The 112,746-nt window shown below is 70.5% G+C and carries 105 protein-coding genes and 2 pseudogenes (1 of these 107 running past the window's edge); 61 read left to right on the top strand and 46 right to left on the bottom strand.

Annotation, left to right across the window (positions count from 1 at the left end):
* Positions 1-35: 35 nt before the first annotated feature.
* Positions 36-1,352, bottom strand: coding sequence for an ABC transporter substrate-binding protein (locus ACQP2Y_RS14050; protein WP_433728085.1), 1,317 nt, complete (start codon positions 1,350-1,352; stop codon positions 36-38).
* Positions 1,353-1,630: 278 nt separating this feature from the next.
* Between ACQP2Y_RS14050 and ACQP2Y_RS14055 the strand changes: the two genes are divergently transcribed.
* A complete protein-coding gene (locus ACQP2Y_RS14055; RefSeq protein ID WP_433728087.1) occupies positions 1,631-2,611 on the top strand; it encodes a LacI family DNA-binding transcriptional regulator in 981 nt (326 codons plus the stop codon).
* Positions 2,612-2,740: 129 nt separating this feature from the next.
* Positions 2,741-3,634, top strand: coding sequence for an FAD-dependent oxidoreductase (locus ACQP2Y_RS14060; protein ID WP_433728089.1), 894 nt, complete (start codon positions 2,741-2,743; stop codon positions 3,632-3,634).
* A 22-nt stretch (positions 3,635-3,656) separates the two neighbouring features.
* On the opposite strand, the gene ACQP2Y_RS14065 is transcribed toward ACQP2Y_RS14060, so the two are convergent.
* The 8 genes from ACQP2Y_RS14065 to ACQP2Y_RS14100 all read right to left on the bottom strand — a co-directional run bounded on the left by ACQP2Y_RS14065 (position 3,657) and on the right by ACQP2Y_RS14100 (position 11,340).
* Positions 3,657-4,415, bottom strand: a complete 759-nt coding sequence (locus ACQP2Y_RS14065; protein ID WP_433728091.1) for a MerR family transcriptional regulator — start codon at positions 4,413-4,415, stop codon at positions 3,657-3,659.
* Positions 4,416-4,490: 75 nt separating this feature from the next.
* Positions 4,491-5,210, bottom strand: coding sequence for a hypothetical protein (locus tag ACQP2Y_RS14070; protein ID WP_433728093.1), 720 nt, complete (start codon positions 5,208-5,210; stop codon positions 4,491-4,493).
* Positions 5,211-5,220: 10 nt separating this feature from the next.
* Entirely contained in the window at positions 5,221-6,153 is a 933-nt protein-coding gene (locus ACQP2Y_RS14075; RefSeq protein ID WP_433728096.1) for an ABC transporter ATP-binding protein, read from the bottom strand.
* A 141-nt stretch (positions 6,154-6,294) separates the two neighbouring features.
* Complete coding sequence (locus ACQP2Y_RS14080) at positions 6,295-6,948, bottom strand: response regulator (RefSeq protein WP_433728099.1); 654 nt, start codon at positions 6,946-6,948, stop codon at positions 6,295-6,297.
* Positions 6,945-8,099, bottom strand: coding sequence for a sensor histidine kinase (locus tag ACQP2Y_RS14085; protein WP_433728101.1), 1,155 nt, complete (start codon positions 8,097-8,099; stop codon positions 6,945-6,947). The genes ACQP2Y_RS14080 and ACQP2Y_RS14085 overlap by 4 nt, the downstream gene beginning before the upstream one ends.
* Before the next feature lie 15 nt (positions 8,100-8,114).
* Positions 8,115-8,864 carry an ABC transporter permease gene (locus tag ACQP2Y_RS14090; protein ID WP_433728103.1) on the bottom strand — a complete coding sequence of 250 codons (750 nt, stop codon included), beginning with the start codon at positions 8,862-8,864 and terminating at the stop codon, positions 8,115-8,117.
* Entirely contained in the window at positions 8,861-9,757 is an 897-nt protein-coding gene (locus ACQP2Y_RS14095) for an ABC transporter ATP-binding protein (RefSeq protein ID WP_433728105.1), read from the bottom strand. The genes ACQP2Y_RS14090 and ACQP2Y_RS14095 overlap by 4 nt, the downstream gene beginning before the upstream one ends.
* Positions 9,758-9,852: 95 nt before the next feature.
* On the bottom strand, positions 9,853-11,340 hold the full coding sequence (locus ACQP2Y_RS14100; RefSeq protein ID WP_433728108.1) for an alpha/beta hydrolase: 1,488 nt from the start codon (positions 11,338-11,340) through the stop codon (positions 9,853-9,855).
* Positions 11,341-11,455: 115 nt separating this feature from the next.
* Here ACQP2Y_RS14100 and ACQP2Y_RS14105 point away from each other — a divergent pair, with 115 nt between their 5' ends.
* On the top strand, positions 11,456-12,109 hold the full coding sequence (locus ACQP2Y_RS14105) for a hypothetical protein (protein WP_433728110.1): 654 nt from the start codon (positions 11,456-11,458) through the stop codon (positions 12,107-12,109).
* A gap of 12 nt (positions 12,110-12,121) precedes the next feature.
* On the opposite strand, the gene ACQP2Y_RS14110 is transcribed toward ACQP2Y_RS14105, so the two are convergent.
* The 4 genes from ACQP2Y_RS14110 to ACQP2Y_RS14125 form a co-directional block, all read right to left on the bottom strand.
* Positions 12,122-12,982 (bottom strand): helix-turn-helix domain-containing protein, encoded by an 861-nt coding sequence (locus tag ACQP2Y_RS14110; RefSeq protein WP_433728112.1) that lies wholly within the window; start codon positions 12,980-12,982, stop codon positions 12,122-12,124.
* 69 nt (positions 12,983-13,051) lie between these two features.
* On the bottom strand, positions 13,052-14,503 hold the full coding sequence (locus tag ACQP2Y_RS14115) for a glycosyl hydrolase family 18 protein (RefSeq protein WP_433728114.1): 1,452 nt from the start codon (positions 14,501-14,503) through the stop codon (positions 13,052-13,054).
* 29 nt (positions 14,504-14,532) lie between these two features.
* Positions 14,533-15,381, bottom strand: coding sequence for a molybdate ABC transporter substrate-binding protein (modA, locus tag ACQP2Y_RS14120; protein WP_433728116.1), 849 nt, complete (start codon positions 15,379-15,381; stop codon positions 14,533-14,535).
* Between the two features lie 88 nt (positions 15,382-15,469).
* Positions 15,470-16,213: a lytic polysaccharide monooxygenase gene (locus tag ACQP2Y_RS14125; protein ID WP_433728118.1), complete on the bottom strand. Its 744-nt coding sequence runs from the start codon at positions 16,211-16,213 to the stop codon at positions 15,470-15,472.
* Positions 16,214-16,643: 430 nt separating this feature from the next.
* Here ACQP2Y_RS14125 and ACQP2Y_RS14130 point away from each other — a divergent pair, with 430 nt between their 5' ends.
* The 3 genes from ACQP2Y_RS14130 to ACQP2Y_RS14140 all read left to right on the top strand — a co-directional run bounded on the left by ACQP2Y_RS14130 (position 16,644) and on the right by ACQP2Y_RS14140 (position 21,906).
* Complete coding sequence (locus tag ACQP2Y_RS14130; protein ID WP_433728120.1) at positions 16,644-17,975, top strand: carbohydrate-binding protein; 1,332 nt, start codon at positions 16,644-16,646, stop codon at positions 17,973-17,975.
* 33 nt (positions 17,976-18,008) lie between these two features.
* Positions 18,009-20,366, top strand: coding sequence for a M4 family metallopeptidase (locus tag ACQP2Y_RS14135; RefSeq protein WP_433728122.1), 2,358 nt, complete (start codon positions 18,009-18,011; stop codon positions 20,364-20,366).
* A gap of 73 nt (positions 20,367-20,439) precedes the next feature.
* Positions 20,440-21,906: a M20/M25/M40 family metallo-hydrolase gene (locus ACQP2Y_RS14140; RefSeq protein ID WP_433728124.1), complete on the top strand. Its 1,467-nt coding sequence runs from the start codon at positions 20,440-20,442 to the stop codon at positions 21,904-21,906.
* A gap of 10 nt (positions 21,907-21,916) precedes the next feature.
* On the opposite strand, the gene ACQP2Y_RS14145 is transcribed toward ACQP2Y_RS14140, so the two are convergent.
* Together ACQP2Y_RS14145 and ACQP2Y_RS14150 are read right to left on the bottom strand one after the other, a co-directional pair.
* A complete protein-coding gene (locus ACQP2Y_RS14145; protein WP_433728126.1) occupies positions 21,917-23,221 on the bottom strand; it encodes a hypothetical protein in 1,305 nt (434 codons plus the stop codon).
* Positions 23,218-24,531 carry a helix-turn-helix domain-containing protein gene (locus ACQP2Y_RS14150; protein WP_433728128.1) on the bottom strand — a complete coding sequence of 438 codons (1,314 nt, stop codon included), beginning with the start codon at positions 24,529-24,531 and terminating at the stop codon, positions 23,218-23,220. The genes ACQP2Y_RS14145 and ACQP2Y_RS14150 overlap by 4 nt, the downstream gene beginning before the upstream one ends.
* 244 nt (positions 24,532-24,775) lie before the next feature.
* Between ACQP2Y_RS14150 and ald the strand changes: the two genes are divergently transcribed.
* Positions 24,776-25,891: an alanine dehydrogenase gene (ald, locus tag ACQP2Y_RS14155; protein WP_433728130.1), complete on the top strand. Its 1,116-nt coding sequence runs from the start codon at positions 24,776-24,778 to the stop codon at positions 25,889-25,891.
* Here ald and ACQP2Y_RS14160 read toward each other — a convergent pair.
* The 3 genes from ACQP2Y_RS14160 to ACQP2Y_RS14170 are packed head-to-tail and all read right to left on the bottom strand — an operon-like array spanning position 25,828 to position 29,545.
* Positions 25,828-27,486: a diguanylate cyclase domain-containing protein gene (locus ACQP2Y_RS14160; protein WP_433728132.1), complete on the bottom strand. Its 1,659-nt coding sequence runs from the start codon at positions 27,484-27,486 to the stop codon at positions 25,828-25,830. The two genes, ald and ACQP2Y_RS14160, sit on opposite strands and share 64 nt — an antisense overlap.
* A 29-nt stretch (positions 27,487-27,515) precedes the next feature.
* Complete coding sequence (locus ACQP2Y_RS14165; protein ID WP_433728135.1) at positions 27,516-27,908, bottom strand: ester cyclase; 393 nt, start codon at positions 27,906-27,908, stop codon at positions 27,516-27,518.
* Positions 27,909-27,919: 11 nt separating this feature from the next.
* Positions 27,920-29,545 (bottom strand): alpha-amylase family glycosyl hydrolase, encoded by a 1,626-nt coding sequence (locus ACQP2Y_RS14170; RefSeq protein ID WP_433728137.1) that lies wholly within the window; start codon positions 29,543-29,545, stop codon positions 27,920-27,922.
* Positions 29,546-29,697: 152 nt separating this feature from the next.
* Between ACQP2Y_RS14170 and ACQP2Y_RS14175 the strand changes: the two genes are divergently transcribed.
* Entirely contained in the window at positions 29,698-30,006 is a 309-nt protein-coding gene (locus ACQP2Y_RS14175) for an STAS domain-containing protein (RefSeq protein WP_433728139.1), read from the top strand.
* Between the two features lie 436 nt (positions 30,007-30,442).
* On the opposite strand, the gene ACQP2Y_RS14180 is transcribed toward ACQP2Y_RS14175, so the two are convergent.
* Positions 30,443-30,919, bottom strand: coding sequence for a hypothetical protein (locus ACQP2Y_RS14180; protein WP_433728141.1), 477 nt, complete (start codon positions 30,917-30,919; stop codon positions 30,443-30,445).
* 63 nt (positions 30,920-30,982) lie between these two features.
* Positions 30,983-32,557, bottom strand: coding sequence for an FMN-binding glutamate synthase family protein (locus tag ACQP2Y_RS14185; protein WP_433728143.1), 1,575 nt, complete (start codon positions 32,555-32,557; stop codon positions 30,983-30,985).
* A gap of 240 nt (positions 32,558-32,797) precedes the next feature.
* Here ACQP2Y_RS14185 and ACQP2Y_RS14190 point away from each other — a divergent pair, with 240 nt between their 5' ends.
* Together ACQP2Y_RS14190 and ACQP2Y_RS14195 are read left to right on the top strand one after the other, a co-directional pair.
* Positions 32,798-33,886, top strand: a complete 1,089-nt coding sequence (locus ACQP2Y_RS14190; protein WP_433728145.1) for a WD40/YVTN/BNR-like repeat-containing protein — start codon at positions 32,798-32,800, stop codon at positions 33,884-33,886.
* A gap of 101 nt (positions 33,887-33,987) precedes the next feature.
* Positions 33,988-35,322 carry an AfsR/SARP family transcriptional regulator gene (locus ACQP2Y_RS14195; RefSeq protein ID WP_433728147.1) on the top strand — a complete coding sequence of 445 codons (1,335 nt, stop codon included), beginning with the start codon at positions 33,988-33,990 and terminating at the stop codon, positions 35,320-35,322.
* Between the two features lie 50 nt (positions 35,323-35,372).
* Here ACQP2Y_RS14195 and ACQP2Y_RS14200 read toward each other — a convergent pair whose 3' ends face one another.
* The 3 genes from ACQP2Y_RS14200 to ACQP2Y_RS14210 all read right to left on the bottom strand — a co-directional run bounded on the left by ACQP2Y_RS14200 (position 35,373) and on the right by ACQP2Y_RS14210 (position 39,037).
* Entirely contained in the window at positions 35,373-37,037 is a 1,665-nt protein-coding gene (locus tag ACQP2Y_RS14200) for a hypothetical protein (RefSeq protein ID WP_433728149.1), read from the bottom strand.
* Positions 37,038-37,166: 129 nt separating this feature from the next.
* Positions 37,167-37,844: a response regulator gene (locus ACQP2Y_RS14205; protein WP_433728151.1), complete on the bottom strand. Its 678-nt coding sequence runs from the start codon at positions 37,842-37,844 to the stop codon at positions 37,167-37,169.
* On the bottom strand, positions 37,841-39,037 hold the full coding sequence (locus ACQP2Y_RS14210) for a sensor histidine kinase (protein WP_433728153.1): 1,197 nt from the start codon (positions 39,035-39,037) through the stop codon (positions 37,841-37,843). Before ACQP2Y_RS14210 ends, ACQP2Y_RS14205 begins: the two co-directional genes overlap by 4 nt.
* 178 nt (positions 39,038-39,215) lie before the next feature.
* On the opposite strand from ACQP2Y_RS14210, the gene ACQP2Y_RS14215 reads away from it, so the two are divergent.
* The 3 genes from ACQP2Y_RS14215 to ACQP2Y_RS14225 all read left to right on the top strand — a co-directional run bounded on the left by ACQP2Y_RS14215 (position 39,216) and on the right by ACQP2Y_RS14225 (position 41,847).
* Positions 39,216-40,136, top strand: coding sequence for an ABC transporter ATP-binding protein (locus ACQP2Y_RS14215; RefSeq protein ID WP_433728155.1), 921 nt, complete (start codon positions 39,216-39,218; stop codon positions 40,134-40,136).
* Complete coding sequence (locus tag ACQP2Y_RS14220; RefSeq protein ID WP_433728157.1) at positions 40,133-40,897, top strand: ABC transporter permease; 765 nt, start codon at positions 40,133-40,135, stop codon at positions 40,895-40,897. Before ACQP2Y_RS14215 ends, ACQP2Y_RS14220 begins: the two co-directional genes overlap by 4 nt.
* A 164-nt stretch (positions 40,898-41,061) precedes the next feature.
* The gene (locus ACQP2Y_RS14225; protein WP_433728159.1) at positions 41,062-41,847 is read left to right on the top strand and encodes a hypothetical protein; all 786 of its coding nucleotides are present in this window, start codon (positions 41,062-41,064) and stop codon (positions 41,845-41,847) included.
* Here ACQP2Y_RS14225 and ACQP2Y_RS14230 read toward each other — a convergent pair.
* Positions 41,826-42,800: a sensor histidine kinase gene (locus ACQP2Y_RS14230; RefSeq protein ID WP_433728161.1), complete on the bottom strand. Its 975-nt coding sequence runs from the start codon at positions 42,798-42,800 to the stop codon at positions 41,826-41,828. The two genes, ACQP2Y_RS14225 and ACQP2Y_RS14230, sit on opposite strands and share 22 nt — an antisense overlap.
* A gap of 164 nt (positions 42,801-42,964) precedes the next feature.
* A complete protein-coding gene (locus tag ACQP2Y_RS14235) occupies positions 42,965-45,007 on the bottom strand; it encodes a DUF4153 domain-containing protein (RefSeq protein ID WP_433728163.1) in 2,043 nt (680 codons plus the stop codon).
* A 142-nt stretch (positions 45,008-45,149) separates the two neighbouring features.
* Between ACQP2Y_RS14235 and ACQP2Y_RS14240 the strand changes: the two genes are divergently transcribed.
* From ACQP2Y_RS14240 to ACQP2Y_RS14300, 13 genes are all read left to right on the top strand, one after another.
* Positions 45,150-46,130, top strand: a complete 981-nt coding sequence (locus ACQP2Y_RS14240) for an MsnO8 family LLM class oxidoreductase (RefSeq protein ID WP_433728165.1) — start codon at positions 45,150-45,152, stop codon at positions 46,128-46,130.
* A gap of 21 nt (positions 46,131-46,151) precedes the next feature.
* Positions 46,152-46,496 (top strand): TM2 domain-containing protein, encoded by a 345-nt coding sequence (locus ACQP2Y_RS14245; RefSeq protein ID WP_433728167.1) that lies wholly within the window; start codon positions 46,152-46,154, stop codon positions 46,494-46,496.
* 596 nt (positions 46,497-47,092) lie between these two features.
* Positions 47,093-47,671, top strand: coding sequence for a hypothetical protein (locus ACQP2Y_RS14250; RefSeq protein WP_433728169.1), 579 nt, complete (start codon positions 47,093-47,095; stop codon positions 47,669-47,671).
* A gap of 99 nt (positions 47,672-47,770) precedes the next feature.
* Positions 47,771-48,538, top strand: coding sequence for an SDR family NAD(P)-dependent oxidoreductase (locus tag ACQP2Y_RS14255; RefSeq protein ID WP_433728171.1), 768 nt, complete (start codon positions 47,771-47,773; stop codon positions 48,536-48,538).
* A gap of 220 nt (positions 48,539-48,758) precedes the next feature.
* Positions 48,759-49,040 carry a hypothetical protein gene (locus ACQP2Y_RS14260; protein WP_433728173.1) on the top strand — a complete coding sequence of 94 codons (282 nt, stop codon included), beginning with the start codon at positions 48,759-48,761 and terminating at the stop codon, positions 49,038-49,040.
* Positions 49,037-50,161 carry an aKG-HExxH-type peptide beta-hydroxylase gene (locus tag ACQP2Y_RS14265; protein WP_433728175.1) on the top strand — a complete coding sequence of 375 codons (1,125 nt, stop codon included), beginning with the start codon at positions 49,037-49,039 and terminating at the stop codon, positions 50,159-50,161. Before ACQP2Y_RS14260 ends, ACQP2Y_RS14265 begins: the two co-directional genes overlap by 4 nt.
* 50 nt (positions 50,162-50,211) lie before the next feature.
* On the top strand, positions 50,212-50,397 hold the full coding sequence (locus ACQP2Y_RS14270; RefSeq protein ID WP_023362323.1) for a hypothetical protein: 186 nt from the start codon (positions 50,212-50,214) through the stop codon (positions 50,395-50,397).
* Between the two features lie 77 nt (positions 50,398-50,474).
* Positions 50,475-51,677 carry a hypothetical protein gene (locus ACQP2Y_RS14275; protein WP_433728177.1) on the top strand — a complete coding sequence of 401 codons (1,203 nt, stop codon included), beginning with the start codon at positions 50,475-50,477 and terminating at the stop codon, positions 51,675-51,677.
* Entirely contained in the window at positions 51,674-53,158 is a 1,485-nt protein-coding gene (locus tag ACQP2Y_RS14280) for a hypothetical protein (RefSeq protein ID WP_433728179.1), read from the top strand. Before ACQP2Y_RS14275 ends, ACQP2Y_RS14280 begins: the two co-directional genes overlap by 4 nt.
* Positions 53,155-54,828: an ABC transporter transmembrane domain-containing protein gene (locus ACQP2Y_RS14285; protein WP_433728181.1), complete on the top strand. Its 1,674-nt coding sequence runs from the start codon at positions 53,155-53,157 to the stop codon at positions 54,826-54,828. The genes ACQP2Y_RS14280 and ACQP2Y_RS14285 overlap by 4 nt, the downstream gene beginning before the upstream one ends.
* The gene (locus tag ACQP2Y_RS14290; protein ID WP_433728183.1) at positions 54,825-56,597 is read left to right on the top strand and encodes an ABC transporter ATP-binding protein; all 1,773 of its coding nucleotides are present in this window, start codon (positions 54,825-54,827) and stop codon (positions 56,595-56,597) included. Before ACQP2Y_RS14285 ends, ACQP2Y_RS14290 begins: the two co-directional genes overlap by 4 nt.
* Positions 56,594-57,826: an arginase family protein gene (locus ACQP2Y_RS14295; RefSeq protein ID WP_433728185.1), complete on the top strand. Its 1,233-nt coding sequence runs from the start codon at positions 56,594-56,596 to the stop codon at positions 57,824-57,826. Before ACQP2Y_RS14290 ends, ACQP2Y_RS14295 begins: the two co-directional genes overlap by 4 nt.
* Complete coding sequence (locus ACQP2Y_RS14300; protein WP_433728187.1) at positions 57,823-58,752, top strand: GNAT family N-acetyltransferase; 930 nt, start codon at positions 57,823-57,825, stop codon at positions 58,750-58,752. Before ACQP2Y_RS14295 ends, ACQP2Y_RS14300 begins: the two co-directional genes overlap by 4 nt.
* Here the strand turns inward: ACQP2Y_RS14300 and ACQP2Y_RS14305 are convergent.
* Positions 58,735-61,380 carry a thiopeptide-type bacteriocin biosynthesis protein gene (locus tag ACQP2Y_RS14305; protein WP_433728189.1) on the bottom strand — a complete coding sequence of 882 codons (2,646 nt, stop codon included), beginning with the start codon at positions 61,378-61,380 and terminating at the stop codon, positions 58,735-58,737. The two genes, ACQP2Y_RS14300 and ACQP2Y_RS14305, sit on opposite strands and share 18 nt — an antisense overlap.
* 177 nt (positions 61,381-61,557) lie before the next feature.
* Here ACQP2Y_RS14305 and ACQP2Y_RS14310 point away from each other — a divergent pair, with 177 nt between their 5' ends.
* The gene (locus ACQP2Y_RS14310; RefSeq protein ID WP_433728191.1) at positions 61,558-62,331 is read left to right on the top strand and encodes an AfsR/SARP family transcriptional regulator; all 774 of its coding nucleotides are present in this window, start codon (positions 61,558-61,560) and stop codon (positions 62,329-62,331) included.
* On the opposite strand, the gene ACQP2Y_RS14315 is transcribed toward ACQP2Y_RS14310, so the two are convergent.
* From ACQP2Y_RS14315 to ACQP2Y_RS14325, 3 genes are read right to left on the bottom strand one after another with little or no spacing between them, the layout of a single operon-like run.
* A complete protein-coding gene (locus ACQP2Y_RS14315; protein WP_433728193.1) occupies positions 62,309-63,949 on the bottom strand; it encodes a hypothetical protein in 1,641 nt (546 codons plus the stop codon). The two genes, ACQP2Y_RS14310 and ACQP2Y_RS14315, sit on opposite strands and share 23 nt — an antisense overlap.
* Before the next feature lie 25 nt (positions 63,950-63,974).
* Positions 63,975-64,178 (bottom strand): hypothetical protein, encoded by a 204-nt coding sequence (locus tag ACQP2Y_RS14320; RefSeq protein WP_433728195.1) that lies wholly within the window; start codon positions 64,176-64,178, stop codon positions 63,975-63,977.
* Between the two features lie 21 nt (positions 64,179-64,199).
* Complete coding sequence (locus ACQP2Y_RS14325) at positions 64,200-65,516, bottom strand: hypothetical protein (protein WP_433728197.1); 1,317 nt, start codon at positions 65,514-65,516, stop codon at positions 64,200-64,202.
* Positions 65,517-66,437: 921 nt separating this feature from the next.
* Between ACQP2Y_RS14325 and ACQP2Y_RS14330 the strand changes: the two genes are divergently transcribed.
* The 3 genes from ACQP2Y_RS14330 to ACQP2Y_RS14340 all read left to right on the top strand — a co-directional run bounded on the left by ACQP2Y_RS14330 (position 66,438) and on the right by ACQP2Y_RS14340 (position 68,959).
* Positions 66,438-66,641, top strand: a complete 204-nt coding sequence (locus ACQP2Y_RS14330) for a cold-shock protein (RefSeq protein WP_433728199.1) — start codon at positions 66,438-66,440, stop codon at positions 66,639-66,641.
* A 145-nt stretch (positions 66,642-66,786) separates the two neighbouring features.
* Positions 66,787-67,068 carry a hypothetical protein gene (locus tag ACQP2Y_RS14335; protein ID WP_433728201.1) on the top strand — a complete coding sequence of 94 codons (282 nt, stop codon included), beginning with the start codon at positions 66,787-66,789 and terminating at the stop codon, positions 67,066-67,068.
* A 265-nt stretch (positions 67,069-67,333) separates the two neighbouring features.
* The gene (locus ACQP2Y_RS14340; RefSeq protein WP_433728203.1) at positions 67,334-68,959 is read left to right on the top strand and encodes an ATP-binding protein; all 1,626 of its coding nucleotides are present in this window, start codon (positions 67,334-67,336) and stop codon (positions 68,957-68,959) included.
* Positions 68,960-69,053: 94 nt separating this feature from the next.
* On the opposite strand, the gene ACQP2Y_RS14345 is transcribed toward ACQP2Y_RS14340, so the two are convergent.
* Positions 69,054-70,016 carry an NAD-dependent epimerase/dehydratase family protein gene (locus tag ACQP2Y_RS14345; RefSeq protein ID WP_433728205.1) on the bottom strand — a complete coding sequence of 321 codons (963 nt, stop codon included), beginning with the start codon at positions 70,014-70,016 and terminating at the stop codon, positions 69,054-69,056.
* On the bottom strand, positions 70,013-70,627 hold the full coding sequence (locus tag ACQP2Y_RS14350; protein WP_433728207.1) for a hypothetical protein: 615 nt from the start codon (positions 70,625-70,627) through the stop codon (positions 70,013-70,015). Before ACQP2Y_RS14350 ends, ACQP2Y_RS14345 begins: the two co-directional genes overlap by 4 nt.
* A 76-nt stretch (positions 70,628-70,703) precedes the next feature.
* Between ACQP2Y_RS14350 and ACQP2Y_RS14355 the strand changes: the two genes are divergently transcribed.
* The 4 genes from ACQP2Y_RS14355 (at position 70,704) to ACQP2Y_RS14370 (ending at position 74,388) form a co-directional block, all read left to right on the top strand.
* Positions 70,704-71,402, top strand: a complete 699-nt coding sequence (locus ACQP2Y_RS14355) for a TetR/AcrR family transcriptional regulator (RefSeq protein WP_433728209.1) — start codon at positions 70,704-70,706, stop codon at positions 71,400-71,402.
* A 61-nt stretch (positions 71,403-71,463) separates the two neighbouring features.
* Positions 71,464-72,156, top strand: coding sequence for a DUF4389 domain-containing protein (locus ACQP2Y_RS14360; protein WP_433728211.1), 693 nt, complete (start codon positions 71,464-71,466; stop codon positions 72,154-72,156).
* A 38-nt stretch (positions 72,157-72,194) separates the two neighbouring features.
* Entirely contained in the window at positions 72,195-72,947 is a 753-nt protein-coding gene (locus ACQP2Y_RS14365; RefSeq protein WP_433728213.1) for a DUF4386 domain-containing protein, read from the top strand.
* Positions 72,948-73,101: 154 nt separating this feature from the next.
* Positions 73,102-74,388: an alpha/beta hydrolase gene (locus tag ACQP2Y_RS14370; RefSeq protein WP_433728215.1), complete on the top strand. Its 1,287-nt coding sequence runs from the start codon at positions 73,102-73,104 to the stop codon at positions 74,386-74,388.
* Positions 74,389-74,404: 16 nt separating this feature from the next.
* Here ACQP2Y_RS14370 and ACQP2Y_RS14375 read toward each other — a convergent pair whose 3' ends face one another.
* Positions 74,405-75,112 (bottom strand): winged helix-turn-helix transcriptional regulator, encoded by a 708-nt coding sequence (locus ACQP2Y_RS14375; protein ID WP_433728217.1) that lies wholly within the window; start codon positions 75,110-75,112, stop codon positions 74,405-74,407.
* Between the two features lie 239 nt (positions 75,113-75,351).
* Here ACQP2Y_RS14375 and ACQP2Y_RS14380 point away from each other — a divergent pair, with 239 nt between their 5' ends.
* From ACQP2Y_RS14380 to ACQP2Y_RS14390, 3 genes are all read left to right on the top strand, one after another.
* Positions 75,352-76,428, top strand: coding sequence for a class I SAM-dependent methyltransferase (locus ACQP2Y_RS14380; RefSeq protein WP_433728219.1), 1,077 nt, complete (start codon positions 75,352-75,354; stop codon positions 76,426-76,428).
* 24 nt (positions 76,429-76,452) lie between these two features.
* The gene (locus ACQP2Y_RS14385) at positions 76,453-76,812 is read left to right on the top strand and encodes a nuclear transport factor 2 family protein (protein WP_433728221.1); all 360 of its coding nucleotides are present in this window, start codon (positions 76,453-76,455) and stop codon (positions 76,810-76,812) included.
* 166 nt (positions 76,813-76,978) lie between these two features.
* Complete coding sequence (locus tag ACQP2Y_RS14390; RefSeq protein WP_433728223.1) at positions 76,979-77,221, top strand: hypothetical protein; 243 nt, start codon at positions 76,979-76,981, stop codon at positions 77,219-77,221.
* Positions 77,222-77,225: 4 nt separating this feature from the next.
* Here the strand turns inward: ACQP2Y_RS14390 and ACQP2Y_RS14395 are convergent, their stop codons facing one another.
* Positions 77,226-78,101, bottom strand: coding sequence for an ATP-binding protein (locus ACQP2Y_RS14395; protein WP_433728225.1), 876 nt, complete (start codon positions 78,099-78,101; stop codon positions 77,226-77,228).
* 218 nt (positions 78,102-78,319) lie between these two features.
* Here ACQP2Y_RS14395 and ACQP2Y_RS14400 point away from each other — a divergent pair, with 218 nt between their 5' ends.
* The 7 genes from ACQP2Y_RS14400 (at position 78,320) to ACQP2Y_RS14430 (ending at position 83,818) form a co-directional block, all read left to right on the top strand.
* Entirely contained in the window at positions 78,320-78,754 is a 435-nt protein-coding gene (locus ACQP2Y_RS14400; protein ID WP_433728227.1) for a hypothetical protein, read from the top strand.
* A 207-nt stretch (positions 78,755-78,961) separates the two neighbouring features.
* Positions 78,962-79,615: an SRPBCC family protein gene (locus ACQP2Y_RS14405; RefSeq protein ID WP_433728229.1), complete on the top strand. Its 654-nt coding sequence runs from the start codon at positions 78,962-78,964 to the stop codon at positions 79,613-79,615.
* Positions 79,612-80,124 carry a flavodoxin domain-containing protein gene (locus tag ACQP2Y_RS14410; protein WP_433728231.1) on the top strand — a complete coding sequence of 171 codons (513 nt, stop codon included), beginning with the start codon at positions 79,612-79,614 and terminating at the stop codon, positions 80,122-80,124. Before ACQP2Y_RS14405 ends, ACQP2Y_RS14410 begins: the two co-directional genes overlap by 4 nt.
* The gene (locus tag ACQP2Y_RS14415; RefSeq protein WP_433728233.1) at positions 80,121-81,521 is read left to right on the top strand and encodes a wax ester/triacylglycerol synthase domain-containing protein; all 1,401 of its coding nucleotides are present in this window, start codon (positions 80,121-80,123) and stop codon (positions 81,519-81,521) included. The genes ACQP2Y_RS14410 and ACQP2Y_RS14415 overlap by 4 nt, the downstream gene beginning before the upstream one ends.
* A gap of 198 nt (positions 81,522-81,719) precedes the next feature.
* Positions 81,720-82,433 (top strand): ANTAR domain-containing response regulator, encoded by a 714-nt coding sequence (locus ACQP2Y_RS14420; protein ID WP_433728235.1) that lies wholly within the window; start codon positions 81,720-81,722, stop codon positions 82,431-82,433.
* Between the two features lie 248 nt (positions 82,434-82,681).
* Positions 82,682-83,551 carry a slipin family protein gene (locus tag ACQP2Y_RS14425; RefSeq protein ID WP_433728237.1) on the top strand — a complete coding sequence of 290 codons (870 nt, stop codon included), beginning with the start codon at positions 82,682-82,684 and terminating at the stop codon, positions 83,549-83,551.
* 69 nt (positions 83,552-83,620) lie between these two features.
* Positions 83,621-83,818 carry a hypothetical protein gene (locus ACQP2Y_RS14430; protein WP_433728239.1) on the top strand — a complete coding sequence of 66 codons (198 nt, stop codon included), beginning with the start codon at positions 83,621-83,623 and terminating at the stop codon, positions 83,816-83,818.
* A gap of 33 nt (positions 83,819-83,851) precedes the next feature.
* Here the strand turns inward: ACQP2Y_RS14430 and ACQP2Y_RS14435 are convergent, their stop codons facing one another.
* Positions 83,852-84,556, bottom strand: coding sequence for an ANTAR domain-containing protein (locus ACQP2Y_RS14435; RefSeq protein WP_433728241.1), 705 nt, complete (start codon positions 84,554-84,556; stop codon positions 83,852-83,854).
* Positions 84,557-84,570: 14 nt separating this feature from the next.
* On the bottom strand, positions 84,571-85,308 hold the full coding sequence (locus ACQP2Y_RS14440) for an ANTAR domain-containing protein (protein ID WP_433728243.1): 738 nt from the start codon (positions 85,306-85,308) through the stop codon (positions 84,571-84,573).
* 381 nt (positions 85,309-85,689) lie between these two features.
* Between ACQP2Y_RS14440 and ACQP2Y_RS14445 the strand changes: the two genes are divergently transcribed.
* Positions 85,690-86,514, top strand: a complete 825-nt coding sequence (locus ACQP2Y_RS14445; protein WP_433728245.1) for an ATP-binding protein — start codon at positions 85,690-85,692, stop codon at positions 86,512-86,514.
* Between the two features lie 4 nt (positions 86,515-86,518).
* Here ACQP2Y_RS14445 and ACQP2Y_RS14450 read toward each other — a convergent pair whose 3' ends face one another.
* Positions 86,519-86,878, bottom strand: a complete 360-nt coding sequence (locus ACQP2Y_RS14450) for an ATP-binding protein (RefSeq protein WP_433728247.1) — start codon at positions 86,876-86,878, stop codon at positions 86,519-86,521.
* 941 nt (positions 86,879-87,819) lie between these two features.
* On the opposite strand from ACQP2Y_RS14450, the gene ACQP2Y_RS14455 reads away from it, so the two are divergent.
* The 7 genes and pseudogenes from ACQP2Y_RS14455 (at position 87,820) to ACQP2Y_RS14485 (ending at position 92,374) form a co-directional block, all read left to right on the top strand.
* Positions 87,820-88,551: an NAD(P)-dependent oxidoreductase gene (locus tag ACQP2Y_RS14455; RefSeq protein WP_433728249.1), complete on the top strand. Its 732-nt coding sequence runs from the start codon at positions 87,820-87,822 to the stop codon at positions 88,549-88,551.
* Positions 88,548-89,372 (top strand): DUF4386 domain-containing protein, encoded by an 825-nt coding sequence (locus tag ACQP2Y_RS14460; RefSeq protein WP_433728251.1) that lies wholly within the window; start codon positions 88,548-88,550, stop codon positions 89,370-89,372. Before ACQP2Y_RS14455 ends, ACQP2Y_RS14460 begins: the two co-directional genes overlap by 4 nt.
* Before the next feature lie 29 nt (positions 89,373-89,401).
* Positions 89,402-89,989, top strand: a pseudogene (locus ACQP2Y_RS14465) (helix-turn-helix domain-containing protein); the annotation flags it as partial.
* Positions 89,990-90,045: 56 nt separating this feature from the next.
* Positions 90,046-90,270: pseudogene (locus tag ACQP2Y_RS14470) on the top strand (SDR family NAD(P)-dependent oxidoreductase); the annotation flags it as partial.
* A 64-nt stretch (positions 90,271-90,334) separates the two neighbouring features.
* Complete coding sequence (locus ACQP2Y_RS14475) at positions 90,335-90,682, top strand: SDR family oxidoreductase (protein WP_433731939.1); 348 nt, start codon at positions 90,335-90,337, stop codon at positions 90,680-90,682.
* Between the two features lie 32 nt (positions 90,683-90,714).
* A complete protein-coding gene (locus ACQP2Y_RS14480) occupies positions 90,715-91,536 on the top strand; it encodes an alpha/beta fold hydrolase (RefSeq protein ID WP_433731941.1) in 822 nt (273 codons plus the stop codon).
* The gene (locus ACQP2Y_RS14485; protein WP_433728253.1) at positions 91,526-92,374 is read left to right on the top strand and encodes an alpha/beta fold hydrolase; all 849 of its coding nucleotides are present in this window, start codon (positions 91,526-91,528) and stop codon (positions 92,372-92,374) included. Before ACQP2Y_RS14480 ends, ACQP2Y_RS14485 begins: the two co-directional genes overlap by 11 nt.
* A 91-nt stretch (positions 92,375-92,465) precedes the next feature.
* On the opposite strand, the gene ACQP2Y_RS14490 is transcribed toward ACQP2Y_RS14485, so the two are convergent.
* Complete coding sequence (locus tag ACQP2Y_RS14490; RefSeq protein WP_360823484.1) at positions 92,466-92,600, bottom strand: hypothetical protein; 135 nt, start codon at positions 92,598-92,600, stop codon at positions 92,466-92,468.
* Positions 92,601-92,853: 253 nt separating this feature from the next.
* Here ACQP2Y_RS14490 and ACQP2Y_RS14495 point away from each other — a divergent pair, with 253 nt between their 5' ends.
* The gene (locus tag ACQP2Y_RS14495) at positions 92,854-93,027 is read left to right on the top strand and encodes a hypothetical protein (RefSeq protein WP_433728255.1); all 174 of its coding nucleotides are present in this window, start codon (positions 92,854-92,856) and stop codon (positions 93,025-93,027) included.
* 23 nt (positions 93,028-93,050) lie between these two features.
* Here ACQP2Y_RS14495 and ACQP2Y_RS14500 read toward each other — a convergent pair whose 3' ends face one another.
* The 4 genes from ACQP2Y_RS14500 to ACQP2Y_RS14515 form a co-directional block, all read right to left on the bottom strand.
* On the bottom strand, positions 93,051-94,511 hold the full coding sequence (locus tag ACQP2Y_RS14500) for a sensor histidine kinase (protein ID WP_433728257.1): 1,461 nt from the start codon (positions 94,509-94,511) through the stop codon (positions 93,051-93,053).
* Entirely contained in the window at positions 94,504-95,181 is a 678-nt protein-coding gene (locus tag ACQP2Y_RS14505; RefSeq protein WP_433731943.1) for a response regulator transcription factor, read from the bottom strand. The genes ACQP2Y_RS14500 and ACQP2Y_RS14505 overlap by 8 nt, the downstream gene beginning before the upstream one ends.
* 17 nt (positions 95,182-95,198) lie before the next feature.
* Positions 95,199-96,494, bottom strand: a complete 1,296-nt coding sequence (locus ACQP2Y_RS14510) for a DUF2079 domain-containing protein (protein WP_433728259.1) — start codon at positions 96,492-96,494, stop codon at positions 95,199-95,201.
* 77 nt (positions 96,495-96,571) lie between these two features.
* Positions 96,572-97,570: an AraC family transcriptional regulator gene (locus tag ACQP2Y_RS14515; protein ID WP_433728262.1), complete on the bottom strand. Its 999-nt coding sequence runs from the start codon at positions 97,568-97,570 to the stop codon at positions 96,572-96,574.
* Positions 97,571-97,717: 147 nt separating this feature from the next.
* On the opposite strand from ACQP2Y_RS14515, the gene ACQP2Y_RS14520 reads away from it, so the two are divergent.
* Positions 97,718-98,119: a hypothetical protein gene (locus ACQP2Y_RS14520; protein WP_433728264.1), complete on the top strand. Its 402-nt coding sequence runs from the start codon at positions 97,718-97,720 to the stop codon at positions 98,117-98,119.
* A gap of 96 nt (positions 98,120-98,215) precedes the next feature.
* On the opposite strand, the gene ACQP2Y_RS14525 is transcribed toward ACQP2Y_RS14520, so the two are convergent.
* From ACQP2Y_RS14525 to ACQP2Y_RS14540, 4 genes are all read right to left on the bottom strand, one after another.
* Positions 98,216-98,866, bottom strand: a complete 651-nt coding sequence (locus ACQP2Y_RS14525; protein WP_433728266.1) for a hypothetical protein — start codon at positions 98,864-98,866, stop codon at positions 98,216-98,218.
* The gene (locus ACQP2Y_RS14530; RefSeq protein WP_433728268.1) at positions 98,863-99,657 is read right to left on the bottom strand and encodes a DUF4142 domain-containing protein; all 795 of its coding nucleotides are present in this window, start codon (positions 99,655-99,657) and stop codon (positions 98,863-98,865) included. Before ACQP2Y_RS14530 ends, ACQP2Y_RS14525 begins: the two co-directional genes overlap by 4 nt.
* Positions 99,658-99,815: 158 nt before the next feature.
* Entirely contained in the window at positions 99,816-101,159 is a 1,344-nt protein-coding gene (locus ACQP2Y_RS14535; RefSeq protein WP_433728270.1) for a ricin-type beta-trefoil lectin domain protein, read from the bottom strand.
* Between the two features lie 26 nt (positions 101,160-101,185).
* Complete coding sequence (locus ACQP2Y_RS14540; protein ID WP_433728272.1) at positions 101,186-104,740, bottom strand: ThuA domain-containing protein; 3,555 nt, start codon at positions 104,738-104,740, stop codon at positions 101,186-101,188.
* A 306-nt stretch (positions 104,741-105,046) separates the two neighbouring features.
* Between ACQP2Y_RS14540 and ACQP2Y_RS14545 the strand changes: the two genes are divergently transcribed.
* The 5 genes from ACQP2Y_RS14545 to ACQP2Y_RS14565 are packed head-to-tail and all read left to right on the top strand — an operon-like array spanning position 105,047 to position 110,588.
* A complete protein-coding gene (locus tag ACQP2Y_RS14545; protein WP_433728274.1) occupies positions 105,047-106,555 on the top strand; it encodes a sugar ABC transporter ATP-binding protein in 1,509 nt (502 codons plus the stop codon).
* Positions 106,555-107,529 (top strand): ABC transporter permease, encoded by a 975-nt coding sequence (locus ACQP2Y_RS14550; RefSeq protein WP_433728276.1) that lies wholly within the window; start codon positions 106,555-106,557, stop codon positions 107,527-107,529. The genes ACQP2Y_RS14545 and ACQP2Y_RS14550 overlap by 1 nt, the downstream gene beginning before the upstream one ends.
* 2 nt (positions 107,530-107,531) lie before the next feature.
* Complete coding sequence (locus ACQP2Y_RS14555; RefSeq protein ID WP_433728278.1) at positions 107,532-108,506, top strand: ABC transporter permease; 975 nt, start codon at positions 107,532-107,534, stop codon at positions 108,504-108,506.
* Positions 108,503-109,687, top strand: coding sequence for a substrate-binding domain-containing protein (locus tag ACQP2Y_RS14560; RefSeq protein WP_433728281.1), 1,185 nt, complete (start codon positions 108,503-108,505; stop codon positions 109,685-109,687). The genes ACQP2Y_RS14555 and ACQP2Y_RS14560 overlap by 4 nt, the downstream gene beginning before the upstream one ends.
* Before the next feature lie 4 nt (positions 109,688-109,691).
* Positions 109,692-110,588, top strand: a complete 897-nt coding sequence (locus tag ACQP2Y_RS14565) for a sugar phosphate isomerase/epimerase family protein (RefSeq protein ID WP_433728283.1) — start codon at positions 109,692-109,694, stop codon at positions 110,586-110,588.
* Positions 110,589-110,609: 21 nt separating this feature from the next.
* Here the strand turns inward: ACQP2Y_RS14565 and ACQP2Y_RS14570 are convergent, their stop codons facing one another.
* Positions 110,610-111,638, bottom strand: a complete 1,029-nt coding sequence (locus tag ACQP2Y_RS14570) for a serine hydrolase domain-containing protein (protein ID WP_433728286.1) — start codon at positions 111,636-111,638, stop codon at positions 110,610-110,612.
* Between the two features lie 86 nt (positions 111,639-111,724).
* On the opposite strand from ACQP2Y_RS14570, the gene ACQP2Y_RS14575 reads away from it, so the two are divergent.
* Positions 111,725-112,300: an RNA polymerase sigma factor gene (locus ACQP2Y_RS14575; protein WP_433728288.1), complete on the top strand. Its 576-nt coding sequence runs from the start codon at positions 111,725-111,727 to the stop codon at positions 112,298-112,300.
* Positions 112,297-112,746, top strand: partial view of a hypothetical protein gene (locus ACQP2Y_RS14580; RefSeq protein WP_433728291.1) — the 5' portion only. It continues 528 nt past the right edge of the window; the window shows 450 of its 978 coding nt (coding positions 1-450); its start codon is at positions 112,297-112,299; its stop codon lies off the right edge, out of view. The genes ACQP2Y_RS14575 and ACQP2Y_RS14580 overlap by 4 nt, the downstream gene beginning before the upstream one ends.

The following is a 112,746-nucleotide window of genomic DNA, read 5'->3' on the forward strand; positions in this document are numbered from 1 at the left end:
GGCGCCCGGGGACGGACCCGGGCGCCGCCACGCCGTCACTGGCCGAGGACCCCGGTCAGGGCCTGGTTGTCCTTGGTCAGGCTCGACGGATCACCGAATACCTGGTTGCGCAGCAACGTGACCCAGGGGCTGCCCGGTGCGTTGAACGCCTGCTGGAAGTTCACCGCCACGGGGGTCTTGCTCTGCGGCGATGCGGCGGCCTTGTTGATGGTCACGATCCGCGGGTCCTGGGCCGAGTACTGATTGTCGGCCAGGTCGGTGCGCGAAACACTGCTGTCGTTCTTGGCCAGGACGTCGACCTGGGCCTTCTCGGAGGTCAGCCAGGCCAGGAAGTTCCAGGCCTGCTGGGTCGCCTTGGTGTCCTTCGAGATGCCGATGCCGTCGCCGCCGAGGAAGGTGGACGTGCCGCCGGTGACGCCCGGGATGGCGGCCACGCCGACGTCGACCGTCTTGGCCGCAGTCTGCAGCAGCGTGGCCGGGTACGGCATCACGCCGACCTTGCCCTGCTGGAACGCGGCGACCCAGGTGGCACCGGTCTCGTCCTTGGAACCGGGTGCGATGGCACCCGCGTTCTGCAGTTCCCGGAAGGTGCCGTAGACCTTCTGGGCGGCGCTACCGGCCAGCAGTGAGGTCTTGCCGTCGGCGCCCATGACCTCTTCACCGCTGGCCCAGATCATCGGGAACCAGGTGAAGACGTCGCAGCCGCCGCAGTTGCCGCCGAAGTAGGTGCCATAGGTACCGGGTTTGTTCAGTTTCTGGACGGCGAGCGCCTGGCTCCTGAACTCGTCGAGGGTCGTCGGGCCCTTCTCCGGGTCCAGGCCGGCCTCCTTGTAGAGCTTCTTGTTCCAGAACATCACCGACAGATCCAGCACGAACGGGAGCACGTACTTCTTGCCTTCGTAGGTGCCGGCCTGGACGTGCCCTTGGATGATCTTGTCGGCGTACGGGAGCATGCCGATGCTGTCGGTCAGGTCGGTGAACAGCCCGGCCTTGGTCCAGTTCGGGACGTAGACGATGTCGGCGGCGAACAGATCGGGCAGGTCGCCGCTGCCGGCGGCAGCGCCCACCTTGGCGACGTAGTCGTCGTTCGGGACGATGGTCAGCGAGACCTGGTTCTTGTGGCCGGCGTTGTATGCCTGGACCAGCGCCTTCGCCTGCAGTTCCAGCGGCGCCCGGGTCCACAGGGTGAGTTTCGTGCCGTCGTCGACGCCATCGACGCCGGCACCGGCGGGTGCAGCGGCCTCGCTCTTCCCGCCTCCGTCGCAGGCTGCCGGCGCGGTGGCCGCCAGGCTCGCGACGGCGGCGACCGCGACCGCCTTACGGAGCTTCCTCAGCGTTATTTCCAGTCGCAAAACGTACCTCCGGTAGCTACCGGATGCCGGGAACAGCATTCCGAGAGGATTTCGACGAGTTTCGGTCCGGCCCGAGCGGGGAGGTAGCATCAACAGCGTGAGAGCAGGTGGGTGCCACTCGAAACGGATAGTGGTGTATCCAGCAATGCCGAAAACGTTTTCAGAAACGTAGTACGGAGGAAAAACCGTTGTCAAGTGCTTCGATGCCGTCGCCGCAAAGGGCTCGGGGACGCCGGACCCGGACGGAAGTCGCCAACGGCACGGTCACCTTGCGTGACGTGGCCAAGCTGGCGGGCGTCTCGGTGGCCACCGCGTCGAAAGCGCTCAACGGTCAGCCCCAAGTTCGAGCCGAGACCCGTGAGCGGGTCGTCCGCGCTGCCGAGCAACTGTCCTTCTCGCCCAACACGCTCGCCCAGGGGTTGATCACGCAACGCAGCGGGACCGTCGGCCTGCTGACCTCCGACCTCGAAGGCCGGTTCTCGATCCCGATCCTGATGGGCGCCGAGGACGCGTTCGGAATCGACGAGATCTCGGTGTTCCTCTGCGACGCCCGTGGTGACAACATGCGCGAACGCCACCATCTGCGGGCCCTGCTGTCGCGCCGGGTGGACGGGCTCATCGTCGTCGGTGCACGCCCCGACGCGCGGCCGTCACTCGGCCACGAACTGCCCGTACCGGTCGTCTACGCCTACGCGCCCTCGGAAGACCCCGGGGACCTGTCCTTGGTGACCGACAACGTCGGCGGCGGCCGGATGGCGGTCGATCATCTCCTGCAGTACGGCCGGCGGCGGATCGCCCACATCACCGGCGACGCCACGTACGGGGCGGCGCAGGACCGGGCCAGTGGAGCGCTGGCCCGGCTGGCCGAGGAGGGACTCGAGCTCGCCGGCGATCACGTCTGGTTCGGCTCGTGGTCGGAGGCCTGGGGACGCGGCGCCACCCGGATGCTGCTGCAGCGCTGCCCGGACGTTGATGCGATCTTCGCCGGCTCGGACGAGATCGCCCGGGGCGTGCTGGACGTGTTGCACCAGGAGAAGCTCGCCGTCCCGGCCCAGGTCGCCGTGATCGGGTTCGACAACTGGAACATCCTGGCCGCGAACGCGCGACCGCCGCTGTCGACCGTGGACATGAACCTCGAGCAGCTGGGACGCCTGGCCGCGCAGCGGCTCTTCACCGCCATAGACGGCAAACTGGGTTCCGGCGTGGAGACCGTGCCCTGTCGCCTGGTCACCCGGGAGTCGACCGCACCGCTGGAGTGAGAACGGGCCGGTCATGCCCGCAAGCCGGAAGCGATGCGGCCCGCACCGGGCCGCGTCGCCGGGTCCACTGTGGCGGATGATCGGGCCATACCGACAAAGGATCGCGTAATCCGGTCGTACGCTTGCTCCATGATCACGACCGTGGCGGTCATCGGGGGCGGTCAGTCCGGCCTGTCGGCGGCCTATCACCTGCGGCGGCGCGGCATCGACTTCGTCGTGTTCGACGCCGAGGAGCGGCCGGGTGGCGCCTGGCAGCACCGGTGGGAGTCGCTGCGGATGGCCACCGTCAACGGCATCTTCGACCTGCCCGGCTTCCCGCGGCCGCCGCTTGACCCCGACGAGCCGAGCCGCACCGCTGTGCGGCGCTACTTCGCCGACTTCGAGCGGGCTGCCGGGCTGTCCATCGAGCGGCCGGTCCGGGTCACCGCCGTACGCCGGGCGGACGCCGACCCGGACGGCGACCTGATCGTCGAGACCAGCACCGGCGTCCGGCGGGTGCGCGCGATCATCAACGCGACCGGTACCTGGACGAACCCGGTCCGCCCGCACTATCCGGGCCAGGAGACCTTCGCCGGCCTCCAGCTGCACACCCACGACTACGTGTCGGCGGATCGTTTCGCGGGGCTGCGGGTGGCGGTCGTCGGCGGTGGGATCTCGGCGGTCCAGCAGCTGGAGGAGATATCCCGGGTGGCGACAACGTTCTGGTACACGCGCCGGGAGCCGGTCTTCCGCGACGGCGCGTTCGAGCCGGAGGTGACCGGCCGCGAGGTGATCGGCAAGGTGATCGCCGACGTCGAGGCGGGCCGGCCGACCGGGAGTGTCGTCTCCTACACCGGCCTGCTCTGGACGCCCTACGCGCTGGCGGCCAAGGAGCGTGGGGCCCTGGAGCGCCGCCCGATGTTCACCGAGATCAAACCCTATGGGGTACGCGGCCACCCGGTCACCGTCACGCTCGTGCAGGTACGCCGCGACGGGGCCGGGCGTGCCGCGGTCGCCGCCCTCAGCCGAAGCTTGAGCGGCTGACGGGGGCGGGCCGGACCGGGAGTCACTCGGGGTTGGTGTCGTCGCCGGCCTCGGACGTGGGCCGCAGGCGCTGGTGCGCGAGCAGGCTGGCCCGGGTGAGCACGTCGATCTGCGCCGGGTTGTAGAGCGCGACCACGGAGTCGATGAACGTCTGCATGGTGACGTTCTCGCTCTTGATGAGGTGCGCGCCCGGATCGTTCAGCCACGGGTAGTCGGTGAGGTTCTGGGCGATGACCGGTGCGAGCCGTTCGGCGACGTCCTGCCGGGTGGCCTCGTCCGCGTCCGGGGGCAGGGCGTCCATCTCCGCGCTGACGGGATCGTTGTCGTTCTCCGCCATGCGCTGCAGGTCCTTCATGGCGTCCTCGTCGTACAGCCGGGTGTAGACGTGGATGAGCGAGGTATCGGCTTCGGACAGGCGTGGCGCGACCGACTCGAAGCCCGCCGGGCCATCGGCCGGCGCTCCGTCGCGGAGGATCACGGCGATGTCGGAGCGGGCCTTGCTCAGGCGCTCGATCTCACTGGCGAGTTGCGCGTCGACCTGGCGCAGAACCTCCGGGGGCACGTCACCGACGGTCCTGGCCACGCCGATCTCGGACAGGGGAACCCCGAGCTCCACCAGCCGCCGGATACGCAGCAGGCAGACCAGATGCGGTACGCCGTACTGCTTGTAGCCGTTGTACCGGCGGTCCGGCTCTTCGAGCAGACCGAGGCGGTGGTAGTGCCGGATGGTGTTCACCGTGGTGCCGGCGAGATCGGCAAGTTCCCGGGTGCTCCAGGCCACGTCCGGCCCCCTCGATCAGTCCTCATGGCGACGCTAACACATGAGATCCGATCGATACGGTAGGTGCTGAGGCGGTCACCGGCGGGGTTCCCACCGGAACAGCCGCAGCGCGAGCACGATCGCCACGACGACCCAGCCGAGCGTCGGAGCCAGCAGCGGCAGCGAATCCGCCAGCGGCACGCCGCCGTTCCAGGTGTTCACGATCAGTTCGGTGGCCGACCCGCCGGGCAGCAGCCGCTTGAGCAGGGTGAGGCTCTCTGTGCCGGTGATGCCGACCCAGCTGGCCACGGCGATGGTCACCAGGCTGATCGGCAGGGTGGTGACCTGAGCCTGCTCGGGCGAGCCGGTCAGGCCGGCGGTGGCCAGCGCCAGGGCGAGCATCATGACGAAGGTCGCCAGGATGGCCACGGCCAGCAGCGCGACGTTGGCCGGGCGGCCGCTCACCACGGCGAAGACCCCGAGGATGGCCACTACCTGGACCAGGGCGGTGAAGGCGACCGGCAGGGTCAGGCCGGACAGGATCGCCGCGTCGCCGGCGGCGGTGGAGCGCAGCCGCTTGAGGAACAGGTCCTGCCGGCGCGCGGACAGGGTGGTCACCGCCGTGGTGTAGAGGCTGAACGCGCCGACGGTGAAGACGAGGACAGCGGCGATGTAACCCAGGCTGCCGATCTGAGCGAACGTGTCGCGGCGGTAGATGAAGAAGGCGCCGGCCGCCAACGGCATGATGAGGTTGGAGATCAGCACGGCGCGGTTGCGGAAGATCTGGGCGAATTCGCTGTACGCGATGGGGAGCATGTCGTTGCCTTCAGCGTGTCGGGGTGGGGACCGGGTCGGTCTCGATGGCGCGGAAGACGTCGTCCAGCCGGGTCGGCGCGGCGGAGAGGCCGTGCAGGTCGACGTCGTGCAGCTCCGCCCAGTCGAGCAGCCGCTTGAGGTCCGCTTGCAGTTCGAACGTCTCGATCTGGTACGCCGGACCGGCCGGCTGGACGGCGCCGACGGGCGGCACGGGAGCGCCGGGGGAGAGCGAGAACTGGATCGCTGCCGGCAGCGTCCGGGTCAGCTCGGGCACCGTTCCCTGACTGCGGAGAGTGCCCCGGTGCATGAGCCCGATGCGGTCGGCGTGCTGCTGCGCCTCTTCGAGATAGTGCGTCGTCAGGATGACGGTCGAACCGTTGCCGCGCAGTTCCTCCACGGCCTCCCACAGGGCATCCCGGGACTGGATGTCCAGCCCCGTGGTGGGCTCGTCCAGGACGATCAGCTCCGGTCGCCCGTAGACGGCGGTGGCGAAGTCGAGTCGCCTCTTCTCGCCGCCGGACAGTTGCCCGACCCTGGTCGCGGCCTTACGTGTGAGATCGACGATGCCCAGGACGCGGTCGACCGAATCGGAGCGGCCGGACAGCCGGCCGATCAGCCGTACGGACTCCGCGACGGTGAGGTCGGCGGAGAACCCGCTCTCCTGCAGCATGATCCCCATCCGCGGTCGGACCGCCCGCCGGTCCGCCGGACTCTCGCCGAAGACCTGTACGACGCCCGACGACGCCCTCCGATGCCCCTCGATGACCTCCAGCGCCGAGGTCTTGCCCGCTCCATTGGTGCCGAGCAGTGCGTACAGCTCGCCTTGCTCGACCCGGAAGGTCAGATCCTTGACGGCGTGGAAGTCGCCGTACGAGACATTCAACCGGTCCACTTCGATGACGGGTCGGGACGGTGCGCCGGATGTCTTCTCCGCGTGCCCCATGTATGTCCTACCTCCACTGCATAGTCGTTGGTGATCTGGGCTTGCACCAGTGGAGACCGTGTCGTCGGAACACAGTCAAGACAGCAGTCGGCAGGCTCACATTGCTGCGATGTAGGAGCGGGCTCCGACCAGGCGAAGGGCTCAGGCGCGGGGTTGGACCAGGCCGTTGTCGTACGCGAAGATCACCGCCTGGATCCGGTCGCGCGCTCCGATCTTGGCCAGTACGCGTCCGACGTGCTTCTTCACGGTTGACTCGGTCAGGATGAAGCGTTCGGCGATCTCGGTGTTCGTGGCACCCTGGCCGATCGCCTCGAGGACTTCGCGCTCCCGCTCGCTCAGCGTGGCCAGCCGGCTGTCCAGCTTGACTGGCGCCGCATCCTGCAGATAAGCGGTCATGAGCTTGCGGGTCAGACTGGGCGCCACCACCGACTCCCCGCCGGCGACGGCTCGGATGCCGGCGATGAGCTCTTCCGGACGGGCGTCCTTGAGCAGGAAGCCGCTCGCCCCGGCCCGCAGTCCGGCGTAGACGTACTCGTCGAGGTCGAAGGTGGTCAGGATCAGCACGCGGGTGCGGGAGCCGGCCGCGGTGATCCGGCGGGTGGCCTCTATGCCGTCCACGCCCGGCATGCGCACGTCCATCAGCACCACGTCGGGGCGGGCCTGCTCGACCATCCGCACCGCCTCCGCGCCGGTGGCGGCCTCGCCGACCACGACCATGCCGGGGGTGCCGTCGAGCAGCATCTTGAAGCCCATGCGCTGCAACGGCTGGTCGTCGGCGATCAGCACGGTGGTCATGCGGGCTCCTTGAGGACGACGTCGACGAGCCAGCCCCGCTCGGCCGGGCCGGCGTCCACCACCCCGCCGTACATGGCCGCGCGTTCACGCATGCCGAGCAGGCCGTGGCTCGGGGCGGCGGGTCCGCCGCGGCCGTTGTCCCGTACGCGTACGCGTACCTCTCCGTCGCAGGCAGCCAGCGTGACGTCCGCGGTCGCACCGCGCCCCGCGTGTTTGAGGGTGTTGGTGAGCGCTTCCTGCACGATGCGATAGACCGCGAGCTGCACGCCCCGGCCGAGGGTGCGCAGCTCGCCCGCGGTGGAGTAGGTGACCGGCAGGCCCGCGGCCCGTACGCTGGGCAGCAGCCGGTCGAGGTCATCGATGCCGGGCTGCGGGCTCAGCCGCGCATCCGCGTCCTCCCCGCGCAGCACGCCCAGCACCCGCCGCAGCTCGGCGAGCGCCTGCCGGCCGGTCTCGCCGATCAGTTGCAGTGGTTCGGCGGTCTGTTCGTCGCGCGATCTCGCGAGCGTGACTCCGCCGTCGGCCAGGCCGATGATCACCGACACGTGGTGGCCGACGATGTCGTGCATCTCGCGGGCCACCCGGGCCCGCTCGTCGGCGACGGCGAGGCGGGCCCGCTGGTCACGCTCGATCTCCAGACGGGCGGCCCGGTCCTCCAGAGCAACGAGATACGCCCGGCGGGTGCGCACCGCGACGCCGGACGCGACCGCGGCCACCGACATGCCGAGCGCCAGCACCGACGTGAAGGCGCGGTTCTCCACCACCGGTCCGAACAGATAGATCTCGGCGGCCAGCAGCGCGACGGTGATCCCGGAGGCCCAGGCGAGCGACCGCCACGCCCCCCGGGAGGCGACCCCGAACAGCATCACCAGCAGGATCACCCCGGCGCCCACGCCGGCGTCCAACCATCCCTCGATCAGGTCGGTGGCCGCGGTGACCAGGAACGCGGGGAAGGGGTACCGTCGCCGCCAGTACAGCGGCGGCAGCAGCAGCAGGGTCGCGATCGTGGCCGAGAGGGGCTTCTCGATCAGGTTCGGGATGCTGAAGAGCACGATCGGGACGGCCACGAAGGTGTCCATGACCCAGGGCCGGCGGTGGTGGAAAGTCCGCAGCCGTCCCTGCCGGTCCACCAGCCATCCCTGCGCGCTCATCAGGCCATTGTCCCCTCACGCGTCGGTCTTCTTGAGCCGGAGTGCCGCGGCGGCGAGGGCCACCACGACGTAGCCTGCGAAGACTGCGAGACCGATCCACGGCGCCAGGGTGTTCTCCCCCGGGGTCAGCGCCATGACCGCGCTGCCGGCGTTGCTGGGCAGGTAAGGGGTGATCGTCTCGGAGATCCGATCCGGCAGCAGCGCGGCCAGACCGGGCACGATCAGCAGGAGGCCGGCCAGGATCGCGATGGCGCCGGCGCTGGAACGGACGAGCATGCCGAGCGCGACGCCGAGCACCGCGACCAGGCCCAGATAGAGGCCGGCGCCGAGCAGAGCGCGCAGCACGCCGTCGTCGCCGAGGCCAACACTGCCGACCTCGTCGTTGAGTACGGCCGACCCCAGCGCGAAAGCGGCGAAGGCGCCGGCAGTCATCGTCACCAGTGCGGCGGCCCCGGCCACCAGGCTCTTCGACCACAGCACCGGCAGCCGGTGCGGCACCGCGGCGAGGGTCGCCCGGATCATGCCTGTGGTGTATTCGCCGGCCCCCAGCAGCGCGCCCAGCACTCCGACGGTGAGGCCGGCCAGGGTGCTGCCGGACAGGGCCAGATCGACGGCCGACAGGCTGTCGCCGGCAAAGGACGCCGAGGCGATCATGCCGAACGCGATCAGGAGCACGGCCGAGATGCCGGTGGTGATCCAGGTGGAGCGCAGGGAGGAGAACTTGGTCCATTCGGCGGCGACGACGCCACCGGGGGTGATCTTCATCGGGTGGCCTCGTATTCGACAGCGTGGTGGGTCAGGTCCATGAACGCCTCTTCGAGTGAGGCGTTCTGCGGGGTGAGCTCGAACAGCGGAATTCCACGGGTGGCCGCAGCCAGTCCGATCGCGCGGGCGGTGGTGCCGGCGACGAGCAGTTCCTCCGCGCCGGTCGACGTGACGGTGACGCCCGGGCCGGCGATCACCGTGCGCAGCGCGTCGGGGGCCGCGGTGACGACCCGGACGCCTTCGGCGGTCACGAAGTCGGCCACGGTGGTGTCGGCCAGCAGTCTGCCCCGGCCGATGATGACCAGGTGATCCGCGATCAGCGACACCTCGCTCATCAGGTGCGAGGACAGCATCACGGTGCGGCCCTCGGCCGCCAGGCCGGTGAGCAGGTTGCGCACCCAGAGGACGCCGTCGGGGTCGAGTCCGTTGACCGGCTCGTCGAGCATCACCACGGCCGGGTCGCCGAGCAGTGCGGCGGCGATGCCGAGCCGTTGACCCATGCCGAGGGAGAAGGCGCCGACCCGCTTGTGGGCGACGGCCGAGAGGCCGGCCAGGTCGAGCACCTCGTCGACGCGCGAGCGGGAGATGCCGTGCGTGCGGGCCAGGGCGAGAAGGTGGCTGACCGCGGTGCGGCCGGGGTGCATGGCCTTGGCCTCGAGCAGCACGCCGATCTCGCGCAAGGGCGCTTTCGACGACGCGTACGGCTTGCCGTTGATCAGTACGTCGCCCGAGGTCGGTGCGTCGAGAGCGACGATCATCCGCATGGTGGTCGACTTGCCGGCGCCGTTGGGTCCGAGGAAGCCGGTGACCTGTCCCGGCTTGGCGGTGAACGACAGCTGGTCCACGACGGTCTTCGCACCGTACTGCTTGGTTACTTCGCGTACTTGAATCATGCTCACAACGCTAGGTGCGCGTAACGGCGGGACCGTGGTACCGCGGTCGACACTTGCGCGCTTCCCTTGGTACCCCGGTACACCGCGCGACGCGGTCAGGATCGGCAGGTGCTGTCCCGGGCCGGCAGCTTTCCGTCGACCAGGTAGGCGGTGGTCAGGTTCAGCGCGCAGGCGTTGCCGCCGAGGACGTAGACGCCGTGCCCGCTGTCGTCGACGGTCACCAGCTTGGCCCGCTGACCGAACTTCTGGCGCAACAGCTGGGCGTTGACCGCCGGGGTGACCGGGTCGCGCCGGTTCTGGAGCATCAGCACATCGGTCGGCCCACTGTTGTCGACCTTGACGGGTGGCTCGGACGGCTCGTGCTTCCAGTACGCGCACGGGGTGATGTTGGCGGTCGCCGCGCCGAACATGGGGTACCGCTTGCGGTCCTCCGCGACGCCGCGCCGGTAGGTCGCCAGGTCCTCGGGCCAGTTGACGTCGTTGCAGGTGACCGCGAGGAACACGGTCAGCGCGTTGTCGACCGGGGGAGCCGCCTGGGCGGCCGGTGACACGGCGGTCGCCCGGGTCGCGCCGGGGTCCAGCAGCGCCTGCCAGATCCGGGCCAGATTGCCGTACTGGATGTCGCCGTAGAGGTGGGCGAAGGTGAGGTACCGGAAGATGGCGCCGGTGGTCCCGTCGGTGGCCGGGGTCTTGTCGAGCCGCTCGGCGATGGCGAAGTAGGTCTTGCGCACCTGCGTCGGCGTGCGGCCCAGGCCGTACGAGGCGTGCCGCGCCGCAGCCCAGTTCGCGAAGTCGGGGAACGTCTCCTCGACACCGCGGGCGAACCGGCGTATGCCGTCCCGGTCGAGGTGGGTGTCGGCGAGGTTGCTGTCGATCACCGTACGGTCGGTGGTGTCCGGGAACAGCGACACGTAGGCCGCGCCCAGCGCCGAACCGTACGACGCGCCGTAGAAACTGGCCTTGGGCTCGCCGAGGGCGGCGCGGATCCGGTCCAGGTCGCGCGCCATATTCGCCGTCGTGAGGTGCTGCAGCCGCGCGCCGGAGTCATTCGCGGCGCACGTCTTCGCGACCGCTTCGGCGATCGTCGCCTGCGCGGTCACAGCCACGTCGTCCGCCGCGTACGGCGGCACGTTGGCCCAGTAGCCGATCTCCTCGGTCAGGCCGCAGCTCATCGGCGTCGAGTGCCCGACGCCCCGGGTGTCCATGCCGATCAGGTCGTAGGTGTCCATGACGGTCGCCGGCAGGCCCTTCTTGACCAGGAACGCCGGCTGGTCCAGCCCGGAGCCGCCCGGCCCGCCGGGGTTGAACAGCAGGATGCCGCGCCGCTTCTCCGGCTTGGTGCTCGCGATCCGCGACACCAGCAGCGAGATCTGCGTGCCGTCGGGTTCGCTGTAGTCGAGGGGAACGGGCACGGTCGCGCACTCGGCCGTCAGTGGCGCCGTTTTCGCGTTCACATCCGCGGGGCAGGCGGCCCACCTCAGTTCCACCGCCGCGGGCTTCTCCGCTCGGGCCGGCATCACCGTGATCAGCGCACCGACCAGACCGAGCGCTGCCACCAAGGCAGCGCTACGCCGTCGACTCATGTCCAGCCTCCATCGCTCGTCCTCTTTGCAGTCCGACCCATGCGACACCATGTCCTCGGCACACAGTCAAAGCCCGCATTGACTGTGTTCCTGGAACACAGGCTGCACTGCGGAGATGTTCGACGAATGGCGGAGGCGCCGAGCCATCCAGCGCATCAAACCCGGGGACGGGCGCGCACTGAAGCGATTCCGCTGGTGGCAGCTGCTGACTCGATCCCTGTTCTCCCTTCCCGTGGACGGCAGCGCCGGCCGGCCGGTGGTCTATGCCGTCGACGTGAACCACCTGAAGAGCAATGAGAACGGCGACACCGAGGCTCACCTGTACCGCGACGGACTGCGTCACCCTCGAGCGAGGCTCCCCGCCGTCTTCCCGGTCGAAGGTGGTGAGATCGAGGTGGAGACGTCGTCGTTCGGTATCCGGCGATGCCACTTCGTCACCGCCGACGGGATCGAGCAGCAACTCGTGCCGGACCCCCGCTCCGCCGAGGGACGCCGCGCACGTCTCGATCGCGAGCACCCCGCGCTCAGCCGCTGGATCGGCACGCTCGCCGTCGTTCTGGTCGCCGTCCCGCTGCTCTTCGTCGTTCCGCAGACCCTTGAAGCGATCTCCCGGTTTCCTGCGCTGGCCGACCGGTTCGGAGTCTTCGAGTCACCCGTCGAGGCGCCGGGATGGTTGACCATCGCGCTCACGATCAGCGCTGTGGTGGGCAGCACCGAGCGGGCCCTGCGCCTGCGGTACAACCGCTGGCTGGACCCGGTGGCGAGCTGACCGCGGTCGGGATCAGGTCGCATCCGGCCCGGTCGTCCATCTGCTGCTGGGGTGAGGGGCACGTGCCCGTCGGCGGAAGCCGCCCGGGGTGTCGCCGACCTCGCGGCGGAAGAAGCGGCAGAAGTAGGCGGCGTCGGCGAAGCCGAGCCGTACGGCGACCTGGGCGACCGGGAGGGCGGTGTCGGCGAGCAGCCGCTTGGCCTCCGACGCGCGTGCCTGCCGGATGATGTGGCCGGGAGTCGCCCCCATGGTCTGGTGCACTTTGTCGTTGAGGTAGCTGGTGGACACCCCGAGCCGCGTCGCGTAGGCCGGCACGCCGGCTCCGAGTAGTTCCGGGTCGGCGAGCAGCTCCTGGAATCGCTTCGCCAGCGTGTCAGCCGGCGCAGTGGCACGAGCCTCCGGCCGCTGCCGATGCACTCTGCCCGTCTCGACGATCAGGACATGCAGGTAGGCCTGGAGGACGCCGCGGAAGCCGGGCTCGCGCTGACGATGTTCGCGTTCCATCTCGGCGATGAGGTGCTGGATCCGCCCGGACTCCTCGAGGGTCAGCCGGCGCCCGGGCGCCCGGGCGAGGCGATGGAGTGCGTCGCGGTCGCCCGGGTGGGTGAGCAGGAAGTCGTCGGTGAAGATGACGACGTGCCCCTGCAGCCGCGACACCTGGCGCCAGTGTCCGGTCTGCCGCGGCGTAACGACACACACCTGGGGCTGGTGCAGCTCCTGCTCGTCTCGGTTCACCACCTGCGCACCGGCACCCCCGGTGATGTGGACGAGCTCGTAGAAAGGCGACGGCGCTCGGGACATCAGGCCGATCCGTTCGATCGGGCCGACGGCGAACGGCACATCTTCCTCATGCCGGGGCGGTATGTCATCCATCGGTCTCATGCCGTCCGCGCGGACGGCATGAGACCGATAGGTCCGGCTCCCCGCCCGCATCAGCGCTGGTTACAGGTTGCCGCTGATGGCGGTGACCAGCTCGCCGTTGCTGGTGTCGCCGGAGAACTCCCAGAAGAACGCGCCGCCGAGACCCTGCTGCTTCGCGTAGGTCATCTTGCCGGCGATGGTGGTCGGGGTGTCGTAGCTCCACCAGTTACTGCCGCACTTGGCGTAGGCGGTGCCGGCCACGGTTCCCGTGCTGGGGCAGGTGTTCTTGAGGACCTTGTAGTCCTCGATGCCGGCCTCGTAAGTGCCCGGGGCCGCGCCGGTGGCCGTACCCCCGGGTGTGCTCTGGGTGACACCGGTCCAGCCGCGGCCGTAGAGGCCGATGCCGAGCAGGATCTTCGAGGCGGGAATGCCCTTGCTCTTCAGCTTCTGGATCGCCGCGTCCGACCAGAAGCCCTCCTGCGGTACGCCGGGGTAGGAGGTCAGCGGCGAGTGCGGGGCGGTCGGGCCCTGTGCGGCCCAGGCGCCGAAGTAGTCGTAGGTCATCGGGAAGATCTTGTCCAGCTTCTGCGCGGCGGTGGCGTAGTCGGCTGCGTCGATCTTGCCGCCGTTGCTGCCGTCCGCGGTGATCGCGGCGGTGATCAGGTTGCTCGGGCCGAACTTCGCCCGTAGTGCGGTGATCACCTTGTTGAAGGCGTCCGGGCCGCTGGTGTCACAGGTCAGGCCGCAGGCGTTCGGGTATTCCCAGTCGATGTCGATGCCGTCGAAGACGTCGGCCCAGCGCGGGTCCTCGACCATGTTGTAGCAGGACTCGGCGAACGCCGCGGGGTTCTGTGCGGCCTGGGTGAAACCGCCGGACCAGGTCCAGCCGCCCATCGAGTAGATCACCTTGAGGTGGGGGTACTTCTTCTTGAGCTTGCGGAGCTGGTTGAAGGAGCCGCGCAGGGGCTGGTCCCAGGTGTCGGCGACGCCGTCGACGGACTGGTCCGCGGTGTAGGCCTTCTCGTAGTCGGCGTACGAGTCACCGATGGAGCATCGGCCGCCGGTGGTGTTGCCGAACGCGTACAGGATGTGCGAGACCTTGGCCGCCGAGCCGGAGGTGTCGATGTTCTTGACGTGATAGTTACGGCCGTAGACGCCCCACTCGGCGAAGTAGCCCACCACCCACTTGTCGCCGGTCGGCGGGGGAGTGGGCGGGGTCGACGGCGAGGTCGGCGGGGTCGAGGGTGTGCTCGGCGGGGTGGAGGGCTCGGTGCCACCGCCGCATTCACCCTTGTCCGCCCAGACACCCCATTGCCCGCCGGCCGCCGGGACCTCGCCCTGGGTCCACCACTTCGCGGAATAGTTGTGCCCCTGGTACGAGGCGGTCTGCCCACCCGTGTACACCGCGGCGGCACTCCACTGCGATGCGCAGGGAACCGCGGCCGAGGCGGTGGAGACGGACAGCATCGTGGCTGCGCCTCCGACCATCATCACGGCGCCTGCGCACAGGGCGCGACGCATGCCGATTCTCATGTGAACTCCGATCTGTCGTACCCGTTTGATCACGCCGGGGAGAAGCCCTCGTCGGACAGCACACGCTGGGCCAGCGCCGAGTGTGTGAAGGCCGCGAAGGCGTCCGCGGCGGTGCGGTTGTCGCCCTTGCCGAGCCGTACGACGGTGTACTGGTCGGCGTGCTGGACGGCCGCGGGAAAGTCGATGGCGCGCAGGTCCGCCTCGGTCGCGGCGATGTCGGTGCGGTACACCAGGGCCGCGTCTGCCGTGCCGCTCTGCACGGCGGCCACCGCGGCACGTCCGTCGGCCACGGCCACGGTCGGGCGCACCGCGAGCAGAGACCGGGCCGCGTCTCCACACCGGGTCCGTGCGGCGCAGACCGCGACCCGGACACCGGTACGGCTCAGGTCCGCGACGCTGTTCACCGGGCCGGCCTGTCGCGCCACCGCGATGACGAGCGGGTTGCGGGCGATTACCGATGGTTTGCCACCGGCTCCGGCGTCGACGACTCGTTCGGTGGCGGCCGGGTCGCCGGAGACCAGGACGTCGGCCGGTGCTCCGCCGACGATGTGCTGGGCGTGCCGGGCACTCGGGCCGAACTCGACGAGCACGTCGGTTCCGGGATAGGCGGCCTCGAACTTCTCGACGAGGATGCCGAACGTCGTACGAAGCTGCTCGTCGGCACGCACGACAAGCTTGCCGCCGGGTTCACCGGACCGAGCCGGATCCGCCTGGCCGGCCTCGTGATGGTGCTGGTGGCTGGTGGTGCTGGGCGAAGCCGTCGCCGGTCGCGGTGCCGACCGTCTCCCGTTGTCGACATCGGACGGTCCCGCGGAACAGCCGGCTGCGGCGAGGACCACCGCCGTGCCGATGAGGGTGAGCTGGTGGCGCACGGTCATGGTCTTCCCTTCGCGCGGAGCGTCGCTGCCCGCGGCGGCCGCCGGGCCGAACATCTATCGGGCCAGCGGCCGCCATACGGTGGACCGGTCAGCAGGCGCCCTTGTCCTGCCAGACACCCCACTGGCCCGCGACGCCCGGTTCCTCGCCCTGCGTCCACCAGCGCGCGCTCCAGTTGTGCCCGTTGTGCGACACGGCGGCGCCACTGGTGTAGACCGCCGACGCGCTCCACGCCGTGGTGCAGGTGCCGGCGGGCGGTGGCGTTGTGGGCCCGGTCGGAGGCGTGGTGGGTGTGGTGGGTGTGGTCGGCGGCGTGCCGCCGCCGACGTTCACGTCGATGCAGGAGTAGAAGGCGTTCACCGTGTCGTAGATGTTCCACACGCTGAGGACCTTGTGCCGGCCGGCCGGCAGGTTCGTCAGGGTGTGCGACACGGTGGACGGTGGCTGCGAGGCATTGCCGCTGATCGTCTGGTGCAGCTGGCCGTCGACGTAGTACTGCCAGTTGAGGGTGCGGTGGGCGGCGGTGTTGCGCCACGTGAACGACGCGGTGCTACCGATGCTGGCCACCCGCCACCCGGCCCCGTCGTTGTCCAGGGCGGTGTATCCGCTGCCGCCGCTGCAGGTTCGGGCGCCCTTGGGGGCCTCGACGCTCTGCGGCTCGTACTGCACGCCGCCGCAGTTGGCCACCGCGCCGGTGGCGCACTGATCCTGCCGGCTGGGCGGATCGGTCACCCAACCGTGCGCGCTGGCCGGGGCGGCCGACATGACGACCGACGCCAGCGGCCCCAGCAGCGCGGCCGCCGCGAACGCAGCCGATCTTCTCGTGAGGTTCATCGTGCTCCTTCGGATTTCGGGGATCACGTCATCCACCGGAATCCATGAGAACGATTAACAGTTAACTTTGTCAACAGTAAGTTTTCGATCGTGGCCGACGACGTGAAAGTCACCATGCCCACGTTGTGAAGTCCATCGCCGGGCCGTTCCGGAGCGGTCCCGAGGGTGTGCGATTCGGGCGGGTGAGAGCCGGTATGGCCGCGTCGGGCGCGGTCGCACCGAGGTGCTCGGATTCTCGAAAGACCTGTTCAGAGCGTGCCGTTGTCTTTTTCGAGGTGCTCACGACAGCGCCGGCGCGACGGGCCGCAACGCCATCGACCAATGGCTATTGACCCGGGTGGTACGTCGCCCCTATGGTTCGCCACAACGTATGTAACGACAGTTAACTGCAAGGTTTCATTTCGGTGAGCGTCCCCCGAAGGAGATCCCCATGAACCGACGACCGGCCGCCGTCCTGACGGCCCTGCTGAGCGCCGCCGTCGCCGCGGCCCTCGCTGTCACCGTTCCCGCGGACGCCGGCACCAGCGGCGCCGGACCGGACGTGACGCCGCCGGGCGTCGCGCCGGCGATGTTCACCGCACTGCAACGCGACCTGCGGCTCACCCCGGCGCAGGCCACCGAGCACCTGGCCACCGACCAGCGGGCCGGCCGGATCGAGGAAGTGCTGCGCAAGACGCTGGGGACCCGGTACGCGGGCACGTGGGTCTCCTCCCGGGGAACCGCCGTCACGGCCGGCGTCAACGATGACGCCGCCGTGGCGGCGGTGCGGGCTCTGGGCGCGCAGCCCGTGCGGGTACGGCGTACCGAGGCGCAACTGACAGCCGTGGCCGAGCGCCTCAACCGGACGAAGCCCCCGGCTGCCGTGGCCGGCTGGTACGTCGACGTGGTCACCAATTCGGTCGTGATCCTCGCCCGGCCCGACGGCGTCGACGCCGCACGCACCTTCGCCGCGCGCACCGGCGCCGACCCCACCGCCGTCCGGGTGCAGGCCAGCGTGGAGAACCCGCGCCCGTACCAGGACGTGATCGGGGGCAACGCGTACTACATCGGCAGCGGCAGCCGCTGCTCCGTCGGCTTCTCGGTCACCGGCGGCTTCGTCACCGCCGGGCACTGCGGCCGGCCGGGCGCCCGGACCAGCCAGCCGGCCGGCACCTTCCAGGGCTCCACCTTCCCGGGCCGCGACTACGCCTGGGTACGGGTGGATGCGGGCAACACACCACGCCCTCTGGTCAACAACTACAGCGGCGGCACGGTCGCGGTGGCCGGCTCCGCCGAGGCGGCTGTGGGCGCCGCCGTGTGCCGATCCGGCTCCACTACCGGCTGGCACTGCGGCACGATCCAGCAGAAGAACGCCTCGGTCACGTACGCCGAAGGCACGGTCTCCGGGCTGACCCGTACCAACGCCTGCGCGGAGCCCGGCGACTCGGGCGGCTCGTGGCTGGCCGGCAGCCAGGCGCAGGGTGTCACCTCCGGTGGGTCCGGCAACTGCACCTCCGGCGGCGTCATGTACTTCCAGCCGGTCAACCCGATCCTGGCCGCGTACGGCCTGACGCTGCTGACCTCCGGCAGCCCGGGCCCGCAGCCGACAGCCACCACCACTGCCCCGCCCGGACCGGGCGGCACCACGTGGCAGGCGGGCACCGGATACGCGGCCGGGGCGCAGGTCTCGTACGCCGGCGTGAGCTACCGGTGCCTGCAGGCGCACACCGCGATGACCGGGTGGGAACCGCCCAACGTCCCCGCGTTGTGGCAGCGCGTCTGATCCTCCTGAAACACAACCCCCTGAGGAGATTCGGTGAGAAGGAAATCCGTACTGACGGGGCTGGTGGTCATCACCACCGGCGCCGCCATGATCGCGTCCGGCCTCCACACGAGCGCCGACGCAGCCGACCGACCGCGGACGCCGACCCCGGCGACCACCGCGGCCGGTGCCCCTTCGACCACCGCCCTGGCCGCCGCCGACCGGGCCGCCGCGAGCGGCTTCGACGACCTCGCCAAGGGCCCGAACGACGCGTTCCTGCGGCGTAGCGCGGTCAGCGGCCTGCGCGGCCTGCAGTACATCACCTACGACCGCACCTACCGCGGTGTGCCGGTGGTCGGCGGCGACGCGACCGTCGTGGTCGACTCGTCCGGCCGCGTACGCGACACCCTGGCCGCCGCGCACGGCCGCGTCAGCCTGACATCGCTGCAGCCGAAGCTGTCCGCGGCCAAGGCCGGCGCCACCGCCCGGGCCCAGCTGGACTCCGTGTCCAGCGCCTCGGCCCCGCAGCTCGTGGTGTACGCGCTGAGCGCCCGGCCGCGACTGGCGTACGAGAGCCAGCTCCTGGGCACCCGCGACAACGCGCCGAGCAGCCTGCACGTGTGGGTCGACGCGCTGACCGGCAAAGTCCTGTCCACCAAGGACGACGTGGTGTCCGAGGCCGCCCGTGGCTATCTCAACGGCTCCGTCCAGATCGACACCAACGGCGGCCTGCTCCAGGATCCCCAGCGCGCGGGCCTGTCCTGCGCCAACAACAGCACCAAGCAGACCTACCGCAACGGCGGCACCGGCACCGGAACCGACCTGCAGACGGCCTGCGTCGACGCGTACTACGCCGTCCAGCAGGAATGGACCATGCTGCAGTCGTGGCTGGGCCGGCGCGGCATCGACGGCAACGGCCGCGGCTTCCCGCTGTACGTGGGCCTGAACGACGTGAACGCGTACTGGGACGGCCGGTCCGGCACCTTCGGTCACAACCGGGCCAACTCCGCCCAGGCCGTCAGCATGGACGTGGTCGGCCACGAGATGGGCCACGCGATCGACCAGTTCACCGGGGCGGGCACCGCGAGCGAGGCCGGACTCGGCGAGGCCACCGGTGACATCTTCGGCGCCCTGACCGAGGCCTACGCCAACAACGCCGGCGACCCGGCGGACTACACCGTCGGCGAGAAGATCAACCTCGTCGGCAACGGTCCCATCCGGTACATGCACAACCCGGCGACCAACGGCGACCCGAGCTGCTACTCGTCGGCCATCCCGGGCACCGAGGTGCACGCGGCGGCCGGCCCCACCAACCACTGGTTCTACCTGCTGGCCGAGGGCAGCCGGCCGGCCAACGGCAACCCGGCCAGCCCGACCTGTGACGGCAGCACCGTGCCGGGCATCGGGATCCAGAAGGCCGGCCAGATCTTCATGGCCGCGATGAGCATGAAGACCTCCGGCTGGAACGCCCCGAAGTACCGCGGCGCGAGCGTGCGGTCCGCCGTCAACCTGTTCGGCGCCAACTCCCAGGAGTGCGTCAGCACCAAGGCGGCGTGGAGCGCGGTCAGCATCGGCACCCAGTCCGGCGAGCCCGCCTGCGGCACCCCGGGCCCGTCGAACGACTTCTCACTGTCCGTGAGCCCGTCGTCGGGCAGCCTGCGACAGGGAGGCACGGTGACCACCACCGTGGCGACCCAGGTCAGCAGCGGCAACGCCCAACCCGTCACGCTCAGCGCGTCCGGCCTGCCGTCCGGGGTCACCGCGACCTTCAGCCCGGCGACCGTCACGGCCGGCCAGCCGTCGACGCTGACCCTGCGGGCCATCGCAACCGCCGCCGTCGGCAGCAAGGCCGTCACGGTCACCGGATCGGCCGCCTCCGGCAACCACACCGCGACCTACACGCTCACCGTCACCACCGGCCAGCCGCCCACCGGCGACGACTTCTCGGTGTCGGTGTCCCCGCAGGCCGGCACGGTGGCGCCCGGAAACTCGGTCACGGCCGCGGTCGCCACGGCCACCACCTCCGGCAACGCCCAACCGGTGAACCTCGCAGTGACCGGTGCGCCCACCGGCGTCACCGCATCGGTGAGTCCCTCATCGGTCACCTCCGGCGGCTCTGCCACCTTGACCGTCTCGGTCTCTTCGACCGCCACCGCGGGCACCTACCCGCTGACGGTCACCGGCACCGGCACGGGCGGCACGCACACGGCGGCGTACACCCTCACGGTCTCCGGCGGCACTCCGCCGCAGGGATGCGGTGGCGCGGCGGCCTGGAATGCCGGCCAGGGATACCTGCCCGGGGACAAGGTCTCCCACAACGGTCACCTGTGGAACTCCACGTGGTACTCCACCGGCGCCGAGCCCGGCGCGCCCGGGTCGTGGGCGGTCTGGAGTGACGCCGGCGCCTGCTGATTGATGTGTACGACGGAGCGGGCTCCGAGCCACCTCAGGGCCCGCTCCGCCCGTCATCGCCTGAGGAGACAATGTGCGACACCGAAGGTCCCTCACCGCGGTCGTGGCCGCGGTGGCTCTCGCCGTACCCGTCATCGTGGCCACCTCCGCGTCGGCCACCACCGTCCGGACCACCCGCGCGGCCGGGCCGGCCGCCCCGGCCGCCGGCCTCGCCGCGCCCGAGATCACCGTCACCGACGTCAAGGCGCACCTGTCACAGTTGCAGTCCATCGCCGCCGGCAACGGCGGCAACCGGTACGCGGGCAGCAGCGGCTACACCGCCTCAGTGAGCTACGTCGAGCAGAAGCTGCGCGCGGCCGGCTACACCGTGATCCGGCAGCCCTGCACCAGTTGCACGGCCCAGTCGGCGAACCTGATCGCCGAGTGGCCCGGCGGCGACGCCCAGCAGGTCCTCATGCTCGGGTCCCACCTCGACAGCGTCCGGGCCGGGCCGGGCAGCAACGACAACGGCTCCGGCTCGGCCGGTGTGCTGCAGGTCGCGCTCGCCCTCGCGCAGCAGAACCCCACCATGACGCGGCGGGTCCGCTTCGCCTGGTGGGCCGACGAGGAGCAGGGCCTGCGCGGCTCGAACTACTACGTCAGCCGGCTTTCGGCCGCCGAGCGCACGAGCATCAAGGGCTACCTGAACTTCGACATGATCGCCTCGCGGAACGCCGGCTACTTCATCAACAACATCAACACGCCGCTGGCCGCGTCGCTGAAGAGCTACTACGACCGGATCGGGGTGGCCACCGAGGAGAACGTCGAGGGGGTCAACCGCTCCGACGACGCGTCGTTCCGCAACGCCGGTATCGCCAGCAGCGGAGTGGCCGCGGGCGCCAGCGCACGCAAGACGGCCGCCCAGGCGCAGAAGTGGGGCGGCAGCGCCAATGCGGCGTACGACCCGTGCTACCACAGCTCGTGCGACACCACCGCCAACATCGCCGACGTGCCGCTCGGCCGTGCGGTGAACGCCATGGCCACCGCGGTGTGGAGTCACGCGGTCGGCGACAGCCCGCCGACCGAGGACAGCTTCTCGCTGTCGGTGTCGCCTTCCTCGGCGGTGGTCGCGCCGGGCGGCTCGGCCACGGCCGCGGTGTCGACCGTGACGACCTCGGGCACTGCTCAGCCGGTGCGGTTGGCGGTTTCCGGTGCGCCGGCCGGGGTGAGCGCGGCGGTCAGTCCGTCATCGGTGACCTCCGGCGGCTCGGCGACGCTGTCCGTATCGGTGTCCGCCTCGGCGACGGCCGGGACCTATCCGCTGACCGTCACCGGCACCGGCGCCTCGGCCACCCGGACCACCAAGGTCACACTGACCGTATCGACCGGCCCGCCGGCCGGGTGCCAAGGAGTGAGCGCTTGGACTGCGTCGCAGGCGTACGCACCGGGCGACAAGGCCTCGCACCTCGGCCGCCTGTGGAACTCGACGTGGTACTCCACCGGCGCCGAACCGGGCGTCCCGGGTTCCTGGGCGGTCTGGAGCGACGCCGGCGCTTGCTGACCGGACCGGCTCAGCTGCCGGACAGCTGCTCCACATCGGCCAGACCTTGCTGCAACAGGACGACGGCCTCCGCCGCCCGGCCCTGCGCCTCGAGATTGTCAGCGAGCGACAGGATGACGGCGGCGAGGTGCCGTCGTGGACCGGTACGGCGGTAGCTGTCGGCCGCGTCCCGAAGGTGGCGTTCGGCGGCCGGCAGCTCACCGTCGTCCGTGGCGAGCGCGGCCAGGACCCGTTCGGCGGCCGGTGGCCGGGCGCCGGACTGTGCGTTCGGCGACAGATCGGTGAGCAGCAGGCGGGCGTCCTCGCGGCGGCCGAGCGCGCGGTACACCTCGGCGAGCTCCACGGCGCTGTCGCTCACCAGGACGGTCCGGCCGGCGGCGACGAAGCTGGCGTGGGCGTCGGCCAGGTCGCGCAGGGCGGCGGCCAGATCCCCGCTCGTGCGGCGATGCTGACCGCGGATGAGCCGGCAGCCGGCCAGCTGCACCGCCAGCGCGGCCTGCCGGCGTGCCTGTCGAGCCTGGAGCAACGCTGCCTCGGCGGCCCTCGTGTCACCGCGGGCCAGCAGCGTCCGGCACACCGTCAGGTGCAGGTCGGCGATCGCGCCCGCGTCCCGTGGGCCGGCCAGCGCCAGCGCCGCCGTGGCCGCGTTCGCCGCTTCCGCGTCGTCGTCGAGGTCGCGATGGCACAGCGCCAGATGCGCGTGCAAGGCCAGCAGCGCGTGGGGATCGGGCAGCCCGGCCTCGGTCAGCTCGGCCAGGGCCTGCCGCAACAGGTACGCGCCGTACCGGGGATCGCCCTGCCGGCGCAGGCATTCGGCGTGCCCGATCACCGCGTCCACCCGAAGGTGCGCCGGCGCCCCGGCCGACAGTCGTGCCGCCTCGTCGAACTCCCGGACGGCCCGCGCCGGCTCCCCGCGCTGCAGGGCCAGCTGTCCGAGCCCGAGGTGGCACTGCGCTTCGCGTATTGCGTCGCCGGCCAGGCTGGTCTCGGCGGACAGGCGCAGGTATGCCGCCTCGGCCGCGCCGGGATCCGTCCCGGCCGCGGCCAGCGCGAGCTCGAGATCGATGCGGACGTCGTGGTCCAGCGCCCGGCCGGTGAGCAGCTCCTGCCGGCCGGTGCCCAGGCGTTCGGCGAAGTGGGCCAGGGCGTCCGTGGAGGGCATCCGCCGGCCCGCCTCGACGGACGAGACATACGCGCCGGTGTAGCGCGGCGCGGCCAGCTCCCGCTGGGTGAGCCCGCGCGCCGTCCGCAGCTGCTGGATGCGCCGGCCCACGGCCGCGGCGTCACCGGACATGGACTCGTCGTGGCCGCTCACCGGATCTTCTCCGCCGCGTGCAGGCCCCGGCGCAGGACCATCGCCGCGTCGGCGTCACGGCCCGCGTCCAGCAGGACGTCGCCGAGCATCCGGCAGGTACGGACCAGCTCCGCCATCAGACCCACCTGCTCGTAGCGGTCGGCGGCCCGGCTCAGCAGCCGTTCGCCCTCGGTGCGGTCGCCCCGGCCCACCGCGACCAGGCCCAGCAGCCGGTCGGCCTCGGCCGTGCACTCGGCGTGGTGGAGCTCGCCGGAGACCCGCCCGGCCTCGGTCGCCAGCCGGGCCGCCTCGTCCAGATCGCCCTGCCGGCGGCGCACCTCCGCCAGCTCCAGCGTCGCCCCGGCGTGGTCCTGCGTCGCCCCGACCGCGAGCAGGATCTCGGCCGCGGCGGCGAGTTCCTGGGCCGCGGCCGCCGGCCTGCCCACCCGGCGCAGCACGTACCCGTACGCCCAGTGGCACAGCCCGACCTCGCGAGTCAGCCCCAGCTCGCGGTAGATCCGCTGGGCCTCGGCGAACATCCGTTCCGCCTCGGGCAGCTCCGCCGGGCTGCGGCGCAGCTGGCCGGCCGTCGTGTAGAAGTGCGCCAGCCACTCAGGGATGGTGATCAGGGGCAGCAGGGCCTGCGCGTCGGCCTCCAGCTGGCGGGCCCGTTCGCGCCAGTCCAGCTCCACGAAGATGTAGAGCAGAGACGCCGACAGGCGTAACCGTCCGTCGGCCTGGGTGGCCGGCTCGACCGGTGCCCGCAACTCCTCCTGCAGGACGGCCAGTGCGGTGGACAGATCGCCGCGGGCGAAGCGGCAGTACGCCCACCGGGCCACCGCGGCTGTGCGAGGCGTCGAGGGCGGATCCTCGCGTACGCGGTCGAACTGCTCCTCCGCCCCGGGCAGGTCGCCGCTCTGCAGGCGGGCTTCACCCAGCCAGTAGCCGGCCCAGGTGGCCGGCTCGGTGAGGGCGTACCGGGACGCGTCCGCGCGTACCCGGCGGAACTCGTCCTCGGCGTAGCCGATCTTGCCTTCGGACAGCAGGCGGCGTGCCTGCCGCAGCGATTCGGTCAGTGCCGCGGCCGTTCCGGGCGGCCGACCGTACCGCAGGTCGTCCGGGTCCACCCCCAAGCGCTGGGCCACATGGGTGAGCATCGATTCGCTGGGATTGCGGGTGCCGGCCTCCACCGCCGCGAGCAGGGCCCGGCTGTAGTGGGGCTGGGCAAGCTCTTGTTGCGTCAAGCCGTTGGCGTTGCGCAGGCGACGGATGCGCGGGCCCACCGCGCCGTGCTCGCGGGTCTCCCGGGCTTTGAGCGGCTTCGTCGTCACGCCACCTCCCCGGTCCACCCTAATGCCCGCGGATCACGGCACCCGTCGACGTCTTGCTACGCTCGCGACAACTATAGTTAACTGCGCTGTGACGAGAGGTGGACATGGGTCACGACGCGGGCAAGAACGGAGAAGCCGGGACGAGCGTCCCCGGCGGTGCGGACGTCTTCTGCCGGCATCCGGCCACCGGCGAAATCCTGTTCACCCCGGCCGAACCTCTCCCCGGAAAGGACGGTGTCGACTCATGAAGGTCGGCATTCCGAGCGAAGTCAAGAACAACGAGTTCCGGGTGGCGATCACCCCTGCGGGGGTTTTCGAGCTGGACCGGGCCGGCCATGAGGTGTTTGTGCAGGCCGGTGCGGGTGCCGGTTCGTCGATCACCGACGCCGACTACGTCGCGGCCGGGGCGACGATCCTGGCCGGGCCGGATGAGGTGTGGGCTACCGGTGATCTGATTTTGAAGGTCAAGGAGCCGATCGCTGAGGAGTACGGCCGGATGCGTGAGGGTCAGGTCCTGTTCACGTATCTGCACCTGGCGGCGTCCAAGGAGTGCACCGACGCACTCCTGGACCGCAAGGTCATCGGGATCGCGTACGAGACCGTCGAGCTGCCCGACCGCTCGTTGCCGCTGCTGGCCCCGATGTCGGAGGTCGCCGGCCGGCTGGCCCCACAGGTCGGCTCCTACCATCTGATGCGCTCCGGCGGCGGCCGCGGCGTGCTGATGGGCGGCGTCCCGGGCGTGTACGCGGCCAAGGTCGTGGTCATCGGCGCCGGCGTGTCCGGGATGAACGCCGCCGCGATCGCGTTGGGTATGCAGGCCGAGGTGCTGGTGCTGGACAAGAACATCGCCCGGCTGCGGGCGGCTGATGCCGACTACCGCGGTCACCTGCAGACGATCGCGTCGAACGCCTACGAGATCGAGAAGGCCGTCATCGACGCCGACCTGGTGATCGGCGCGGTCCTGGTCCCGGGCGCGAAGGCGCCGAACCTGATCTCCAATGAGCTGGTGTCGCGGATGAAGCCGGGCAGTGTGCTGGTCGATATCGCCATCGACCAGGGCGGTTGTTTCGAGGACTCGCGGCCGACCACGCACGCCGATCCGGTCTACCGGGTGCACGAGTCGATGTTCTACTGCGTGGCCAACATGCCCGGCGCGGTCCCGCACACCAGCACGTATGCGTTGACCAACGTCACCCTGCCGTACGCGTTGGAGCTGGCCAACCGCGGCTGGCGCGACGCGGTCAAGTCCGACCCGGCACTGGCCCTGGGTTTGAACACCCACGCCGGGCACGTCACCTACGGCCCGGTCGCCGAAGCCCACGGCATGCAGGCACTCTCCCTGACCGAGGTGCTCACCTGACCGTAATGACTCTGGTCGCCGCCGGCGGCCTTGGCCGCATACATGGCGTGGTCGGCGCGAGCGAGAGTGTCGCTCACGGCCTCGGCCGTCCCCGCCGCAACGCCGATACTGACGGTGACGGTCAAGTCGAGCTCGCGGACGCAGCGGACCATGCGTTCGGCGATCCGGGCTGCGCCCTCGACGTCGACGGCGGTGAGCAGCACGCAGAACTCGTCGCCGCCGATGCGGGCCAGCATGTCGCCGGCCCGGGTCTCGGCGGTGAGCGCGGTCGCGATCGCCTTCAGCGCGCGATCGCCCGCGGCGTGGCCTTGCCGATCGTTGAGCGGTTTGAACTTGTCCAGATCGATGATCAGGACCGCCGTGCACTCGGTGCCGGGCCCGCCGCCGGCCCGGCGGAGGAGTTCGCGATCGAACGCTCGCCGGTTGGGTACGCCGGTCAGCGCGTCGGTGTCGGCCGAGCGGGAGATGTGCGCGTGTTCCACCCGCAATTGCTGCAACGAGCGCAGTGTCCGGACGGCGTGCAGGGTCTGGAGCCGCTGGCGCCACAGCGCGGCGGCGAGGCAGTCGCCGTAGCGCAGCGTCGCTCGCAGCTCCGCTGTGCCGGTGGAGCTCAGCAGGATCGCGTGGGTGTGGGTCAGCGCCGCCACGTTGTACCACTCGATGTCCGCCGGCAGCTCGGCAACGACCTGTTCCACCAGCGCGAGAGCCTCGTCGCGGCGTCCGCTGCGGGCCAGGGCGACGGCCAGGAAGGGCACGCTGAACCGCCACCAGTCGAGGTACTGCCCGCTCCGGAGCGGCTCGGCGTGCACCCGGATCTGTTCCGCCGCGCCGGCGGGGTCGTCGCCGTCCGCGCGGGCGCAACCGACGTACATACCGGCCACGTTTCGCCAGTAGGAGCTGTCGGCCGGCGCGAGCTGCAAGGCGAGCTGCCCGTGCGACCCGGCGATCATGCTGTGCTTCTCGGCCTCCTCGGGCTGGCCGACCCGGTACAACTCCAGGGCCCAGGCGAGGTGCAGCTCGGCGAGGTTGAGCTGAACGGTCACCGGCACGGGTCCGGCCGGTTCGAGCCGCGCCGCCATCTCGTAGGCGGTGGTGTAGTGGGGGTCAGCCAGCTCGTACAGCCGCAGCGTGAAGTAGCCGATCGCGATCAAATTGTGCGCACTGGAGGCGACCTGCGGATCGCCGGGTTCGGCGGCCTCGGTCTCGGCCTCGGCATCGGCCAGATCACGCAACACCGCATCGACGTCGTGCTCGCCCGGATCGCTGTCGCCGAGCACGATGCGCAGCATGGCCCGCATCGCCAGAGCGTTCGCCCGCCAGCCAGGGCTGCCCTCGCGCTCGGCCGCCGCCACCATGAGGGTGCACGCCGCGAGCGCATCCCGATGAGCCCCCGCTGCCCGCAACGCCGCGGCACGGACGTAGTGCAGCCCGGCCGGCCCGTCCTCGAGGCAGCCGGTCAGCTCGGCCATCCGCGCTTCGACGCCCCGGCGCACCTCGTCCGGGTCACCCTCGTGAGCCGCCGCCACCAGGCGCATGACTTCGGCGTTGTCCAGCATGCCGACCCGATCGGCAATGGCCCGGCCGACTTGAGCCACAGCGCCTGGGAGACCCTTCTCGGTGGTATTCAGGCTGCCAGTTGCTTTGCGATGGACTGGGCGTCGAGGAGGTACCACATGCGCTCGAAGCGGCCGTCGCGGAAGTGGTAGAAGGCGTTCTCGGTGAAGGTGACGTCGCGACCGGTGGGCTGGAGTCCGAGCCACTCCTTCACGGGGGTGCCGGTGTCGGTCAGCCGGGCCGCCACCCGGTCACCCTCGATGATCAGGTCCTCGAGGTGGTAGACGAGGTTCTGCACCGAGTCCATGGCCTGCTGCAACGCGGCGACGTAGTCGTCGCGGGAGACGGGTTCGCCGTTGAAGACGATGGTGTCGTGAGCGAACTCGGCCATGCGGTGCAACTCGCGGGCGTTGACTGCCTCGAGATAGTCGCGATAGACCTTGCGCAGGTCAGTGTTGCCCATCGGAGACTCCTTCAGGCTGCCGCCGGAGCGGCGGTCCGGTAGGTGAAGATCCCATAGCCGAAACCGGCCACGGTGAAACCGTCGGAGGTGGCCGTGATTCCGGACGCCAGCAGCGCAGTGGCGCCGACCGCCTCGGTGGCGGCCAGCGTCGCCGCTTCCCGACGGGGATTGACGACGACCAGGTGGGACTCGCCGCGCACGTACGCGAACGGGTAGCCATCGTGAATCAGACGCGTGGTCGCCCGGGTCCTGAGCGCGGGCGTGGCCTGCCGCAGGGCGATGAGGTCACGGACAAGGTTGAGCGTCGATGACGGGTCCGTGTCCTGTGCGGCCACCGTGGGCCGGTCCGGTGCCGGGTCGACGGGCAGATAGAGCCGGGACGTCTCGGCCGTGGAGAAGCCGGCGTTGGGTCCGGCGTCCCACTGCATCGGGGTACGGCAGCCGGCCCGGTTGTACGCCGGGTTGCACACCGATCCCTCCACGTTCGGCAGGCCGGGCAGGTACCGCATACCGATCTCGTCGCCGTAGTACAGGCACGGCACGTTTCCCCAGGTGAACAGGAAGGTCAGCGCGGCGCCGAGCTGCTCGGCGGTCCGCGGGCCGCAGCAGAGCCGGTCGTAGTCGTGATCGGCGGTCGACATCACGACCAGCCGATCCGGATCCCCGGCGCGGGCTGCGTCCCAGGCGTCGAGGAAGACACGGGTGCTGCCTCTGCCCGCGGCGTCGAAGAACGGTTCGCGTGGTTCGTGGAACGGCAGCAGGCCCGCGTAGTGGTTGTCGAAGAGGCTGCCGTGTTCGTCCTGGATGACAAGGAAGAAGTCGGCGTCGAAGGCGGCCGGTTCGCCCGTGCGGGGCTCCGTGCCCTCAGGTATCAGAACGGCGTCCGGGTACTCGGCATTCAGCCACTCGCGGAGCTCGCGCCACAGGGCCACCGTCTCAGCCAGGCCGTCGGCCACCTGCTCGTCTTTGACCAGCGAGAACGCCATGTCCACCCGGAAACCGGCGACACCCCGGTCGAGCCAGAAGGCGATGATGTCCTTGAGTGCCTGCCGGTTGCGGCGCGGGCCGGGCGCGTCGATCGGGTCCCGCCATGACGGGTCTCCGGGCCGTCGCACCCACCCGAAGTTGAGCGCGGGCTGCTCGTCGTAGAAGTTCTTGAGGTAGTAGCCCTTGCGGCGGCCCGGCGACGGTACCCACGCCGGTGTGCCCGGAATATCCAGATCCCATGCTCGGTCCGGCAGGTCCTCGCACCAGAGATAACGGTCACCGTCCGGGTCCGGTCCGTCGGCGGCCAGCTCCCGCTGAAACCACGCGTGCTCGATCGAGGTGTGCCCGGCCACCAGGTCGAGCATGACCCGGATACCGCGTTCCTTCGCCGCGGCCACCAGCTCGACCATGTCCTCGTTGGTTCCGTAGCGCGGAGCGATCGAGTAATAGTCGGAGACGTCGTATCCCGCGTCCACGAACGGCGACGCGAAACACGGGTTGAACCAGATCACGTTCACGCCGAGCGAGGCGATATGGTCGAGGCGCGAGATCACGCCCCGAAGATCTCCGACGCCGTCCCCGTCCGAGTCGGAGAACGATTGCGGATAGATCTCGTACAGGACGGCGTCGGCAAACCAGTCTCGGCCCATGACCGCCATGCTAAAAGATCTGTGGCAGTGGCTTCGGAGCAGGATCCTAGGATGCCTTACCGGATGCGTCTGAAGTCATCACCGCCGACCGCCTGAACTGCGGCTACATTGACGGAGCACGGGCCCACCGACAGGAAGGACGCCGACCGGCCATGATCGTGAGTGCCACCGGCACCAGCAATGGTGTGGTCCGGCTGAGTGTTGCCGGAGAGGTCGACATGGCTACCGTCGGAGACCTCGAAAAGGCCATGATCGATGCCATCACCGCGGACGGCACAGCCCAGGTGACAGTGGACATCGCCGAGGTGACTTTCTGCGACTCGTCGGGCCTCGCAGCATTCGACCGGAGCTACTTCCTCGCCGGCCGGCAAGGAGTCTCATTCCGGCTGACCAGCCCGCAACCCGGCGTCCGTCAGGTTCTGCAGATCACCGGTCTGCTGGAGACGCTGACCCAGCCATGAGCTCGTCGACCCGTCGATCCGGCTGATCGGCCTAATCCGCGGCACGGTGGCGCCCACCGCTGCCTGGCTTGGAAGCGTCCGTACCGCGCTCTCCAGGGGTCAGCGGTCTGCGCTCAACCGCTTGGTCGGTGGGCTGCCCGCCGGCGGAATCCTTGTTGATCCATTCATGCGGGGCAGCGGACACCTCGGTCCGCAGATCCGACAGCCAGTGTTCCAGGTCGTCGCTTGTTCGTTCCGGACCAGCAGGCTCGCTGCTCGGGCCGGGGTCCTCGATGGCGCTCATCGCGGCGCACGCTCCGATCGGTCGGGTGCGGTCAGAGCGAGAGTAGCGGGCTTGCGCGAGGCGCTGATGTCGCTCGATCTCGTTCCTGACGTGGTCGACGGCCGGCGCGTGGGAGCCGCGCCGGCCGTCGTAGTCAACGTGCCCGGATCGCGGTTACAGGGAGCGACGTTGCTCGTGCGCGTCGGTGGCGTCGCTTTCCAGCGGTGTGGAAATGGGCTCGTCGCTACGGTCGACCACGGGCATGTGCTGTTCGATGACGTCAGCCTCGGCCGCCTCCATCGGTACGGCGTCAAGGTCCAGGTTCGCGGTGCTCATGGCCGGCGAGTCGTCGGTCGTACTGGTAGCCGCGGTGGTGGCGGCAGCCTTGGGGCGTCGGTTCCGCGGTCGGCGGGGCTTGTCACTGGTGACGGCCGGGGTTGAGCGTTCGATGGTGGTCTCGTCGGCCGGCAGCACGGCTGCGCCGGCATCAGGCTCAGACAGGCCCTGTGGGTCCTGCTCGGCTGACGGCCCGCCGGGACGGGCGCTTACTGTACGGACGGCAGCGGTGATCCTTTCGTACTTCTCTCGCCCGGCTCGCGTGCCCAGCACATACCCCGCGGCAAAGCCGGCGGCCAATTTCACGATTCTCATGTGAAGATTTCTCCATCTACTCGGTGGGTCGGGCCGTGCGATCAGGCGTGGTCAGGCGGGGGCTCATGGCATCGCCGAGCGTGACGGCGGGGCGGTGCCGCCCTGCGGTTCGGTGGCGTGCATGAGCTCGGTGATGGTCGACCGGTCCGCCTCCGACGGCAGGCCCCAGCCGGGCTGGTAGCCGTACACCTCGTCCAGGCCGGTGGCCGCGGTGCGGCCGTCGAGGATCTCCACGGACCCGGTGTCGATCAGGCCGGGATGTTCGACGCCGCACGCTTCGGCGACCTTGAGCAGGTCGCGACGCAGGGTTTTGATGTAGTTGGCGGCGCGCACGCTCTTGAGCGTGGGATCCAGTCCGCGGGTGAGCCAGGGGTTCTGGGTGGCGACGCCGGTCGGGCAGGTGTCGGTGTGGCATTTCTGCGCCTGGACGCAGCCGATCGCCAGCATGGCCTCGCGGGCCACGTTGACGATGTCGCAGCCGAGTGCGAACGCGACCACGGCGTTGTCGGGCAGTCCGAGCTTGCCGGCGCCGATGAAGACCACCTGCTCGTGCAGGCCACGCTGGGCGAACATGGCGTACACCCGGGCGAAGCCGACCTGGAACGGCAGTGACACCGTGTCGGTGAAGATCAGCGGCGCTGCGCCGGTGCCGCCCTCGCCGCCGTCGATGGTCACGAAGTCGACGCCGCGCCCGGTTGTGGCCATCAGTGAGGTGAGCTCGTCCCAGAAGTCGAGGTCGCCGACCGCCGATTTGATGCCGACCGGCAGGCCGGTCTCCGCGGCGAGCAGCTCCACCCAGTCGAGCAGGCTGTCGGTGTCGGAGAACTCGGCGTGCCGTGACGGGCTCACGCAGTCGACGCCCTGCGTGATGCCGCGGGTGGCGGCGATCTTCGCCGACACCTTCGCGCCCGGCAGCAGGCCGCCGAGGCTGGGCTTGGCGCCCTGGCTGAGCTTGATCTCCAGGGCGCGCACCGGGGCGCCGGCCACCAGGTCTTTGAGCCGCTGCAGGTCGAAGCGGCCGTGCTCGTCACGGCAGCCGAAGTATGCGGTGCCGATCTGGAAGACCAGATCGCCGCCGTGCCGGTGGTACGGCGACAGCCCGCCCTCCCCGGTGTTCTGCAGGCAGCCGGCCAGCGCCGCGCCCTTGTTCAACGCTTCGATCGCGTTGCCGGACAGCGAGCCGTAGCTCATGCCGGAGATGTTGACGACCGAGGACGGCCGGAAGGCCCGCGCTCTGCCGCGCGCGGCCCCGAGGACCTTGGCACACGGTACGGACGCCTCGTACCCGGCCGCCGGCGCTGACTGGGGCACCGCCCGCCCGAACGTACGGTGCTTGATGATCGGATACCCGGCCGTGTACTCGATGTCGTTGTCGGTACCGAAGCCGAAGTAGTTGTTCTCCTTCTTCGCCGACGCGTAGACCCAGCGCCGCTGGTCGCGGGTGAACGGCCGCTCCTCGTTGTTGCCGGCCACCACGTACTGACGCAGCTCGGGACCGATGGCTTCGATGAGGTACCGGCCGTGGCCGATGACCGGGAAGTTACGCAGCAGGGCGTGGTCGCGCTGCAGGAGATCGCGGACGGCGACCGCCGCCAACGCTGACACTGCGGCCGCCGCGGCGCCGATGCCCACCTTCATGCCGCATCATGTTGCCCCCAGCGGGACTGCTAAACAGCAGTTGTCAACCGACGTTCAGTGGCATGGCCGATTACACCCCTCAGGTCCGAGAAGAGGCTCGTCGGTGCCGGCGGGGGACTGCGGCAAGTGAGCAAGTTGCTATGGCTTCCTGTCGCTGCTGTCGGGCTTCCGGCAGCCGGCTTGTGCCGAGCCGCTGAGGGCGGAACGGTCGGGGTATCCGGCTCTGGTTCGGGGGCACACATGCGCACAGTCACGGCCCTTGCCGTCATTGCAGCACTGGTTGGCGTCGCCGCCGATCCAGCGTCCGCCGCTTCCAGGCCCACAGGCGGCGGGCCGTCGTGGCGGTTCACCCAGACCGCGACCACCAACCGGCTGGTCATCGCCGATGTGGTCAGCCGGTCGGTGATCTGGGCCGTCGGTGGCGGCGAGACCACGCCGGTTACAGACGGTAGCGTGGTTCTCACAACCGATGGCGGTAGGTCGTGGCGCGATGTCACCCCGCCGGGCGGCGCGACGGAGAACTTCCGCGACGTGATGGCGTTCGGTCGGGACGAGGCCGTGGTGCTGTCCACGGGCGACGGCGAGACCGAGCCAACGCAGATTTACCGTACGGTCGATGGCGGCGAGAGCTGGCGGGTGGTGTTCGACGATGCCCTGCCCGCTTTCTACAACTGCTTCGCCTTCTTCGACCATCGGCGCGGTTTGGCGATGAGTGACCCGGTCGGCGGTAAGTTCCGCATCGCTGAGACCACCAATGGTGGACGGTCGTGGCGGGTGCTGCCGGACGCCGGGATGCCGCCGGCGCTCAACGGGGAGTTCGGTCGAGCCACAGGCACGTGTCTTCAGGCATCGGGCCAGGGCTACGCCTGGTTCGGTACTACTACGCCGGCCGGTATCGACAACCGAGTCTTCCGGACCACGGACGGCGGTCACACCTGGAGGGTTGCGAACGTGCCGCTGTCCGGCGGGGATGACGCGGGCGTGCGGTCGCTGTCGTTCCAGGACCGGCGACACGGCATCGCTGTCGGCGGTCCCTTCGCCACGGACACCGGCCAGGCGGCCGTCACGGTGGACGGCGGCCGCACCTGGTCGCCCGCCGGGTCGCCGGCCGGCTTCCGCAACGGGGTCACCTGGGTACCCGGGGAGCGCAGCACCGCGATCGCGGTAGGCCCGAGCGGGAGCGACATCAGCACCGACGATGGTCGCCACTGGCGGCACTTCGACGACGCGTACCTGCTCGGCGTGGACTGCGCCCCCGGCGCCGGCTGCTGGGCGGTCGGCCGAGGCGGGCTCGCGGCCCGTCTGTCACTGAACCGACGGCGGACGTAGGCCACAGCGGCGAGGACAGTGTCCACAGGGCATCTGGATACCGGTTGTCCGATATTCAACGCGTCGCATCGGCCTCCCGCTATCGGTGGCAGGGTGGAAACGTGGAACTCCTGGTACTGGGACCGCTGACTGTCCGGCAGGGAGGACGGGACATCGTCGTCCCCGCCGCGAAGGCGCGCGCCGTGCTGGCGTACCTGGTGGTGCACTGTGGGCAGCTGGTCACTCCCGAGGCCCTGAGCGCGGAGCTCTGGCCCGGCGGTCCGCCGGTGAGCGCAGCGAACACCCTGCAGACGTACGTGTCACAGCTGCGCCGTCTGCTCGAACCTGATCGCAGCCCCGGCGACAAGCCGCGCGTGCTGCGCTCGGTGCCGGGCGGGTACCTGCTTGATCTACCGCCGGCACAGGTGGACAGCCGCCGGTTCGAGGAGGCGGTGCGCGGTGGCCGGGCGGCCCTTGAAGCGCACGAGTACGACAAGGCCGCGGATCTGCTGTCCGCCGCTCTCGGATGGTGGCGTGGGCCGGCGTACGGGAATGTGCCTGGCGACAGTGCGGCACGGGAGGCGGCCCGGCTGGAGCACTGCCGGCTGGTCGCCACCGAGCTGCGGATCGACGCGGATCTTGCGCTCGGCCGGCATGCCGACGTGGTGGGGGAGCTCGAGGGCCTGGTGCTGGCCAACCCGTGGCGGGAGGAGTTGGTGGCGCAGCTCATGCTGGCGCTCTATCGGTCCCGGCGGCAGGCTGACGCGCTCGGCGTCTACCGTGCTGCCCGGGCCCGGCTGGTCGGGGAGCTGGGCGTCGAACCCGGGCCGGAACTGCTGCGGCTGGAGCAGCGCGTCCTGCGCCAGGACCCGGATCTTGAGATCGGCGGCGTCCCTTCTGTATCGCCGCTGACGCATTCCGATGCGCCTCCCCGGACGGAGCGCGAGCGCCCGTGGAGGCTGATCGCGGCTGCCGCCGTACTGTTGATCGGGGTTGCTGTCGCACTGAGCTGGGGTGACGGCAAGGCGCCGCCCGCGGGCGGGGTTTTCTCGGAGTTCGATGTGGCTGTGCGGCCCGGTATCGGCTACGACCTGGACGTGCCCGCCGGGCAGCCGAGCGACTGGCATGCCACCAACAACCCGCGCTCGCCGGACTACGACTACCTCGACCTGTACCGCACCAGCCCGGCCGCTCCGCACGACCAGATTTCCGGCGTCGACCTGACCAACACCAACGCCTTCAACGCCGTGCACGCGGTCAACCGGGGCGACCCACCACAGGTCTGCCGTGGCCTGCCCCGCCAGGGTGGTGGCAACGTCCGGCTCGCCGGGTTGTCCGCCGGTGCGGAGGTGTGCTTGCGGACGCATGCCGGTCGGTGGGCGCTGCTCACCGTGGCCCGGATGCCCGAGAGCCGGCAATCGGTGCTGCCGCTGCACGTCATCGTGCTGAACGACTGAGCGTTCCCGCCGGCGCCGCGATCCGGGCGCCGGCGGGAACAGGTACGCCGTCAGCAGGTGCGCTGAGCCACGCACGGGTCGAGCACCCGCAGGTGACTCCACACCGCCGAGGTCCAGTCGAGGGTGGGGTCGGGGTCGCCGGGACGGTTGTAGAGCTTCGCCACGTACGAGGTCACGCCGTCGGCGGTATACGGTTCCCAGTTGGCCTGCCCGTAGGCGAGCCAGGGGTCGGGCCGGCCGAAGGCGGTGTACTGGTTGCCCGACTCGGCCTCGATGGCGAAGAGGTTCTGCGACCCGGTGTCACCGAAGTACATGCCGTACTCGGCCATGGCCCGCAGGAACACCTTCTTCCACGGCTGCACCGGCAGCGCGTCGATCTGCTGCGACGTCATGTCGAGCTGCAGCAGCGCGCCCATCGGCGGGGCGTCCACGGTGTTCGGGCAGGTCTGGCCCTTGCCGCGGGCCGGGTAGACGAAGGTGCCGTTGTCGCAGTCGATCACGATGTTCAGCGCGTGGTTGATCCGGCCGGCCTGGAGTTCTTCCGCGCGTACCCGTCCGGCCAGTCCGGCGAAGTGCGCCGCCGTGCCGTGCCCGACGCCGGTGGGCTCGCAGTTGGTGCCGTCCGCCGGCACGCCGGGGGAGCACTCGCCGACGACCCGGGACCGGCCGCCGAAGGAGATCTGCAAGGTGCCGCCCGGCGCGGGAAGGCCGCTACCGCGGACCTGCCACATGTCGTACGACCAGCCGGTGCTCTGATCCACCACGGTGAGGTGCCGGTCCGCGCCGGCCGCCGCCGACCAGCCGCCCTCCGGGGCGGCCTGGGCCGGGATGCGAACGCTCATGCCGTCGATGGTGCAGTTCCCGCCGTACGACAGGCAGTCGATCACGTACGTCGGGTCGCCGGGCTGCGCGTAGTAGGTGGGTTCGCCGCCGAGACCACGCGGGTCCGCGCTGATGTGTCCGGGGTAGTCGCGGGCGGAGATGTCACCGAGGATGCGTCCCTTGATCGCGTCGGAGCGCTGGGTGCTGCCGCCGATGGGCCGCGGGTTCGCCGGGATGGGGTTGTTGAACGGGCTACTCGCCTCGAACGGCCGCCAGCACGCCGGTGGCCAGGCGCCGGGGCCGAAGGAGCCCCAGGCCGGGGTGCATGTCGGCCCTGGAGTCACTGTCGCAGCGGCGTACGCGGCCCGCACGTTGCTGTCGCCGCCACCGGCGGTGGTGAACCGCAGCCGGAGATCGTTGAGATCGGCTTGGGTGATCCCGGTGGCGCTCACCGAACGCCAGGTGAAGCCCGAGCCGGCGGGAATCGTGGCGCCGACCAGCGTCCGGCCGGCCGTCACGACCTCGACCTGCAGCTGGGTGCCGGCGCCGGTGTTGGCGTAGTACCAGCCGGCGACGGACGCCGTGCCGCCGGTGAGAGATGTGGTCGCGAGCGTGACTTCGGTACGGCGGCCGGTGCCGCCGGCATAGATGTAGTCGGCGGCGGACACGGACGCCGGTTGCACGACGGCGTCGTCGAGCGCGGACCACGCCGGGCCCGCGGTGCCGCTGGTCCATTGCCGCACGATGTCGCCGTCGGGGCGTAGCACCACGCTGGTGTCCGCCGCGGCTGCGGCGGGCGTCCCCGGTGGAGCGGCCCCGGCGGGTGCGGCCAGGGCGGTGGATGCCAGCAGCAGGGCCGCGGCCAAGGCGATGGGACGGTGCGACGGTGTCATGGGAAACCTCCGTGCCGTAGGAAGCGGAGTGCTCCCTTCACCGTTGCGGCGGCACTGGAGAGGCGCTGGAGAACCGGGTGAGAAAACCTGGAGAGGCGACGCGACGGCCGGATCGCCCCTGCGGTCCGTTCAGCGGCGCGGCGACGCCGTCACCAGGCCGCTCTCGTAGGCGGCGGCGACGAGCTGCGCGCGGTCGCGGGCCGCCAGCTTCGCCAGCAGCCGGGACACATGGGTCTTCACGGTGCCGACGCCCAGCCGCAGGTGCGCGGCGATCTCGCCGTTGGACAGGCCACGGGCGACCAGTACCAGCACCTCGCGCTCGCGTTCGGTGACGCCGGGCAGGCCCGCGGTGGGAAGTTCGGCCTGTTCCGGGCGCTGGGCGAACTCCGCGATCAGGCGACGGGTCACGCCGGGCGCCAGCAACGCGTCGCCCGCGGCGATCACCCTGATCGCTGACAGGAGGTCGGCCGGTGGCGTGTCCTTGAGCAGGAAGCCGCTGGCTCCCGCGCGCAGCGCCGCGTAGACGTACGCGTCCAGGTCGAACATCGTCAGGATCAGCACCCGTACGTGCGCGGTTTCCGGCGCGGCGCAGATCTGCCGTGTCGCCTCCACGCCGTCCATGCCCGGCATGCGGATGTCCATCAGCACCACGTCCGGGCGCTCCCGGTGGGCCAGCTCGACCGCCTCGAGGCCGGTGGCCGCCTCGCCGACGACCGTCAGGCCGGGAGCGGTGTCGACCAGGGCCCGGAAGCTGCCGCGCAGCAGCGCCTGGTCGTCCACGACGAGTACCCGTACGGCGTCGCTCACGCGGAGACCTTCGCTGCCGCCTGGAACGGCAGGCGGGCCGATACCCGGAAGCCCTGCCTCGGGAGAGGACCGGCCTCCAGCGTGCCGTCGTAGAGCGTCACCCGCTCCCGCATGCCGATCAGCCCGAGGCCGGGCGTGCCGTCGGCCGGGAACTGGCGCCGGCCGGGCCCGTCGTCCGTGACCTCGACCGAGATCATGCCGCCGGCCCGGCCGATGCGGACCTCGCAGGACGCGGGCGCAGCGTGCTTCACGACGTTGGTCAGCGACTCCTGCACGATGCGGTAGATGCACAGCTCGACGCCCTCCGGCACCGGACCCAGGTCAGCCAGCCGCAGGTCGACCTTGACGCCGGCCCGCCCGGCCCGCTCGGCCAGGGCCGGCAGGCCGGCCAGGCCCTGCGGCGGGGCGTACGCGTCAGCCAGATCGTCCGTGGAATCCGAGCGCAGCACGCCCAGCATCTGGCGCAGCTCGGTGAGCGCCGAACGGCTCGTCGTCTCGATCGCGCCCAGCGCCTCCCGCGCCACCTCCGGATGCTGGTCCATGACGTGGTGCGCGACGCCGGCCTTGACCGCGATCACCCCCATGCTGTGCGCGACGATGTCGTGCAGCTCCCGGGCGATCCGCAGCCGTTCGCCGGCCACCGCGCGCTCGGTGAGCTGAGCGGCGGAGCGTTCCGCGTAGGCGTGGCGCTCGCGCGCGGCGCGGCCCAGCGTCCACGCACCGCCGAGCAGCACGGCGCTCAGCAGCACGCCGCCCGCCGCGTCCCGGGCCCAGACCGGCAGCCCGGCCACCGAACCGATCACCAGCGTGAGGCAGGTCAGCACGCCGATCACCCGGGTGGGCAGCCACGGGCGGGGCGGCCGGGTGAGCGCCACCGGATACAGCGCGAAAGCCGCGGCGACGAAGAGGCTGCCCGCGACGTCGGTGGCCGCGGCCGCCACGGAGGCGGCGAGCACGACCGTGAAGACGGGCACGGGCCAGATCCGGCGGACCGCGAGCGGCAGCCCCATGGCGGCGATGAGGAGGACACGACCCCAGACCGGTACGCCGTGAGCGGGTGACGAGCCCAGCGTGGACGTCAACATCACCGCGGTGTATCCGGCCGCGGCGAGCGAGTCCACCACGATCAGGTCACGCCGGCGCGGCCGGCCGGTGAGCAGCCGAGTGTGCGCCGATGTCACCTCACCGTTCACTAGTGAACTCCATGAGCCGACCGTATCGCCGGGCGGCGTGCCGCGTCGACCGTCCCGGGACGTAGGCCTGGAGGCATACCTCGCGCGGTACACGGCAGATCGGTCCATCCCGCGGCAGACGCAAAGTCGAGACGGGGGAGAGATGTGTCGCCGGTGCTGCTGCGGAAGGGTTGTCGCCATGATTGAGGTGCGAGAACTGACCAAACGGTACGGCGGCACGGTGGCCGTCGACGGGCTGTCGTTCACGGTGCGGGCGGGCACCGTCACGGGCTTCCTCGGCCCGAACGGCGCCGGGAAGTCGACCACCATGCGGATGCTGCTCGGCCTGGACACTCCCACCGCCGGCACGGCCACCATCGACGGCCGGCCGTACGCCGGGCTGCGCCATCCGATGCGCCGCGTCGGCGCCCTGCTGGATGCGAACGCGCTCCAGGGCAACCGCAGCGCCCTCAACCACCTGCGCTGGCTGGCCCGGAGCAACCGGATCGAGCCGGCCCGGGTGACGCGGGTGCTGGAGGAGGTCGGCCTGGCCGGGGTGGCCCGTAAGGCTGTCGGCGGGTTCTCGCTCGGCATGCGCCAGCGGCTCGGCATCGCCGCGGCGCTGCTCGGTGAGCCCGACGTGCTCGTGCTGGACGAGCCGGTCAACGGGCTGGACCCGGACGGCGTGCGCTGGATCCGGGACATGCTGCGGTCCTTCGCGGCCGAAGGCGGGACGGTCCTGCTCTCCAGCCACCTGATGAGCGAGATGCAGCTGACCGCGGACCAGTTGCTGATCATCGGACGCGGCCGGCTGATCGCCGACACCTCGGTGCGCGAGCTGGCCGAACAGTTCACCGAGGGCGTGCTCGTCCGCTCGGCGCGACCGGAGGAACTGGCCGGCGTGCTCCGCGCGGCCGGCGGTGAGATCGCCACCGCGGCCGACGGCGCCCTGACCGTACGCGGGCTCGACCAGCAGCGGATCGGCGACCTGGCCGCCGGGAACGGCATCCCGATCTACGAGGCCGCGGTCCGCAGCGCCTCCCTCGAGGACGCCTATCTGTCACTTACCGCCGGCACCGTCCAGTTCGGTGCCTCTGACAACAGGACGGTGTCCCGATGACCGACGCGCTCGTCGCCGAATGGATCAAGATCCGGACGACCGCGACGACCCTGTACTGCCTGGGCGTGGCGCTGGCCAGCGTGGTGCTGAGCACGCTGCTCACGTTCGGCATGGTCTCCTCGTACGACGGCCGCGACGCGGCCGGCCGCGCCACCTTCACCGGCACGCCGATGGAGGAGGTCACCATGCTGGTGGCCCACCTCTGCCTGGGCGTCCTCGGCGTGCTGGCGATCAGCTCGGAGTACACCAGCGGCATGATCCGCACCAGCTTCATCGCGATGCCGTCGCGCCGCGTGGTGTTCCTGGCCAAGAGCACGATCGTGGCGTGCGTGGTCTTCGTCGCCGCCCAGGCCGTCATCTTCGGCACGTTCTTCCTCAGCCGGCTGGTGGTCGGTGACCGCGCGATCCCCGACTACCGGACGGGCGTCGACGACCGCGCCGCGACCTTGTTCGCGATGGGTTTGACCGCCGTGGTAGTGGCGCTCGTCGGCCTCGGCCTCGCGGCGATCTTCCGCTCGGCGGTCGCCGCGATCGCCGGCATCGCGCTGCTGGTGTACGTGTTTCCGATCGCCGCGGGCAACATCCCCGAGCCGCTCGGGCCGAAGATCGACGCACTGTCGATGAGAAGCCTGGCCCTCCAGATCGGCGGCGACGTGCCAGATGCCGTGCTCTCGCCGGCCGCCGCGCTCGCTGTGCTGGCCGCGTACGTGGTGGTGGCGATCGGGATCGCCACCTACCTGATCGGGCGCCGGGATGCCTGACCGCTCATCCGGCGGGAGCCGCCGGCCGGCCGATCCGGCGGATATAGGTCCGGTATAGACCGTCGCAGTAGCGTGCGGATCCGCGGACCGGCCGGCGGCCGGCCCGACAACGACGAGGTGCCGCGCGGCGCGCCCGGGTGGTGCCCTGACCGGAAGGGAAAGCGATGCCTTCATTCGAAGTCGACCGGCGCGGACTGTTGCGCGGATCGCTGGTCATGGCCGCGCTGGCAGGAACCACGGCAGTGCTCGGCTCCAATACCGCCGCGGCGGCACTCGCCCCGCCGCGGACCGAGCCGCTGCCGGAGGTGCCGGGCATGCTCGGCGACCGGCTGGGCAACGAGTTCTGGTACCGCTTCGACCAGTACACAGCGTTCGCCCCCAGCGCCGAGCTGGCCGCGGCGTACGAGGTGCTGCGGTCCCGGTTCGACCGCTTCGAGCGCGACATCTACTTCGCCTGGCGGGACACGAACGCGGCCGGCACGTACCCCGCCGCGTTCCTGGACGTCGTGACGCCGATCCGGCCGCAGCTCGAGGTCCTGTCCCGGGCCCAGCTGATCGCCTTCGACGAGCTCTACCACCGGCATGACCCCCGGCTGGTGACCGCGTTCATCGACTTCGGCCAGGGCGTGCTCTTCGACCCCCGTCTCGCGGAGTACGAGCAGGAGGTGCACACGATGAACGGCAAACCGCCGGTGGGCTACCACACCTGGCACGCCTTCCTCCGCGCCATGATGCTGCTCGGCATCGACCGCGGACGCTGGCGCCGGATCGCCCCGCTGAACGGGCTGGCCTGGGCGGTCCAGACGGTCGCCAAGCCGGACACCAGGGTGGTGAGTCCGCCGCTGCCCCGCGAGACGGTCCGGCAGCTGACCCGGCTGTGGTTGCCGAAGAGCGTCGCGCAGCTCGACGAGGACTTCCTCTCGTTCCCCTATCCGGCGGGCATGAGCTGACGTCCGATGCGTTGCGGAAGACCCCGGCGCCTGGTCAGGCCCTCGCCGGCTATCCGGTACGCCGCCACCTGCACCGCGTCGGACAGCGGCGGGGCGTCCTCGGGCACCTCGGCCCGGACCGTCAGGCCGTCGTGCGCCAGCCGGGCGGCGAGCCGTTGCAGCGCGGCGGGCAGGTCGCCGTCGTCGAGGTCGGCGGGCCGCAGCCCGTCGATCGCCCGGCGCACCTCCTCGGTGACCCGGGTCAGCTCGGTCGCCGCGTCGGTGAGCAGCTGCCGGGCCGGCGAGTCATCGGCCACGTGCGCGGCCGCGGTGTCCAGCCGCAGCCGCAGGCCGCTCAGCGTCGGCCCGAGCCCGTCGTGCAGGTCGCGCCGGAGGCGCTCGCGTTCCTCGCTGCGGGCCGCAACGACCCGTCCGCGGAGCCGGGCGTGCAGCCGCCGGATGGTCTCGACGGTGCGGCGGCGCCGGGACCGCGACAGGTCGGCCGCCACCCGGTAGAGCTCGCGGCCCAGCACGGCGGTGGTCACCGCCCAGCAGAGCATCATGATCACCAGTACGGCCGAGGAGACGAACGCCGCGGCCACGACCGCGGCGAGCACTACCAGCGCGGCGCCCACGAGCCCGAGCACCAGGCTGGCCGACACAATTGTGGTGAGCGTCGGCGTGCACCGCCGCCGGGCGCGGTGGCTGACCACGTACAGGAAGGCCAGCACCGGGATCAGCACGACCCCGGGCAGCAGCAGCAGGCGCGGGTGCGCGTCGCCGAGCAGGGCGGGGCCGGGGCTGGGCGACAGGGCGGCGAGCACGGGCGGCAGCGCGATGCCGGCCGCGGCGATCAGCAGCGCCCGCGCCGGTCTCCGGCGCGGCGGCCCGGTCGCGGCCGCCCGGTAGATCTCGTCCGTGGCACCTGGCTCGTCGTCGTGTCCTTGACCTCTATGCCCCCGCAACTTGGTCATGGTGCCACGGTAGGCCGTAACAATCCTCTCGCCAACATCAACGAGTGTCGAACTCCGGACGTCCGTCAATCTGCCGGGTGCGGCGTTGATTGTAATTCCGGGGTCACGCGGAGACCGCGGAAAGAGGATGATGGAGCTCCGGTGTGGAACCGGAGCTCCAGCACTCATCGTCGTTTCTTGGGCAGGTCGAACTGGTCGGCGGCGCGGCAGTCCTTCTGGCTTCCGATCGCGGCGGGACCCAGTTCGGCGAGGGCTTCGCGGGCCCGTTGCCGGCCGAGGTTCCAGGCGTACCAGGGGTCGGGGTCCTCGAGGTCCTCGGCGATCCAGCTGAGCGTGCACCGGCGTACCGGATCGGGCAGTTTGGTCAGGGCCGGGGTCGCGTCGGCGGACAGAGCCCGCAGGTACCAGGCGTCGATCTTGCCGGAGCCTTCGTAGCGGGCCGCGTTGCGGCTGGCCACATAGCCCTCGGGGTCGAGGGCGGCGAGGCCGAGCAGCATCAGCACGGCGAGACCGACGGTGGCTCCGGGAATCCAGCGGCCCTGCCACTTCAGGCCGGCGACCGCGATCAGCACGAAGATCACACCGAGCAGCATTTCGGAGGCCATCACGAAGATCCGCTCACCGGTGAAGCTGTAGACCCGCTGGTACTCCCACATCCGCGACAGCGCGGACGCGACGATGATGACGCTCAGGGCGCACAGCAGACCCAGCAGTACGCGTAGCAGCAGCCGTTCCGCCGGCTGGTCCCGTTTCGCCCAGCGGGCCAGGCTCGCGATCAGCGCAAGGGACAACAGCGTGACCGCGACCAGCTGCCAGAATCCGCTCCGGGCGTACTGGGAATAGCTGAGCCCGGCCGTCTCCAGCACGTGCCGGCTTCCGCCGAACAGCACGGTGAACTGCACGGCGACGAAACCGCCGAAGAGCAGCACGAGCGCGGCGCCGGCCGGCGCCCACTCGATCAGGCCGAATCTGCCCTTGCCTTCGGTGTCCAGGCTGGACGTCGCCGGCGGCGCGGCCAGCGTGTAGATCCCGGAGACGGCGAGCAGGCCACCGGCCGCCGCCAGGAAAATCCACTGGAAGATCGAGCCGATGCTGAAATCGGGGATGGCGTCGTCCAGCAGCTGGGAGAACGCGACGTCGGCGGACGACAGCAGGGCGCCGAAGACGAGCAGCACCACAGCGGTGAGGGCGACCGAGAAGAGGATCCGCCGGGCGATTCCCGGATTGCGGCCCGCTTTCAGGTGCCGGCGTACCCACGGGATGCCGGCCAAAGCGGCGTAAGGAGCAGCCACCAGGCTGAACAGGATCGATCTGACCTGGCGGCCGCCGACGATCGCCAGCGCGGTGCAGCCGATCGCGCCCAGCACACTGAACGTCACCAGCCACCACGCGTTGCGGAACGCCGGGATGAGCAGCAGGGCAAGCGCTGCCACGGCCCAGCCGGAGCGGAGCAGCCGCTCGCGGCGCGGCAGGTCGGTGGATCGCCGGACGGCGAACGCGACTCCCAGCGTCAGCGCCAGCCAGCCGAGGAACCAGCCGATGCCCACCCGATCCAGCGGCAGGAAGATCAGGAAGCCGACGGCGCCGGCGAGCACGCCGGCCGGGACGGCCCAGCCCTGGGCTTTCTTCGGTCCGGGCCAGTGCTTCTTGCGGAACGTCTGCCACGCGGTCGGCGGCCGCTCGTACGTGCCGAGCGGGCGCGGCGGGTACTGGGGCGTGTGGGTTTGCGGACGCTGAGGAGCCGGTGGCAGAACCCTCGCCGGCGGGACGGCCGAGGGTGCCGTGGCCGGGCTCTTGGCAGCTGGCGGAGCGGCGGCAGCCGGAGTGGCAGCTGCCGAAGCGGTGGCAGCCGGAGTGGCCGCAGCCGGGGTGGTGACGGCCGGAGTGGCCGCAGCCGGAGTGGTGACGGCCGGCGGGGCCGCGGGTTTCTGGGGTTGGTCGGCCGGTTCGGTGACGGTCGGTTTGGTGGCGGCTGGGGCCGGCGCCGCAACGGAAACCATCGGCACGAAGATCGCATATCCCCGCGTACCGGGCGGGACCAGGACCGGTATCGCCCAGGCCGGTTCGCCTTCGGCCCCCGGCCAGACCAGCGACGGGATCGCCTCGGTGGGCGGCATGACCAGCAGCTGGGGCGCCGGCGGCGGGCCCGCGGAGGCGGCCTCCGCCGCCTTCGGGGGATCAGGCTGTTTCGGTGGCAGATCCGCCACTGCACCCTCCTGGGTTGATCAGTTCGGCACACGGTGAGCCGATCGCGCGGCATTTCGTACGTTGGAACGGGTCCGTATCGCCGCGACGACGGCAGAGTAGCCTGCGGGAACAAGATCCGCCCGCACGGACGCTGGCATCGGTGTGATCAACGCCGAAGTTCGACTCTCGCTGCTGGACCGGTCACGCACCCGTAGCGGCGAAACCGACGGTGCGGCGCTCCGGGGCACCGTGGCTCGCGCGACGCGTGCCGAGCAGCTCGGCTATCACCGCTTCTGGGTCGCTGAGCACCACGGTGTCCCCGGGATCGCGGGCGCCGCCCCGGCACCGCTGCTGACCGCCGTCGCCGGCGCCACGACGGTGATCCGGCTCGGCTCGGCCGGTGTCATGCTGCCGCACCACCAGCCGCTCGTCGTCGCCGAGCAGTTCGCCACGGTCTCCGCCTTCGCTCCGGGCCGCGTCGACCTCGGGCTGGGCCGCTCGCCGGGCTTCACCGCGCCGGTGCGCCGGGCCCTGCGGCAGACCGACGGCGACTTCGCGGCCGACCTGGCCGAGCTGCGTGACTTCCTCACCGGTACGGCGGAGATCACCCTGCACCCGCAGCCGGAGAGCTCCATCCCGCTGTACGTGCTGGCCACCGGAACCGGCCTGCGGATCGCGGCACGACTGGGCCTCCCGGTGATCGTGGGCGGCCCACTGCTCGGCGCGGACGGTGCCCAGGCGCTGGCCGACTACCGGCGCACCTTCGAACCCTCCGCCCAGCAACCCGAGCCGTGGCTGGCGATCAGTGCGGACGTACTGGTCGCCGACACTGACGCGGAAGCCGCCGACCTGCTGCTGCCCGAGGCGTGGGCGATGGCTCAAAGCCGTACGACCGGGGTGTTCCCGCCACTCGAACCGGTGGCTGCCGCCCGCGCCGCTGCCCGGACCCCGCGCCAGCAGCAGTACCTCGACCAGATCACCGCCGCGGCGATCACCGGCACACCCGACCGGGTACAACGCCACCTCACCGAAATACTCGACCGCACCGGAGCCGCCGAACTGGTCGCCACCGGCAGCACCTTCGACCGCGACGCTCTGCACGCCTCGGACGCCGCCCTGGCCGCGATGTTCTCCCGCCCCTGATCCCGGACTATCGTTGCGCCGATGAGTTCGAGCGCGCCTGTACCCGCATCCGGCCCGGCCGCCCTCCCCGGCTGGCAGCGGTACACCGTGCTGATGGCCGAGGCTGACTACCGGTCGGTCAGGAAGGACCCCCGGGTCGCGTACGCGTTGTGGTGCGTGGTCGGCATTCTCGGTGGGCACCGTTTCTACCTGGGGGACACCGGCCGGTCCATAGCGATGCTGTGCACCTTCGGCGGGCTCGGCCTGTGGACGCTGCTCGACGTGTTCTTCGTGGGAAGCCGGGTGCGCGCAGTCAACCGGTCACGCCGGTCAGCGATCATGGCCCGGTACGGCATCGTCGAGGACCTGTCCGACGGCCGGAACTGACGGCACCGTGCGGCGTTCGTTGACGGTCTGCCCGGCGCCGACCAGCGCCTGATGCGGTCTCGGCGGCGAGACCCTCTGTTCGTGCGGATTCCAGCCGCGGGAGGGTTTCACCCTGGCGGCCGGCTGCGTCGTCGCCTGGCCGCACTTCGTGGTGATCGGTGTGTTGCCGGTTCCGTACCTGTCGGCCGGTGTATCGGGGGTCCGCCAGGATCGCCGCGAGATCTTCGACGAGGGCGGCGAGCCTACCCCTTCCGGAGCCGGTGCACGGCTGCCCCAGGCTTCCTGCCCGTCTATTCGGCGCTTCCCGGCCGCTGAAGATCCCGGCGAGCAGGTGAGCGCGGGTGTCGCAGGAGCGCGCCGCTGTCATGGAAGGGAAGGACAGACATACATAGACTTAGGTTGATAGCTCGACACAAAGATGCCATCCTGTTTGGGAGCGCTCCCAACTGCTCGCGGCCGGGTAGGCGCAGCTTCGGCCCAGGACGTCGCCGGTCGTTCTGCGCAGTCCGTAGCGCGCCGTAGGGCTCGGCCCGACACTCCGGAGCCTCCCGGTCCGGTCTGCCGGCCCACCAGCACGGCGACGAGGAGAAGTGATCATGAGGTTCCGGGTCTTCGCGAGGTGGTACCGAAACCGCTTCGTGTGGGTGGCGGTGGTCCTGCTGATCTCGTTCGGTGCCGTCGTCTTCACAAGATCGGCCGGCCGGGAAGCAGAGCCGGCCGAGCTGCAGGCGCAGATTGTGACCCGGTTGCGAACCACCCTCGAGCAGTCGAAGCCCGAGCAGCACAACCACACCGGACATAATGGCCAGCAGGTGGCGACCGGGGCGAACGCGAAGCCGGCGGTCATCTGCGGAGTCCGCGTCTACGGCTACGAGCCGGCCGAGGCCACCGCTCTCGCCGACGTCCGGACGGTCTACGGCTTCCACCTCTGTGGGGTCGCCGAGCAGAAGCGCGAGTGGGACGGGGCGGTCAAGCTCGCCGGTCCGGTGATCGTGGACATGTCCACCCAGCCGGCGGGCATCCAGGTGGTCGAGGCGACGGACAGCGTCAGGTACATCGACCGGCTGTGGCAGATGTTTCCGGCGAAGTATGCGGAACTGGCGACCAAGGAGGCCCTGGCCAAATCGGAAATGGCCGACCTGCGCCGCCGATACGACGCCGCAGCCGATCTCTGACCACGCTGCTCGGACGGCACGGAGTTCCCACACGCATCGAGGCTGGGCGGACAGCGAGACGATCTACAGTGGCACACGATCTCCGAGAGGTAGGGCGGGATGGCCACGGTTCTGATCACCGGATCGTCTGCCGGCATCGGCCAGGCCGCAGCGGTTGCGCTGGCCGAGTCCGGACATGAGGTTGTGCTGCACGCGCGTAACGAGCAACGGGCGGAGGAAGCGCTCGCTGCCGTGCCCCGGGCGGCGGGCGTGGTCATCGCGGACCTCGCCTCGTATCGGCAGATCCGTGACATGGCCGCGCAGGCCGAAAAGTTCGGACGCTTCGACACTGTCGTGCTGAATGCGGGTCTTGGCCTCAAGCACGCCACCGACCGGCAGGTGACGGTGGACGGCAACGAGTTGATGTTCCAGGTCAACACGCTCTCGGCGTACCTGTTGGCGGCTCTGCTTCCGGATCCGGGGAGGCTGATCTTTGTTTCGTCGGCGGTGGCGGCTGACGGCGTGCTGGATCTGGGCGACCCGAACTTCGCGCGGCAACCGTTCAACGGCTGGCAGGCGTACCAGAACACCAAGCTGCACCTGATCCTGCTGGCCCTGGGTATCGGCCGCCGCCGGCCGGAGGTGATGAGCCTGGCGTTCGATCCGGGCTGGGTGTCGACCCAGATGACCCTGCGCAATGGCGACACCGCGCCGCTGGAACCCGCACATGCGGGTGTGCGCCTGGCCCGGTTGGCGACGGCTGACGTAGTGCCGCCGGACTCCTACGACACGGAGCGCGCTTGGCGGCCAGGCCCGAGAGAGACGGCTCCGAAGAATCAGGATGAACTGCTCGCCCTTTGCGCTCGGCTGACCGGCGTCACCATCTGAGGTTCCGTATCTGCTGGGTCTGGGGCGCCCTCGCCGCCGGAGTCGACGTTGCCGCATCCGCCGGTGGCTGCCAGGGGCGCGGCCTCCGACGGCGACGTGGCCGCGGAGACCGGGCCTGCCTCCCGGCGCTGCCTTCGCGACCTGCGCTGCAACCATGCTGCAACGCCCCGGCTGAACCATCGGTCAGCGTATCGCCGGCCCGATGGACAGGAGCGACAACATGGACGGTCTCCGCAAGACGTCGACCTGGTTCCTCGAGCCCTATGCGGATCACTCCGCCGCCTTCGTGTTCTCCCGCGAGCCGTTCGGCGTCAGCGTCCTGGACCGGCTGACCTGGTACGTCCTCGAGCTGTGCGACGGGCGCTCGGCCGAGGCGATCGGGGAGCGCGTCGCCGGCCTGCTCGGTGACCGCGCCACCCGCGAACAGGTCGCCACCCTGGTCGACCGGAAGCTGGATCTGCTCGGCCGGCACGGGCTCATCACCGCGGGAGCCGGGCGATGACCGCCGCTGTCGTCGACTGGTCCGGCGTCCTCGCCCTCGCGACCGGGCTGGAACGCCGGCTCGCCGGTGGCATGTTCGGCCGCGGCGACGACATCCGCCGCACGGCTGCGGCCTACTACCGCGGCCTGGGTGTGCTCTGCGCCCAGACGTGCGGGCTGGACACTGCCGATCTGGCCCCCGCCGGCGTACCGCAGCTCGAGTCGCTGCGCCGCGGTGCCCTCGATGCCGGGCTGCGGCTCCTGCTCGCCGGCGACGTCGAGCAGGGGCGTGCGCTGCTGGGCGAGCATGCCGCGTACCGGCGGACCCACCAGGACGATCCCGCGCTGGCGGCCGACGCGGCGCCGGGACGGGCGCGGCCCGGGGCTCTTCAGGCCTGGCACGGGCATCCGGTCGGCGAGGAGCTGGTCGCCCGGTTCAACACCTCGATGGCCGGTACGGCCGACACCTCCGTGGTCGCGACCGTGCCGTCCCGCCCGGAGTCCGGCACCGCCCTGCTCGCAGCGGCCGAGGTGCTGACCACCGCCCTGCCGCTGATCGGCCCGGACGTGGTCGAGGGCATCTCCGTGGGCGTCTACGACGGGGCCATGAACAGCGGCTACTACGCCGGCACTCCGCTGATCATCTACGTCAGCGAACGGATCTTCGCCGACCCGGTCCGCACCGCCGAGATCGTGCTGCACGAGAGCCTGCACCAGAAGCTCGCCGATCTGGGCGTGGCCCGCGACATCCTGCGGGCCGGCTACGTCGACGAGAGCAGCGAGCTGCTGCCGGTGCCGTGGGGTGGACCGGGCCGGCTGTTCAGCGCGGACCGCTCGCTGGCGGCGTACCACGTCTACACCCATCAGAGCCTGTTCTACCTGGCTCTGCTCTGCCGGTACGCCGACGACCCGGCCCGCCGCGCCGGGCCGGCCGGCAATCTCGTCAAGTCCTGGGCCCGGGCGCGGCACTTCGCGCGGGGAACCGAGACCCCCGCTCTCGCCGGTGAGTACGGCGTCGACGGCCGCCGGCTGACGGCCTGGCTGGCCGAGGTCGTCGATGCGCTGGCCGAGGTGCCGTTGCCCGGCGGCTCCCCGCTGAGCGCCCACGCCGAGAACTACACCGGCGTGTCCGTTCCCTCCTGATACCCGCACAACACCGTTCGGGACTGTGACGCTGAAAGGAGGTGAGTGTTATGGAGTCCATTGAGGCGCTGGAGCGGTCTCTCGCGGACATGTTCGCCGAGCCGCAAGGCCTGAAGGTCGAGGACCTGGGTCTGACGGACGACGTCGAGGTGCTCAGCGGGGACGTCCGGGAGATCCGGACCGACCTGTCGATCCTGGCGATGAACCGCCCGAAGACGAGCGAGCTGGGCCAGTAACGGCCCCGGCGTTCGGGTGCCGGGCGCGGCCGGACCGCGCCCGGCACCGTCCGGCCCGCAGACGAAGGGAACCTGACGTGACCACACCCCCGGCCGGGCGGCCGGTGCCGCCGCTGGTGCGGTTCCCGGACGCCGCGATGTTCCGGTACGCGCTGGAGCTGCCGACACCGTCGCTCGTCTACGACCTCAAGGGGCTGCGCCACTCGGTCGGCATGCTCGCCGCTGACGTCGCCACGGTGCACGGAGCTCAGCTCAACGTGGCCCTGAAGGCATGTCACACGATCGGGATCCTGAGCGAGCTGGCGGGTCTGGGCCTCGGCGCGGACGTCGCCTCCGTCGGAGAGTACGAGCTGGCCCGGGCGGCCGGGTTCGCCCGGATCACCGCCACCGGCCCGGCCTTCTCGATCGCCGACGCCGAGAAGCTGCGCGCGGACGGGGTGCTCGTCGACGCGAGCTCGTACGAGCAGCTCGACGCCCTCTGCGCGGCCTTCCCGGGCGAGCCCGTCGGGGTGCGGCTGCGGGTGCCGTTGCCGGACGAGATCGAGAACGAGCACAGCACCTTCGGCGGGCAGAGCCGCTTCGGGCTGCTCGCCACCGATCCGCGCCTGCACGAGCTGCTCGGCCGTACCGGAAATCCGCTCGTCCGGTTGCACACCCACACCGGGCAGATGAGCGCGGCCCATCTGATCTTCAAGACCCGCTACCTGCTGGCGGTCGCCGAGGCCTTCCCGAGCCTGCACACCATCGACCTGGGCGGCGGCTTCTTCAGCCTCTACGCCCAGCGCAGTGCGGCCCTGGCCGCGCTGGCCACCGTCGACCGCACGGTGCGGCAGTGGCGCGAGCGCACGGGCCGGCCGATGACGCTGCAGTTCGAGCCCGGCGGTGGGGTCCTCGGCCCGCACGGCTACCTGTTCGTCTCCGTGCTGTCGGCCGAACGCGATCATCCGGCCTTCGCCGCCGATGTGGTGACGGTGGACGCCTCGGCCTGGAACTACGCGCCCTGGCACCGGCCGGCCGTGCTGCCCGCCGACCCGGACGCGACGCCGGGCGAGGTCCGCGCCACCCTGCTGGCCGGCAACACGCTGTACGAGAACGACTTCTTCGGCACCGATGTGCGCGGGCGGCGTTCCACGTTCGACCTCGGCCCCTGCGCGGTGGGGGACCGGCTTGTGCTGACGGCCTCGGGCGCCTACACCTCGACCAACCGGCGGTGGTTCAACCGGCTCGAGCCGCCCGGCGAGTACGCGTACGACGGCACCGGGATCCGGCCGGTGTCATGAGTGCGGGCACGCAGGTCGCGCCGTCGACCGGGCGGCGGCACCGCGACGAGCTCGGCCTCGAACGCGAACTGCTGACCGGCCTCGCCGCCCTCGCGCAGGCCCAGGATGCCGGCGATCAACAGCACTGGGCCCGCTTCCGAAGCCGGCTCGCCGCGGTTGACGTGGCCGCGGACGCGCGGGCCGCCGAGCACCGCCTGGAGACCGCGTCCGAGCGGCTCCGGACGTTGCTGCTGCGACGCGGGCACCGCCTGGACGAGGAACATTTCCGCTCGCCGGACTCGACCGGCGACCGGCGCCTGCCCAGCGGGCTGGCCTTCCCGCACAGCTACGAGCGGGGCCTGCCGGTCGCTCACCTGGAGAACCGGCTGGCGACCGGGCCCGTTCCCGACGGCTGGCACAGGACAGTGGTCACCTTCAACAGCTGTATGGCGGGTCTGGGGCACGTGTTCCAGTCGCTTGTGCACATGCTGAGCCCTGATCAGCGGCGGCCGTTGTCGGTGGCGTACTGGGGTGACTACTTCGAGACCGACCTGCTGCTGGAGTACCTCGGCTCGGCCGTGCTGCGCTACGACAAGGTCGACACCGACGGCCTCACACAGTGCCTGCGAAACGGCGGCCACGAGGTGCTGCTCATCGAGCCGGTGCGCTACAACTGGGATCTGGACGTCCTCGACGTGACCGCGCTGCTGCGGGCCTGGCGCGCCGCCGCGGCCCGGCCCAGGATCATCGTCGTGGACACCACGCTGGTCTCGCCGCTCTGGCCGACCCGGGCCGTGCTCGACGGCCTCGCCGGCCTCGGTGACGTCCTGGTGGTCGAGCTGCGGTCCGGGCTCAAGCTGGATCAGCAGGGTCTCGAGCTGGCCAATCTCGGCATCGCCGAGATCTACTCACCGGCCGGCCCGGCGCCGTCGGCGGTGCCGAGCCATCAGCAGTTCGCCGACACGATGCGCCTGGCCCGGGCCACCACCGGCGCCGGCATCCCGGTCGCCGCCGCGGCCGCCCTCGACGTCGGCTTCATCGCCGATCCGGCCTGGATCCGGCGCCACGCCGGTCAGGTCTTCGCCAACAACGCCCGCCTGGCCCGCGAGCTGGAACCGGTGCGGGGCGTCTTCGCCGAGGTCGTGCATCCCGCCCTGCGCCCGGCCACACCCGGGGTGGCGCAGAGCCCGTTCGTCATCGTCAAGCTGACCGAGGACACCCTGCACAACCACGGGCTGCTGCTGGCCGCCCTGCGCCGGGAGGTGGCGCGTCGCGGCATCCGCTGCACCCACGGGTCGAGCTTCGGCTTCCGCTCACACCGTTTCGAGACGATCGTGCCGCGCGTCGCCCGCCGCGAGGGCCTGTTCAAGATCGCCGCCGGGTCGCGGTCCGGCCCGTTCCTCGACACCCTCATCGAGGTCCTGCGCGACCTGGGTGGCCTGCCCGACATGGCCGCCCTGCAGGCCCGGTATCCCGACCTGAAGGCGATTCCCCTGACATGACCGTGCCCCACCCGGCGCCGGCGTCGCGCCGGGCCCTGATGCGCTCGGCGGTACGCGGCCACCTGCCGGCGCTGAGCCTGATCCTCGGCGTCGCGCTGCTCGGCAGCGTGGCCGAGGCGCTGACCCCGGCTGCGATCGGTGCCGTGCTCAACGCCGCGACCGGCGGCGAGGGCCTGGCCGCCGGTCCCGTGGGAGTCCTCGCCGCTCTGGTCGTCGTCGCGATCGCCGCCAGCGTGTGGCGCTACGGCGCCTCGTCCCGCCTGCGGGTAAAGGTCGCGTTCCAGCTCAAGCGGCGCCTCGGCCTGGCGGTCGCGGGACGGGCCCGGGCGATCAGCCGCGAGGTCTCCCCGGGCGAGCTGGCCACGGCCATGACCTCGGACACCGACGCGATCGCCGGTTATCCGGGCGCGCTCATCCAGCTCGTCGCCTCGGTGGTCGCCTTCGCCGTGGTGGCCGGCTACCTGCTGACCAGCTCCCTGCTGCTCGGCGCGATCGTGCTGGTGGGCGTGCCGCTGCTGATGTGGGCGACCACGAGGGTGGCCGAGCCGCTCGAGGGACGCCAGCGCGAGCAGCGGATGCTGCTCGGCCGGCTCGGTGATCTCGGCTCCGACATCGCGCTGGGCCTGCGGATCCTGCGGTCGATCGGCGCCGAGCACGCGTTCCGCGCCCGCTATCGGGAGACCTCGCGGCAGGCGCGGGTGGCCGGCACCGGCATCGCCGGCACCGAGGCGCTGATCGAGGCGGCCAAGCTGCTGCTTCCCGGCGTGCTGCTGATCCTGGTCACCTGGGTCGGTGCGCGCCTGGTCCTGCGGGGCAGCATCGAGGTCGGGGCGCTCGTCGCGTTCTACGCCGCGGCGGCGTACCTGGTCGAACCGCTCGGCGCGCTCGCCGGCTTCGTGACCACCCGGGCCCGCTCGCGGGTGGCGGCCGACCGCGTGCTGCGGGCCCTGTCCGTCGTGCCCACGGCCTGGCCCGGCACCGGCACCGCGGCCACCGGCGACCTGCGCGACGGCAGCACCGGTGTCGAGGCCCGCGCCGGTGAGCTGACCGTCGTGGCGATCGGCGACGACCGCGACGCCGGGGCCCTCGGGGCGCGGCTGGCCGGACTCGACCCGCTCGACGCGGTGACCACCACGATCGGCGGCGTACCGATGGCGGAGCTGGACCGCTCGGCCCTGCGCCGGCTGGTCCGCCTGCACGGCGCGGAACCGACCCTGTTCTCCGGCACGCTGCGCGCCAACGTGGACCCCGGCGCGGCGGCCCCGGACGACGCGGTCGCCGGCGCGCTGGCCACCGCGGTCGCCACCGATGTCGTGGACGCGCTGCCGGACGGGCTGACGACCGTGGTCGGGGCGCAGGCGCGCACCCTGTCCGGCGGTCAACGGCAGCGGGTGGCGCTGGCCCGCGCGCTGCTGGACGCGCCCGCGTACCTGATCCTGGTGCAACCGACCACCGCGCTGGACACCGTCACCGAGGTCGAGGTGTGCGCCCGGATCCGGGACCGGCGGGCCGGTCTGACCACCGTGGTCATCACCACCAGCGCCGCCTTCCTGGAGGCCGCCGACCGGGTGATCCTGCTGGCCGGCGGTGCCCCGGTCGGCGGCACCCACGCTGAACTGCTGGCGAGCGACGAGAACTACCGCGCGCTCGTGGCCCGGGACAACGCATGAGCGCGCCGGGCACGCTGCCGCTGGCGGACCGCCGTACGGTCGGCCGGGAACTGCGGGCGCTGCAGCGCCGCCACCGGGGCCGGCTGACCGCGATCGTGGCGCTGCAGATCGCCACCGTCGTCGTGGGCCTCGGCCCCCCGATCCTGCTCGGCCGGCTGGTCGACGGGATCACCGCCGGCTTCGACACCCACGACGCCGACCTCACCGCCGCCCTCATCGCGGGCTGCCTGCTCGTCCACGCCGTCCTGGCGTTCGTGGCGACCAGGGCCGCGTTCACCCTCGGCGAGCTGGTCTTCGCCGAGCTGCGGGAGGACTTCACCGACCGGATCCTGGGCCTGCCGCTCGGCACGGTGGAGCAGACCGACTCCGGGGAGATCCTGTCCCGGACCACCACGGACATGGAGGCGATCCGCGAGATCGTCCGCACCGGCGTGCCGGAGACCCTGATCGGCGTGCTCACCACCGTGCTGACGGTCGTCGCCGCGTTCCTGGTCGATCCGCTGATCGCCGGCGGGGTGCTGGTCGGGCTGCCGGTGATCGCCCTGGCCACCCGTTGGTACACCCGCCGGGCCCCGGCCGCGTTCGCCGCGCGGTTCGCCACCCGGGCCCGGCTCACCTCGGCCGTCACCGAGACCGCGCGCGGCGCCGACACGGTGGAGGCCTTCGACCTGGCCGACGACCGGCGGGCGCTGGTGCGGGAGCGGACCGGGACCGCCCGCGAGGCCGCCCTGGTGCCCATCGGCCTGCACGTGCGCTGGTTCCCGGCGGTGCAGCTCGGCTACCACCTGCCGCTGCTCGTGGTCCTGGCCTGGGGCGCGTACCTGGTGCAGCAGGGCCGGGCCGAGATCGGTGCCGTCGCGGCGATCACCCTGCTGGTGCGGGCGCTGATCAACCCGCTGGACGACCTGGCCTACTGGTTCGGCGAGCTCCAGTCGGCGACCGCGGCGTTCGCCCGGATCTTCGGCGTCTCCCGGCCCACCCTCGCAGCGGCCGCCGCCGCGCCGGAGGCCGGCCCGCCCGCCGACGCCCGGGTCGAGGTCACGCACGTGACGTTCGGTTATGTGCCGGACCGGCCGGTGCTGCACGACGTCAGCCTCGTCGCCGAGCCGGGGGAGCGGATCGCGATCGTCGGTGCCTCCGGGGCCGGCAAGTCCACCCTGGCCCTGCTGATCGCTGGCGTGTACACCGGCACCGAGGGCCGGGTCGCCATCGGCGGCACCGCGGTGGCCGATCTCCCGGCCGATGTCCTGCGCGACCGGGTCGCCCTGGTCACCCAGGAGGATCACGTCTTCACCGGTACGGTCGCCGACAACCTGCTCCTCGCCCGTCCCGGGTCCTCGCCCGAAGAGCTCGACCGTGCCCTGCGAGCGGCCGGTGCCACCTGGGTGACCGCGCTGCCCGGGGGCCTGGGCACCGAGCTCGGTGCGGACGCGTACACGCCGACGCCGGCCGAGGCCCAGCAGCTCGCCGCCGCCCGGCTCATCCTGCGCGCACCGCTGGTGCTGGTGCTGGACGAGGCGACCTCGGCCCTCTCCCGGGCCCAGGCCGCCCGGTTCGAGCAGAGCCTGGCCCGGGCCGCGCGGCGCAGCACGATCATCGAGGTCGCGCACCGGCTCGACACCGCCGCCCGGGCCGACCGCGTGGTGATGCTGGTCGACGGCCGGGTCGCCGAGGCCGGTGCCCATCGCGACCTGCTGGCCGGTGGCGGGCCGTACGCGCGGCTGTGGTCGGCGTGGCTCGGCGGCCAGGCCCGGGCGGTGCCGTCATGACCGGCCGCGACGACGTCCTGATGATCGCCGACGACGTGGTACGGCGGCCCGCAAGCAACGGCTCGGGCGCGGTCTACTGGTGGCCCCGTACCGGCCGGGAGGTGCGCCTCGGCCCGGCGGCGGCACGGCTGCTCACCGCCTTCGCCGTGCCCACCAGCCCCGCCGTCGTTTCGGCCGACCTGGGTGGCCGCACGGACGAGGCGCTCGACGCCGTTGTCGAGGCTGTGCGGACCTTGGTCGGGCACGGGCTGCTGCGGGCGTACGCACCGGCGGCAGTGACCGAGGTGGCCCGGCGCACCGGGCTGTTCGGCATGCCCGTGACCGACCTGGCCGGGGCACTGCGGGGCCGGACCAGCGACGGTGTGGTGATCGGGGTCCCGTACGACGCCGGGGTCACCTACCGGGCCGGGGCCAAGTTCGCGCCCGAGTACCTGCGCCGGGTCAGCACCGGGCTCTTCCGCGCCACCGTCCGCGACGGCCGCCCCACCGGCATGTTCGACCCGGTCCGCGGCCGCCGGGTGCTCGACGGGGTCCGGCTCGTCGACGTCGGCGACCTGACCGGGACGGCACCCCGGCCGGGCGGTGCCATGGTGACCGCCCTGACCGACACGGTGGCCGCCGTCGTCGCCGCCGGGCGCGTACCGATCGTCCTCGGCGGGGACCACTCCATCACGATCTCCGTTCTGGACGGCATCACGCGCGCCACGGACCGCGTCGGCGTGCTGCATCTCGACGCGCACCACGACTTCGGCCGGATCCGCACCGGGTCGCGTGACGACCTGCACCACGGCAACTTCCTGGACTGGGCGTTGGGCGATCCGGCCGTCGAGTTCGTCGCCCAAGTCGGCATCCGCCAGCTCACCGACGAGGTGGGCCGGGCCCCGGGCCGGCTGCGCTGCTGGCCGGGCCGGACGGCCCTGGCGATCCCGGCCGCTCAGCTCGCCGCCGCCCTGCCACCCGGCCTGCGCTGGCACGTCACCATCGACGTCGACGTGCTGGACCCGTCCGTGCTCACCAGCACCGGCACACTGCTGCCCGGCGGTTTCGGCCACCTGGAGACAGTGGATCTCCTCGAAGGGCTGTGCGGCCGGCTCGACGTGCTCGGCGTCGACATCGTCGAGCTGATCGCCAGCCCGTCCGACGCCCCGGGCATCGTCGTCGCCGACATCCTGCTGCGCACGCTCGACGCGGTGTTCCGGCGCCGTGGCGAAGAAAGGGACAGTCCATGACCACGGCCGGCCCGATGCTCGAGACCCTCACCGAACCCCTGCGGGAGCGGCTCGTGACCGCGCTCTGTACCGCTGAGACGGGCGCCGCGTGCCCCGGCGGCGATGTCTGCGAGCGGCGGCACGCCCGCCTGTTGCGGCCCTTGCGGGCGGCCGCCGACGGCGACGTCGCGGTGGCCCGGGTGGACGGTGCCCTGGCGGGCTTCGTCCGGCTGGAGCGCAGCACGGACGCGGGACACGCCCTGGTCGAGGTGACCGGTCAGGTGTTCCCGCCCTGGCGGCACCGCGGGGCCGGGTCGCGGCTGATCGACTGGTCCCTGGACCGCGCCGCGGCGGGCGCGGGCGGGACGGTGGAGGTGCTGGTCGACGTCGTCGACGACCACGAACCGCTGGGTCCGGTGCTGGTGACCCGCGGGTTCGCCCCGGTCTCGGCGTTCACTGAGCTGACCAGGCCGCTGCGGCCGCCGCTGCTGCCCGCCGGTGTGCCCACCGCGCTCGTCACCGCTCTCACCGAGGCGGACCATGACGCGGTCGGCCAGCTCTACACCGAGATCTTCGCCGGCGACCCGCACGCGGGGCGGGGCCGGGCGGCCATCGCGGCGGCGCTGGCCCATCCGGGGCTGCGACCCGGCGCCTCCCGGGTGGCCCGGTCGGCCGGGGGAGAGCTGCTGGCCTACCTGCTGACGGTGACCTGGCCGGGCGATCCGGCGGACCTGTGGATCGAGACGATCGGGCTACGGCCCGCCGCCCGCGGCCTCGACCTGGTCCGGCGCATGATCGCCGACATCACCCGGCGACCGCCGGCCGACGCGGCGACGATCAGCATCGGCGTCCCGCACCGCCGGGACGAGGCCGCGATCACCGGCTACGAGGAGCTCGGCTTCACCGTCAGCGGCGGCTGGGAGCGCTACTCACTGTTGCTGTTCTGACCGGCGGCTGAGGCTGTGCCGGGCGGCGGCCCAGCGGCGGGCACCGGCCGGTTCGGCGCCCGCCGGCAGGCCCCACCGGTTGAGGTGCATGTGGACCAGACTGGCCAGCACGGCATCGCCGTCCTCGCCGTCGACCAGCCGGGTCAGCGCCGGATCGACCGGGCGCCCGCGGTACGCCCCGGCCAGGTGCTCGCCGGGGCCGGTGGCGAGCAGGTCGACGAGGATCTGCCGTTGGCGGTGCTCCTCGGTCCGGGCCCGGCGGTCCGGCCGGCCGGGAGGACCGGCGAGCCGCTGCACCGCCTGGGTCATCGCCGGGACGGACGCGCCGATCATGGCGGCGAACTGGTCGATCACGACAGCGGCGAGCGTGGCCGGGTCGAGGTCGCCGCGGCGCCGGGTGAGGGCGTCCAGCACCACGAGCGTGTCCACGGTGAACCACTGCTCGCACAGCGCCAGGCCCGCGGGGCCGCCGTAGCGGCGGGTCTCCGGCTCGTACGGCTCCAGCGTGAACCGCAGCACCGGACCGCGCCGGGCGATCAGCCGCAGCGCCGCGCACCACTGCGCGATGTCCAGCTCGCCGGGCACGCGCACGCGCAGGTGCGGCGCCGGGACGTCGTAGCGCACGAAGAACCAGCCGGCGTCCTGCCCGGCCAGATAGGTGGCGAGCAGTCCCAGCACCTCGTCCTGCGAGCCGGGCGCGCAGTACACATGCGTGGACCACCACCGGTCGCCGGGGAGCCGCGCCGGGCTCGCCCCGGTGAAGCCGCCGGGCCGGTCGGTGCGCAGCGGCGGCAGCGGCTGATACGCGTCGTTGACCGCGGTCGCCACGATCTCGGTCACGTGGGCCGGCCCGCCCGGCTCGACCAGGCACTCCTCGGCCCACTCGGCGCCCCGGCGGCGTTGCTCGCACAGCAGAGCCCGGTGGCGCGGGTGGTCGAGGTCGAGCAGCAGCCGGGTGTCGCCGGTGCCGGCGTACACATAGCGTGGCACCCGCAGGCCGGCGCGCCACGTCGTGACCTCGCGGTCCGCCGCGGGGCCGGCGAAGTCGTCCATCCGCCAGCGGGCCGGGGCCAGGACGACACCGGCAGCCTCGACGCGCGGCAACACGCAATGGGCGTCGGCGAAACGCCCCCAGCTCCAGCCCGGGGTGGCGTGATGAGCGCGCGAGACCCGGTGGACCAGATCCAGCAGCGGCGGCGCGGTCTCGGTGGCCACCAGGTGGTCGGTGCGCACGAGCACGCGCCGGCCGTCGCGGCGCGAGCGCAGATAAAGCGCGCCATCCTGTACGCCCAGCAGCAGGTCACCCACCCGCAGCGCCCGGCGCCCCGGCCGCACCGACGACCACAACAGCACCGAGTCGTACGCCGACGTCCCCTCGCCCAGGTTGATCGTGCTCTCATGCCAGTAGTCCATGGCGACGAGGTCGATGTCCTCCTCGCCGGGAGCGTGCGCGGCCGCGCGGACGTGCTCCGGCACCCGCTCGTCGGCGTCGGCGAACCTGGCGAAGGCGCGGCCCCCGGGCACGACCGCACCGCGGGGAGTGACAGCCGCCCGCCCATCGGGCAGCAGCTGGACGAACAAGTCACACGACGGCGCCGCTGCGCCCGCCGGCCGGGGCAGGTCGGCCACATCGGACTCCGACAGTGTCGCGACCGGCCCGCGGCGCACCAGCAGGCGGCGCAACCGGTCGAGGGCCGGATGGTCCTGCGCGGCGGCCAGCGGCGGGAGCGGCCCGAGACCGCGGGACGGGTCGGCGACGTCCTCGAGCGGGACCTCCTCGTACCCGTAGCGCTCGGCGAAGGCGTGCGCGTACCGGCGCAGGCCCGGGTCCGGGTCGGTGGCGAGGCCGGTGCGTTGCAGCACGGTCAGCGCCGTGGCCAGACCGGCGGTCAGCCGGCGGTCGACCGTGCCGGCCGGGCGCATCGTCAGGTCGATTCTGCCGTCCGCCGGCCAGTCCAGCGGGAACCCGTCAGGTGCGCTCGGGTGCAACGTGCTGACCAGCAGCCCTTCGTCCAGCAGCCGGGCCGCCACGGTCTCGTCACCGAGCAGGCCGGCGACCTCGGCGTACGGACGCGGCCGGGCGGCGAACTCCAGCAGGGTGTCGATCCGGGCCGAGCGGCGCAGGGTGCGCCGGCGGGCCGCGTACGGTGGCTGAAAGGTGATCCGGTCGGCCAGCACCCGAACCGTGGGATTGGTCGCGACCGGATGCCCGGGCGCGGCCTGGCGCAGCAGGCCGGTGGCGCGCCGGCTGTCGATGCGGTGCCGCCGCACGGGTGGCGTCCGCGGCGGACCGAGGGGCCCGTCGCCCCAGGTGCTGAAGCCGGCCATCGCGAACAGGCCGAACGGGGTCGGCCGGGTCGCCATCCGGATCGCGTACTTGGTCAAGGCGGCGGCCAGGCGCTCGCGCCGGACCGCACCGGTGTCCCGCCTGACAGCCAGCGCGAACTGCGGATTCGCCTGCTCGACGGCCTCGCGCAGCTGCGGGATGCCCCACAGGGCGCCGACCGGATCGGACTCGTCCACGGTCGTCGTGCGGGCGAACGTGGCCAGGCTCAGGGCCGGCATCCGCACCATGACCAGCGGCAGGAACCGCCACGCGCCCGGGCCCGGCGGCAGCGGTGATGGCATCGATCCTCCTGCTCGGACAGCTGTCCCCGAGCATCACCGGGTCTTGTTGCAGCCCTGTTGCAGTCAAGGTCAGCCCCGAGATGATCACGCAGAATCACCAAGTCGACCCGGACGGTGAAATTCAGCTAGGGTGCACGGAGCGCATAGATGACCATGTGACCTCTCGGGGGGAGTTGCATGCTGGAATTCAGCGTTCTGGGTCCGATGACGGTGCGGCAGGAAGGCCGGGTGCAACCGGTGCCGACCGTGATGCTGCGGCGGGTGCTCGCGTTGCTGCTGGCCCGGGCGGGCACGCCGACCTCGGTCGACCTGCTGATCGACGAGCTCTGGGCCGAGCGGCCACCGCGTTCCGCGCGGCGGACCCTGTCGGCCTACGTGTCCCGGCTGCGCAAGCTGCTCGGCGACCACGACCGCGTCGAGTCCTCACCCGGCTTCTACGCGATCTGTCCCCGCCCCGGCGAGCTCGACGTGGACACATTCCACCAGCTCACCGAGCAGGCGGCGCGGGCTCGTACGACGGGCGACCGGAGCGGTGCGGCGGCCGCCATGCGCGCGGCGCTCGCCCTGTGGCGGGGCCGCGCGTTCGACGGCCAGCGCGACACCGCCCTGGTCGAGCGCACCGCCGAGGGGCTGGAGCAGTCACGGCTGAGCACCTTCGAGGACTACATCGACTTCAAGCTGGACGCCGGTGCCACCGGCGACATCGTCAGCCAGCTCGACGCGATGATCGGTGAGCATCCGTACCGGGAAAGGCTGCGGGGGCAGCGCATGCTGGCGCTGTATCGCGGCGGTAACCGGGCTGACGCGCTGGAGACGTTTCGCCGTACCCATCACGTGCTGGTGCAGGACCTGGGCGTGGAGCCCGCGGTGAAGCTCCAGCAGCTGCACCAGCGGATGCTCGCCGGCGACCCGACCCTCGCCACGTCCTTCAGAACCGGGCGTCCCAGCTGACCTCGCGCGGGCCGTCGAATCGTCCCTCCGTCACCGAGATCAGCACCTCCGTGCGCACCGACGCCCCGCAGGCCGGGCAGGCGCCGGTCAGTGTGGCCGCGTAACCGTCCTCGAACTCGCGCACCCGGTCCTCGTCGCGATACCTCCACGCGGGTGGACCCTGCACCCGCGCCGATGTGTCGCAATCCGGGCACGGCACGTGCAGCACCGCGTCCGCCGGTTCGAGGCGCGGGCCGACGGCAGCCGATCCGTGCAGCCGGAGGACGACGGTGCGGCCCCGCTGAAAGCGCACGCGCAGCAGGTCGGGATCTTCGGTCAGCAGGCGACTCAGCGGTCTCGGCGGCAGCGGGTCCAGATCGGCGCGGATCTGCCGGGCCGTGAACAGGTGGGCCAGGCGCAGCACATCCGAGCCGAGGTCGACGGCCAGCGCGCGCCGCAGGTCGCCGTCGACGGCTGCGTGCAGCAGGTCGGCGACCGGCCCGGTGCCGAACCAGTCGTGCTCGATGATCCACTCCGCGGCGGTGTGGTCGTCCGGTGCCGCCAGCCACGCCGCCAGCCCCTCCGATTCCACGGCACTGTCCGAGTCCACGACGCGGTGCGCCCAACCCAGGACGGCGCGGAGAAGCCGCGCTTGCTGCACCGGGTCCAGGCCGTCCGCCGGATCTTCCAAGGGGTACGCGGACCGCTCCCACCGCGGCAGCCGGCCCAGAATGCCGAGCAGCTCGCCGTCCGTCGCGCTGCGCTCCAGACGCTGGAGTGGCTCCCACAGTTCGGGCGCGTATTCGAGCAGGTGGGGGAACTCGGCCAAGGCCGCCAGGTGCGCCTCGTCGTCGAAGACCAGGATCCGGGAGGCGACCGCCGCAACGACCCCGGGGCTGTCGATCAGGCGCAGGCGCCGGGCCGCCGTACGCCCCACCCAGCCGTCGTCGGCCAGATATCCCAGGAGCGCCCGGAACACGTCGTCGGTCAGTGGGCGGTCGACCAGCGCCTCGACGTACTGCTCCCGGACCTCGCGTACCGTCTCGACCCGCGCTGCGGCGACGAACGCCGGCGTGTCCCGCCACTGCAACTTGCGCACTGCGGCCAGCCGCACCTCCGCGCTCGCGTCGGTCAGCGCCCGGGGCGCGTCCTCCGGGTCGAACCGGGAACTTCCGCGCAGCGCCTCGAGCCGGACGATCGGCGAGGGGTCGGCGAGGAAGCGGCGGTTGAGCTCCACGGTACGGTCAAACGGAAGGACCGCCCGCAGCGCCCGCACCCGGAGCCGTTCCTCGCTGCTCATCTCCAGCTCGCGGCGCACCGGCTCGGCGTCGGGGCCGAGGAAGTACAGCAGCCGGCCGACCCGGTCGTCGTTCTCGGCCAGGTCGACGACAGCCCGGCGGACCCGTTGGTCGGCCGGCGCATGCCGGCGGAGGACGGCGGCCAGGGCTCCCGCCGCGGCGTCGCTCACGTTGTCCCAGCGCTCGGCCACACCACCGGCCGTCTGCACCTCGGCACCGTCGTGCAGCGCCATGTCGAGCAGCTTGCCGATGACCTCAGGTCCACCGTCCCGCGCGGCTCTCCCGACGGCCAGCAACCGGATCATGTCATCCGGGTCGTTCAGGTCTTCGGCGAGCGACACCCCCACGACGATAGGTCACGCCCCTTCACAGCTGCGGTATCGCCCGCAGGACGGTGCCGGTGGCGGTATCGATGACCACCAGGAGCCCGCCACCGCGGGCGTACCGCGGGTCGCTCAGCAGAACCTCCGCCACCGGCCCATCGACTGCCACCTCGGCGTCGCGCAAGGACGGGCGACGGAGCTCGGCCGCTTTCGCCCGCGCGATGGCGATGAGCTCAGCATCCGTCACCGGCTCAGCCTAGTTACCCGGTCAGCGCGGAGCATCGCCCGAGTAGCTGCGGAGGTACACCGCCTCGATGCCGCGGGCGGGGTCGGGCAGGAGGTTCGTCGCCGAGGACACGAAGGCGACGCGGTGGCCGTGCGCATCGATCGCCGGGTCGTGGCTGTCGCTGTCGGCCTGTCCGCCCGACGCCGGCAGACTCGCCCGGGTGTTGCGCCCGGTGCGCAGATCACGGACGAACACGTCGGCGAGCTCGTTGGTGTCGCCCGCCACGATGGTGGGGTCCGGCGACACGAAGGCGGCGTAGCGCCCGGTCGCGCTCAGTGCGGCCTGGCCGCTGCCCATGCTCAGCTGCTGACCGGTACGCGAAACGCTCACCCGACGGGTCGTGCCGAGCCGGCGGTCCCGCAGGAACACGTCCGGAACGTCGTTGACGTCCCCCGGGACCAGGTTCGATGCACTCGAGGTGAACAGGACGTACCGGCCGCCGGCACTGACCCCGCCGACGTTGCTCTCCCCGTTGGCCGGTACGCCGCTGCTCGACCTGCTGACCATCGTGGTCGTACGGGTCCGCAGGTCACGCAGGTGGATCTGCCATTGTCCGGTTGCGCCGTCGGTGGCGAGGTTCCCGGAATTCGAGGTGAAGGCCACGTACCGGCCGTCGGCGCTGACAGCCGCGTCGTAGCTCTCGGCGTCGCCGGGGTGGCCCTGGCTGGACACGCTGACCTGCTCGATGCGCGCTGTGCCGCGACGCCAGACGAAGACGTCGGACGTGTCGTTCGTGTCGCCGGGCAGAACAGCGTTGCGACTGCTGAACGCGATCACCCGGCCGTCGCGGCTGATCGACGGGCTGTCCGCGTACGGCGCGTAGGGCGCGCCTTCGCCGGCCGGCGGAATTCGTACCGTGCTGCCGGTCCGCCGGTCGTGCAGAAAGATGTTGCCCGTCGGGTTGGGATCGCCGGCGATGACGTTGGTGGCAAAGGACAAGAAGGCGATGTAGCGACCGTCGCCACTGATGGCGGGCTGGTAGCTCGCTCCGTCGAGTTGGGCGCCAGTTTCAGACAGGCTGACCCGGCTGATGACGCCCGTGCGGACGTCGCGGACGAACACGTCCCAGGCTCCGTTGGTGTCCCGGCGGACCAGGTCGGACGCGGCCGAGGTGAACGCCACGTAGCGGCCGTTCGCGGAGATGGCCGGCTCGTTGCTGAAGTTGTCGGGTGGTCCTCCGGCCGGAGTCGCGCTGACCCGGATCGTCGTCGCCCGGGGGATGGCTGACGCGGGTGTGCCCCAGGCGCCGGCGACGAGCGAAACGACTGCGGTGACGGCAGCAAAGGCACGAGAACCCATGGTCATATCCCTCTGTCCTAAGACGCGGCGACCTTCCCTTCGAGACTGTCCACCCTCGTGCCGTCGACCGGCACTAGCCGAAGGTCCAGCCGGCTCCCTGAAGCGGGCGACCGACGCCGAGAAAATCTATGTCCAGATCACTAGACAAGCTCGGTGAACCTGGCTAACGTAGTGCGGGTTGACAGCAGAGATCGCCGAAGACGCAGACGATCTGACCGAGCGTTAAGCAGGGCCCGGACGTTCTCGTGGCTCGCTCGGCATAGCGGTGAGTTCGTGTCACCGCCGCAGTGAGTAAGGCAAGGGCACGGCAAGACCCCGGCGTAAGTCCAGGTCGGGGCACATCAGGCGGGGCCGAGGCTGGTTCGGGGTTCCGCTTGGGAAGTCGTCCGTCGCACGTGTGCGGGGCCATGAAGTCGCGTGGGGCTTCGACACCGACGGACAGCACGACAGCAGTGGAAATTGGAAGCAGAGGAAAGGGAGGGCCGAACACCGTTGGATCGCCCGCCACCAGCCCGTCATTCAGCGCTGGGGTGGACACCGCAGTTTCCATCGAACGAGAGGTGGTCTCCGGTCACGCTTATGCGATCCTCGCACCCGAAACCGTCACTGGCGGTAGGTGTGGACACGACAAACCGACGTACCTGTCGGTAGATGGTGTTTTTGACCCGTAACCCTGGGCCCCGGCGCATTCGCGCCGGGGCCCTCGTCACTGCCCACCGCCTGCCGGAACATCGACAGAAGATCATGTGCTACGGTTACCGTGTTGCAGTTTTGATTTCCGTAGACGTTTTCCGGCGCCTGATGGGTTATCCAAACCCACCCGGGCGCTTTTCGTTTTTCGTGTCGTTTCGACGCGGGTGATCAACGCAGCGGCGCCAGAGTCCGCACAGTGCGGTCTCTACAGCCTGCGAAGGAGCAGACATGACTACAGGTACCGTGAAGTGGTTCAACGCCGACAAGGGCTTCGGCTTCATCACCCCGGACGGCGGCGGCGCTGACGTCTTCGCCCACTTCTCCGCCATCGCGACGAGCGGCTACCGCAGCCTCGACGAGAACCAGAAGGTCGAGTTCGACATCACCCAGGGCCAGAAGGGCCCGCAGGCGGAGAACATCCGCCCGCTCTGACCCTTGCTCTGCGAACGGCGGCCCGACTGGTTCAGCGGGCCGCCGTTCGGCGTTTCACCCTTCCGTCACAGCACCACGGCTTGATTGACTGTCAGGCCGCACGGATCGTAGGTGCACGGCGTTTTCCCCCCGAAGGTTGATGACTATGACGACGACGTATTCAGGCCCTGCGAGGCTGACCCTGGCTGACGGCGCGTGCATTTCCGGCATGGCGTCCCTCAGCACCAACCAGCGCGGAGGACTCGACGGATGGGGCGGCACGTTCCGTCCGGACGAGATCACCACAGACCTTCGCGATGCGGTCGAAGGGCTGCAACTGGAACTGCCCTACGACCGGGTGGGGCCAGTCGCCATCACCGGCATGCGCAAGCTGCTCGCCACGCAACTGTTGATTTCGCTGTCAGGTCGGGGACCGGCACCGTTCTGACAGCTCGGCGCACGGCGCGGCTCCATCGCTACGCCGACATGCCGGCGGTGCAGCGGTGCAGCGGTGCGGACCCTAACCCGACACGGCGGCGGACACCTCACTCGAGGCGTCGTTCGTGCCGGTTGGAAGGTTATGGGACGTGTCCGTCGGTGTGTCCGTTGCGGGAACGTGAATCGGACATCGCCCGTACGCTGAGCGGGACAGCGTCGATCAATCGCCCTCCGGGCATGGCGCGGCCATCGAGCCGAGGCACCTGGGGTCCGTGATGACGCAGGACTTGTCCGAAAAAGTCAATGACGTCGACGGCGTGGTGCGCCAAGCGCAGGCCGTGCTCGCGGTGGCGCTGCAGGCCTACATCGCCATCGGCATCGACGGCCGGGTGAAGGGTTGGAACCCGGCCGCCGAGAGGATCTTCGGTTACACCCCCGCCGAGGCCTGTGATCATGACATCGCCGAGCTGATCATCCCGGTCCAGTTCCGCGCGGCGCACCGAGCTGGCCTTGCTCGCCTGGCCGCCGGTGGACCCGGCCGGGTCCTCGGCCAGCAGCTGCAGCTGACCGCACTGCACCGCGACGGTCACGAGTTCCCCGTCGAGATGACCCTGACTGTCACCGAGGAACCACGCGGGCGCATGTTTCACGCCTTCGCCGACGACGTCACCAACGCACGCCGGGCCGCGCGGTTCACCGAGGTCAAAGCCGCCATCGCCCTCACGCTGGCCGCGGCGGACTCCAGTGCCGTCGCCGCGCATCGGGTGGTCGAGGCCCTCGGCGTGAAAATGGGCTGGCCGGTCGTGGAGCTGTGGCTGGTCGACGAGCACCGGCAGGTGCTGACCTGCGCTGCCCGCCACACCGAGCCCGGCCGGCGATTGGGCAGCTTCGCCCTCGACACGCTGGAACCCGGCATCGGGCTGCCAGGCCGGATCTGCGCCGACGGCGCCGCACGATGGATCCCCGACCTGTCCGCTGACGGTGCGTCCCTGCGCAGCGGCGCCGCCGCGCGTATCGGGTTGCACGTCGCCGTCGGCGTGCCGCTGTCCTTCGGCCGGCACACCCTCGGGGCGCTGTGTGTCTACGGCGACCAGGTGGAAGACCCTGAGGACATCCTGCTCGGACTGCTCGGCGGGCTCGCCGCGCAAGTCGGGCAGTACCTCGAGCGTCGTCGGGCCGAGGAACTCACCCTCGAACTGGCCCGGACCAAGGACGAGTTCCTGGCCATGGTGACCCACGAACTGCGCAACCCGCTTGCGGTGATCAGCAGCACCGTCGGGCTGTTCGACGAGGAACTCGACGACCTCACCACCGAACAACAACGTGAATACCTGCGCGTCATCGAGCGCAGCTCGCAGCGCCTGGCGGTGATGGCCGAGGACCTGCTCGATCTGGCCAGGCTCGAATCCGGGCACCTTGCCGTGGACGCGGTCGACACCGACCTGTGCGCCATCATCGGCGAGGCTGTGCAGGCCAACACCGCGCTGGCCGCCGGCAAACAGCTCAGCGTGATCGTGCAGCTGCCCGATCGGCTCGACCTGTACGCCGACCCCAACCGGCTCCGTCAGGTCGCCGACAACCTGCTCTCCAACGCCATCAAGTACACCCCGGACGGCGGCACCATCACCATCGCGGCCGGCTGCGATGACATCGGCCAGAACATCACCTGGACTGTCGCCGACACCGGTATCGGCGTCCCCCGAGGCGAACGGCCCCGGCTGTTCCGCCGCTTCTACCGCGCCTCCACAGCCCTGAACAAGCGCATCCCCGGCACCGGCCTCGGCCTGGTCATCACCCGCACCATCGTCGAACGCCACCACGGCACCATCACGCTGGCCGAGCGCACCGGTCCCGGCACCACCTTCGTGGTGCGGCTGCCCACCACGCCGGCCATCGCCTGACCGGTCGGTGCGCCGTTGCCGGCCACCTGGTGCTCGTCAGCTTCTCGTGGTCTCGCGTACCTGCTCGGCATCGTGGACCCGCCGCGCTGCGGTGCTATGTCGTGATCCCATGTCGACTCCCTGACCGGTACGTGGCGAGAGTGTCGGCGATGGCCTGCCCGATCGGGGTGGCGTGGACGTCGAGCTGGGTGGCGATCTTGCTGCTGTCGACGATGAAGGGCTCGTCGAACTGGTACTGCATCTCGATGAGTTCACGCACGGTCGGGTTGGCGAGGCCGACGATGCGCAGGAGCAAGGCCGGCATGGTGCGCAGCTTGGCGCGGGGTCGGCCGGCCTGCTGATAGATCATCTCGACGAGCTGGCGGGTGGTTCTGGTGTCGGGATCGTTGGGCAGGTGCCAGATCTGCCCGGGGGCGTCGGCATGCTCGCCGAGGACGGCGAGACCTTCACCGATGTCGGGGATGTAGGTGTAGGTGTGCGGCTGGTCGGCGTCACCGAGGACGGTGGCGGTCTTGCCGGCTGTCGCGGCGGGGAAGACGCGGTCGCCGAGGTTGGACTGGGCGCCGCCGTGCGGGCCGAAGTAGTCCGAGGCTCGACCGATGGCGACCCGGACGCGCCCGGCCCGGTGCGCGGCGAGGAGTTCGCCGGCCATCCGGGCCCGCAGCTGACCTTTGGTGGTGTGGGCGGCGTCGGGTCGGGCCTCGGTGAGTGGCCGGCCGTTGGGCCGGCCGTACATGTAGACGTTCTCCATGCTGACCAGGCGGGCGCCGGTGGCTTGGGCCGCGGCTAGCACGCCGGCCTGCAGTGGGGGCCACTGGGCCGTCCATTGGTGGTAGGGCGGGTTGAGGGTCTGGTAGAGCACAGCGGCGCCTTCAGCGACGGCGCAGGTGAAGGCGGAGTCACGCGCGTCGCCGCCGATCACCTCGACGTCGTCGGGTACGCGCGCCTGGCCGGAGCGGTTGACGAGCCGGACGGACTCGCCGCGCCGGCGCAGGGCGTCGTAGGTGGCCAGACCGATCGCGCCGGTGCCGAAGATGACGTGCCGCGCGGTGGTCACGCCGTCACCCCGACCGGAGTGCCGGCAGGGCGCGGGCCGGCGGCGGGGCGGTACGGCAGCAGGTCGTGCAGCAGCAGCCCGGACAGCGCGCACACGGTCAGGGCGCCGCTGAGACCCACGACGGTGAACTGTGCGCCGACGTCGACTCCGATGAGGGTGGTCGCCGCCCAGCCTAGAGCCCATACGACGGGCATGGCGGCAGCCCAGATCCACCGGGATCGGGTGCGGTGGGGCAGCGCGGCGGTCTGTGCGACGCCGAGCAGCAGACCGGTGATCGCACCCATCAGCATCAGGTCGGTGATCGAGGTGCGGTAGTCGACCGTGGCGGCTCCGACGAGCAGCCCGAGGCTCATCCCGATGGTGGTCGCCGGGATCCACCGGCGCGGGTCGAGACGCCGGCGGCTGAGCGCCGCTTGGGCGATACCGATGATCAACCCGACGATCGCGCCGCCGGTGAGTGCCGACAGGGCGTTGTCGACCCGACCGGCCACGGCGGTGCCCGCCAGGCCGGCGAGGGGGAACACCAATGTGGCAGCGGTCCAGATCAGCCAGGTGCGCAGGAACGACGGTGGTGATGTCGCGGAGTGGTTCATGGGTTCGGTAGCTGTCATCTCGGTCCGATCCGAAAACCGATCGTGCTGGACACTGTACAAATAACGTACGCTGTGAAGAGTGGCAGGAGGGATCATGGAAACATCGGCCCGACGGCGTTCTCGCGGTCCGCGGCGCGCGTTCACCGAGGACGAGATCCTCGACGCCGCGTTGACCCTGCTTGACGAAGGAGGGCCGAACGCCGCGACCCTGCGGGGCATCGCCGCCAAGTTGGACGTGTCGCCCAACGCGATGTACACGTATTTCCCCGACAAGGCCGCGGTGTTCAAGGCGCTGGTCGAGCGCCTGCTCGGTCAGGTCGACCACGGCGTCTTCGCCGACCGGGGCCAACCGTGGCGGCAACGGGTGCAATCGCTGGCTCTGGAGTTGCGCGCCCAGCTGACCGCTCATCCCGGCGCCGTCGGCCTCGTGATCGGCGGGCCGATGGACGGGCCGCAGGCTCGGACCCTCAACGAACGGCTCCTGGAACTGCTCGCCGACGCCGGGCTGACCACGTTCGACGCCGCTCGGGCGGCTCACCTGCTGCTCGTCTACGTGTTCGGCTCCATCGCCCTGGAGGTCGCCGACCATGGGCAGGCGGGACCCCTCCCGCCGGAAGGGGAAAGAACGAACAGCCGGCACCGCGCGGCTGCCGCCGCAGAGCCCGACCGGTTTCCCTGTTCCGCCGCCGCGGCGGAGGTCATGGCGGGCTACATGTCCACCCAGCAATACGTGTGGGGACTGCACCGCATGCTCGACGGCCTCACCGCGAGCGTGGACAGCACGGGGCACTGAGTTCGGCCACGCGCCGAAGGAGCACGACAGACACTCCACCACGTTGGAGAGGTACAAGATCATGACCGTAGCGTCCGCTTATCCGGTGCGCGTCGACGCGCACCTCGACCCCCACCTGTCCCGATGGCTGTGGCTCGTCAAATGGGTCCTGGTCATCCCGCACGTCATCGTGCTGTTCTTCCTGTGGATCGCCTTCACCGCGCTGTCCATCGTCGCGTTCTTCGCGATCCTGTTCACCACCCGGTATCCGCGACCGATCTTCGAGTTCAACGTCGGCGTCCTGCGCTGGACCTGGCGCGTCAACTACTACGCCTACAGCGCCCTCGGCACCGACCAGTACCCGCCCTTCACCCTCGCCGAGGTCCCCGGCAACCCCGCCCAGTTCCACGTGCCCTATCCCGAGCACCTGTCGCGCGGACTCGTCCTGGTGAAATGGTGGCTGCTCGCACTGCCGCACCTGCTGATCGTCGGCATCCTTGCCGGCGGTGGGGCCTCCCTGGCCGGCAACGCCGACACCCGCGACTACAGCTGGACCGCCGGCGGGCTCATCGGACTCCTGGTCCTCATCGCCGCCGTCACCCTGGCCTTCACCGGCCGCTACCCCCGCGGCCTCTACGATCTCATCCTCGGCCTGAACCGCTGGGTACTGCGGGTCGCCGCCTACACCTCCCTCATGACCGACGCTTACCCACCCTTCCGACTGGACTCCGGCGGCACAGACCCGGCGACCCCGGTCATCACACCGGCCCGGTAGCCGAGCCGACGACTCCGCTGTCCACCAAGGAGATCGACATGACCGCAACCGTTGTTCGCCCACCACCGAACACGGCGGTTCCGATGACCTCGCTGAGGAGAACCGCGATGGTCGCGGGCGCGTTCTACCTGCTCAGCTTTGTGTCCGTACCCATCCTCTGGCTGTACGATCCGATTCTCGAGGCGAGCTACATCGTCGGCCCCCACCCCGGCACCGGTGTCATCTGGGGCGGTGTCCTGGAAATGATCGTCGCGCTCGCCGGCATCGGCACCGCGGTCACGCTGTACCCGGTGGTCAAGAAGCAGAACCAGAGTCTCGCGCTGGGCTTCGTCGGGACGCGGGTCCTGGAAGGTGCCACCATCATCTCCGGCGTCGTCATCGTGATGACGATCGTGACTCTGGGGCAGGCCGGCGCCGGATCGGACGCACTGGCCACCGGTAACGCGCTGGTCGCGATGCACAGCTGGACGTTCCTGCTCGGGCAGGGTTTCCTTCCCGCCGTCAACGCGCTTTTGATCGGCTCCCTGCTGTACCAGTCCCGTCTAGTGCCGCGGATTCTTCCGCTGGTCGGCCTCATCGGAGCACCGCTGCTCGTCACGTCGGCCGTCGCCACGATGTTCGGCTTCTGGGATCAGGTGTCCACGCCGTCAGCGCTGCTGACTCTCCCGATCGGCCTGTGGGAGTTCTCGCTGGGCGTCTACCTGGTTGTCAAGGGTTTCAAACCCTCGCCCATCACCACTGTCACGGCTCCTCTCGACACGCCTCCCGAACGTCAGGTCGTCCCGGCCTGACCGTCGCCAACAACGCATTTCCCGAACGCCAATGCAGCGAATCGAGTCCATGGTGACCACCACGCCGCTCCCCGTGCCCACTGCTCCACCTGGAAATGGGTCAGGTACTCCGTTGCCCTCAGCCCCGAAACCGCGGGGGCACATCGGATGGATCGTGTTCGGGTCCTTGGCCACCGGACTCATCGCCGTGTTGCTCCTGGTCGCCGCCCCGTTCGTACCGGCCGAGGAAGCCGCCGTCACCGGCGCGGTCCTGTGCGGATTCGCGTTCGGGTGGACGACGTTGGCCGTACTGTCGGCGCGGCTGACCGACCAGCCTCAAATTTGGGCCGCCGTTCCGGCAGCGTTCATGGGGCTCGGCGGTCTGCTCCTGCTGGTGTTCGGCTCCTCCGTGGACCGGGTACTCAGCTGGGTGTGGCCGGCCGCCGTACTGGTGCTCGTGGTCTGGATGGTGGTGCAGGCCCGCCGGCACCTTCGGAGCCGCAGCCGGCGCTGGCTGCTCTATCCGGTGATCGGGATGCTGACTGTGGCCGCGGTGGGCGGCGCGTACGAGACGGTCAGCGCAGCCACCGATACCCCGCCGGCCATGCTCGGACAGTCGATCGACGTCGGCGGGCACTCCCTCTACCTGCACTGCACCGGCACGGGCAGTCCCACGGTCGTGCTGCAACCCGGGCTCGGTGCGATGTCCTCGGACATGGGCTGGATCGCGCCCCGGGTCGCCGTCGACAGCCGCGTCTGCGTCTACGACCGCCCGGGTCGCGGGGGCAGCGATGCCGTCAGCACCCCCGAGGACGCCTCCCGGATCGCCGGCGACCTCCACACCCTGCTGCAACGCGGGAACGTCCCCGGCCCCTACGTGCTGGTGGGCCATTCCTTCGGCGGGCTGTACGTGCTCACCTACGCGGCCCGCTACCCGGATGAGGTGGCCGGGATGGTCCTCGTGGACACCACGGCACCGCGCGACACAACGGCCGCCTCAGGGTCCGCCGACCCGAACCGCTACTACCCCATGGGGCGGGCTGCCACGCTGCTCTCCACCTCGGCTCGACTCGGCCTGACTCGGCTGTTCGCGCCGGCCGAAGGCGGTACTCTGCCGCCGCAGTCAGAAGACGAAGCACAGGCCACCCTCGTCACGGGCAGCAACCTGCGCAGCTTCGTCGACGAGTTCGCCCAAGCCAACGCCTCCGCGGTCGAAGCCGGAGCTTTCACCGACTTCGGCGCCAAGCCGTTGGTGGTGCTCACCGCCGGAACCGGAAGTGACGCCGACCTCGTCGCCGGCCATGTGCGCCTGGCCGCCATGTCGACCAACAGCGCGCACCGAGTCATCAAGGGTGCGAGCCATCAAGAACTCCTCGCAGACGAGAAGGACTCCGCCGCGACCAGTCAGGGGGCCCTCGACGTGGTCGCAGCGATCCGGCACGCGACGCCGCTGGCCCAGTAGTCAGGCTGGTGGTCGTTCAAGCAGTCACGACCTCGCGCCGCCGGCGTTGTTCGGCCCGTTGCAAGCTGTCCGAGAACTGGGTGGTGTCGAACCAGGTGGGGAAGGCCTTGGCCAGGCGGCTCGGTCCGAGGAACCGGGCGTGTCCGTTGGCGACCATGTCGCGGAAGGGCACGATTCCGACGAGCCAGCGGTGCATCTGTGCGGTGTCGGCCTCGAGGGCGAGATCGACGGGCAGGCCTTGGTCGTCCTTGCAGACCGTGATGCCCGGGCGCTGGATGTCCAGCCAGCCTTGGGCTCCGCCGGCCCCGGTGAGGACGAGGTGCACCACGGTGCGGATCTCAGGAAGCTTGGCGGGGATGGCGGCTTGGTGCGTACGCCAGATCAGCGTCAGGCCATCGCATTCCTCGGCGGTCGGATCTCCGAACATCCATTCAGCGGCCCAGGCGCCCATTGCCCACACTATGGGGGTCAGCGCCTGACCGGCCGCGGTCAAGGCATAGACGCCCGACAGGCCGGCTCGGCTCGCTTCATGTGTCAGCAGGCCCCGTCGCTGAAGCTCGCGCAGCCGCTGCGCGAGCAGGGTGCGACTCATCCGGGGAATCCCACGATGGATCTCGTTGAAGCCGCCGGCACCGACCATCACCTCGCGAATGATCAACGGGGTCCAGCGGTCTCCCAGCACCTCGACGCTGGCCGCGATCGGGCAGTACTCCCGGCGATTCATCTGGCCATCGTGCTCGCTTTCGGCGCCACCCGGTAGTACGGATCCTGTACCGCCCAGGCCCTGCCGGGCAGCGTGCCGGCAGGGCAATCGGTCCGGTTCGTCTCCTTCGCCCGGCGATCGGAGGGGGCCTGGGGCGGTACGACATCGTCACTGGTGGCCCCGGTCGCAGGACCCCCATCCTCGGTGACAGGCATTCAGCCAGGTCCGTCGTGGACCTGGGCCGAGGAGCGGAGACACAAATGACTGCGACGGACATCCAGCCGATCGATCAAGGAAGACTCGAGGCATTCGTCGGGCAGGCGGTCCTCGACATGGGCGCGGCCATCTCGGGGCTGCTACTGCACATCGGCGATCGGCTGGGCCTCTACAAGGCGATGGCCGGGGCCGGGCCGATCACGTCGGCCACGCTGGCCGACCGGACCGGCTCCGCGGAGCGGTACGTCCGGGAGTGGCTCGGCAACCAGGCCGCCGGCGGCTACGTCGTCTACCACCCGGGGGACGACACGTACGAGCTGCCTCCGGAGCAGGCCATGGTGGTCGCGAACGAGGACAGTCCGGTTTTCCTCGGCGGTGCGTTCGAGACCATCGCCTCCTGTTACGCCGACCACGACGTGTTCATGAACGCGTTCCGCACCGGCGCCGGAGTCGGCTGGCACGAGCACGACGACCGGCTGTTCTCCGGGGTGCTGCGGTTCTTCCGTCCCGGCTATGCCGCCCACCTGGTCGAGCAGTGGCTGCCGACCCTGGACGGAGTGGTGGACAAGCTGCGTTCGGGGGCGAGCGTCGCCGACGTCGGGTGCGGGCTCGGCGCGTCGACGATCATCATGGCGCAGGCGTTCGAACGCTCGTCGTTCGTGGGCTTCGACATCCACCAGCCGTCGATCGATGCCGCTCGCAAGGCGGCGGACCGGCTCGGCGTGAGCCGGCGGGTGCGGTTCGACATCGCGCCGGCCAAGGAACTGCCGGGCCAGGGGTACGACCTGGTGTGCCTGTTCGACACCCTGCACGACATGGGCGACCCGGTGGGGGGCGCGCGCCGCATCCGGCAGGCCCTGGCCCCGGACGGCACGCTGCTGCTGGTCGAGCCGGCGGCCGGCGACGCGGTCGAGGACAACCTGAACCCGGTCGGGCGGGCCTACTACGGCCTGTCCACGGTCATCTGTACCCCCGGTTCGCTGGCTCAGGACGTCGGGCTGGGCCTGGGAGCGCAGGCCGGTGAACGGCGGTTGACGGCGGTGCTGCACGAGGCCGGCTTCACCCAGGTGCGCCGGGCGACCGAAACCCCGTTCAACATCATTCTCGAAGCCAGGCCATAGGCCTTCGCAAACCTGGAGATGACCATGAACGTCGAAACGACTGTCACGGAAAGCGTTGTCCGCAACCACCTGCAGGCATTCCTGGACCAGAAGTCGGTTGCCGCGATCGTGAGTGACTACGACGAGGACGCGCATTTCTACAGTGAAGCCATGATCTATCGCGGGAAACCGGAGATCCACGGCTTCTTCGAGAACTTCATCGCGGCTCTGCCGGCACGGGCCATTGAGCGGTTCGCGCTCAGAAGCCTGCAAGTCGACGGAAACGTCGCCTATATCACCTGGTGCATAGGCGGCGATATCCCCCTGGGTACCGACACCTTCGTCGTAGCCAACGGCAAGATCGTTTCTCAGACATTCGCAATGTATGCGGCGCCGGCTCAATAGCTTCAGTCGACGGCGTGGTCGCGGTGGGGGACGCCTGGGCGAGCGTGCGCATCGAAACGCCGACGCCCGCACGCCTTCACCGGGCACCGCGAGCGCCATACTGGAACAGGTCCGCTGAGACGAGTCGCGAAGCGCCGCGGCGTGAACACGAAAGCCGGGGTCACCTGTGGAGAACATGCCATTCGACTCATTCGAGGCTCTGGCGCGGACCGCGGACGCCATCGCGGAGACGGCCGAGGCCAGCGCTGAGGTCCACGACCAGGCGGTCGGATTTTTACCTGGAGCGGCGGAACATGCTGAACGCGACCGTCGTTTCGCTGCCGCTGAACGCGCCGCTGCACATGCTTACCGCAACCACGAAGTGCCGCCGGACGACGTCCGTCAGGTCATCCGCGAGGCCCGTCCCTGAAGTGTCATGCGAGGCGTATCGCGTGGCGGTTTGTGTGGCCGGCTCGGTGGTTGTCACGCAGCGTCGCCCAGACCAGCTTGCCGTCACGGGTCGGCATGGCGCCCCACGCGGTGGCTGCCGCATCGACGATGCGCAGTCCCTGACCCGCCGCGTAACGGCGCTCTCCGGCGGCGACGGGTTCCGGGTCGCGCAGGACCGGCAGCCGGGGATCTCCGTCGCGGACCGACAGGCGCAGGCCGGTGGCGCGACGGTATACGGCGACCTCCATCGGTGTGCGGGCGTGTTCTGCGGCGTTGCACGCCAGTTCCGAGATGACGGCTCGGGCGAGGTACAGCAGTTCGCGCATGTCCCAGGCGTCGCAGGCTCTACCGACGAGGTCGCGTGCGGCGCTGGCTGACAAGGGCTCCGGCGGGAGCATGCTCAGTTGCATCCGGTCGGTCAGGACGGCGTGGGAGGCGACCGCCGTACGCGCTTGTTCTGGGGTGGCGGCCGTGGCGAGGAAGCGCGATGCCCCGAGACGAGCCAGTTTGCCGGCCAGGGGTGTTGCCGGGGGTACGCACAGCACCAACTGCACCGGGGGCTCCATGGCGCCGGCTGCGCGGTTGGCGGCCAGCCACATCGTCGCGCTGGCGGCCCAGAAGTCGTCCATCTGTCGCACGTCGATGATCAGCGTCGCGGGATGCCCGGCGATGCACTTGCGGATACTGGTGTAGGTGTTGCTGCCGAGGCGCTGATTCCACCGGCCGCGGACGGTTATCTCGACGGTGTCGGTGTCTATGTCGCTGATGACGTTCACGTCCGGGTCGACCGGATCAAGGCTGCCGAACAGGTACGGAGGGCGTGCCTCCATGATGATCCTTCTCCCCGACGCGGCCGGCATCTGCCCAACCTGCCCGCAGTATTGACGGTACGACTGATCGTGGTCAATGAACGCGTGCAGTCGAGGCGAACAACCACTCGATCGATACCGCTTGTCGAGCGGGAGCCGGCCGAGTCACCCGCACGGCGGCGCCCGCCGGAGAGATGGCGCAGGACTTCGCCGCAGCGGATACTGAAGCTGCGCGTGCCAACTGGGCGTTTCAGACGAGGGAGGTCCGCGTGGAGAAGCCTGAAGTTGACGTTCCGGGTGGCGTCGGAGAGCGGACCGCGGCCCAGACACCGGGTGCCGGGGACTCGAGGGAAGCCCTGGCTGAACAGCGCGAAGCCGAGCTTGATGCTCGTGAGGTCCGCGCCGATCTCCGCGAAGCGGAGCTGGCCGGCCGCATGGAACGGGCGACCCGGATCCTCGCCGAAGCCGCCGAACGGGACGATCAGGCAGACGCGCGTGACGTTGCCGCCACGACCCGCGACACGGCCGCCGGCCTTCGGTCCTTCCTGCATGACGGCGAGCATGAATACGGTCCTGCGCTGAAGGCACGACGCTTCGCCGCCATAGACCGCACGGATGCCGAGACCGACCGACATTCGGCCGCGACAGACCGCCTTGAACTCACTGAGGACAACTCCACGCCGCCCGACGGCGACAACGCCTGACCTGAGGACAGCGGACCCTGGATCGCGATGGACCGGCCGCCGGGTGACCCCCCGCCGAAAACCGTGAAGACACCGGGGGAGTGCCGGACAGGCCGTTCGGCACTGACGTCTGCCGCCGGCGCGGCGTTCTAATGAGGCGAGAAGCGGTCCCGCGTACGCGGACGTCGTGCCACCCGCGCCAGCCGCGCTGTCACCCCGGAGGTAGGCATGAGCGACCAGACACGATGCGTCTCCTCCCTCGTTGCGTCGATGGCCGTCGTCGCGGCGGCCGTCATGGTGCGGAGGCGGCAGTTGCGCTGGGGCGCGACCGCCGCCGAGACCACCGACCTCCTACCCGGCGACGAACTGATCTCTGACCCGGACCTGGCGGCCACCCGGGCGATCACGATCAACGCCGGCGCCGACGACGTGTGGCCCTGGATCGTCCAGCTCGGCCAGGGACGCGGTGGCTTCTACAGCTACGACGCCCTGGAGAATCTCGTCGGCGGTCACATCCACAGCGCGCTCCAGATCAATCCCGACTGGCAGCACCTCGACGTCGGCGACGCCGTCCGGCTCGCACCCGAGATGGCCCTGAACGTCGCCGTCGCCAAACCACCCCGGACGCTGGTCCTGCGGGGCGGGGCGCTGCCCGGGACAACCATCGCGCCGTACGACTTCACGTGGACCTTCCACCTGTCACCGGTCTCGGCGACCACGACCAGACTCATCGTGCGAGAACGGTACGCGTACACCCGGTGGTGGGCGCTGTTGATGGTGGAGCCCTTGACAGCCATCAGTTTCCTGATGAGCCGGCGCATGCTGCACGGCATCCGCGACCGCGCCGAGCAGTCCGACCACAATTCGGAGCCGAAGTCATGAGGATCCTGATCAGCACCGCGAGCAGGCACGGTTCCACCATCGGGGTTGCGGGCCGCATCGCCGGTACGCTCCGGGCCGGGCTGCCCGCCGACGTCGTCGTGGATGAGCTTCCCGCTGCCGAGGTCGGTGACCCGGCGCCGTACGACGTCGTGGTCCTGGGCAGCGCCGTCTACCTGGGGCGGTGGCTCGACGACGCCCGGAAGCTCGCAGGACAGATCGCGGCGCAGCCACCGCGGCCGGTATGGCTGTTCTCCGTCGGCCCGGTCGGTGATCCGCCCAAGCCGGATGAGGACCCGGCCGAGATCGGCGACATCATCCGGGCCACCCAGGCTCGCGGCCATCGTCTGTTCGCCGGGCGCCTGGACCGGCACCAGCTCAGTTTCGGCGAGAAAGTCGTCGTCATGGCCCTGCGGGTGGCCGACGGCGACTTCCGAGACCTCGACGCCGTCGACGCCTGGGCTGCACAGATCGCCGCCGAGCTCAGCAAGGCGGGAAGCGGGACAACGTGAGGCGCCCGCGGGCAACGATCGAGCGGACCACTCCCGGCGACCTGATGCAACTGGCCTCCGATTTTCCTGGCTCACCGATGCAGGTCGCGGCGGTACTGATGTTCGGCCCCGGGTCGGCGCTGGACCTGGCAGCGGTCCGAGGTGTGCTCGATCGACGCCTGCACGCGGTGCCGCGGCTACGGCAGCGCCTGGTCCGAGCTCCGTTCGGGGCAGGACGACCGATCTGGGTCGACGACCCCGACTTCGACATCCGCGCCCACGTCAACAGCGTGGACTGCCCGGCACCGTACGATCGGTCCGCGATGTTCGGCGTCATCGCCGGCACCATGTCGCGCCGACTCGTCAGGAACCGGCCCCTGTGGTCGGCCACGTTGATCACCTCACTGTCCGATGGTGGGGCTGCTCTGGTCGTGACACTGCACCACGTCCTCGCTGACGGCATCGGCGGCCTGGCCGTCCTCGCCTGCCTCGTAGACGGTGCGCCCGCCACGCCGGACACCGTCTTCCCGCGCCCGCCGCCCCGCCGGCGTGCTGTGTTCCTCGACGCAACGGCCACTCGTTGCCGGGCACTGAGCCACCTGCCGGCGAAGGCCCGGCACCTGCGCTCAGCCATGGCCGCACTCACCACGGGAGGCGTCGCCGGCCCGCCGCCGTCCTCTCTGAACCAGCCGATCGGATCGCACCGCGGTGTCGCCGATGTGCGCGTTGACCTGGCATCGGTGCAGCGGACGGCGCACGCACACAGCGCGACGGTCAACGACGTGGTCCTCACCGCGGTGACCGGCGCCCTGCACGGGTTGCTGTGTCAGCGTGGTGAAACCGTCGACCGTTTTGTCATCTCCGTACCTGTCGCAGGTCGGCGATCAGCCAGTGCCGGGCACCTCGGCAACGAGGTGGGCGTCATGACGGTGCCGGTCACCGTGACCGGCGACCTGCACCAGCGGCTCGCGGCGATCGCCCGCACCACGCGCCGGCGTCGGCCGGCCACTCCGAACGCGTCAGCCGCACTGCTCGGACCGGTGTTTCGCACCCTCGCGTGGCTCGGCGTCCTCCGTTGGTTCGTCAACCGTCAGCACTTGGTGTCGACGATGGTCACCAACATCCGCGGCTCCGACGCCGGCCTGTTCCTGCTCGGCGCTCAGATCCTCGAGATCATCCCGGTGACACCGATCACCGGGAACGTCACGGTCGCGTTCGCGGTGCTGTCGTACGCGGGCACGCTGACGGTCACGGTCACGGCGGATCCGCGGTGCTGCCCGGATCTACCAGCTCTGGTGGCCCGCCTGCAGGACGAGCTGGACTTGATCGCCACCGACCAGCCGCCGGAGCCCGTCCCGGAGGCGTCAATTCGCGTCTTATGTGCTGCGGAGCAACCCACGGCCGGCCGGCTGCCTTAGGAGCCACTGCATCCTCTGTCGACCGCACCAGGGGTATGCTCACGGGCCTGGGGCCAACCTTCTTCGAGTTGGCCGAGCCAGCGTCAAGCAGCGGCGCGGGTCCAGGGCTCTCCCGCCCGAGTGCCCTACAGCGGATCCGCGCACGCCCACGCCCATCAGGGGTCGCGGTGATGTGCCCATCGCAAGGACACGCCGCTCATGACGCACATCCCGCACTTGGCACCCGTCGACGCCTTCGCGCAGCTCGGCCGGATCAAGCTCAGCGAAACCGATCTCAACGGCGTTTTCCAGCAGGTGGCCGACCTCGCCAGACGCACCGTTCCCGGGGCCGACGAGGTATCCGTCACCCTGGTGCAGAACAAGGACGCACACACGCCCGCCTTCACCGGTGATCTCGCCCTCGCGCTCGACGAGTCGCAGTACGACCTCGGCCTCGGCCCCTGCCTCGAAGCGGCGTTCTCCACCAGCACCCAGCACATCGCCGACATGACCACCGACAAGCGGTGGCCGGACTGGACCACCCAGGCCCGCGAAGCCGGAGTGCACAGTTCCCTGTCGATCGGATTGCCCGTGCAGGATGCCGTCACCGGGGCGCTCAACGTCTACGCCACCAAGCCGCACGCCTTCGACGAGGACGCACTTGCCGTCGCGACGACATTCGCGAGCTATGCCGAGGTGGCCATGGCCAACGCCTACGTCTACAACGCCCAGACGACCCTCGCTCAGCACATGGAAATCGCGATGCGCAGCCGCGCCGTCATCGAGCAGGCCAAGGGCATCATCATGCGCGACCGGCGGTGCAGCGCCGACGAGGCCTTCACCGTCCTGACCAAGCTGTCGCAACGCAGCAACCGCAAACTCCGCGACGTCGCCGTGGCGCTCATCGCACGCTCCACTGCCCCCAAGCGCTGAGTGGGCATACGTTCAGCCACGACGCCGGCGGCCAGACCTCTCCGACGCCGGGACCCTCGCCGGTTCCTTCCTGCAGGCAGCCGGCGTACGGTTGAACTGTCGCTCGAGCCCCCGGTGGCTGCCGCTTCGCCGCTCGGCGAAGGCGGCCCGCATCTCCGACCGATCAGGCCGATGCGCCCCGCGCCGGCTGGTCTGCACCGTCTCGAAGCACCGACATCCGGCCGCGCGCCGGGGTCAGGAAAGCCGTCATGTCAGTCGTCTGGACCGCCGTCATCATCGCCCTCGTCGTGTTGTTTCTGCTGTTCCTCGCCGTCAAGGTCGTCAAGCAGTACGAACAAGGGGTTCTGTTCCGCCTCGGCCGGGTCATCGGCACCCGGCAGGCCGGCCTCACCTTCATCATCCCGTTCGTCGACGTGCTGAACCGGGTGAGCCTGCGGATCGTCACCATGCCGATCCAGTCGCAGGGCATCATCACCCGCGACAACGTCAGCGTGGACGTCTCCGCGGTCGCCTACTTCCGGGTGGTCGACCCGGTGAAGTCGGTCGTCGCGATCGAGAACGTCGGCGCGGCGATCAACCAGATCGCCCAGACCACCCTGCGTAAGGTCGTCGGTCAGCACACCCTGGACGAGACCCTGTCGGAGACCGACCGGATCAACATCGACATCAAGACGATCCTGGACGTCGCCACCGAGGACTGGGGCGTCGAAGTCACCCTGGTCGAGCTCAAGGACATCCAGCTGCCGGACAGCATGAAACGGGCGATGGCGCGGCAGGCCGAGGCCGAGCGGGAGAAGCGAGCGAAGATCATCGCCGCTGAGGGTGAGGCGCTCGCCGCGGACGCCCTGGGCACCGCCGCCGACATCATGATGGCCCACCCGTTGGCGCTGCAGCTGCGTAACCTGCAGAGCCTGGTCGAGCTGGGCGTCGACAAGAACACCACCGTGGTCTTCCCGGCGCCGCTGATGAGCACCATCGGCGAGCTCGGCTCGTTCCTGGCCCGGGAGAACGCCGCCGCGACGGCCGGCCCGCCCGCACCGGTGGTGCCGCTGACACCGGCCGCGCTGCCGATCCAGCCGCCGGCGGCCAACGGCAAGCCGCTGGCGAGCTCCTCCTAGAGCCCGCCGCGATCCCACCCCCGTCCCGGGGGACGCAGGGCGGATGGCCGTCGACAGCCGGAGGAATCAATGAACGACGACCTCGATCGTGACGACCGACCGGAACTGCACATACCCTCCATCGACGAAGACCGGGCCCGGCAGGGAGAATGCGCCCGGGTGCACCTGCCCAGCGGAAATATCTGCACGCTGGAACGGCACCATGCGAGCTCCTGCCGATTCGTGATCGTCGACGATGCGCCACCGTCGCCGCCGCTCACACCGTGACCGCCGAGCAGGCATTCACTGAGCCGTCCTGACCTACGCCTGTATACGTTCCGTGCCGTCGACGAGAGCCTGCGCGAGGTCGGACAGGCGCTGGTTGCGGTTGCGGGCGGTGCTCCTCAGGATGGTGAAGGCCTGCTCGACGTCGATCTGGAGGCGCTCGGCGAGCAGACCCTTCGCCTGCTCGATGAGCACCCGGCTGTTGAGGGCGGCCTGCAGCTGTTCGGTCAGCACGTCGCGGGCGCGGATGGCACGCTGCTGCAGCAGGCCCACGGTGGCGATGTCGGCCAACGCCTGCCCGATCCGCAGGTTCTCCCGATCCAGAGCCCCCGGCTCGGTCCCGAACAGGTTCAGCGCGCCGACGACATCGGAGCGCAGCCTCATGGGTAGCGCGTGCACCGCCGCGAAACCCACTTCGGACGCGGCCGCGGTGAAACGGGGCCACCGTCCCGCGGTGGGCAGGTTGTCGACCGACACGGCCGCCGCGGTGTGGAAGCACTCGACGCAGGGTCCTTCGTCGGTCTGCAACTCGAACAGTTCCAGGAGCCGGGTGCGTTCCGATGACGCGGCCACCACGCGCAACTTGCCGGCCCCGTCGGTGACCATGAGCCCTGCCGCGGTGACCCCGAGGAGCTGGACGCATCGTTCGGTCAGGGTGTGCAGGAATTCGAGGACGTCGAAGTCGTCGACGAGGGTGTCGGCCATCTCGATGAAAACGTCCGACAGCAGGGGCTGGGCCATGTCACTCACCTTCGTCATGCACCGTTGTGGCCACCGCGGTCGGTGACGGTTGTGGTGTCGTGCGGGAACCGCAAGCGGCGTGCGACCACATCGGTGGCGACGTCGCGCAGGCGTTGATCGTGGGCGTACGCATAGGCGCGGAGCCGTACGAGGGCGACGGCCGCGCTGACCCCGATCTGGGCGACCATCATCCCGGTGGCCTGGTGCACCTCGGGATGCTGCAGGCCGGCTTCCTCGGGACGACGACCGTTTCCCGCGACGGTGCCCGCGTCGAGCAGGAGCGCGCAGGCGGTGTCCGTGAGCATCATGACGTCCGCGAACCGCTGCTGGGAGAGGGCTCCGGGCACGCCCCGGTAGAGATCAAGCACACCGAGGTGGATGCCGCCGACCTGCAGAGGCAGGGCGAACACGGCTCGTACACCGAGGGCCACCGCCGCCGGTGCGAAGATCGGCCAGCGGGCCCGGCTGGAAGGGGCGTCAAGATCCGCCGCCAGTGCCGGCCCATCGACGAGAGCCTCGACGCCCGGCCCTTCGCCGAGGGTCGTGGCCAGCTCTTCGATCGCCTCGGCGACCTGATCGCTGGCGTGGACGACCTCGCGGGGGGAGGCGGCGAGCGTCACGGCGACCGCGGTCGCGTCCACCCCGGCGACCGTGATGACGACGGCTCCGACGTGGCCCACGGTGACGGAGGATCCTCGGGCCTGCTCGACGACGAGGTCCCACAACTGGATTCTGCGGTCAGCACTCACCATCGGGGCCGCCGAGCGGACTGGTCGCCATCAAGGATGCTCCTCGGAGCCCGTGTGTCGGATGTGGCATCGGTTGAGCCACCGGGTCCAGGGCGACACCTCGACCCTACGCCGTCGACCCGCACCGTCAAACCGGGAAGACGCGCGCATGACGAAAGGCGCCGCCGCGGTGATACGCCGGCGCCGGTCACCCGTACGGTGACCGTCAATTCGCTCCGGGTGAGGTAGCGTCTTCCCGTCGGGACTGTTTGTTCGTTCCGGCATCGCTGCTCCGGCCCTCGGCAGCTCCTCAGTCCTGTCCAGGTGTCTAGGAGCCGCTGTGGCCGCATTGAGTTGCTGCGTCGTGCGACCGGTCGGCCGCGCCTTTCGCGGAGGCGGTTCGTGGTGACCGCTGTCGACCGGCGGGCGCAGGCCCGGCCGTTGGAGTCCCCGTACCTCATCAACGTCGTCACCGATCGTCACGGCGTGGGGGCGACCATCACGACCGACGCGGGCATCCAGGTGATCGAGCTGGCGGTGCACGGCCGGTGGTCGCCTCAGCTGAGCGACCGGGTGTCCGCCGCGCTACCCCTGTGCCTGGCCGGGCCGTCCCCCTCGATCATCGTCGACCTGCGGGATCTGGAGGACACCTACGGGGCGAGTCTGCCGTTCTGGCTGGCGCTGTGGCGGGAGGCCAGGCTCGCGGACACGCCGATGCACATGACGTTCTGCTTGCCGGAGACGACTGCGTTGAGCCGGCGCCTGCGGAGTCTCGAAGGGCCGCAACCACGCGTCTTCGGCACTGTGCGCGAGGCGCGGATAGGGATCAGCGCCCGGATTTCGCGGGCCGACCGTCGCCAGGTCCGCTTGGAGCCTCGTCCGGCATCCGTCGCAGCCGCGCGTAGCCTCGTCGCGCAGGCTTGTCGGCTCCAGAACCTGCCGGGAGTGCTCCAGGACGCCTGTCTGATCGTGTCCGAGCTGGCCGCCAATGCCGTGGAACATGCCGGCACCGATTTCATCGTCACCGTGTCACACAGCGGCACCCGACTGCACGTGGCGGTTCATGACCGCGTCACCGTGTTTCCCCGCCCGGGCGAACTCGAGCTCGTCGGCCCGCGGGGCGAACTCGAGGAACGAGGCCGGGGCCTGCCGCTGGTGCACAGAGTCTCCACCGCGTGGGGCGTCGTGCCGACGCGTCACGGCAAGGTGGTGTGGGCGACGGTGATGTGAGGGGTTACGCCGTGGGGGAGTGACCGTTCTCGGTCAGCGGTATCTCCATCATCAGTTCGACCCGTGTGCCGTGCATCGATGAGATCAGCCGGACTGCTGTGCACACCGAGAAGGCCAGCCAGAGTCCGCGCCCGTCCACGGCTGCGGCATCCGGCCGCGGCGCGTGGTGGCGATCGACCCGGTCGGGCAGGCCCGGTCCTTCGTCACTGATGAGGCAGGTGACACTGCGGCCGACCAGGCTCAGGCGCACAGTTCCGCTGCCGCCACCGTGCTCGATGGCATTGCCGAGCATCTCGCCGACAGCCAGCGTCAGGTCACACGTACGCTCGTGGGACATATCGGTCCGGGACAGCCAGCCGGCCACCGCCCGCCGCACCGAGGTGAGGGCGGCAAGGTCAAAACCTGAGTGGTACGAAGCCAGCGGCGCAGGTTGCGTCCTCACTCGTCGTCCGACGTTGTCGCACAGTGCTGATGACGCATGGGACCTCCTGAACGTACCTGACGGTGCGCCACCGGGGTCCAGAGCGGCCGAGCTGTGTGGAACAGGCTCGATACCCGAAGACTACGCCGAGACCGGCACCACCGCCCGGCGTGCGGACCCGGGCGTACGGTGAGCGTTCGCGGCGATCGTGAAGAGGGCTTACGGTGTCCTCATGGATGCCGCTGGAGACACTGCTTGTGCCCGGTGCGGTGGCCCGGTGGTCGTCGCCGATGAGTCGAGCCATCCGTGCGGCGTCTGTGTACAGCATGGCCGGTGCACAGCTTGCGGTGTGCGGCTGTGGCGCCTGCTGGACGGGCTGCGCGTGCCGGTGACCGGCTCGCGGGGCCGATGGACGGCCGCGGCCGTGGGTGTCGGGCATGCGGTCTCCCGTTTGTCCCTCCGTGCGGACCGTGCGACACCTCCCGGCGTCCGCCCAGGTCAGCGTGTGGATCGCCGCCGGCCGTGACCGGTTCATCGATCACCTGAGGCAGGCCACGCGGTCGAAGTAGCGGACAACAATCCCGGGCTCGTCGTCCAGGGCGCCGGGCAACGGTTCGCCAGAGCGGGGAAGTGACAACCCGCGCCGGGAGACGCGCGGCCGCGTCGATTGCGCGTAGGGTCGGCCATGGATCGGTGACGGGCCCGCGCCGCGCCCCTACCAGGCGACGACAGCCGCCGGTAAAAGGCGAACCGTCATGACCGCACAACTGAGCTATCCGGTACGCGTAGACGCCTGCACCGGTGGGTGTTGCGGGTCGCCGCGCGGTGAGAGCGGGCCGGTAGGCCCGGCGCCAGCCGGCCGCCTTCAACGCCAGGAGTGAGAGATGGATCAATCCGCACGATCAGATCCGGTACGCCTGAAGGTCTGCATCGTCGGCGCCTCCGGGAAACTCGGGCAGTACATGGTGAGACATGCGCTGGACCGCGGCTACCAGGTGGTCGGCGTGTGCCGGGAAGCCAGCGTGGGCAAGCTCGACGCGTTCAAAGGACGCATGACAGTCGTGGCAGGAGCGACCGACGACCGCGATGTCATCGCCCGCGCTGTCGACGGGTGCGACGGGGTGCTGACCGTCCTGGTTCCGCGGGGCGTGCACGGCTACTCGTCAGGCACGGCCCAGGCAGTCCTCGACCACGCGCGGCCCGGAGCGCGTCTGGTCTTCTCATCCGGGTGGCACATCAGCCGCGACGGTCACGACGTGTACTCCTGGAAGCTCAAGGCGCTGGTCAGGATCGCCGGCCCGCTCGCCAAGCTGGCTCGTTTCGCCGACCTCGATGACCAGGTGGAAGCCTGCCGGCGGATCTTCGCCAGTAACACCCGGTGGACGGTGGTCCGCGGCAGCGACCTGCAGGAGGGTGAGAGCCAGGGACTACCGGTCTGGAGCCGGCACGTGGGGGACCCGATCCTGGCGAGCAACCTCACCCGCCGGGTGGACTTCGCCCTGTTCATGGTGGACGCCCTGACCAACGATGAACTGGTTCGGCAAGCACCGGCGATCGTCGGCTGCCGGACGCCGTCGGCGCTGGCCCATCCCGTCACCGGTGCGGGCGCGCGATGAGCGTGCGACCCGACCCGGCGCGGTCTCTGCCGACCGACGCACTTCGCCGGGTCACCGGAAGCCTGTTCCTGGTCGGCTCGATCGCGTTCGCAGTCGCGGCCACCGTGCTGTCCTCGACGTTCGACTGGCCCGACATCCTGAGGGAGCCGGCCGGTGTGGTGCTGCCGGCGTTCGCCGTCGGCGGTACCAGCCTGGTGTGGACGTGGTTCGCCACCGCGTGGACCTACGCGATCCTCGCCGTACCCGTCCTGCTGCTCCCCGCCGCGCTCGGCCGCCGCGACGACGCCGCGCTGCGGGTCGCCACCTACGTCGGTGCCACCTCGGTACTGCTGTCCCTGATCGGCTTCCTGCGCTGGGTCTTCGTCGTCCCGGCCCTGGCTCAGTCCTACGTCACCGGCGACGCCACCACCCGGGCCGCGGCCGGGGCCGCATGGACCGCACAACACCAGTTCGGCGGCGCACTGCTCGGCGAACACCTCGGCCAGCTGATGGCGGTCGGCTGGTCGGTGACGGTCTGCATCATCATCGTGCGCACCCGGGCACTGCCCCGGTGGCTGGGGCTGGTGGGCCTCGCCGCCAGCCTGCTCTACCTGCTGAACCAGGGCGACATTCTCGCCACCACGATTCCCGGCTTCCCGGTCTGGGACCTCGCCGGCCTGCTCGGAAGCACCACGTGGGGACTGTGGGTCGCGGCCCTCGGCGCGACGCTGCTTCTCCGCCGATCCCGTCGCGGCTCTGCGCCGGTCCGGAGCCGAGCCGATACCGGCGCCGGCACTCATGCCGTGACCCGGCCGGCTGCCGGCGCCGCGACCGCGGCGTGAACGTCACGGCGCCGGACCCGAGCCACGTCGTGAGCCCATCGGCCCGCCTGGCCGACTATCTGAAGGTACGGCGGGAACGACTGCGCCCCGCCGACGTCGGCCTGGCCGCCGGTAGCGGGCAGCGCCGGGTCATCGGACTCCGCCGTGAAGAGGTGGCCATCCTCGCCGGCATCAGCACCGACTACTACCTTCGTCTCGAACAGGGACGCGACGTGCACCCCTCGGCACAGGTGCTCGACGCGCTGGCGCGGGCACTCCAGCTCGATCCGGTGGCGACGGCATACCTGCATGGACTCACGCAACCGCCGGGCACCCCGGACGACGCCGGCGAAGGCGACACCGTGCACGAGAGCACCCGCTGGCTGATCGATTCCTGGCCACTGACCGCGGCCGTCATCCACAACCAGTACATCGACGTGCTGGCGTCCAACGCGCTGGTGCGGGCCTTGAACCCGAACTACCGGACCGGCGTCAACAGCGTGCTCTCGCTCCTGCTGGATCCGTCCGAGCGGACCTTCCACACCGACTGGCACGGGCTCGCCGCACGCTCGGTCGCCCTGCTGCGGACCATGGCTGCCACTAACGGTGAGGATCAACGCCTGCGTGCCATCGTCGCGGAAGGATCCGCCCGTAGCGCCACCTTCCGGGAGTTCTGGGGGCGGCATGACGTGGCGTGCTCGCCGTCGCCGTCGATCTGTCCGACGCGGAGGCGCCCGCGCAGCTCGTCGCCCGGGCGGCCCACTTCGGCGGACTCGACATCGTCATCAACAACGTCGGCGCCGTCACCCCGCGCACCGCGGGTTTCCTGCAGGTCAGCGACGACGACTGGCACACGACCCTCAACCTCACCCTGATGGCGGCCGTGCGCACCACCCGGGCGGCCGTTCCGCTGCTCATCGAACGGGGCGGCGGAACCGTCGTCACGATCTGCTCCGTCAACGCCCTACCTGCCCGACCCCGGCGTGATCGACTATTCGGCCACCAAGGCCGCGGTGTGGAACCTGTCCAAGTCACTGTCGAAGGAGTTCGGCGCGCAGGGTCTTCGTTTCAACACGATCAGCCCCGGGCCGGTCGCCACCGCGCTGTGGCTCGGCGAGCAGGGCGTCGCTGCCACGGTCGCCGCCAGCATGGGCGTTTCGTTCGACGAGGCGCGCCGCCGCATCATCGACAGCGCCGGCGGCTTCTCGACCGGCCGTTTCACCGAACCGGAAGAAGTCGCGGACCTCGCGATCCTGCTCGCCAGTGGCCGCGCCGGCAACGTGACCGGCGCCGATTTTCTCATCGACGGCGGACTGGCGAAGCAACTCTGAACCGCGCACGGCCATCCCAAGGAAGGCACCGCATGGCTGCAACACCAGTCGTCTTCATCCACGGACTCTGGATCCACTCCGCTTCGTGGGCGCCCTGGCTCGACCTCTTCACCGAACACGGCTACCGCCCGGCCGCGCCCGGCTGGCCCGGCGACGCCGCCACCGTCGCCCAGACCCGCGCTGCCGCAGCCGCCCTCGACGACGTGGGCATCGAGCAGATCTGCCACCACTACGCCGACTACATCGACACCCTCGACAGCAAGCCGATCGTGATCGGCCATTCCTTCGGCGGTCTCATCGCCCAGGAACTGCTGGCCAACAATCTCGCGGTCGCCGCCGTCGCCATCGACCCGGCACCCATCAAAGGCGTGAAGACCCTGCCGTTCTCGCAGCTGCGCTCCGGCTTCCCCGTACTGGGCAATCCCGCGAACAAGAAGCGCACGGTAGCGCTGACGGCGAAGCAGTTCCGCTACAGCTTCGGCAACGCCCTCACCGCCCAGGAGTCCGACGCCCTGTTCGAAGCGTGGACGATCCCGGGACCCGGCCGGCCGCTCTTCGAGGACGCCACCGCGAACTTCTCCCGCAACTCCCCGGCCAAGGTGAACACCCACCAGGCGGTACGCGGCCCCCTGCTGCTGATCTCCGGCAGCGACGACCACACCGTGCCGAAGGCGGTCACCCTCGAAGTGGCCAAGATGTACGAGGACAGCCCGGGCTCCATCACCGAATACCGCGAATTCGCCGACCGTGGTCACTCCCTGACCATCGACGCCGGCTGGCGCACCATCGCCGACGCGACGCTCGAGTGGCTCGCCTCGCACCCCGCTATCCGAGAGGACACCCGTGCCTACTGACCGAGCCACGGCTCGTCGCGGGCCATGGACCGCCGCCTTCGCGCTGACCGTCACCCTCGTTCTCGTCACGGCCCTGCTACCCGGGCAGCCGGCGTCCGCGCACACCGCCGCGCCCCAGCCCAGGCCCACTGTCGTCCTGGTCCACGGCGCCTGGGCGGACGGCTCGTCGTGGAACGCTGTCGTGCAGCGGCTGCAGCGGGCGGGCTACCCGCTCCGAGTTCCGCCGAACCCGCTGCGCAGTCTGCCGGCCGACTCGGCCACCCTCAGCGGCTTCCTGTCGACGTTCACCGGACCCGTCGTCCTGGCCGGCCACTCCTACGGCGGCGCCGTCATCACCAACGCCGCAACCGGCAACACCAACATCAACATCAAAGCCCTGGTGTACGTGGACGCCTTCGCACCCGACGCGGGGGAGACCATCTTCCCGCTCAGCGGCGCCGAATCAGCTCTCGCCGTGGACCCGGCAACAGTCTTCGACTTCGTGCCCTACTCCGGGGCGCCCGCCGGCGACGTCGATCTGTACCTCAAGCGCAGCACTTTCCTGACCTCTTTTGCCACCGGAGTTCCGGCCCGCACGGCTGAACTGCTCTACGCCGCTCAACGCCCGCTCGCGCTCAGCGCCGGCAACCAGCCCTCGGGCACCCCGGCCTGGAGAACCATCCCGTCCTGGTATCTGGTCGGCACCCAGGACACGATCATCACGCCCACAGCGCAGCGATTCATGGCTTCTCGCGCTCACGCCCGTACCGTGCAGGTCCGCGCCGGGCACCTGTCACTGATCACTCAGCCGGGGCCCGTCAGCGACCTCATCATCAAGGCGGCCCGCGCCACGGACTGACCCTCCGCCGTTCCGCATCCCACCCCCCGCCGGGCCGCTGACGGCCCGGCGGGTGTCCGCGGCATCCGGACGACAGAGCGACCGTGCCGCGTCAGCGCTTGGTGGACAGGATGTTCGAGGAGTGCCCGGCCTGCTCGTCGCGCTTCAGGCGCTTCGCCGTCTGCTTCTCCTTGATCGTCTTGCCCTTCTTCTTGACGTTCGCCTTGGTCGTCGAGTCCTTGGACATGATCGAACCTCCTGGAACAGGTCGGTGAACGTGCAGCGTGGTACCCGCCCTGACCGCGGCGTGCAGGAGACGAAGGAGCCGCGCAGTCGCGGAGTCGTTCACTGCACGTTGACCCTACGCTGTTTCCGCTGCTGCCAACGGTGGCAGTACATCGTAGGAGGCGACCACGAAGCAGGCGTAGTCTTGGGCTGTCGCTCCGGACCCCGGCGGCTCCGATCCAACGCCGGCGGACGCGACCCTGAAAGAGCAGACAATGATCATTTCCAAAGCCCTCGTGCTCAGCATCCTTCGCGAGCGTGGGCAGAACGACCGAGCCAACTTCGTCGACCGCGAGCTACCCGAACGCATCGACTCCGCGCAGCACGGGGGTCTGCTGGCCACGCTGCACCTCGATCCGAGCAAGCTGGCCGCCGCCGATCCGGCGTGACGGGCCGGTAACTCGAACGAACGTCAGGTTCGTGGCGACTGCGGCAGCTCCGCGACGAGGCTGGCGCCGCTTGCGGTGTCGGCCGCGTACAGGCTGCCGCCGTGGCGTACGGCGATGTCCCGGGCGATAGCCAGGCCCAGGCCGGCGCCGCCGTGGCGGCGATCGCGGGCTTGGTCGACCCGCGCGAACCGTTCGAAAACCTGTTCCCGGTCGGCCTCCGGGATGCCGGGGCCGTCGTCGCGGACCTCCACTCGAACGATGCCGGGCTCGGCTTCCGCGACGGTCACGGTGATGCGGTCGCGTGCGTATCGGGAGGCGTTGTCCAGAAGGTTTCTCAGCATTCTGGCCAGTTCTTCCTCGCGCCCGATCACCTGTGCGGGCCCCTCGGCCACCACGACGAACCGCTCGTCCGGCGGCACCCGATAGCGGCGCTCACCGACCAGTTCCTCGGCGATCGCGGCGATGTCGACCGGCTTTCCGCGAGCCGGCGCCGTCCGTTCCAGCCGGGCGAGCAGCAGCAGGTCGTCGATGAGCCGCTGCAACCGCTCGGTGCCGGTGCGCAGCACCTCCGGGTCGACAACGCCGCCGTGCGTGGCGGCGACCTCGACGGTATTGCGCAGGCCGGCGAGAGGGCTACGCAGCTCGTGCGCCGCGTCGGCGACGAACCGGCGTTGCCGTTCGGCCGCGTCGGTGATCCGGTCGAGGGTTTCGTTCATGGTGACGGCCAGCCGGGCGATCTCGTCGCCGGTACGCGGCTGGGGCACCCGGCTGCTCATGTCCGCGGCGGTGATGCGGGCCAGCTCGGCGCGCATCCGCTCGACCGGGCGCAGCGCGCGTCCGGCCGCCCACCAGGCAACCGCGGCGACGAACAGGATCGCTGCGGGCAGACCACGTCGGAGCCAATGGTCGACCGGGGCCACGGCGGCCTCCGCGTCGAGCGGAGAGACGAGTACGTAGACGGTCGCGCCCGAAGGGCTGACGTTGTAGGTCACCAGGGTGACCTCGCGACCGTCGAGCTGCCCCGGTGCGCCGCTGCGGGCCGGTCGCAGGTGAACGTCGAGGCGGCCGAAGAAGTCCTCGTTCTCCTGCGGTGGGACGGCCGGGAAGGTCAGACCGCTGTCCCGCACGTAAGAGGCCAGTTGGTTCTGGGCCAGCAGCACCTTGCCGTGGATGTCGACCACCGCGAAGCTGAGCTCCATGCCGTAATACGGGAACTCGTACCACTTGTCGTATGAACAACGCGCAGCATCAGCAACGCAGTCCACCGCCAGGGTGCCCCCGTCCGCGTTGATTCCGGCCGCAGGGGTCTGGTAGGTCGAGGCGATGGCGCGGGCCTGTGACTGCGCGGTCGCGACGGACCCGGCCACACTGTTCGCGTGGATCACGTGGCGCAGCCAGAGCGCCCCGCCCCCGAGGCACAATGCTGCCGCCAGCGCCGCCGCGGCCGCCGCCCGGACCCGTACCGGCAGCTGCGGCCTAGGCACTGGCGTCGACCAGTCGGTAGCCGGCGCCGCGGATCGTCTCGATGCTCAGCAGGCCGAACGGCACATCGATCCTGCGGCGCAGGGCCCGGATGTAGACCTCGACGATGTTCAGGTCACCGTCGTAGGCCGCGTCCCATACCTCGTCCAGTATCTCCGCCTTGCTCACCACCGTGTTCGCCCGGCGCGCCAGGCAGGCCAGGACCGAGAACTGCTTGGCGGTCAACGTGATCGGTGTCGAGCCGCGCGAACAGACCCGCCGCGCCTGGTCGACGACCAGATCACCGACTTTCAGCAGCGCCGGCCGGGGCTCACCACCCCGGCGCAGCAGCGCTCGCACGCGGGCCAGCAGCACGACGTACGAAAAAGGCTTCGTCAGATAGTCATCCGCCCCGGTGTCCAGGGCCTCCGCCTCGTCGTACTCGCCGTCCTTGGCCGTCAGGACCAGGACCGGCGTGCTCACCCGCTGCTCCCGCAGCCGAGCGCACACCTGATAACCGTTCAGCTGCGGCAGCATCAGATCGAGAATGACCGCTTGATAGCCCTCGCTCGAGGCGAGTTCGAGCCCGATGTTCCCGTCGTGAGCCACATCGACGGTGTAACCCTCCGCAGTCAGGCCGCGACGCAAGGACTCGGCCAGTTCCCGCTCGTCTTCCACAATCAGCAGCCGCACCCGGCCATCCTGCCAGCTCATGGCCGCACCAACCTGAAGCCCGTTTCAGCTGCCGGGGGAGTGACGCGGGCGAAGAGCACGACCCCACCGTCGGAGGTCACTCTCTGATAGCCGGGCACCGCCTCCGGGGGGTCGAGGACGGCCACCCACTCGGGCTGGACCACGGCGTTCGGGTAGAAGGGGAACAGGTAGACCTCGCAGCGGGCGGTGAGCTGCGGCGCCAGCCGCTGGTCGGCCGCCACGACCGCATCGTCGGGGATCCGCGCCAGCGCCGACCGGATCGCCGCGGCCGCCGGGTCACGCCGCCAGGTGGCCGGGTCGGCCAGGGCGTTGAGCGGCAGCACCGCCGACGCGGACACCCCGACGGCCAGGCAGGCGGCCGGCAGCCACCGGCGGCACCGGTCGAGCAGGGCCGGCGGGGCGTCCAGCATCGCCACGAAGACGATCGGCATCAGCACCGCGCTGTAGTGGTACTTCGTCCCCCAGTAGTGCGGGTTGTCCGCCCAGAATCGCCAGGTCAGCGTGGGCAGGGTCAGCAACAGCAGCGGTGAGCGTACGGCGAGAAAGCCGGTCGGAAGCAGCAGCAGGACCACCGTCAGCAGTTTGACCGGAACCCCGGTCAGCAGGGCGCTGCCGGAGGTGTAGGTGTACGCGTCGGCCTGGTTGAACGCCGGGATGAGGACCCGGACGATGAGCAGGCCGGCGGCGACCGCACCGCCGACGGTCGCGAGGCCGAGGCGCCACCGGCCGCGCAGGACGAGGTAGGCGCCGATCGCCGCGACGGTCAGCGGCAGGTCCTCCTTGACCAGCAGCAGCGGCGCCGCCCAGGCCACCGCCACACCCCACCGCCGCCGCACCAGGCACTCGAGGCTGAACGCCAGCAGCGGGACGGCGAAGCAGATCTCGTGGAAGTCGAAGCCGGCCGCCTGCTGGATGCCCCAGGACAGCCCGTAGGCGGTGCCGATCGCCAGGCCACCCCGGGTCCCGTACCGCGCGACAGCCAGCCGGGTCACCGGCACCGCGGACAGCGCCAGCAGCGCGGCCTGCACGATCAGCAGGGTGATCGGGCTCGGGAACACCCGGTAGATCGGTGCGAGCAGGATCAGGATCGGATGGAAGTGGTCGCCGAGCAGGTGGACGCCGGGCCCCTTCAGCGGTGCCAGCGGAGCGCCCAGACCGGCGTAGCCGCGCACCCCCTGTTCGAAAATGCCCAGGTCAAAGGCATTGGTGCGCACCCTGAGGTGCTTCGTGACCGCCACCATGGCGTACGCCGAGAAGAGCGCGACCGCCAGCAGAACGACTCGTTTCGACACGCGGCGATGATCGGCACCGCCGCCTGAACCGGACCTGAAGCAGGCTGAAGATCACTTCAGCCGTCCCGCCGGAGTTATCAGTCCTTCATGCGCAGGGTGTGGCTGGGCGAGTGGCCGTACTGGGCGCGGTAGGCGGCGGCGAAGCGGCCCAGGTGCAGGAATCCCCACCGGTAGGCGATCTCGGTGACGGTTCGCCCGCCGCTGTCCGGGCGGAGCAGGTCCTCGTGAGCTTTGGCGAGCCGTAGCCGGCGCAGGTAGGTCATGGGAGACATACCGGTATGCCGGTGGAAGCCTTCTTGCAGCGAGCGCACGCTCACTCCCGCTGTCCGTGCGAGATCGTTGATGGTGATGGCTCGTCCGGGGTCGGCCTCCATGCTGTCGATGGCGATCTTGACGTGCCGGGGCCGGCTCGGCGTCACCGAACCGGCAAGCTCGGCGCGGTACTGATGGTCGGTGGCCAGCAGCACGCCGGTCAGCACGCAGCTCCACAAGCGGCTGGCGATGAGCGGCTGGTGCAGGAGTCCGTTGTGGTTGTCCAGCTCAGCGTGGATGAGGCGCAGCAACCGGACGAGGCTGCGGCCCGGACCGGTCGTGAAGTCGTTTCCGAGCGGGATGTGCAGCGGTCCCTGCACGGGGTGTCCGAGGAGTTCAGCGAGCGTGCTCTCGAGTGCGGACGCGTCGATCTTCGTGGCGATCTGGCGGCAGCCGCCACTGATCAAGGGTTGGTCGACGCTCCCGGAGGGCCGGAACAGAGTCGCCCACCCAAGGCCGGCGGCGGCCTCCGCACCGTGCTGGCGGGCCTGCACGTGGCCGGCGAGGGGCAGGTTGAGCTGGTAGGCGTCCAGATATCCCAGACCGGTCGACACGTCCACGCCGTACGCCAGGTCACCGACCGTCAACGGGCCGAGCTGGACGACGGTCAGATCGAACGAAAAAGCGTCCACCGCACCGCGGGGTTGCACGATCAGCGGGCAGTAGGACCAGTCGAACATCGCGTTCGTCTCATCGGCGCTGGATGCGTGGTAGTGGACCGGGGCGCAGGACCGCCCGCCGTCTTGTTCGGAATCCACTGGCATAGCGAAAGCATGACGCCTTCCGCGGATCCAGCCAATCGCTTGATGGTGGATCGGGCCGGTGCCCGTGAAGACCTTACGCACTTCTTACGGCCGGCTCCGAAGTTCAACTAGCACTTCGGCAGTGCCGTACCCGACACCACCTTCCGGGTGCGGGACGGCAAGCTCACCCACCGGCGTACGGTGAAATCCGGCGGCGACTTCCCGGCGAGCATCGCCGTGTCCGGCCGGACCGTGTACGTCCTCAACGCCGGCGGCACCACCAACGTGACCGGCTTCCGGCTGAGCCGTGACGGGCTGCGCCCGCTTGCGGGCTCGACCCGGAAGCTGGGCATCACCAACGACGCCGTGCCGCTGTTCACCGATTCCCCGCCGCAGGTCGGCTTCAGCCCCGACGGCCGGCACTTGCTGTACGTGCAGAACACCCTCGCGGGCACCATCGAGGGGTTCCGGGTCGGCCTGGACGGTGAGCTCACTCTCGTGGAAACCGAGAACGAGGGACTCCCGGTCTTCGCCGACGGGTCCGGCATGGAGGGCCTGGTCGCCTGGTAGCCGCCGCAAGCAGGCGAGGTACGCGTGCGGCCCCCGCCCCCACGTCCGCCCGCGTACCTCGCCGAACCGTGAGCCGGAGACCCCGTCGCGCTGACGTCAGCGGCCCGCCGCGTCCGCGGTTTTCATTGCGGGAGGCTCGTTCCGCCGGGCACCGGCCCATGTCCAGAGGGCGAAACCCGCGGCCATGGCGAGCATCGTCTGCACTCCCCGCGGCGAGAAGATGTGGCTGTCGATGAAGGACCAGCCGGCGGCGAGCAGCACCACGGTGCCGGGAAGCACCCGGAGGCCGTGCCTGCTGCCCAGCGCGACCGACGCGGCCAGCGTGGCGGCGAGGAGGGCGTACACGCCGACAGCTCCGAGCCCGTCTCCTGTCTCATACAGCGCCAGCACCAGTCGTCGCAGCTCGGTCGGGTCTCCGGGTTGCCCGGCAACAGTGCCTGCGGCGATCCCGGCCACCACGTCCAGACCGGTGTATCCGATGGCGTAGACCGCGGCACAGATCCAGGCGACGATCCGGGCCACCCGGGAAGCGCCGGCGCGGGGCCGTTCCCGCAACAGCACCACGAATCCCAATGCCAGCAGTGGAAAAATCGGCAACAGGACGATGTGCAGCCACACCCAGTGATGGGCCGTCGCGGCCGACAGTCCGCTCGGATGGACGAGGCCGCCCAGTGCGAGCAGTACCGGCCCCAGCACCGCCCACAGACCGTTCATCACCGCGCTGTGCCCCTGCTGTCGGGATCTCACCGGCGTCCGTGGTGCGGCCGTCGGCCGGCACCCGCGAAGCGCAGCGTCGCGAAGACACCCACGCCCAGACCCGCGACCAGCGCGAGCAACGCGACGGGCAGGTTCGTCGACATCGGGCTCTGGCCGGCGGCCGGCAGGGGCCTGGCCGCGGTCGCCGGCGCGGTGGTTCCCGCTGCCGCGGGGTTCGGGGCGGTCGGCAGGGCGGCGAAGTCGACGATGCCGCTGCTCTCCAGCAGCGTCATGTGCGTCACCACGAACTGGTTGGCCTGCTGCGCCAGCTTGCGGACGGTGTCGTTGCGCGTCGTCGCTCGCACCGTACCGATGGCCGGGAAGATCTTTCCGTGCGCCGCGCGGAGCCGGTCGATGTAGATCTCGTCGAACTCGGCTCCTTCGGCATCGCGCATCTCGGCCAGCCATCCCTGCTGGTCGCTGTTCGGCTTCTTCGGCACGCTGATCCTCAGCTTCTTCGCGGCAGCACGGTCGAACGCGTCGAGGACCTCGTGCTGGGCCGCGATCTCGCGGCCGATCTTCCGGATCCGCGGATCCTGCGACTTCTGCTGGGCCATCTCCCCGGCCGGGATCTCCCACAGCCCGGCGAGACGCACCTTGACGACAAGATCCTTGTCGGCGGCCGAGAGGGCGCCCTCGCCCTCGTCGGGGATCAGCTCGTTGGGAGGCACCGGTACGTTGGGCTCGGCGTGCGCCGCCACGGGACTGAGCAGTACCAGCCCGATGGAGCAGACCACGGTGGCGCACAGCCGGCGCGACCTGGTCGAACCGTTTTCCCGCATACGAACCTCCCGGTATCCGCGTGTCGCCCGAAGGCCGTCGACACGTCTTCCCGAGGGGAGGTACGCGGCTTGCCCAGCGAAGGATGAAGCCGCAATGGTTTCGTAAGATCTTCCCGGCCGGCGGCCCCGGCATCGCCGGGGCCGCCTCTGGGCGATCGCTACGCCGCTGCCCAACGTTGGTTGGCGCCGCTGTGACAGTTCCACACGATGACCGCAGAGCCGTTCGCGGTGCCGGCACTGTTGACGTCGAGGCACAACCCGCTCTGGCCGTTGCTGATCGTGCCGTTGCTGTTGCGGTTCCACTGCTGGTTGGCGCCGCCGTTGCAGTCCCAGATCTGCACCCGGGTGCCGGCTGCGGAGTTTGCGGGCACGTCCAGGCACTTGCCCGTCACCTGCAGAGTCTGCCCGTTCTGGGTGAACTGCTGGTTGGGGTTGGTGTGGCAGTCCCAGATCTGCGTCTGTGCACCGTTGGCCGTGCTGGCTCCGCTGACGTCCAGGCACCGGCCGGACCCTTCGTTACGCAGCCGGTTGCCGGTCGGGTTCGGCGGGGGAGTGGTCGGATCCGGCGAAGGACCGGTGCCTTGGAACTGCGCGAAGAACCGCCACACCTCTGCCTTGGTCCAGGTCCGCACGCCGTCCTCGCAGCCGGAGCACCCGTCGACCGGACCCGGCCCGTGGCCACTGTCGTAGGCGGCCCACTGCACCGGGTATCCCGCCCGGCAGGCGTAGAGCGTGGTGACGTGCTGCCCGCTGCCCGGTGACGGTTCGCGTGGGCTCTGTGCAGAGCAGCCGTTGTTCCGGACGAACGTGTCACGCAGCGCCCGTCCCTGGGAGATGTTGAGGACGTTGTCCGAGACGCCGTGCAGACCGAAGTACGCGATCGGCTGGGTGCCGCCGCTGCATCCACTCAGCTGCGCCCCGGAGTAGACCGCGACCGCGCGGAAGACGGTGGCCCGGGCGCACGCGAGGGCATAGCTCATGCCGCCGCCGTAGCTGAACCCGAGGGCGAAGCGCTGCGTCGTGTCGACACAGAGGGCCTCGTCGATCCGCCGGATCATGTCGTCGACGAAGGTGACGTCCTGCCCACCGGGGTTGGCCCAGCCGTTGCCGTTGCCCTGCGGCGCGACCAGGATCGCGCTGTTGTTCGACTGCTCCTGCATACCGTAGTAGGACCAGGTGCTGCCGCTGGTCCCGCCCGAGGCGACGTCGTTCATGGTGCCGCCCCGCCAGTGGAAGGCGAAGATCAACCGGTACTGGTTGTTGCTGTTGTAGTTGGCGGGGACCCGCAGGATGAAGCTGCGATTCTGGCCGCCGCTCTGAATCGTGTGGGTGCCGCTGTTCAACCCGGGGGCCTTGCCGCACCCGGCCGTAGCCGCGAGGGCGACGGTGTCGGCGGCCGCAGCCGCCAGCCGGATTCCGACGACACCGACGCCGGTGAGAATCAGAGCCGCGGCGACGGCTATCGGCGTACGCCATCTGTGCCGATTGGTGCCCTGTCGCATTGCTGCTTCCTTTCGTTGTGGTGGGGCTATGCGGCGGTGAATCGCCACTGCTGATTGGTGCCGCTGTGGCAACTCCATTGCAGGAGGCGTGCGCCGTCCGTGGTGGCCGCGCCGTTGACGTCGATGCACAGTCCGCTGGGGACGCTCTTGACGGTGTACACGCCCGCGGTGGCGGTCGCTGTCACGAGGAACTTCTGCTGGTTGCTGTTGTTGCACGTGAACTGCTGCAGGAACGCGCCCTGAGCGGTGGAGCCGCCGGTGAGGTCGAGGCACTTGGTGCTGTGACCGGCCTTGAGGTAGACGGCACCGCCACCGGCGTCGACGGCTTGCCACTTCTGGTTGTTGCCGCCGGTCGCCGCCCACTGGACGATCTGGGCGCCGTCCGCGGTCGACGCGGCGCTGACGTCGATGAGCTTGCTGCTGTGCTGCGCCGTGACGGTCCAGGTGCGGCCGGCCACTCCGCCCGGGTCGGGCGCGCCGGTACCCACGCCGCTGCCGCCGAAGGTGAACGAGTCGACGTCGAACAGGCTGGTGGAGGAGCCCTTGAAGACCATGTACAGGGTGTGGGATCCGGCCAGGGCGGTGGTGTTGACCGCGGGCGTGGACTGGTAGTTGTCCCAGCCGCCCGTGTTGGGCACCGGCGTGGTGGCCAGCAGCGTGCCGGTCGGTGAGCCGGCGCGCAGCTCGATCGATCCGCCGCTGTTCGGTGACGACAGCCGGTAGCTGACGCTGGTGATGCCGGACAGGCTCATCGGGCTGAACGCCACCCAGTCGTTGTTGGAGACGTCGCCGATCCGCTTGCCGCTCTCCGCGGCGGCCTGCTCGACGACCCGTACGCCGGACTGGCTGCTGTAGTACTCCGCCTGCTTGTGTTTGGGTTGCAGGACCGCCTGGGCGTAACCGGTGAGCGGGCTCGCGCCACCGGCACCGCCGTCGTCGGTGTAGCGGGCTCGCAGGACGTAGTACAGGTTGGCGCCGTCGGGGTGCCCGCCCAGCAGGTCCGTGGCGATGGTGCCCGAGCAGCCCGGATAGTCGGTCGTCTCGTGCTGGTGGTCGTCGTGGCCCAGGGCCGGGTTGACCAGGACCTTGGTGCAGTCGATGGGTGCGCCGCCCGGATCGGACACGGTGACCGTGTACGGGACCCGGTCGCCGAAGTTGAGCATCCCGCCGTTGTCCGGCACGGTGATCGTGACCACCGGTGCGGTGTTCCCGACCGTGATCTGCACGTTCGCGAAGGACGCCTTGCCGGTGTTGTCGGTGACCCTCAGCTGAGCGGCGTAGTTGCCGTTGGCGGTGTAGACGTGCGACGGGCTGGCCGCCGTGGAGGTGGTGCCGTCGCCGAAGGTCCACAGGTAGCTGAGGGTGTTGCCGGGATCGGGATCGGTCGTGCCGGCGCTGCTGAACTGCACCGTCAGCGGCGCGTTCCCGCTGGTGGGCGTGCCTGTCGCCGTGGCGATCGGGGACCGCCCGCCCTGGATGTAGTCGATCCGGTAGAGGCCGGAGTCGTTGTTGCCGCCGCCGAAGTTCGAGCCCCATTCCAGCACGTACAGCGAGCCGTCCGGGCCGAACTCCAGGTCCATCGGCTTGATGAAGTTGCCCGCGGGCAGGAACGGGTTGGTCCGGGTGACCGCCGAGGCGGAGTCGAAGTGCACTTCCTTGATGTAGTTGCGGGTCCATTCGTAGAAGAAGTGGACACCGTCGTAGTACGGCGGGAACTTCGTCGCCGACGGGTTGGCGGCGTTGTAGCGGTAGACCGGTCCGCCCATCGGGCCCGACCCGCCCGAGCCGAGCTCCGGGAACGTCGGTGAGATGCCGTAGCCGTACCACATGTTCGGGGCGACGACCGGCTTGAGACTGGTCAGGCCGGTGTTGTTGGGTGAGTTGTTGACCGGTGCCGCGCAGTTGAACTTCGCGCCGACGACGCCGGTGTCCGGGTTGAACGGCGCGTACGGCTGGTTGTTGCCGTGGCAGAACGGCCAGCCGTAGTTGCCCGGGGCCTTGATGACGTTGAGCTCGACCAGCCCCTCGGGGCCGCGGTTGGTGGTGGCGCCACTGCGGTCGGGGCCGTAGTCGGCCAGGTAGACGTGGCCGTTGGCCGGGTCGATCGAGAAGCGGAACGGGTTGCGGAAGCCCATCGCGTAGATCTCGGCCCGGGTCTGCGCGGTGCCCTGCGGATAGAGATTGCCGGTCGGGACGGTGTACCCGCCGCCGGCCGAGGGCCGGATCCGCAGCAGCTTGCCTCGCAGGTCGTTGGTGTTGCCGGCGGTACGCGCGGCGTCGAGGTTGGCCTTGCCCGAGCGCCAGTCCAGCGGCGCCCAGCCCTGCCAGTTGGGGTCGAGGTTGGGTGGCGTGTCGTCACCGGTGCCGATGTAGAGGTTGCCGTCCGGCCCGAACTCGATGTAGCCACCGGTGTGCCCCGGCTCCGGGAAGGTGCGGTCCCGGTACGCGGGGATGTCGATGATCGTCACCTGGCTGGACATGTCCAGGGTGTCGCCGGTGAGCGTGAAGCGGGAGACCCGGTTGACGTCGGTGGTACTGCTGGCCGGCGAGTGGTACAGGTACACGTAGCCGTTGCTGGCGAAGCTCGGGTCCAGAGCCAGCCCGGTGAGGCCGTCCTCGCCGCCGGTGTAGACACTCAGCGTGCCGGCGGTGACGGTGCTGTTGGTGGCCGGCCGGAAGATCTTCACCTGCCCGGCGCGCTGGACATAGAGCACCCGCCCGTCGGGAGCGACCGCCATCGCCATCGGGTCGGCGGTGTTGTCGTCGAGCGTGCGCTTCTCGAAGTTGCTCCAGACGGTGCCGCCGCAGTCACCGGGCTCGTTGCCGGCCGCCCACTTCACGCCGCCCAGGACGTGGTTGCGGAAGGCGGTCTCGCTGTACGACGCGATCGCGTGACCCATGCCGGTGGCCCAGACCCGGCCGCCGCCGGTGTTGCGGCACCAGGAGATCGGGTGGTCGGGCCCCATCGCCCGCGCGCCCGGGTTGTACGTCCGCTCGTCGGCGGTGACCAGGACGTGGACGTCGCCGCGCGGGTTGCGGTCGAAGTTGTACCACTCCTCGCTGCGGTTCCAGCGGTCCGGCAGGCCGGCCGTCGACGGGTGGTTCTTGTCGGCGACGACGGCGGTGCCCGGTAGCACGCCGGGGGAGTGCTCCGGCATGTGCGCGCCGGCGTTAACCGTCTGGTCCCACCACGGGTATTCGGCCTCGATGCCCATGTCCACGGCGTTGTGGACGGCGACGATGCCCTTGCCGGCGGCCAGGAATCCCTCCACCGCCTGGCGCTGGGCCGCCGTGGTCCACACCATGCCGGAGGTCTGGAACATGACGAGCACGTCGAAGGTGGCCAGGTTGGCCGGGGTGAAGGCGGTGGCGTCTTCGGTGTGCACCACCTCGAAGTTGTTGGCGGCGGCCTGTTCGGTGAACATGGCGACGCCGGCGGGAATCGAGTCGTGGCGGTAGCCGGTGGTCTTGGTGAACAGCAGAGCGCGGAACGCTGGGGCCGCTGACGCCGGTGGAACGGCGACCGCGAACGACAACAGCAGACCCGCTATCGCCCCGATGATCAATGTGCTGCGACGCATGCCGTCTCCTGTACTGGCGGGGGAAGGGGCTGAGGACCACGGGCACGCGGCGCCGCTCCTCGGACGGTCCGGGCGTTGCCGGGCGTACCGAAGGCGTGCGTGTGCCGGTCAGGTCGTCATGCCGTCCGCCGCGACGGGCTCGGCCAGCATGCGTTCACGCATTGCCGAAAGTCAATACGACTACGGCCGGACCAATTCCGTTACACATTTTTGTGGGCTGATTTTGTGGAAAGGAACATCTACGCTGTCGACCAATTCCACTATTGATCCATTCTGCTGACCGCGCACGCATCGTGGGGGCCGCTGATGTCTGACGCTCTGCCGTCGCCGCTGCTCGCGCTGAAGGGCATCGGTAAATCGTTCCTCGGCGTGCGCGTCCTCGACGGGGTGGACCTCGATGTCGTACCGGGCGAGGTGCATGCCGTCGTCGGTGAGAACGGCGCCGGCAAATCCACGCTCATGAAAATCGTGTCGGGCGCGTACGCGCCCGACGAGGGCACGATCGAGTTCGCCGGCGCGCCGCGACGGTTCAGCGGCCCGCGTGACGCCCAGCGGGCCGGGATCGGCATCGTGCACCAGGAGTTCAACCTGCTGCCGGAGCGCACCGTCGCGGAGAACGTGTATCTGGGCCACGAACCCGTGCGCCGCGGGCTCGTCGACCGCAGGGCCATGCGCGAGCGCACCGCCGAGCTGCTGGCCTCGATCCAGGAGAGCTCGCTCCCGCCCGGGTCCCGGGTGGGTCGTCTCGGCGTGGCCCGGCAGCAGATCGTCGAGATCGTCAAGGCGCTCGCCCTCGACGCGCGGCTGCTCATCATGGACGAGCCCACCGCGGCCCTCGCCGACAACGAGGTCGAGCGGCTCTACGCGCTCGTCCGGCGGCTGCAGCAACGGGGGATCGGCGTGCTGTACGTCTCGCACCGCCTCAAAGAGGTCTTCGACCTGGCCGACCGGATCACCGTGCTCAAGGACGGCCGCCTGGTGACCACCGTGAACGCCGCGGACACCGACCCCAGCCGGCTGATACGGCACATGGTCGGCCGGGACCTGTCCAGCTACTACCCCGACCGGGCCGCGCCGGACGAGCCCGGCCGGGTGCGGCTCACTGTCCATAACGGAGGCAACCGCAAGCTGCGCGACGTCGATCTGCGGTTGCGGGCCGGTGAGGTGCTCGGCGTCGGTGGCCTGCAGGGCTCGGGGCGCTCGGCACTGGCTCGCGCTCTGTTCGGCGCCGCACCGTTCACCACGGGCGAGGTCACGCTCGACGGCCGACCGGTCCGGCTGCGTTCGCCCCGCGTCGCGATGCGCGCCGGCATCGCCTACGTCACCGAGGACCGCAAGGGCGAGGGCATTGTCGCCGGGTCGTCGGTCCTCGACAACGCATTGCTGGCCGGGCGGGCTGTGCTGCCCACCTGGCGGGGCCGCGCCGCCCGTACCGCCCGGGTCCGCGACCTGCTCGCCGCCGTCGACGTGCGGGCCGCCACGGAGGACCAGGAGATCCGCTTCCTGTCCGGCGGCAACCAGCAGAAGGTGGTCCTGGCCCGGTGGCTGGCTCTCGGGCCCGGGATCCTGCTGTTCGACGAGCCGACCCGGGGCATCGATGTGGGCGCCAAGTCGGCGATCCACGACCTCGTCCGCCGCCTGGCCCGCGACGGTGCGGCCGTACTCATGATCTCGTCGGATCTGCCCGAGCTGCTCGGGATGAGTGACCGGATCATCGTGCTGCGCGACGGCCGGATCGCCGGCGAGCTGGCCGCGGGCGCGACCGAAGAAGAGGTCCTCACCCTCGCCCTCGGCACCGTGCCGGCGGCGGCCTGATGAGCACCGCTCTGACCCTGCCGGCCCGGCGGACCGCACCCGGCGTCTTCATCGCCCTGGCTCTCACCCTGGCGGTCGGCTGGCTGGTCGTCACGATCGACGGCGGCCAGCTGTTCAGCCAGCCGACGACGGTGAGCCTGTTGCACGTCGCCGCCGGTCTCGGGCTCGTCGCCGTCGGCCAGACCGTGGTCATCATCGGCGGCTCGCTCGACCTGTCCGTGGCGTACGTGGTCAGCCTCAGCACCCTGGTCGCGGCGGAGGCCATGGCCGGCAGCAACGCGGGGCTGCTGCCGGGTATCGCGCTGGCGCTCGGGGTCAGCGCCGCGATCGGGTTCCTCAACGGCATGCTCGTCACCAAGGCGAGGATCAACGCGTTCATCGCGACCGTGGGCGTCGGGCTGCTGCTGAAGGGCTACCTCGACAACGGCTACGACGGCCCGGCGGGCCGGACCGCGCCGGTTCTCGTGCAGACCCTCGGATACCAGCGCATCGGCCCGGTGCCCGTGTCGTTCCTGCTCCTGCTGGCCGTCGCCGCAGCGACCTGGGTCGTCCTCGCCCGTACGCGCTTCGGTCACCATCTGATCGCCGTCGGCGGTGACCCGCAGGTCGCCCGGCTCTCCGGCGTACGCAACGACCGGGTGCTCATCGCCGCCCACGTGCTGTGCTCGCTCTGCGCCGGCCTGGCCGGCATCTATCTCGCCAGCCGGCTCGGCTCGGGTGCGCCGAGGGTGGGTACCGAGGGACTGTACGACCTGGAGTCGATCGCCGCGGTGGTCCTCGGCGGCACCGCCCTGGCCGGGGGGAGCGGCGGCGTGGCCGGCACCGTCGGTGGTGTGCTGCTGCTGGCCAGCATCGACGCCATCCTCAACCAGCTCGAGGTCGACGCCTTCGTCAAGCAGGTGATCCGCGGCGTGATCATCATCGCGGCCGTCGCCGTCTACGCCCGGCGGGCCTTGCGGAAGGCGGCGTCGTAGCGATGCAGCTCGCCGAACGGACCCGGCTACGCCCCGGCGGCCTCGCACCGATCCTGGTGATCCTCGCGGTGTTGCTGGTACTGCTCAGCATCCGCCAACCCGACTTCCTCGCCCCGCCGTCGCTGATGTCGTTCCTCGGCCGTTCCGCGCCGCTCATCCTGCTCGCCGCGGGCCAGTACTTCGTGATCGTCGCGGGCGAGTTCGATCTGTCCGTCGGCTCTCTGGTCACCGCGCAGGTCGTCGTGGCCGCCCGGCTCATCGACAGTGACCCGTCGCGTACCTGGCCGGTGATCCTGCTGCTGCTCGCGTTCGGCGCAGCCGTCGGGCTCGTCAACGGCGTCATCACCACCCGGCTGCGGGTGTCCTCCTTCATCACCACCCTGGGCATGTACCTGATCCTCGTCGGCGCCGTCTACCTGTGGTCCGACGGCGCCCCGAAGGGCGGGCTCTCCGAGGACTTTCGCCGGTTCGGCCGGCGCGCGTTCGAGGACGTGTTCCTGCTGGGTCGCCTTCCGTACGCCTTGCTGATCCTGCTGGCCGTGGCTGCCCTGGCCGTGCTGCTGACCCGTGCCGACTTCGGCCGGACCCTCGTCGCCGCCGGCGGCAACCCGCGGACGGCCGAGCTGAGCGGGGTACGGGTCCGGCACGCCAAGACCCTGGCGTTCGTGCTGAGCGGACTGGCCGCCGCGGTCGCCGCGATCCTCATCGGCGGGTACAGCGGTGTCTCCTTCCAGGCCGGCGCCGGTCTGGAGTTCGGCGCCATCACGGCGGTGGTCCTCGGCGGCGTCGCCCTGGGCGGGGGCCGCGGTTCGGTCGCCGGCGCGATGCTCGGCGCGCTGACCCTCGAGACGCTCTTCACGCTGATGAATTTCTACGGCGTCTCCGGCGCCCTCAGATCGACGGTCCAGGGCGCGATCATCCTGCTCGCCGTGGCCGTCTCGGCCATGCGTTCCGTTCCAGCTAAGGGGATCCAGTGAGACGTTCCACAGCCGCCGTGGCGATCGGTGCCGTGCTGGCGCTCGCCGGTTGCGCGACCGACGAGCCCACCGCCGTCGCCTCGGGCGCCGCGTCGCAAGCAGCCGGTTCCGGTACCGGGGCACAGTCGAAGTTCTTCGTGCAGGCCGACTACGACAAGGAGCTCGCCCTGCTCGGCGCTACCCCGACCGGGCCCGCCGGCAAGCCGTGGGAGCAGGTGCTCGAGCCGAGCATGGTGGAGACGGCCAAGTTCAAGAAGCCGGGACCGTACAAGATCTGCTTCTCGAACGCGGGGCTCAACAACCCGTGGCGCCAGGTCGGCTTCAAGACCATGCAGGCCGAGGTGGAGACGCACGGGCGCCAGATCAAGCAGTTCGTCCACGTCGACGCCGAGGGCAAGGACCAGAAGCAGATCGCGGACATCAATGACCTGCTGGGCAAGGGCTGCGACGCGCTCATCGTGTCGCCGAACACCACCGCCACCCTCACCCCGGCCGTCGAGGCCGCCTGCAGCAAGGGCCTGCCGGTCATCGTCTTCGACCGCGGCGTCGACTCGACCTGCCCGGTGACCTTCATCAACCCCATCGGTGGCTACGGTTTCGGCCACGTCGCAGCGGACTTCATCAGTAAGCGGATGAAGCCGGGCGGCAAGGTGCTCGCGCTGCGCATCCTGCCCGGCGTGGACGTGCTGGAGACGCGCTGGTCCGCCGCCAAGGTCGCCTTCGACAAGGCCGGGGTCGACGTGATCGGCGTCGAGTTCACCGACGGCGATCCGGCCAAGACCAAGAAGATCGTCAACGACTACATCCAGCGGTACGGCACGATCGACGGCGTCTGGATGGACGCGGGAGCGGTCGCGGTGGCCGCGGTAGAAGCGTTCGTCGACGCGGGCCGGCCGGTGCCGCCGATCAACGGTGAGGATCAGCTCGACTTCCTCAAGATGTGGAAGGACAAGAACCTCACCGCCATCGCGCCCACCTATCCCACCTATCAGTGGCGGACGCCGATCATCGCCGCGTTGCGCGTCCTCAACGGTGAACCGGTGTCCAGCCCGTGGAAGCTGCCGCAGCCGACCATCACCCAGGACAACCTCGGCGAGTACATCGATGCGGACATGCCGCCGCTGCACTACGCCGTGTGCGGCTGCACGGACCTGCCCGGCTACCCGCAGCGCTGGAAGTAGCCGGTTGTACGCCATCGGTGTCAACCCGTGGGTGTGGGCCTCGCCGGTCGACGACGAGGCCCTGGCCGAGCTCGTTCCCCGGATCGCCGCGTTCGGCTTCGACGCGGTCGAGCTTCCGCTGGAGCAACCGGGTGACTGGGACCCGGCCCGCACCCGGGACCTGCTGGCGGCGCACCACCTGACCGCGGCCGGCGTCTGCGCGGTGACCCCACCCGGGCGTGAGCTCGTCGCGGCGCCGGCCGCCGTGGTCACGGCGACCGTGGCGTATCTGAAGACCTGCGTGGACAACGCCGCCGTCCTCGGGGCGCCCTGCGTCGGTGGCCCGGTCTACGCCTCGGTGGGGAGGACCTGGCGCATGTCGCCGACGGCGCGCACGGCTTGCTACGCGGACTTCCGCGAGGCGCTGGCGCCGGTTGCCGAGTATGCCGGCGAGCGGGGCGTGAGCATCGGCGTGGAGGCGCTCAACCGCTACGAGACCAGCGTCGTCAACACCGTGACGCAGGCCCTCGAACTGATCGACGGCCTGCCCGCGAACGTGGGCCTCATGATCGACACCTATCACATGAACATCGAGGAGTCCGACCCGTACGCGATCCTCGGCCTCGCCGGTCCCCACATCAAGCACGTCCAGGTCAGCGGCACGGATCGCGGAGCACCGGGCAGAGACCACTTCGACTGGGACCGCTTCTTCAGCGCCCTGCGCGCGACCGGATACCGCGGCGCGGTGTGCATCGAGTCGTTCACCGCGCTGAACGATGCGATCGCCACCGCCGCGTCGATCTGGCGCCCGCTGGCCCCCTCACAGGACCGGCTGGCCCTGGACGGCCTGACCCATCTGCGATCGGTCAACCGGCGCTTGGATCGACAGTCATCACTTGACGGGCACGAAACTTCTCATTAACGTCAGCGAAGACATCATACGTCATACGCCCTCGCGGGGCGGTTCCTGGACGGTCACGCCGACCCGTCTGGTGATTGCTCCGCGAGAGCCGATCAGCCGAAATGGCGGCCCCCCCCCCAGCTCGATGAGGGCCGACAGCGTGTCGCCGCAGTCTTCGGCGTTCGTCATCACGGCGACGGCTTTGCCCGACGCCGGCCAGGCGAAGGAGAAGCAGCTGTAGCCGGTGTTCTGCCCGGTGTGCCCGAAGCACCCGTCGCCGAACTCGGTGCCCAGGCCGAATCCGTCCGGCACCTGCGGCGTCAGCATCTGGGTGGCCAGCTCCGGCGGTAGCAGCGCGGATCCGCCCGCGGTGGCGCGGTGGATCTCCAGTTCCAGCCGGACCAGGTCGGCGGGGGTGGTCCACAGTCCGGCTCCGGCCAGCTCCGGCTGGGTGTGCCAGCCGCCGGGGATGGGGATGCCGCCGCGGTGCCCGCGGGCGGCACGTTGCTGGTTCCCGTACGGGAAGCGCTGGTCGTAGCTGCTGTCGGCCATGCCCACCGGTCCGAGCACGAGCGCCGTCATCAGCTCGTCGAACGGGGTGCCGGTCACGTCGGTCAGGAGCTGCTGCAGAACGGCGTAGTGGCTGCCCGAATAGCGGAACTCGGAGCCGGGCGGCAGCTCGCGCCGGACCGCGGGCGTATTGGCCGGCGGCTCACCCCGGAGAATCTGCAGCAGCGACGGTACGGGCTCACCCGCGGGATAGCCGGGGAACCAGTTCTCGGTCAGCCCCGCCGTATGGGCCAGCACCTGACGCACGGTCACGGTGCCGGCTCCCGGCAGGCGCCAGGAGGACAGGTAGGCGTTGACGTCGGTGTCGAGGTCGATCGTGGCCTCGGCGACCAGGCGAAGCGTGCCGAACGCCGCGACGTGCTTGCTGATGGAGCACGCCGGGAACACCAGGTCGCGGCCGGCGGTCCAGACGTCACCGCCGGGTCCGCCCACCGCGACACCGATGTCGGGAACCCGATCGGTGCCGGCGATCGCGTCGCGCCACTCCTCTTCGAACCCCATGGGCGAGGAGTATGCCTCGCCGGCCCACGTTCAGCCGCTCGAGCTCGACTGAACACTCTTCCCAGCTCCGGCGAAGTAAGGGTGTGATGCACCCTGTGGAACAACCGGGCACCACGGGCTTGGATGCCGACGCTCACCTCATCGAGCGGGACTTCACGGCGATCTTCGACCGGCACTACCGCGCCATCTACGCGTACGTGGCGCGGCGGCTCGGGCCCGATCTGGCCGAGGACGTGGCGTCGGAGACGTTCCTGGTCGCGTTCGATCGCCGGCACACGTTCGATCCGGCCCGCGGCGACGCGCGGCCCTGGCTGTTCGGGATCGCCTCGAACCTGGTTGCCCGGCACGTCCGGGCCGAGTTGCGGCGGTATCGGGCGCTCGCCCGGGCCGGTGGGCAGGACGCCGGTCAGGCCGACAGCCACGCCGACGCGGTCGCGGGACGGCTCGACGCGGCGGCCGTGCGGGGCCGGCTCGCCGAGGCTCTGCGGCGGCTGCCGGAACCGGTACGAGCCGTCCTGCTGCTGGTGGCCTGGGCCGGGCTGACCCAGCAGGAGGCCGCCGAGGCGCTGGGCATACCCGCGGGCACGGCCAGGTCCCGGCTGCACCGGGCACGACAGGACATGCGGCAGGCGCTGGGCGCCGAGATCGAGGTGGACGAATGATGGACGAGATCAGCATTCTGCGGGAGACCTTCGGCCCGGACCCGGAGCCGTCCCCGGCAGCCGAGCAGCGCGCCCGGAATGCCCTGCGGGGCCGGATGGCGCCCCGGCCCGGGGCCTCGTGGCGTCTGCGGGTCCCGATGGTCGTCGGTGTCGCCACGGCGGCGGCCGTCGTCGCGGCGGTGGCGATCGGCAACGTCGGTGGCGGGACCCGGGTGACGCCGCCGATATCGGAGCAGCGGCCGGGCCACACCCAGGCGGCCGCGGCCGTGCCGTATCTGCGCCCGGTCAACGCGGCACAGGTGCTGGAGAACGCAGCGTGGACGGTCGAGCAGGAGCAGTGGACCGATCCGGCCCCGACCCAGTTCATGTACGTCGAGACCCAGGAGATGCGCAACCCGCGGGCGTACGAGCAGAAGGCGCCGAACGGGGCGCTCCGGCCCGGCAAG

It is taken from the genome of Actinoplanes sp. CA-051413 (assembly GCF_050955795.1).
Lineage (GTDB): Bacteria > Actinomycetota > Actinomycetes > Mycobacteriales > Micromonosporaceae > Actinoplanes.

Bases quoted from the DNA above. Each gene is read 5' to 3' on its own strand.
- ACQP2Y_RS14060 (WP_433728089.1), top strand. From the start codon at position 2,741: ATGATCACGACCGTGGCGGTCATCGGGGGCGGTCAGTCCGGCCTGTCG.
- ACQP2Y_RS14070 (WP_433728093.1), bottom strand. From the start codon at position 5,210: ATGCTCCCCATCGCGTACAGCGAATTCGCCCAGATCTTCCGCAACCGC.
- ACQP2Y_RS14075 (WP_433728096.1), bottom strand. From the start codon at position 6,153: ATGGGGCACGCGGAGAAGACATCCGGCGCACCGTCCCGACCCGTCATC.
- ACQP2Y_RS14080 (WP_433728099.1), bottom strand. From the start codon at position 6,948: ATGACCACCGTGCTGATCGCCGACGACCAGCCGTTGCAGCGCATGGGC.
- ACQP2Y_RS14085 (WP_433728101.1), bottom strand. From the start codon at position 8,099: ATGAGCGCGCAGGGATGGCTGGTGGACCGGCAGGGACGGCTGCGGACT.
- ACQP2Y_RS14090 (WP_433728103.1), bottom strand. From the start codon at position 8,864: ATGAAGATCACCCCCGGTGGCGTCGTCGCCGCCGAATGGACCAAGTTC.
- ACQP2Y_RS14095 (WP_433728105.1), bottom strand. From the start codon at position 9,757: ATGATTCAAGTACGCGAAGTAACCAAGCAGTACGGTGCGAAGACCGTC.
- ACQP2Y_RS14100 (WP_433728108.1), bottom strand. From the start codon at position 11,340: ATGAGTCGACGGCGTAGCGCTGCCTTGGTGGCAGCGCTCGGTCTGGTC.
- ACQP2Y_RS14105 (WP_433728110.1), top strand. From the start codon at position 11,456: ATGTTCGACGAATGGCGGAGGCGCCGAGCCATCCAGCGCATCAAACCC.
- ACQP2Y_RS14110 (WP_433728112.1), bottom strand. From the start codon at position 12,982: ATGGATGACATACCGCCCCGGCATGAGGAAGATGTGCCGTTCGCCGTC.
- ACQP2Y_RS14115 (WP_433728114.1), bottom strand. From the start codon at position 14,503: ATGAGAATCGGCATGCGTCGCGCCCTGTGCGCAGGCGCCGTGATGATG.
- modA (WP_433728116.1), bottom strand. From the start codon at position 15,381: ATGACCGTGCGCCACCAGCTCACCCTCATCGGCACGGCGGTGGTCCTC.
- ACQP2Y_RS14125 (WP_433728118.1), bottom strand. From the start codon at position 16,213: ATGAACCTCACGAGAAGATCGGCTGCGTTCGCGGCGGCCGCGCTGCTG.
- ACQP2Y_RS14130 (WP_433728120.1), top strand. From the start codon at position 16,644: ATGAACCGACGACCGGCCGCCGTCCTGACGGCCCTGCTGAGCGCCGCC.
- ald (WP_433728130.1), top strand. From the start codon at position 24,776: ATGAAGGTCGGCATTCCGAGCGAAGTCAAGAACAACGAGTTCCGGGTG.
- ACQP2Y_RS14165 (WP_433728135.1), bottom strand. From the start codon at position 27,908: ATGGGCAACACTGACCTGCGCAAGGTCTATCGCGACTATCTCGAGGCA.
- ACQP2Y_RS14170 (WP_433728137.1), bottom strand. From the start codon at position 29,545: ATGGGCCGAGACTGGTTTGCCGACGCCGTCCTGTACGAGATCTATCCG.
- ACQP2Y_RS14175 (WP_433728139.1), top strand. From the start codon at position 29,698: ATGATCGTGAGTGCCACCGGCACCAGCAATGGTGTGGTCCGGCTGAGT.
- ACQP2Y_RS14180 (WP_433728141.1), bottom strand. From the start codon at position 30,919: ATGAGAATCGTGAAATTGGCCGCCGGCTTTGCCGCGGGGTATGTGCTG.
- ACQP2Y_RS14185 (WP_433728143.1), bottom strand. From the start codon at position 32,557: ATGAAGGTGGGCATCGGCGCCGCGGCGGCCGCAGTGTCAGCGTTGGCG.
- ACQP2Y_RS14190 (WP_433728145.1), top strand. From the start codon at position 32,798: ATGCGCACAGTCACGGCCCTTGCCGTCATTGCAGCACTGGTTGGCGTC.
- ACQP2Y_RS14200 (WP_433728149.1), bottom strand. From the start codon at position 37,037: ATGACACCGTCGCACCGTCCCATCGCCTTGGCCGCGGCCCTGCTGCTG.
- ACQP2Y_RS14215 (WP_433728155.1), top strand. From the start codon at position 39,216: ATGATTGAGGTGCGAGAACTGACCAAACGGTACGGCGGCACGGTGGCC.
- ACQP2Y_RS14220 (WP_433728157.1), top strand. From the start codon at position 40,133: ATGACCGACGCGCTCGTCGCCGAATGGATCAAGATCCGGACGACCGCG.
- ACQP2Y_RS14225 (WP_433728159.1), top strand. From the start codon at position 41,062: ATGCCTTCATTCGAAGTCGACCGGCGCGGACTGTTGCGCGGATCGCTG.
- ACQP2Y_RS14230 (WP_433728161.1), bottom strand. From the start codon at position 42,800: ATGACCAAGTTGCGGGGGCATAGAGGTCAAGGACACGACGACGAGCCA.
- ACQP2Y_RS14245 (WP_433728167.1), top strand. From the start codon at position 46,152: ATGAGTTCGAGCGCGCCTGTACCCGCATCCGGCCCGGCCGCCCTCCCC.
- ACQP2Y_RS14250 (WP_433728169.1), top strand. From the start codon at position 47,093: ATGAGGTTCCGGGTCTTCGCGAGGTGGTACCGAAACCGCTTCGTGTGG.
- ACQP2Y_RS14255 (WP_433728171.1), top strand. From the start codon at position 47,771: ATGGCCACGGTTCTGATCACCGGATCGTCTGCCGGCATCGGCCAGGCC.
- ACQP2Y_RS14260 (WP_433728173.1), top strand. From the start codon at position 48,759: ATGGACGGTCTCCGCAAGACGTCGACCTGGTTCCTCGAGCCCTATGCG.
- ACQP2Y_RS14265 (WP_433728175.1), top strand. From the start codon at position 49,037: ATGACCGCCGCTGTCGTCGACTGGTCCGGCGTCCTCGCCCTCGCGACC.
- ACQP2Y_RS14270 (WP_023362323.1), top strand. From the start codon at position 50,212: ATGGAGTCCATTGAGGCGCTGGAGCGGTCTCTCGCGGACATGTTCGCC.
- ACQP2Y_RS14280 (WP_433728179.1), top strand. From the start codon at position 51,674: ATGAGTGCGGGCACGCAGGTCGCGCCGTCGACCGGGCGGCGGCACCGC.
- ACQP2Y_RS14285 (WP_433728181.1), top strand. From the start codon at position 53,155: ATGACCGTGCCCCACCCGGCGCCGGCGTCGCGCCGGGCCCTGATGCGC.
- ACQP2Y_RS14290 (WP_433728183.1), top strand. From the start codon at position 54,825: ATGAGCGCGCCGGGCACGCTGCCGCTGGCGGACCGCCGTACGGTCGGC.
- ACQP2Y_RS14295 (WP_433728185.1), top strand. From the start codon at position 56,594: ATGACCGGCCGCGACGACGTCCTGATGATCGCCGACGACGTGGTACGG.
- ACQP2Y_RS14300 (WP_433728187.1), top strand. From the start codon at position 57,823: ATGACCACGGCCGGCCCGATGCTCGAGACCCTCACCGAACCCCTGCGG.
- ACQP2Y_RS14305 (WP_433728189.1), bottom strand. From the start codon at position 61,380: ATGCCATCACCGCTGCCGCCGGGCCCGGGCGCGTGGCGGTTCCTGCCG.
- ACQP2Y_RS14310 (WP_433728191.1), top strand. From the start codon at position 61,558: ATGCTGGAATTCAGCGTTCTGGGTCCGATGACGGTGCGGCAGGAAGGC.
- ACQP2Y_RS14325 (WP_433728197.1), bottom strand. From the start codon at position 65,516: ATGGGTTCTCGTGCCTTTGCTGCCGTCACCGCAGTCGTTTCGCTCGTC.
- ACQP2Y_RS14330 (WP_433728199.1), top strand. From the start codon at position 66,438: ATGACTACAGGTACCGTGAAGTGGTTCAACGCCGACAAGGGCTTCGGC.
- ACQP2Y_RS14335 (WP_433728201.1), top strand. From the start codon at position 66,787: ATGACGACGACGTATTCAGGCCCTGCGAGGCTGACCCTGGCTGACGGC.
- ACQP2Y_RS14340 (WP_433728203.1), top strand. From the start codon at position 67,334: ATGACGCAGGACTTGTCCGAAAAAGTCAATGACGTCGACGGCGTGGTG.
- ACQP2Y_RS14350 (WP_433728207.1), bottom strand. From the start codon at position 70,627: ATGACAGCTACCGAACCCATGAACCACTCCGCGACATCACCACCGTCG.
- ACQP2Y_RS14355 (WP_433728209.1), top strand. From the start codon at position 70,704: ATGGAAACATCGGCCCGACGGCGTTCTCGCGGTCCGCGGCGCGCGTTC.
- ACQP2Y_RS14360 (WP_433728211.1), top strand. From the start codon at position 71,464: ATGACCGTAGCGTCCGCTTATCCGGTGCGCGTCGACGCGCACCTCGAC.
- ACQP2Y_RS14365 (WP_433728213.1), top strand. From the start codon at position 72,195: ATGACCGCAACCGTTGTTCGCCCACCACCGAACACGGCGGTTCCGATG.
- ACQP2Y_RS14375 (WP_433728217.1), bottom strand. From the start codon at position 75,112: ATGAATCGCCGGGAGTACTGCCCGATCGCGGCCAGCGTCGAGGTGCTG.
- ACQP2Y_RS14380 (WP_433728219.1), top strand. From the start codon at position 75,352: ATGACTGCGACGGACATCCAGCCGATCGATCAAGGAAGACTCGAGGCA.
- ACQP2Y_RS14385 (WP_433728221.1), top strand. From the start codon at position 76,453: ATGAACGTCGAAACGACTGTCACGGAAAGCGTTGTCCGCAACCACCTG.
- ACQP2Y_RS14395 (WP_433728225.1), bottom strand. From the start codon at position 78,101: ATGCCGGCCGCGTCGGGGAGAAGGATCATCATGGAGGCACGCCCTCCG.
- ACQP2Y_RS14405 (WP_433728229.1), top strand. From the start codon at position 78,962: ATGAGCGACCAGACACGATGCGTCTCCTCCCTCGTTGCGTCGATGGCC.
- ACQP2Y_RS14410 (WP_433728231.1), top strand. From the start codon at position 79,612: ATGAGGATCCTGATCAGCACCGCGAGCAGGCACGGTTCCACCATCGGG.
- ACQP2Y_RS14420 (WP_433728235.1), top strand. From the start codon at position 81,720: ATGACGCACATCCCGCACTTGGCACCCGTCGACGCCTTCGCGCAGCTC.
- ACQP2Y_RS14425 (WP_433728237.1), top strand. From the start codon at position 82,682: ATGTCAGTCGTCTGGACCGCCGTCATCATCGCCCTCGTCGTGTTGTTT.
- ACQP2Y_RS14430 (WP_433728239.1), top strand. From the start codon at position 83,621: ATGAACGACGACCTCGATCGTGACGACCGACCGGAACTGCACATACCC.
- ACQP2Y_RS14435 (WP_433728241.1), bottom strand. From the start codon at position 84,556: ATGGCCCAGCCCCTGCTGTCGGACGTTTTCATCGAGATGGCCGACACC.
- ACQP2Y_RS14440 (WP_433728243.1), bottom strand. From the start codon at position 85,308: ATGGTGAGTGCTGACCGCAGAATCCAGTTGTGGGACCTCGTCGTCGAG.
- ACQP2Y_RS14455 (WP_433728249.1), top strand. From the start codon at position 87,820: ATGGATCAATCCGCACGATCAGATCCGGTACGCCTGAAGGTCTGCATC.
- ACQP2Y_RS14460 (WP_433728251.1), top strand. From the start codon at position 88,548: ATGAGCGTGCGACCCGACCCGGCGCGGTCTCTGCCGACCGACGCACTT.
- ACQP2Y_RS14480 (WP_433731941.1), top strand. From the start codon at position 90,715: ATGGCTGCAACACCAGTCGTCTTCATCCACGGACTCTGGATCCACTCC.
- ACQP2Y_RS14490 (WP_360823484.1), bottom strand. From the start codon at position 92,600: ATGTCCAAGGACTCGACGACCAAGGCGAACGTCAAGAAGAAGGGCAAG.
- ACQP2Y_RS14495 (WP_433728255.1), top strand. From the start codon at position 92,854: ATGATCATTTCCAAAGCCCTCGTGCTCAGCATCCTTCGCGAGCGTGGG.
- ACQP2Y_RS14515 (WP_433728262.1), bottom strand. From the start codon at position 97,570: ATGCCAGTGGATTCCGAACAAGACGGCGGGCGGTCCTGCGCCCCGGTC.
- ACQP2Y_RS14530 (WP_433728268.1), bottom strand. From the start codon at position 99,657: ATGCGGGAAAACGGTTCGACCAGGTCGCGCCGGCTGTGCGCCACCGTG.
- ACQP2Y_RS14535 (WP_433728270.1), bottom strand. From the start codon at position 101,159: ATGCGACAGGGCACCAATCGGCACAGATGGCGTACGCCGATAGCCGTC.
- ACQP2Y_RS14540 (WP_433728272.1), bottom strand. From the start codon at position 104,740: ATGCGTCGCAGCACATTGATCATCGGGGCGATAGCGGGTCTGCTGTTG.
- ACQP2Y_RS14545 (WP_433728274.1), top strand. From the start codon at position 105,047: ATGTCTGACGCTCTGCCGTCGCCGCTGCTCGCGCTGAAGGGCATCGGT.
- ACQP2Y_RS14550 (WP_433728276.1), top strand. From the start codon at position 106,555: ATGAGCACCGCTCTGACCCTGCCGGCCCGGCGGACCGCACCCGGCGTC.
- ACQP2Y_RS14555 (WP_433728278.1), top strand. From the start codon at position 107,532: ATGCAGCTCGCCGAACGGACCCGGCTACGCCCCGGCGGCCTCGCACCG.
- ACQP2Y_RS14570 (WP_433728286.1), bottom strand. From the start codon at position 111,638: ATGGGGTTCGAAGAGGAGTGGCGCGACGCGATCGCCGGCACCGATCGG.
- ACQP2Y_RS14575 (WP_433728288.1), top strand. From the start codon at position 111,725: ATGCACCCTGTGGAACAACCGGGCACCACGGGCTTGGATGCCGACGCT.